Below are 107,131 nucleotides of genomic sequence, written 5' to 3'. Positions count from 1 at the left end.
CCGGTTGGCGCAGCATGGCGCCCCGGGCAGCGCCCGCTGGCAGAGCCTCCCGGCCCGGCCCCAGCGCCGGCTGAATGCCCGGGTTGGATGGTGGCGAATAAAAGCGTACAATTTCAGTCCGCTTTAAGAACCACTCGCATCCCCATGTTGCGCGTCACCAAGCTCACCGATTACGCCACCGTCGTGCTGACCGTGCTCGCCGCCCGTCCGGGCGAGGTGCTCAGTGCCACCGAACTGGCCGAATTCACCGGCCTGGAGCCGCCCACCGTCAGCAAGGTACTCAAGCCGCTGGCCCAGGCCGGCCTGGTCGAAGGCCTGCGCGGCGTCCGTGGCGGCTACCGGCTGACCCGCCCGGCCATCGAGATCTCGCTGTTCGAAGTGGTCGAAGCGATGGAAGGGCCGCTGGCCCTGACCGAATGCAGCCACGACCACCACCAGTGCGGCATGGCACCCAAGTGCGGCGCGCGCAGCAGCTGGCGGTTGATCAACGACGTGGTCTCCGAGGCCCTGCGCGACGTCAGTCTTGCGCAGATCCTGCCCCCCCTTCCCCTTGCCGATGACGAACAGCGCCGCACCATCGCTGTCGACGTCGTCTCCTGATCCACAGGCAGCCCCCCATGGCCACCGAAACCATCGAAAACGTCGCCCACGACGACACCCCCAACCGCGAGATCCACGAGCAGCTCGGCCGCAAGTATTCGGCTGGCTTCATCACCGAGATCGAGTCGGACTCCCTGCCGCCGGGCCTGGACGAGGACACCATCCGTGCCCTGTCGGCCAAGAAGGACGAGCCGGAGTGGATGACGCAGTGGCGCCTGGACGCCTACCGCCACTTCCTGACCATGCCGATGCCGGACTGGGCCAAGCTGGAGATCGCCCCGATCGATCTGCAGGCGCTCAGCTACTACTCGGCGCCGAAGGGCCCGAAGTACGCCTCGCTGGACGACGTGCCGAAGGAACTGCTCGACACCTACGACAAGCTGGGCGTGCCGCTGCACGAGCGCGCCAAGCTGGCCGGCGTGGCGGTGGACGCGGTGTTCGACTCGGTCTCCGTCGGTACCACCTTCCGCAAGGAACTGGCTGAGAAGGGCATCATCTTCTGCTCCATGTCCGAGGCCATCAAGGAACACCCGGAGCTGGTGCGCCAGTACCTGGGCACCGTGGTGCCGGTGGGTGACAACTACTTCGCCGCGCTCAACTCGGCGGTGTTCTCCGATGGCAGCTTCGTGTTCATTCCCAAAGGCGTGCGCTGCCCGATGGAACTGAGCACCTACTTCCGCATCAACGCCGGCCACACCGGCCAGTTCGAGCGTACCCTGATCGTGTGCGAGGACAAGGCCTACGTCTCCTACCTGGAAGGCTGCACCGCGCCGATGCGCGATGAGAACCAGCTGCACGCTGCGGTGGTCGAACTGGTGGCACTGGAAGACGCGGAGATCAAGTACTCCACGGTGCAGAACTGGTACCCGGGCGACGAGAACGGCGTCGGTGGCATCTACAACTTCGTCACCAAGCGTGCCGAATGCCGCGGCGCGCGCAGCAAGGTCACCTGGACCCAGGTCGAGACCGGCTCGGCGATCACCTGGAAGTACCCCTCGTGCGTGCTGCTGGGCGACGACTCGGTCGGTGAGTTCCACTCGGTCGCGCTGACCCATCACCGCCAGCAGGCCGACACCGGCACCAAGATGATCCACGTCGGCAAGCGCACCAAGAGCAAGATCGTCAGCAAGGGCATCAGCGCCGGCCGCGGCCAGAACACCTACCGCGGCCTGGTCAAGGTCGACCGCAATGCTGATGGTGCGCGCAACTACACCCAGTGCGATTCGCTGCTGATCGGCAAGCAGTGCGGCGCCCACACCTTCCCCTACATCGAGGTGAAGAACCCGGGCGCCACCGTCGAGCACGAGGCCACCACCTCGAAGATTTCCGACGACCAGCTGTTCTACTGCCGCGCCCGTGGCATCAGCCAGGAAGACGCGGTGTCGATGATCGTCGACGGCTTCTGCAAGCAGGTGTTCCGCGAACTGCCGATGGAGTTCGCGGTGGAAGCCAAGAAGCTGCTGGAAGTCTCGCTGGAAGGTTCGGTGGGCTGACCGCCCGCCCCTGCCCCTCGCAAACGCATTCTCTTTACCGGCGGGCCCAGGCCCGCCCCACGGAAACCCCCACCATGCTGAAGATCGAAAATCTCCACGCCCGCATCGGCGACAAGGAAATCCTCAAGGGCCTGTCGCTGGATGTGAAGCCCGGCCAGGTGCACGCCATCATGGGCCCGAACGGCGCCGGCAAGTCCACCCTGGGCAATGTCCTGGCCGGCCGCGACGGCTACGAAGTGACCGAAGGCAGCGTGCAGTTCGACGGTGTCGACCTGCTGGAGCAGGACCCGGAAGCGCGTGCCGCTGCCGGCCTGTTCCTGGCATTCCAGTACCCGGTGGAGATCCCGGGCGTGAACAACACCTACTTCCTGCGCGCGGCGCTGAACGCCCAGCGCAAGGCACGCGGTGAGGAGGAACTCGATTCCATGCAGTTCCTCAAGCTGGTGCGGGAGAAGCTGGCCGTGCTGCACCTGAAGGACGAGCTGCTGCATCGTGGCGTCAACGAAGGCTTCTCCGGCGGCGAGAAGAAGCGCAACGAGATCTTCCAGCTGGCCGTGCTGGAACCGAAGCTGGCGATCCTGGACGAAACCGACTCGGGCCTGGACATCGACGCGCTGAAGAGCGTGGCCGACGGCGTCAATGCGCTGCGCGCCGCCGACCGTTCGTTCCTGGTCATCACCCATTACCAGCGCCTGCTGGACTACATCAAGCCGGACGTGGTGCACGTGCTGGCCGATGGCCGCATCGTCAAGAGCGGCGGTCCCGAGCTGGCGCTGGAACTTGAAGCGCACGGCTATGATTTCCTGAAGGACCGGGTCGTGCCCGAGGCGGCGGTCTGATGAGCGCCCTGCTCGACTCGATGGCCCAGGCCTTCTGCGGCAGCGATGCGCGCCGCGAAGTGCTGGATGCGGCCCTGCGCGACGGCCTGCCGGCCGCACGCAATGAAGCCTGGAAGTACACCTCGCTGCGCCAGCTGGAACGCCGTGCGTTTGCTGCGGCACCGCTGCAGGGCCCGGCGCTGGACGCCGCGCTGCTGGACGACATCCCGGCGCCGCGCCTGGTGTTCGTCAACGGCCGCCTGGATGCCGCGCTGAGCGACGTGCATGCCCTGCCGGCCGGCGTGCAGCTGCAGCCGCTGTCGGCCGCACTGGCCTCCGGCGAAGACGCCGTGCGTTTCCTTGGCCGCCGCTACGAGCGCAGCGAGGAGATCTTTGCCCGCCTCAACGCCGCACTGGCCGATGAAGGCGTGGTGCTGCGCGTGGACGAAGGCGTGCAGGTCGACGTGCCGCTGCAGCTGGTATTCGCCAGTGTGGCCGGCGAGACCGACCTGGCCTGGCATCACCGCCACCTGATCGAACTGCGTGCCGGCGCCAGCCTCGGCGTGGTCGAGCACCGCTTCAGCGTGGGTGACTCCGCCCACCTGGACAACACCGTGCTGCATGCCCACGTCGCGCGCGACGCCGTGCTCAAGCACGCCCGCGTGCAGGCCGGCAGCGCACGCCAGACCAGCTTCCTGCGCACAGACGCGGTGTTGGCCCGCGACGCGCAGTACCACCGCGTCGACCTGGAACTGGGCGCCGCGCTCAGCCGCCATGAACTGAACGTGCGCCTGGAAGGCGACAATGCCCGGCTGACCGCCAACGGCGTGCTGCTCGGCAATGGCCGCCGCCACGTCGAAACCCGCCTCGGCATCGACCATATCGCCCGCGATACCGCCTGCGAGCTGCTGTGGCGCGGCGTCGCCGCCAACCGCAGCCGCGTGGTGTTCCATGGTGGCATCCAGATCCGCGAAGGCGCCGATGGCACCGACGCGAACCTGTCCAACAAGAACCTGCTGCTGTCGGCGGACGCCGAAATCGACACCCAGCCGACGCTGGTGATCGACGCCGATGAAGTGAAGGCCGCGCACGGCGCGACCGTTGGCCAGCTCGATGCCAATGCGCTGTTCTACCTGCGCTCGCGCGGCCTGCCGCAGGCCCAGGCGCAGGCGCTGCTGAGCGCTGCGTTCTGCCATGAACCGCTGAAGATCCTGCCGGACGCGCTGCGCGCGCAGCTGGCACGCCGCCTGGACAAGGCCCTGGCCGAGGCGGGTGTGGCATGAACCTGTCCACGCCGCGCCCGATCGAAGAACGCACCGGCGCTCCCGACTGGGACCGCGTCCGCCTCGACTTCCCGCTGCTGATGCGCGAAGTACATGGCAAGCCGCTGGTCTATTTCGACAATGCCAACACCGGCCAGAAGCCGGTGCAGGTGATCGGCGCGGTGGACGAGTTCTACCGCCGTTACAACGCCAACGTCAGCCGCGCGGTGCATGCACTGGGCAGCGAAGCCACCGATGCCTACGAAGGTGCGCGCAACACGCTGGCGCGCTTCCTCAACGTGCGCCCCAGCGAGCTGGTGCTGTGCAGCGGCACCACCTTCGCCATCAACCTGGTGGCGTATTCTTGGGCGCTGCCGCGGCTGAAGGCCGGCGACGTGATCCTGGTGTCGCGCATGGAGCACCACGCCAACATCGTGCCGTGGCAGCTGGTCGCGCAGCGTACCGGTGCCACCATCCGCGTGGCCGAGATCACTCCCGATGGTGCGCTGGACCTGGATGCGCTGCGCGCGGCGATGACCCCGGAGGTCAAGCTGCTGGCGGTCACCCATGTCTCCAACGTGCTGGGCACGGTCAACCCGGTGCGCGAGATCTGCCGCGAAGCGCGCAAGCGCGGCATCATCACCGTGGTCGATGGCTCGCAGGCCGTGCCACACCGCAAGGTCGACGTCGCCGCGATCGGCTGCGATTTCTACGCCATCACCGGCCACAAGATGTGCGGTCCAACCGGTACCGGCGCGCTGTGGGCGCGTCGCGAGCACCTGGACGCGATGCCACCGTTCCTCGGCGGCGGCGAGATGATCAAGGAAGTCAGCTTCGACGGCACCGTGTTCAACGATGCCCCGCACAAGTTCGAAGCCGGCACCCCGAACATCGCCGGTTTCATCGGCCTGGGCGTGGCCGCCGACTACCTGCAGCAGCTTGGCCAGGACAACGTGGAGGCGCGCGAAGCCGAACTGCTGGCGCACTTCACCGAAGAGCTGCGCCGCGTCGATGGCCTGCGCATCATCGGCCAGGCACCGGAGAAGGCCGCCGTGGTCTCGTTCCTGATCGATGGCGCGCATGCCCACGACCTGGCCACCCTGCTCGACCTGGAAGGCGTGGCCGTGCGCTCGGGCCAGCACTGCGCACACCCGCTGCTGCAGTACTTCGGCGTCGCCGCCACCTGCCGCGCCTCGCTGGCGTTCTACAACACCCACGCCGAGATCGAGCGCTTCATGACCGCGCTGACCAAGGTGCGCAAGCTGCTGGGGTAAGACTCACAGCGCAGCCGGAAGCAACGAGAACGCCGCGGGAAACCGCGGCGTTTTTCATGGCGCCGCCAAGGGCAGGATGGAAGACACGCAGAGCTCCGCAGGCCATTGCCCAAGGTGCCCCTTGCCGTAAGGGAACGCGGGTTGGCCCGCCGATACGATTCCGGTGAGTTCAACCGCCTGCTCCGACGGCAGCGCCGTGACGGGAATTCCATTCACCCACACGCCGTCGGCCGCCCATGGATCCTGCACCGGTGGCCCCGGGTGCAGCGCAGACATTTCGAAGCTCTCAACGTAGGCACCCCGTACGCGCACCAGTCTGCCGTGATAACGCATGGGATCGGCACGCAGCGCCTCCACCGTCACTGGCAACGCACGGGACGCACTGAAACGCGGGCACCCCAGGCCGTTGGGCGCGATGCCGCCACTCTCCTCGTGCGCCGGCAGGCAAGCCAGAAGAGCCACAAGCAGGACAGTTGCGGCCAGCGCGATTCCCTTCGGTATGCCCACCCCTGCACTCCGCCTGGCATTTGAAGAATGCACGAGCATAGCGGTTGCCAGGACCGTCAAGGGTCTCCCCCATTTGCGCCCGCCCACTGCCCACCTAAAATGCCCCCATGAGCACCCTGACCTTCCGCGCCGCCACGCCGGCCGACATCCCCGCCCTGATCGCCCTCGTCACCTCGGCCTACCGTGGCGACGCCAGCCGCGTGGGCTGGACTACCGAAGCCGACCTGCTGGATGGCGCCCGCATCGACGCCGAAGGCATCCAGGCCGACCTGGACCGCCCCCGCTCCACCATCCTGCTGGCCGAGCGCGAAGGCGTTCTTGTGGCCTGCGCCCACGTTGCCGACGTTGAGGGCAAGGGCTACTTCGGCATGTTCTCGGTCGACCCCGCACAGCAGGGCGGCGGCGTCGGCAAACAGCTGATGGTCGCCGCCGAAGCCCACGCCGCACGCGAATGGAACGTGCCGGTGATGCAGATGACGGTGATCGACGTACGCGACGAACTGATCGCCTTCTACGAGCGTCGTGGCTACCAGCGGACCGGCATCAAGAAACCCTTCCCGTATGGCGACGAACGCTTCGGCATCCCCAAGCGCGACGACCTGCGCTTCGAGATCCTGGAAAAACCGCTGGCCGGAGCGGCCGCGTGAGCGATACCTGGACCTTCGTGTGCGCCAGCAACGAGCTGCTGCCCGGTGAAATGAAGAGCGTGTTCGACGAGGTGACCGGCACCCCGATCGTGGTGTTCAACCTCGACGGCGAGCTGTACGCGCTGGAAGACCAGTGCACGCACGAGGAATTCGAGCTGTCCTCTGGCGAATTCAACACCGCCGAAGGCAGCGTGGAGTGCGTACTGCACGGTGCGCGCTTCGACGTGCGCGATGGCCGCGCCCTGTGCGCCCCGGCCTATACCCCGGTGCCCAAGTTCCCGGTGAAGCGCGAGCACGACGCCGTCTGGACCCGCGACGACCGCGATTGAGGCGGCGCACGGCCTGGGGGTATCCACCCTGGGCTGGATCTGCAGGAGGCCCCGCAAGGGCCTTCGCAGGGCGTTCCCCGGCCGCCCCGGCGTCCCGCAGCACCCCGTACATGCGAATCATTATCGTTGATGTTATTCTACGTAACATCTTCGTAACGACTTCGCCCTCGCGCCATGGTCTCGCCCGCGCCCACTGCCACGTTGTGCCAGCTCGCCCGCCAGGGGTGGCCACTGGCCGTGGCCGTGCTGCTGACGCTGCTGCTGGGCTGGTCGGCGCTGCACGAAGGGCGCGGCAGCGACCCGACTGCCCAAGGGTGGCAGGCACATGCCGAAGGCTTGCGCCAGGTCATGCCATTGCCGGCGCCGTCGGCGGACGAGTGCCCGCAACATGCTGCACCTGCACCGGAGCCGCCGCTTGAGGGTGAGGGCAACACGCCCTGCGCCGGACTGGCCCCCCTGCGCGCGCCCCTGGTCGCACATATCCCGCTATGGCGCTCCGATGCCCTGCGCCGGCAACTGCACGATCCCGCACTGCGATTGAACCCCGGCCACGCACCGCCCGCACCGCACGCCAGCTGAGGCGCCCTGCGGCTGTTGCCGTGCGCCTGAAGTCGTTCGCCGCATCGCCGGGCATCAGCTCGGCTCTACAGAAGACGCTCCCTCCCTGTCGTCGCGCTGTCTGCGCTTCGGCCTTCGCCGTTTCCCGATCCACGCCACTACCCAAAGCCATGACCCACATCACGTCCCGCAAGCACGCCCCGCGCGTTTCCCTGCTCGCCACCGCCACCCTGGCCGCAGGCTTCGCGCCGCTGGCCGCGCAGGCTGCCGACAGCGCTGATGCCGCATCCAGCAAGGCCACCGACCTGGACAAGGTGCAGGTGCGCGGCAGCTGGTTCAATCCGTCCTCGCCGAAGTTCACCGCCGAACTGCTGGACACCCCCAAGTCAGTGTCGATCGTGTCGGAGAAGCTGATCGCCGAAACCGGTGCGACCAACCTGCAGGATGCGCTGCGCATGGTGCCGGGCATCACCTTCGGTGCCGGCGAAGGCGGCAACCCGACCGGCGACCGCCCCTTCATCCGTGGCTTCGATTCGCAGAGCAACGTCTTCGTCGACGGCCTGCGCGACGTCGGCTCGCAGACCCGCGAGATCTTCGATCTGGAGCAGGTGGAAGTGGTCAAGGGCCCGAGCTCGGCCTACGGTGGCCGTGATTCCGGTGGTGGCAGCCTGAACCTGGTGAGCAAGACGCCGAAGCTGAAGAACGAGACCAACGCCAGCATGGGCATCGGTACCGACAGCTACGCACGCGGCACCGTGGACGCCAACTACGTCCTGGGCGACGGCATCGCCGCGCGCCTGAACCTGATGAAGCACGAATCGGACATCGCTGGCCGCGACGCCGCCAATGTCAGCCGCTGGGGCATCGCGCCGTCGATCGCATTCGGCCTGAACGGCCCGGCGCAGCTGATCGCCAGCCACTACCACATGCAGAGCGATGACCTGCCGGACGCCGGTGGTTTCCCCTACGGCAACCCGAACGGTGCGCCGGCCTCGAAGTGGGTCGACGGCCGCCCGATGGTGCCGGACCGCAACAACTACTACGGCCTGGTCGACCGTGACTTCCAGCGCACCCGTGCCGACATCAGCACGCTGGATGCCAGCTACGATTTCGGCGGCCACAAGCTGCGCAACATCGCGCGCCTGGGCAACACCAGCAACGATTACCTGTGGACCCAGCCGGACGACAGCCAGGGCAACCCGAACAACTACGGCACCTTGTGGCGCCGTACCAACGCCCGCGCCGTCGACGTCAAGAGCTTCGCCGACCAGCTGGGCCTGACCGGTGTCTTCCAGACCGGCGCGCTCAAGCACAGCTACAGCGCTGGCGTGGAGTACAGCGACGAGAAGATGACCCGCGGCAGCTATCTGATGACCCCGGGCACCAGCAACCCGCTCACCGGCAACAGCAAGTGCCCGACCACCGGCGCGGCCACCGGCTACAACTGCACCGATTTCGCCAATCCGGATCCGCGCGATCCGTGGGCAGCCACCCATTCGGTGTACCGCAGCGACAAGGCACTGGACGTCGAGCAGCGCACCAGGACCACCTCGGCCTACGTGTTCGACACCATCGAGCTCAATGAGCAGTGGATGATCAACCTCGGCCTGCGCTACGACGACTTCCGCACCACCCTGACCACCCCGGTGGCCGGCAAGGCACCGACCCGCGTGCGCAACAGCAACGACTTCCTGAACTACCAGGCCGGTGTGGTGTTCAAGCCGGCCGCCAACGGCAGCATCTACCTGTCGTGGGGCACCTCCTCGACCCCGCCGGGCATGGACGGTGGTGACGGTTCGGACGGCCTGAGCGCCGCCGTGGCCGACCTCAAGCCGCAGGACACGAAGAACCTCGAACTGGGCACCAAGTGGGACCTGTTCGACCAGCGCCTGAACCTGACCGCAGCGATCTTCCACACCGTGATGAACAACGCACGCGTGACGGTCGACAACGGCACCAGCCAGAACGCCGGCAAGAAGGAGATCAACGGCTTCGAACTGGGCTTCACCGGCCAGCTGACCGACGCCTGGAGCCTGTACGGCGGCTACACCTACCTGGACTCGGAACTGAAGGACAACGGTTTCGTCTGTGGCGCACCGGTGGGCCGCACCTGCCCGTCCAACGTGTACGTGCCGTCGCCGTACAACGGCAACGTGTTCCCCAACACTGCCAAGCACAGCGCCAACCTGTGGACCACCTACCGCTTCCCGATCGGCCTGACCCTCGGCGCCGGCGCGTTCTACTCGGACAAGCAGTACGGTGATGTCGCCAACACCAAGTGGATCCCGAGCTACACCCGCTTCGACGCGATGGCCAGCTACGCGATCCAGGACAACATCAGCCTGCAGCTCAACGTGCAGAACCTGACCGACAAGACCTACTTCACCAAGGCCTATGCCTCGCACTACGCGAGCATCGCCCCGGGTCGCTCGGCCACTCTGGCACTGAACGTCAAGTTCTGATGTAACCGCGCTCCACCACGGCGGCAGGCGCTCCTGCCGCCGTTTTTGTTTCCGGCGATACTCACCCCATGGCAACCCGTACCCCCATCGACAGCGACGCCCTGGCCGAGCTGCTCCAGCACGATCCACAGGCTGCGTTCGCACGCGTGCGCGACGCCGCACAGGCCGGGCAGGTCGAGGCGCAGCTGCTGCTCGCGCAGATGCACATGGAAGGTAAAGGCACCGCGCAGGACGCCTCGGCTGCGCTGCTCTGGTACGAAACCGCCGCCAACAACGGCGCGCCGATGGCGATGAACATGCTCGGCCGCTGCCATGAGCTGGGCCAGGGCACCACGCCCGATCCCACGCTGGCCGCGGTGTGGTACCGGCGCGCGGCCGACACCGGGCTGGACTGGGGCCTGTACAACCTGGCCAACCTGCTGGCCACCGGCCGCGGCGTGCCCCAGGACCGCGCGCAGGCACTGGCCCTGTACACCCGTGCCGCGCACCTGGGCCATGCCAAATCGATGAACCTGCTGGCCCGCCACCTTGAAGACGGCCTGGAGATCGAGCGCGATCCGCAGGCCGCCCTGGGCTGGTACCGGCGCGCGGCCGAGACCGGCGATTTCCGCGGCCAGGCCAACTACGCCTCGATCCTGCTGCACGCCGGCCAGGTCGAGCAGGCCGTGCACTGGCTACGGCTCGCCCTGGCGCACGGCAGCCCGGCGTTCATGGCGCACATCGTGCCGGAACTGGCCGCGTCGCCGCATCCGCAGGTGCGCGCCCTGGTCGCACCGCCGTCCCTCTGAGGAGCCCCGCATGCTGCTGCACATCCCCGACATTCTCAGCGCCGACCAGGTGGCCGACTTCCGCCGCCGACTGGATGCCGCCGACTGGACCGATGGCCGCGAGACCGTCGGCCATCTGGGCGCGCAGGCCAAGCACAACCAGCAGCTGCCCGAGGCCTCGCCGCTACGCCGCGAACTGGGCGAGATCATCCTCGTCGCGCTGGCCCGGCACCCGCTGTTCTTCAGCGCCGCGCTGCCACTGAAGTACCTGCCACCGCGCTTCAACCGCTACAGCGGCGGCGGCACCTACGGCTTCCATGTCGATGGCGCGGTGATGAACCTCGCCAATGGTGAACAGCTGCGTTCGGACATCTCCTGCACCCTGTTCCTGTCGGCGCCGGATGAGTACGAGGGCGGCGAACTGATCATCAGCGACACCTACGGCGAGCACGAAGTGAAGCTGCCGGCCGGCGACCTGGTCGTGTATCCGTCCAGCAGCCTGCACCAGGTGCGGCCGGTTACCCGTGGCGCACGCGTGGCTTCTTTCTTCTGGGTGCAGAGCATGATCCGCGACGACGTGCAGCGCCGCCTGTTGTGGGAAATGGATGGCTCGATCGAGCGCCTGCGGCAGACCGGCGGCGACGCCGAGGCGATCCTGCAGCTGACCGGCGTGTACCACAACCTTTTGCGGCGCTGGAGCGAAGTCTGAGCCTTGCCGGGCCGGCCTGCGGCATTTTGGCAATCATTCTCATTTGCAACAGCTAACGGCTCTCATTACAATCACGCCCCGTTGATGCCGGCCGCTGCCGGCAGACCCTTGGGGACCCCTGCGTGCTGCGTCCGCTTCGCCCTCGCCCACTCATCCATCGCAAGATGGGCACCGCCATGCGCGGCCAGCGTCCGGCGCTGGCCAGCCTGCTGGCATGGGTGGCGATGCTGGCGTTGCTGCTGGGCACCCTGCCACTGCTGCCACAGGCCCAGGCCGGAATGGCCATGCAGATGCCGCTGGAAGAGCGCGGTGGCGAAAGCCCCCTGCAGGAAGAGGCGCCGGCCAAGCTGCGCCGCTGTGCCGCCACCCCGGTGAAAGCGGCCGAGCAGGCACACCCGCCGTTGCTGCTGGCCAGCCACTGGCTGCGCACTGAACTCGAACTCGTACCCGCCACGCCGGCCATGCCCGGCGTGCGCCCGGACTGGCCGCTGGCCGCTCCGGACACGCCCTGGGCCGATGCGCCCGGGCGCCGCCAGCAACGCGGCCAGGCGCCGCCGCTCGCCTGATCCACGGCCTGGCGTGACCGCCTGCGCGGTCGCGCCTGCACGCCGCTGTCTGCTTCATCCCTGCCGCCCCTGACCGGGCCTTCCGTGCCTGCCGCGCCCTTCGCGCACGGCATCGCGCCACCCTGCATCCTTCGAGGTAACTGCCATGGCCCAGCGCCATCGTGTCCGTTCGTCCCTGTCCCGTACCCTGCTGACCAGCGCCGTGCTGGCGGCTTTCGCCAGCCCCGCCTTCGCCCACGGTGACGCCGCCGGCGCACCGCAGACGCTGGACAAGGTGGTGGTCACTGCCTCCGGCTTCGAACAGAAGGTGATCGATGCCCCGGCCAGCATCAGCGTGGTCAGCCGCGAGGAACTGAGCAAGCGCCCGTATACCAGCCTGGTCGACGCCCTGCGCGACGTCGAAGGCATCGACGTGGGCCTGGAAGCGACCGACAAGAACGGCCGCGCCACCGTGTCGATGCGCGGCCTGCCGTCCGAGTACACCCTGGTGCTGATCGACGGCCGTCGCCAGAGCAATGTCGGCCAGATCTACCCGAACAACTTCGGTGGCGGCCAGTTCGCCTACCTGCCGCCACTGGAGGCGATCGAACGCATCGAAGTCGTGCGCGGGCCGATGTCCACGCTGTACGGCTCGGACGCGATGGGCGGCGTCATCAACATCATCACCCGCCGCAACCAGGACAGCTGGCACGGCTCGGTGACCCAAGGCTTCACCGTGCAGCAGGACGACCAGTTCGGCGATGCGCGCACCACCGACCTCTACCTCAGCGGCCCACTGCTGAAGGATCGCCTCAGCCTGGCGGTACGCGGCAGCTACTACGATGCCAAGGCCTCGAACCCGGAATGGGATGCACTGACCCTTCCCGACGGTACGCCGTGGGAGCGCAGCATCGGCTTCGGCGGTGGCGGCAAGTCGGTCGCCAACACCAACTGGAACACCGGTGTGCGCCTGGACTTCCGCATCAACGACGATCACGAACTGTGGCTGGACTACGACGTGTCGCGGCAGAAATACGACAACAGCGAAGGCCAGACCGGCACCCTCGACAGCCTGGCCAGCCTGTGGCGCGTCGGCAATGCGATCATTCCCAACCCGAACGGCAGCGGCACCGTCACCCGTCGCGTGGTGCAGCCGCGCGTGGGCTACACCGCCTACCAGCGCTACGAGCGCGATCAGCTGTCGCTGACCCACCAGGGCCGCTACGGCTTCGGCACCTGGCAGACCTCACTGACCCACAGCAAGAGCAACAACCTGGGTCGTTCGCTGCCGCTGACCCTGGACGAGCGTGCCAACCTGCAGACGCTGTGGAATGACGTCTGCCGCCGCACTGGCGCCGCCAACCACTGTGCGGCCAGCCGAGGCAACGCCCTGGCCGCCCTCAACCCGAGTGAGACGGCGCGCCTGCAGGCGTTCCTGCCGCGCCCGCTGCGCAGCATGGAACTGGAAGGCTACGTGCTCGACACGATGCTCGACCTGGACTTCGGCGCGCACAAGCTGACGGTGGGTGGCCAGTACAACAACACTGACATGGTCGACGGTGTGTTTGGCATGGATGGCGCCGGCTACCGCAGCAACGTCAAGCAGAAACACCGCATGTGGGCGCTGTTTGCCGAGGACAACTGGGCGCTGACCGACACCCTCACCGCCACCTTCGGCCTGCGCTACGACGACCACAACGTGTTCGGCAGCCACGTCAGCCCGCGTGGCTACCTGGTGTGGAACGCCAGCGATGCGTGGACCTTCAAGGGCGGCGTCAGCACCGGCTACAAGACCCCGCGACCGGACCAGCTGTTCCCGGGCATCACCGGCTTCGGTGGCCAGGGCGTGCTGCCATTGGTCGGTTCGCCGAACCTGAAGCCTGAAACCAGCACCAACTACGAGCTGGCCGCCTACTACGAGGGCCAGCGCTGGGGCTTCAACGTCACCGGCTTCTTCAACACGTTCGAAGACAAGATCGCCAGCGGCGGCACCTTCCCCAACTGCGAAGTGGCGCGCGCCGGCAGCGGCTACTGCGTGGACATCGGCCCGGGCTGGGCCGCACTGGGCTACAGCACCTTCACCCAGAGCGTGAACATCGACAAGGCTGAAACGCGGGGTGCCGAACTGGCCGCCCACGTCGACCTGCTCGACACCCTGCAGCTGCGCGGCAACTACACCTGGACCAGGAGCGAGCAGACCAGTGGCGCACAGAAGGGGCTGCCGATCAGCGGCACCATGCCGGCAAAACACATGGCCAACGCCAGCCTCAACTGGCAGATCAATGAAGCGGTCAGCCTGTCGCTGATCGGCGAGGGCCGCTACGACCGCTACCGCGACACGCTGCTGGACGCCAACGGCGCCAGCCACACCCGCTACTACGAGGACTACACGATCTTCCATCTCGGTGGCAGCTGGAAGGCCACGCCCTGGCTGACGGTGAACGCACGGGTCAACAACCTGTTCGACAAGGATTTCGTCTCGCAGTCGTGCCTGTTGATCAGCCAGAGCGAGTTCAACTGCGTGGACGACTATGCGACCAAGGACCAGCGCCGCAGCTACTGGATTTCGCTGAACGCGAAGTTCTGATCGCCGCGCCCTGCTCCTGCTCCACGCATGGCGTGGATCCACCGATCGGTAGTGCCGGCCGCTGGCCGGCAACCCGAAATAGCTCCGGGATACAGAACGATACGCAATTGCGAGCTATTCTCATCAATGATGTAATGGGCAGTCCCCGTCCGCCTCGAACCGTGCCGTGAGCCGTCCCGCCCTTTCCACCGTGCAGCAGCAACAGAACCGTGGCTTCTGGCTGCGGACGCTGCACCAGTGGCACTGGATCAGCTCGGCGGTGTGCCTGATCGGCATGCTGCTGTTCGCGGTGACCGGCCTGACTCTCAACCATGCCGCGAAGATCGAGGCCAAGCCCGAGGTGCAGAACCAGCATCTGGAACTGCCGGCCGCGCTGCTGGGCCAGCTGGGCACGCGCGAGGACGGCAACGCGCCGATTCCGCGCCCGGCCCGGCACTGGCTGGACACGCAGCTGGGCATCGCCATCGGTGGCCGCCCGGCCGAGTGGTCGGCCGAGGAGATCTACCTGTCGCTGCCGCGCCCCGGTGGCGACGCCTGGCTGAGCATCGACCGCGAAACCGGCGCGGTGGAGTACGAATCGACCTCGCGCGGCGTGGTCTCCTACCTCAACGACCTGCACAAGGGCCGCAACGCAGGCCCCGCATGGGGCTGGTTCCTGGACCTGTTCGCCGTGGCCTGCCTGGTGTTCTGCATCACCGGCCTGTTCCTGCTGCACCTGCATGCGCGGCAACGGCGCATGACCTGGCCGCTGGTCGGCCTCGGCCTGATGATCCCGCTGTTGATCGCCCTGCTGCTGATCCACTGACTTCCACCGTGAATTCCATCCGTTCCTCCGGAGCCGCCCCATGCGCGTCACCCTGACCATCGCCCTCAGCGGCCTGCTGGCCACCTCGCCGGCCTATGCCACCACCCTCGACATCAACGTCGAAGTGCCCAAGCTCAACGTGGCCGAGTACCACCGCCCGTATGTGGCGGTGTGGCTGGAAGGCGCCGACCAGAAGGTCGCGGCCAACCTGTCGGTCTGGTACCAGCAGACCAGCAACAGCGAGGGCCACGGCACCAAGTGGCTGCCCGACCTGCGCCAGTGGTGGCGCAAGAGTGGCCGTACCCTGCAGGTGCCGGTGGACGGCGTGACCGGCCCGACCCGCCCGGCCGGCAAGCACACACTGTCGTTCAGCGACAGGCAGCCGGCACTGAAGCAGCTGGCCCCGGGCAACTACACCCTGGTGGTGGAGGCGGTGCGCGAAGTCGGCGGCCGCGAACTGCTGAAGATCCCCTTCACCTGGCCGGCCACCGCCGCGCAGAGCGGCAAGGCGCAGGGCGCCACCGAACTGGGTCAGGTCACCCTGTCCGTCAAACCCTGAAAAGGGGACGGAGGGGATTAAGTCGTAATCCCCTTCTCCTTGCCGCATCACCCCGCATCCACTGGAGTCTTCCGCATGAAGCGCACGCTCGTCCTCGCCGCCGCCCTGGCCGCTGCCCTTCCCTTCTCCGCCCTGGCCCACAAGGCCTGGCTGCTGCCCTCGCAGACCGTGATCGCCGGCAACGCACCGTGGATCACCGTCGACGGTGCGGTCTCCAACGACCTGTTCTACTTCAACCACGTGCCGCTGCGACTGGAATCGCTGGTGATCACCGCGCCGGACGGCAGCACCGTGCAGCCGCAGAACGCGACCACCGGCAAGTACCGCAGCGTGTTCGACATCGAACTGAAGCAGGCGGGCACCTACCGCATCGCCTCGGTCAATGACGGCCTGTTCGCCACCTACGAGCAGAACGGCGAGCGCAAGCGCTGGCGCGGCAGCGTGGCGACCCTTGGCGAACTGCCCAAGGACGCGAAGAAGCTGGAACTGAGCCAGTCGATCGGCCGCGTGGAGACCTTCGTCACCAACGGTGCACCGAACGATACCGCGCTGAAGCCGACCAACCGGGGTATCGAGCTGGTCGCTGTCGGCCACCCGAACGACCTGTTCGCCGGCGAGGAAGCCACCTTCCGCGTGCTGGTCGATGGCAAGCCGACCGCTGGCCTGGAGTTCGAGATCGTGCGGGGCGCCACCCGCTACCGCAACGCACAGGACGAACTGAAGCTCACCAGCGACGCCAAGGGCGAGATCAAGGTGACCTGGCCGGAAGCCGGCATGTACTGGCTGGAAACCGGCACCGAAGACAACAAGACCTCGGTGAAGCAGGCCGCCAAGCGCCGCCTGAGCTACGTCGCCACGCTGGAAGTGCTGCCGCAGTGATGTGGACCACGATGCCGGGCACACCCCGGCATCGCCGCCACGACGCATCACCATGACTGATCCCCAGCTCGACATCGCCCGCCTCGGCGGCACCACCATGGGCACCACCTGGAGCGTGTCGCTGGTCGCGCCGCGCCAGCGCGACCTGCATCCACTGCATGCCGGCATCCAGGCGCGGCTGGATGCGGTGGTGGCGCAGATGAGCACATGGGAGCCCGGCTCGAACCTGAGTCGCTACAACCGCGCCAACGCTGGCCAATGGTGCGTGCTGCCGGCCGAGACCCGCCACGTTCTGGCCTGCGCACACGCCATCGCTGCCGCCAGTGACGGCGCCTTTGACCCCACCATCGGTCCGCTGGTTGCGCTGTGGGGCTTCGGTGCACACGCCGGCGAACGCCGCCCGCCCGACGACGCTACCCTGCAGGCCACGCGTGAGCGTTGCGGTTGGCGGCGCCTGCAGTGGCAGGGCGATGCGCTGCTGCAACCGGGTGGACTGGAACTGGATCTCTCGGCGATCGCCAAGGGCTTCGGCGTCGATCACGTTACGGCTTGGCTGCGTGAGCAAGGCATTGCGGCAGCGCTGATTGAAGTCGGCGGCGAGCTGGCCGGCTACGGCCGCAAACCGGATGGCCATCCCTGGCGCGTGCTGGTGGAATCCGCACCCGAAGAAGACGCGCACAGCGAAACACCACTGCGGGTGCTGGCGTTGGATGGCAAGGCGGTCGCCACCTCCGGCGATCGCTGGCATCAGTACCAGGCCGATGGCGAGGTCTACAGCCACAGCCTCGACCCGCGCAGCGGCAGGCCGGTGCGCCAGGTCGCCGCAGCGGTCACCGTGGTGGCAGACGACGCGATGCATGCTGATGCCTGGGCCACCGCACTGACCGTCCTTGGTCGCGAACAGGGCATGGCACTGGCCGAGCGCGAAGGCCTGGCTGCACGCTACCTGCAGCGTGCAGCGGACGGCGCGCGGGAGTTCCTTAGCAGCGCCTTCCAGCGCCTGCTCGACGAGCAGGATGCATGAGCACCCGGCCGTCACGCGCCTGGCTCGGCAACGCCCTGGTCCTGCTTCTGCTGGCGCTGATCGGTTCGGCGTTGCTGCGCCTGCATCTCGGCGAAGCCTGGTGGCAGGGCGCGCCACCGGCGCGGCAGTCGCAGATCGCGGTGCTCGCTACGGCGTTGTATGCGCTGACCTGCGCCGCACTGTGGTGGCGTGGGCGCCCGCGCGACGATGCCGCCTCCGCTGACACCGCGCCGATCCTGCTGGTCTGGTCCAGCCAGACCGGTTTTGCCCGCGACCTGGCCGAACGCAGTGCCGAGGCATTGCGTGGTGCCGGCGTGCCGGTGCGCGTGCGCGGTCTGCACGAAGTCGACGCCGCCTTGCTGGCCAGCAGCCAGCGTGCATTGTTCATCGCCAGCACCACCGGCGAAGGCGATCCACCTGACCACGCGCTGCCGTTCCTGCGCGATGTCATGGTCTCGCCGCCTTCACTGCAGCACCTGCACTACGGCGTGCTCGCACTGGGCGACCGCAGCTACGGTCACTTCTGCGGATTCGGCCACCAGCTTGACCAATGGCTGCGCCAGCACGGCGCGCATCCGCTGTTCGATGCGATCGAGGTCGACAACGCCGATCCGGCAGCGCTTCGTCATTGGCAACAGCTGCTGGGACAACTCGGCGGCGGCGCCAGTGAACTGCCCGACTGGAGCCCGGCCGAATACCAGCCGTGGACGCTGCTGCAGCGCGAACATCTGAACCCGGGCAGCCCCGGCGGTCCAGTGTATTGGTTGCGCCTGCGGCCACCGGCCGGCGCAGATGTGCAGTGGCAGGCCGGCGACATCGCCGAGATCGGCCCGCAACATGCCCGCGCCAACGCGCGCGCCTGGCTGCACGCGCAGGGCTTCGATGCGGACACCGTGCTGGAGGACGGGCAGACCTTGCTGGCGCGCGTCGCGCGCTCGCACCTGCCCTCGCTGGTTCCGCCGGGTGACCTGCCCGCATTGCTGGCGACCCTGCAGCCGCTGCCGCATCGTGAGTACTCGATCGCCTCGGTGATGGCCGACGGCGCGGTGGAGCTGCTGCTGCGCCGCCAGCTGCGCGCCGACGGCACGCCCGGCATCGGCAGCGGCTGGCTGTGCGACCACGTGGCCATCGGCGAGCCGGTGCAGCTGCGCCTGCGCCGCAATGACAATTTCCATGGCGTGCCCGCCGATGTGCCGCTGCTGCTGATCGGCAACGGCACCGGCATCGCCGGCCTGCGCGCCCACCTGCACGAACGTGCCCAGCAGGGCGCACGCCGCACCTGGCTGCTGTTCGGTGAGCGCACCGCCGCACACGACTTCCATTTCGGCGACGAGCTGCAGGCAATGCTGGCGAGCGGAACGCTGGCGCGGCTGGATGCTGTGTTCAGCCGCGATGGCGGTGCGCATCGCTACGTGCAGGACCGGCTGCTGGCCGAAGCAACAACGCTGCGGCAGTGGGTGGATGACGGCGCGACGATCCTGGTCTGCGGCAGCCTGCAGGGCATGGCCCCGGCCGTGGATGGGGTGATCGAGCAGGTGCTGGGTGCCGCAGGCAAGGAAGCGCTGCTGCTGGCCGGTCGTTACCGGCGCGATGTGTATTGAGGTTGCCCCATCCACGCATGGCGTGGATCTACAGCGGGTTCGAGCCGCCTTCTGGTGGGTGCGAACCTTGGTTCGCACCATGACGCGGTGTCGGTGGCCCCATCCACGCATGACGTGGATCTACTGAACGGCGTCAATGCGTGCGAACCGCCTCCTGGTGGGTGCGAACCTTGGTTCGCATCATGGCGCGGTGTCGGTGGCCCCATCCACGCATGGCGTGGATCTACTGAACGGCGTCGATGCGTGCGAACTGCCCCTTGGTGGGTGCGAACCTTGGTTCGCACCATGGCGCGGTGTCGGTGGCCCCATCCACGCATGGCGTGGATCTACTGAACGGCGTCAATGCGTGCGAACCTTGGTTCGCACCATGGCGCGATGTCGGAGGCCCCATCCACGCATGGCGTGGATCTACTGAACGGCGTCAATGCGTGCGAACTGCCTCCTGATGGGTGCGAACCTTGGTTCGCACCATGACGCGGTGTCGGTGGCGCCATCCACGCATGGCGTGGATCTACTGAACGGCGTGTCCGGGCAGCGTGGCAATCGCACACCCGTAGATCCACGCCATGCGTGGATAGCGCCCACCGGCGCCGAGGAATCATCCCGCCGCCGCACTGACCCGGATCGCCAGCAACTCGCCCCCGCCCTGCAACGCATGCCTTTGCCGTTCACCGGCCGCCAACCACGCGGTATCGCCAGCGTGCATCGGCGGCAGACCGCTGTCAGCCCCAAATTCGGCATGACCGGCCAACAGGTAAAGCGCCCAGGCCACGCCTGGTTCGCAGAAGAAGAACATCGAGCCCACCAGCGGCCGATGCAGGAGTTCGGCCTGCAGCAGGTCGCGCTTCCACATCAGGTTGAAGTCGTGGGTGGTGCCGTCGACCAGTTCGCCGTGCAGCGTTTCCTCGCCCGCAAAGCGCACGCGCCCATGCGGCGGCAGGACTTCGGCCACGCGGCCATCCTCGAAGCGCAGGCGCACGCCATTGCCCTGCAGCAGCACCAGCTCGCGCTCCACGCCGGGAAACGCGGAGAACGCCGCGTCCAGCTCGATCTCGGCCACCGACAGGCGCAGCGCCCAGTCGTCGCCCTGCGCAGGCAGGCGCAGGATCTCGCGCGTCCAGCCCAGGCCGTTGCGCCAGCGTTCGCGGCGGTAGTCCAGGCGGGAGATGACCTGGCTCGGAGTGTGCAGCAGGGAGTCGACGTTCATCGGCGCATTGCATCACGCCGCGCGCCATCGTGCATCATCGCGTGGCCAGCGTGCCCTGGCCGCCGCACCCGCCGGCCAGCAGCTGCGAGTGTTTCAACCAGTCCTGGTCGGGGTAATAGGCGAACACCATCGTGCCGCCACGCAACGCATCGATCAGTGGCTTGGCCACCGACAGGCGCACCGCCGGACAGCCCAGGCTGCGGCCCAGCCGCCCCTGCAGCTGCGCGGTGGCCGGGTTCACATATGGCGCGCCGTGGATGACGATCGCGCGTTCGCGCGCGCGGTCATTGAAGCCTGGTTCCAGCCCGGCCAGGCGCAGCGAATACCCGTTGCCGCCCATGTAGGTCTCCTGCGCGGTGAACGCGCCGAGGCTGGACATGAAACTGCCATCGCGGTTGGAGAAGTGCTCGGTGCGGTTCTCGCCGCTGTTGCGGCCATGCGCCACCCATTCCTCGAACAGCAGGCGCTGGTGGGCCAGGTCGAACACCCACAGGCGCGGCTCGGTGGACGGCCGCGAGTAATCGATAACGCTCAGTCGATCACCGTTGATGCCAAGCTCCGGCCGCTGCAACGCACAGCGCATGGCGTGCGCCGCCAGCTGCAACACGTGGCGGTCGGCCTTGGGCGCACTGCGCGACAGCAAGGCAGCCAGATCATCGGCACTGGTGGCGAGGGCGGGCGTCTGTGCCAGCGCCGGGGCGCTGGCCGAGGTCGCCAGCAGGCCGAACGCGGCCAGCCGGTACAGGCGGGATGCAGTCATGGGCACAACGAAGGGACTCAGTTGCCCTTGAGGGTGGACCCTGGCGGCTCGGATTCCAAGACCGGCTGCATTCCGGATTCAGCCGGGCTTGGGCGGACCGCCGGCAGCGAGGTCACCAGCAGGGTCGTGCCTGGCACCAGCACCCGGTACAGCTGGCGGGCGAACTCGGCCGGCAGCGCCATCGGCAGCGAGGGGGTGGCCAGCAGGTCCGGCGTGGCCTGGGCACGGTCCTGGCCCAGCAACGGGTAGGCCGTCCACTGGTGCAGGCGCTGGTTCGCGTCCAGCGGGCTGGGCGTATCGCTGTAACCCTGCCCCATCACGAACAGGGTGGTGCCCTGGAAGGCCGGCAGCGCGTCGGCCTTCAGCGGCGACTCGCCGATCATCACGCCATCGCGCAGCACGTACAGGCGCTGGTCATGCAGGCTGACCAGGATGCCGACCTGCCCGGCCGGCGCCGCGCTGTCGTTCCACCAGGCCTGTGCCGACGCCCCACCCTCCGTCTCCGGCAGGGCCTGGCCGCGTGCATTGACCGGCGCCAGCACTGACGGATAGGCCAGGGTCATCGGCGAGCTCTTGGCATCGGCCACCACGACGGTATCGCCACGCTGGGTTTCGCTGAACAGCTTCTGCGCGAAGGCCTGCGGCAGGCGCACGCAACCGTGCGAGGCCGGATGCCCGGGCAGGCTGCCGCCATGCAGGGCGATGCCATCCCAGGTCAGCCGCTGCATGTACGGCATCGGCGCGCTGTTGTAGAGGTTGGACCTGTGGTCCTTGTCCTTCTGCAGGATGGTGAACACGCCGGTCGGTGTCTCGTGCCCGGCCTTGCCCGAGCTGATCGTGGTCAGGCCGATGGCAATACCGTTGCGGTAGACGTAGGCACGCTGCTCATCGAGGCTGACCACCAGCACGATCGGGCCGGTCGGCGAGATTTCCGGATGCCACAGGTATTCGCCCGGCTTCAGGTCGGTCGGCCCGCGCACCTCGGCGGTGCCGGCGGTGGCAGCTGCGGGCTTGGCAGCCGGTGTCGTCGCAGCGGCATGGGCCAGCAGCGGCAGGGCCAGTGCAAGGGCGAGCATCAGGGTCGTGGGGCGGTGCGGAAGCATCCAGCGGGGGTCCTTTCCATGCAGAGCGGCCAACGTACACCATCGGCCCGTGGTGGCCGCGGCAAAACCAGGCGCCGGAAATGAAACTGCCCGGCGACACAGCCATGTGTCGTACCGGGCAATCGTTACGTCCTTGTCGGCCTGCTGCCGCCCCCTCGCATCCTGCGCTGTGGGGGTAGCGTTGCATCCTGCACGCGGCCGCGTCTGTCCTGTTTGTATCTCAGCCCCTTCCACAGGTCTGTGATGCCACCATCCTGGTGATTGGTGCCGCGTCCTGCGGCGGTCGGTGGTCACGGCCTTCCTGTCCGCGACCGGTGAACCAGCCTCCTGCCGGTTCCGACGATTCCTGCTGTCAGCGCCTGGGTACGGTCCGCACCGGTACCGATCCGGGTACCGGATCCGCCGGCAACAACCTGTTGCCTACGGTGATCCGCTGTCGATTCCGTTCGACGATCGCTTTCCCTATCCCCTTCACCTGCGCCAGGTCCTCGACGCGATGAAACGGGCCGTGTCTGCGCCGGTGCTCGACGATCGCCTCGGCCTTGGCGGCCCCGACCATCGTCAATCCCTGCTGCAGCGCCTGGGCATCGGCGCGGTTGATGTCGATCGGTTCGGCGGCATGCGCCCCAGCGATCCCCACTACCAGCACCAGTGCCCTCAACACGACACTCCAAGGCACGACGTGTATCTCCCTGTGATTCTGGCCGCCCCGACCGGCAATCCCGTCGGCAGGAACAGTGTCCGTCACCACATGTGCACAGCCTATCGGTTTCCCGGATTTCCGTAAGCCAGCCAAATACCCGACGTGATGTAGGAAAAACCCTACCCGTGGCACAGGCGTAGAATGGCCGGATCAGCCCATGCAACCGGAGTTTCAGATGGACAGCGCCAAGCTCGGCCAATTCGTCAATGACAAGTGGGACAGCGAAATCGTCCCGCAGTTGGTCGACTACATCCGCATTCCCAACAAGTCGCCGATGTTCGACGCCAATTGGGTGCAGAACGGCTATATGGAACAGGCGGTCACCCTGATGGAGAACTGGGCCAGGGCCCAGCAGCTGCCCGGCCTGAAGGTTGAAGTGGTGCGCCTGGAAGGCCGTACGCCGCTGATCTTCCTGGAAATTCCAGCGACCGGCGCCGAAACCGGCGACGACACCATCCTGCTCTACGGCCATCTGGACAAGCAGCCGGAAATGACTGGCTGGGATGACGATCTCGGCCCGTGGACGCCGGTCCTTCGCGGCGACAAGCTGTATGGCCGCGGCGGTGCGGACGACGGCTACGCCATCTTCGGCTCGCTGGCCGCCGTGCTGGCGCTGCAGGCCCAAGGCCTGCCGCACGCCCGCTGCGTGGTGCTGATCGAGGCCTGCGAAGAGTCCGGCAGCTACGACCTGCCGGCCTACGTCGACCACCTGGCCGAGCGGATCGGCAAGCCCTCGCTGGTGGTCTGCCTGGATTCGGGCTGCGCCAACTACGACCAGCTGTGGTGCACCACCTCGCTGCGCGGCCTGACCGGCGGCAACTTCACCGTGAAGGTGCTCAACGAAGGCGTGCATTCCGGCGATGCCTCCGGCGTGGTGCCGTCCAGCTTCCGCCTGCTGCGCCAGCTGCTGTCGCGCATCGAGGACCAGGACACCGGCCGTATCCTGATCGACGGCATGAACGTGGAAATTCCGGCCGAACGGCTGGAACAGGCCAGGCGCGCGGCCGAAGTGGTGGATACCGAGATCTTCGAGAAGTTCCCCATGGTCGACGGCCTGCGTCCGATGAACGAGGACCTGACCGAGCTGGTGCTCAACCGCACCTGGCGCCCGGCGCTGTCGGTCACCGGCGTGGGCGGCATGCCGCCGCTGGAATCGGCCGGCAACGTGCTGCGCCCGCAGACCTCGGTGAAGCTGTCGCTGCGCCTGCCGCCGACCGCCGATGGCAAGGCCTGCGGCGAGCTGCTGAAGGAAGCGCTGCTGCGCGACCCGCCGAACGGCGCGCAGGTCACCCTGGACCTGGAAAAGGCCTCCACTGGCTGGAACGCCCCGGCCATGGCGCCGTGGCTGACCCAGGCCATCGACGATGCCAGCCAGGCCTTCTTCGGCAAGCCGGCAATGTACATGGGCGAAGGCGGCTCGATCCCGTTCATGGGCATGCTCGGTGAGAAGTTCCCGGGTGCGCAGTTCATGATCACCGGCGTGCTCGGCCCGCACTCCAATGCGCACGGCCCGAACGAGTTCCTGCACATCCCGATGGGCAAGAAGGTCACCGCCTGCGTGTCCAAGGTGATCAGCGAGCACTACGCCGCCAGCCTGCGTGGCGAGACCAGCGGTTCGCCGGTGGCTGCCGACAGCGGCACCCGCCACGGCGACCACGGCTGCTGCTGATCCGGCACCGGTGACGGACGCAGCCTGGCCTTGCTAGGCTGCGTCCACACTCAAGCGGAATCCGCGCGCATGAATGGTCTGTTCGGCAGCAGCAGCTGGTTGTACATCCTGCTGGTCGGCTTCTTCGTCGGCCTGCTCGGGCGTTTCTTCATGCCCGGCAACAACCGCATGGGCTGCCTGCTGACCATCGTGCTGGGCATCCTCGGTGCACTGCTGGCCGGTTGGTTCGGCCAGTACATGGGCTGGTACGCCCCCGGCGAACCGGCCGGTTTCCTCGGTGCGGTGGTGGGCGCGGTGGCCGTGCTGGCCGTCCTGCGCCTGTTCAGCGACCGCCGCTGACCCCGTCCCTCCTTCCCCTCCTGTTCCCGACGTTGGCGCGCCCAGCGCCCCCGGATATGCCCGCATGACCGAACCCGCCTCCGATCCCCAGCGCAGCGCGCGGCGCCTGCAGTGGGCCCGTACCCAGCTCGACGATGCCAGCGCGGTGGTCGAGCGCGCTTCGGTCGATGCCGGCATGCGCAGCTACTGGCGTACCACCAGCACCCGTGGCAGCCACATCGTGATGGACGCCCCACCGGGGCTGGAAGATCCGCGGCCGTGGCTGCGCATGCGCGGCCTGCTGCACGACAACGGCCTGCGCGTGCCCGCACTGTTGGCGCAGGACCTGGAGGCCGGCTTCCTGCTGCTGGAAGATCTCGGCGGCCCGACCCTGGCCAGGATCCTCGACGAGCGCAATGCCGATGAATGGTTCGGCCGCTCGATCGAACAGCTGCTGCGCCTGCAGGCGATTCCGGTACCGGCCGACTTCGGCCAGTTCGGCGAAGCGCTGCTGCAGCGCGATGCCGGCCTGTTCGACGAATGGTTCCTGCAGCGGCACCTGAACCTGGAACTGGACTGCGGTGAGCTCGAGGGGCTGCAGCTGGTGCATCGCCGGTTGATGGACAACGCGCTGGGCCAGGCCCAGCTGATGACCCACCGCGATTACATGCCGCGCAACCTGATGCCGGTCGACGACGGCCCCGCGGTGCTGGATTTCCAGGACCTGGTGCGTGGCCCGATCGCCTACGACGCGGTGAGCCTGTTCAAGGACGCCTTCCTGAGCTGGCCGCTGCAGCGCGTTGACGCGTGGCTGGCGCAGTACCACGAACGCGCGCGCGACGCCGGCCTGCCGGTGCCCGACCGCGCCACCTTCCTACGCGATGCCGACTGGATGGGCATCCAGCGCCACGTGAAGATCCTCGGCCTGTTCTGCCGCCTGCGCTACCGCGACAACAAGGGCCATTACCTGGACGACGCACCGCGCTTCATCGGCTATCTGGATGAAGTGCTGCCACGCTATCGCGAGCTGGCGCCTCTGCAGCAGCTGCTGGAAAACCGCATCAAGCCGGCGCTGGCCGAACTGGGCGCACCGATGCGCGTGGCCCGATGAAGGCGTTGGTCTTTGCCGCCGGGCTCGGCGAGCGCATGCGCCCGCTGACCCTGCACACACCCAAGCCGCTGCTGGAAGTGGCCGGCAAGCCACTGATCGTCTGGCACCTGGAGCGCCTGGCAGCGCTCGGCGTGCGCGAGGTGGTGGTCAACACCGCGTGGCTGGCCGAGCAGTTCCCGGCGACGCTGGGTGATGGCAGCCAGTGGGGCCTGCGCCTGCATTTCCTTTACGAAGGGCAGACCCCGCTGGAAACCGGCGGCGGCATCCTCAATGCACTGCCGGTGCTGGGCGATGCCCCGTTCCTGGTGGTGAACGGCGATATCTGGACCGATTTCGATTTCGCCACGCTGCCGCGCGAGCCGCAGGGCCAGGCACATCTGGTGCTGGTCGACAATCCGGTTCAGCACCCGAACGGTGACTATCGGCTGGATGCACAGGGCCTGCTGCACCACGACCGCGCAGGGCCATGCCTGACCTATGCCGGCATCGGCGTGTACCGCCCCTCGATCGTGGCCGACTGGCGCGCGGTGATCGGCGATGCGCCGGGCAGCGAGCGGCTGCCGCCGAGGTTCTCGGTGGTGCCGCTGCAGAAGCATTTCATGGCGCAGGGGTTGATGACGGGGCAGCACCATCGGGGGCGTTGGACCGATGTCGGGACCGTGGATCGCCTGCGCGCGCTGGATGTGGAGCTGGCGGCGAACGGCTGAGCCCCTCGTGGCTGGACGCCCACGGAAGAAAGGAAAGAAAAGCAAAAGCGGGTCGCTTCGCTGCGCTTGCTCCGGTGACGACCAACGGTCGTCACCCACCAACAGCAGTCAACAGTCAGCAGTGCAGTACGCAGTCCCGGCAGATCGCGGGAACCTGTCGAAGGCGGGGTGGCTCAGGTTGCGGGGGCGTGAGCGCCATGGATGGCGCGATCGAGGCTACATGGACGTACTTGCGCCGTCCCCCGCAACCTGAGCCACCCCGCCTCCCCTCAGGAAGCCAGCCTTTGACGTTGACGTTGCTTCTGCGGGTGCAGGGCGCAGCCCTGCCAACAAACCCCGCCCTCAGTAACGAGGCCGGCCTTCTTCCAGCACCTGGCGCAGGAACGGCACGGTGATCCGCCGCTTCGCCGCCAGCGATTCGCGGTCCAGCCAGTCCAGCAGGGTGATCAATCCACCCAGCTCACGGCCGGTGTGCGACAGCAGCCATTCGATGGCCGCTTCGTCGATGGCCAGGCCGCGTCGCAGTGCACGCTCGCGCAGCACCGCAGCACGACCTTCCTCATCCAGCGGCTGCAGCAGCACGCGCACGCACTGGCCCAGGCGCGAACGCAGGTCCGGCAGCACCAGGCCCAGCTCGCCCGGCGCCTTCTGCGCCGTGTACAGCACGGTTACACCTGCAGCGCGCGCGCGGTTGTGGAAATCAAACAGCGCGATCTCGTCCTCGCGATTGCCGGCAACCTCGTCCAGCCCGTCCAGCGCCACCAGTTCGCGTGCGTCCAGCCCATCCAGCGCTGCACGAACGCGGCCGGCGGCGCTGGCCAGTGGCACGTACGTCGGCAAGCGCCCGGCCTGCTCGGCGCTGGAGCACATCGCCAGCGCCTGGTGGGTCTTGCCGGTTCCCGCCGCACCTTCCAGGTAGACCCAGTCGTGGCTGGCGCCAACCGCGATCGCGCGCAGCTGCGCCAGCGCGCCATCCGGCGCGCCGATGAAGGTCTCCAGGCGCTGGTCCCGCGGGTAATGCAGGGCCAGCGGCAGTTGCGGCACACCCATCACTTCAGGTCGGGGCCCTTGTCGTTCGGAACGATGATATGGGGGGCGTCCACTACGCCATCAAGCACGATCGCCGGCTTCTCGCCCACGTACAGCTCGCTCTGTCGGTAGCGCTGATGCGCATAGCGCAGCAGAACATTGGTCACCGCCGCCACCGGCAGCGCCAGCAGCATGCCGAGGAAGCCGAACAGCTGGCCGCCGGCCATCACCGCAAAGATCACTGCCACCGGGTGCAGGCCGATCTTGTCGCCGACGATACGCGGGGTCAGCACGTAGCTTTCCAGCAGCTGGCCCACGGTGAACACCACGCCCACCAGGATCAGCAGCTTCAGGTCGAAGCCCTGCGCCTGCACCAGTGCCGCGATCACCGCCATCAGCACGCCAGTGGTCGCGCCCAGGTACGGTATGAAGCTGATCAGGCCGGCAATCAGGCCGATCAGTAAGCCCAGCTTGAGGCCGACCAGCGTCAGGCCGCCGGCATAGATCACGCCCAATGCCAGCATCACCAGGAACTGTCCGCGGATGAACGCGCCCAGCACCTCGTTGGACTCGCGCGCCAACGCGCTGATAGTGCCGATCTGGTTGCGCGGAATGACCGACGCCACCCGCTCGACCAGCTTGTCCCAGTCGCGCAGGAAATAGAACGCCAGGATCGGCAGCAGCAGGATGTTGACCACCCAGGTCACCATCGCAAAGCCCGAACGCGAGACGTAGCCCATGAATGTGGTGGCGAAGCCGCCGGCCTGCTGCCAGTGGCTGCGCACCCATTCGATCAGGCGGTCCGGATCCAGCCACTGCATCACTTCCAGGCCGGTCTTCTGCTCGAACCAGGGGATCCCCTTCTCCATCAGCCACGCCTGTGCCTGCGGCGCGACCGCGATCAGGGTGGTGATCTGGCGCTCGATCATCGGCACCAGCACCAGCAGCAGCGCCACGATCACCAGCACCATCGCCGCGAACACCAGCACCACGCCGGTCATGCGCGAACGGCCGGTGGCCTCGATGCGGTCCACCAGCGGGTCGCCCAGCCACGCCAGCGCCAGCGCCAGCACGAACGGGGTCAGGATCGGTGCCAGCAGCCACACCACCCAGCCGACCAGGCCGGCGAACAGGATGTACTTCAGGCGGCGCAGGAACTGCGCGATTTCGGCTTCCGGGGTCAGGGTCATCGCAAACGGTACTCGTTGCTGACCGGCACGGCCACCGGGGCACCGGTGGTGTCATCGATCGGGGTCGGCAGGGCCGGCAGCGTCGCGCTGGGCACCAGCACGCCGTTGTCGCCCAGCATGCGGTTGAAGCCGGCCAGGCCGGTGGTCATCTCCAGGCTCAGCTCCAGCTGGCCGGCCGAGGCGTGCAGCGGGGTGACATTGCGCACCACCGGCACCTCGCGCAGCCCGGCGGCAAGGCGCAGGTAGTCGTCGGCACTGTTGATGCCGGTGACCACCACGCGGTAGGTCCCGGCCTGGCCGACGGCGGCACCCGCCTTGGCATAGCGCCTGACCAGCGCGTCGGCGGCGCCGTCGGCACCGGCGGCCATCGCGCGCATGGCGTTGGCGTCCTTGCTGGTCCACTTGTTCAGCTCACGGCCGTTGTCGACGAACACCCAGTCCGCCTGCCAGCCGCCGTTGGCGCGGTAGAGCTTGCCGATCAGCTGCATCGGCGGCGCGTAGCGCGACGAGGCGCGGGCCACGGCGGCACTGTCCTGGCGCCAGATGGCACCGGCCAGCGCCTGTTCGGCGGCACCGCCGCTGGGCAGGCCGAGCTTGTAACCCCGCTCGATGGCGCGGTTCAGCAGCGGGCGGGCGGCGTTGGCCTGCTGCACGCTGACCAGGCGCGGGCCACTGCCGTCGTCGACGGCCAACCACACCACCGGCTTCGGCCGCGGCTGCGGCCACAGCGGCAGACCCAGCGCCGAGACCAGCGAGTCAACGTCATCCTCGCGGAAGCGGGCCACCAGCAGGGTCCTGAAGCTCGGCGCGCCGCTGGCGCCCACGCTCTGGTCCTGCTTGTAGTCGTAGCTGGCCACGTAGTCCTTGGCGTTGCGCAGCGCCTGCACCACGCCGGGGCGGGACATCACGTTGCGGTCGCCCGACAGTTTGCCCAGCACCACGCTCAGGGCACGGGCCAGGGCGCCGTTGCGATCGGCTTCGGCCTGGCTGTTGACGGGCACTTCGGCCTCGTACGCACCCGAGGCGGTGGCAACATCTCCCTCGGTGCGCAGGCCGCTCTGGGCCATCGTGGCCACCGGCAGGCTCAGTGCAAGGAGCAGGGTCAGAATCAGGCTGCGGCGCATCAGGACATCCATTGGCTCGACGAATCCGGGGGAATTGTTGCCCGAATACGGCCTTTGCGCCAATGCGGCCTGTTAAAATCGCTCGTTCAACCCCTGCCAGCGCCGACGCCCGTGACCAACACCCCGTCTTCCGCCCCCTCCCCCCTCACCTACCGTGACGCGGGTGTCGACATCGACGCCGGCAACGCGCTGGTCGAGCGGATCAAGCCCCTGGTCAAGCGCAGCTTCCGCCCGGAAGTGATGGGCGGCCTGGGCGGCTTCGGCGCCCTGTTCGACCTGTCCAACAAATACCGCGAGCCGGTGCTGGTGTCGGGTACCGACGGCGTGGGCACCAAGCTGAAGCTGGCCCACCAGCTGAACCGCCACGATACGATCGGCATCGACCTGGTCGCGATGTGCGTGAACGACGTGCTGGTGCAGGGCGCTGAGCCGCTGTTCTTCCTGGACTACTTCGCCACCGGCAAGCTGGACATCGACACCGCCGCAGCGGTGGTGGGCGGCATCGCCAACGGCTGCACCGAGGCCGGCTGCGCGCTGATCGGCGGTGAAACCGCTGAAATGCCCGACATGTACGCCCCGGGCGAGTACGACCTGGCCGGCTTCACGGTCGCTGCGGTCGAGAAGAGCGAGCTGAAGGACGGCGCCAGCGTGGCCGCCGGCGACGTGCTGATCGGCATCGCCTCGTCCGGCCCGCATTCCAATGGCTACTCGCTGGTGCGCCGCATCTACGACCGCGCCGGCCGCCCGGCCGACCTGGAACTGGAAGGTGGCGTGAAGCTGGTCGATGCGCTGATGGCACCGACCCGCCTGTACGTGAAGCCGATCCTGTCGCTGCTGAAGTCGCACGGCGACGCCATCCACGGCATGGCCCACATCACCGGTGGCGGCCTGACCGAGAACATCATCCGCGTGGTGCCCGACGGCCTCGGCCTGGACATCCAGGCCTCGTCCTGGACCCTGCCGCCGGTATTCCAGTGGCTGCAGAAGGAAGGCGCGGTGGCCGACAGCGAGATGTGGCGCACTTTCAACTGCGGCATCGGCTTCGTGCTGATCGTCGCGCCGGACCAGGTGGCTGCGGTGTCCGAGGCGGTCAATGCGCAGGGCCTGGAGCACTGGACCATCGGCCAGGTGGTCACCGCCGAAGGCGCCGAGCGCGTCCGCATCGGCTGAACCCGACCCCGAGGAGCCCGCATGGACGCAACGCCCCCCCTGGCACCCGCCCCGGTACCGCCGCCGTTGGCGGCCGTGCCGGTCTTCAGCAGGCAGGACGCTGACCACCTGCGCGCGCTGTCCATCGCGCACTACGTGTTCGGCGGCCTGATCGCGCTGCTCTCGCTGTTTTTCATTCTGTACATCGTGCTCGGCATCAGTGCGCTGAGCGGCCATCTGCCGATGAACTCCGGGGGCCAGCCCTCGTCGCCGGCCGAACAGCGCCTGTTCGGCTGGGTGTTCACGGTGCTGGGGACCGTGTTCGTCGCCGGTGGCCTGGGCATGGCCGCATTCGTCATCCAGGCCGGACGCTGCCTGGCCCAGCGTCGTCGCCACCTGCTGTGCCTGATCGTGGCCGGCCTGCTCTGCCTGTGCGCGCCGCTGGGCACCGTTCTGGGGGTATTCACCCTGGTTACGCTGCTGCGCCCGCAGGTCAAGGCCGCCTTCGATGCAAGGGGTGCAACGACATGACGACACCCGGCGCACCACCGCCGCTGCCGCAGCAGACCCTGGCGCAGCTGCAGCTGGCCAGCCACCTGCAGACGCTGAAGGTGCTGTTCTACGCGCTGGCGGTTTTCCACTGGATGGCCGCGCTGGCGTTCCTCGGTTTCATCGGCCTGGTCGCCAGCTCACGCGGGCTGGCCGATGGCGCGGTACTGGCCACGGTGTACGGGGTCATTTCGCTGCTGGCTGCCGCGCTTGGCGTCGTGCAGCTGCACACCGCACGCCTGCTGTCGCACCGCACCGGGCTGGCCTGGTGCCAGCGCGCGGCCTGGCTGGCGGTACTGGCTGGCCCGCTGGGCATGGCCCTGACCGCCTATGCCTGGGTGTTCCTGTCCAAGCCTGACATGGCCGCACTGTTCGACCGTGGCGACCATCTCAGCGTCTGAGCTTGCCGGCAGACGCCCCCCTCCCCTGATCGACTCCCCATGTCCGCGCCTGCCCTCTCCACGACCGCCTCGCCTGCCGCTTCCCGTTTCACGGGCCCCAAGAAGCTGGCCTTCGCCGCCGTGCTGGCGGTGTTCGCGATCAGCTGGATCCACCCGCTGTGGCCCACCGAGCAGGCCCTGCACAGCACCCTGACCGTGATCGGGCTGGCCGCACTGCTATGGGTCGACCGCCGGGGTGGCTGGCTGGGCAACGGTGCCTTCATCGCGATCTGCGGCTTCATTGCACTGCACTGCGTGGCTGCGCGCTGGCTGTACTCGAACGTGCCCTACGACGCATGGGCGCAGACGCTGACCGGCTGGTCGCCGAATGTGGCGTTTGGCTGGCAGCGTAATCATTTCGACCGGCTTATCCACTTCCTGTTCGGCGTCTGCTTCACGCCTGCGCTGCTGCAGCTGGCACGCCATGCCTGGCCGGCGCTGCGCCGCGGCCAGGCTTTCACCCTGGCGGTGATGGCAGTGATGTGCGCCAGCCTGGTCTACGAGTGGTTCGAGTGGGCCATCGCACTGGCCCTTTCGCCCGACGCCGCCGAGGCCTACAACGGGCAGCAGGGCGACATGTGGGACGCGCACGCCGACATGCTGCTGGCGACCGTGGGCAGCCTGCTGACCTGGCCGTTGATCCGCCGGAGTGCCCGGCAATGACCACGCCCACCCGCATTGCCGTGCTCGCCTCCGGCCGCGGCAGCAACCTGCAGGCCATCCTCGATGCCATCGCAGCGGGCCGCCTGCCCGCCGAGATCGTCGGCGTGTTCTCCGACCGCCCAGCCGCCGCCGCGCTGCAACGGGTCGGTGCACGCCTGCGCTGGGCACATGCGCCGAAGGAATTCGACGACCGCGCCGCCTACGAGCAGGCCCTGGGCGATGCACTGGCCGCGGTCGCGCCGGACTGGATCGTCTGCGCCGGCTACATGCGCATTCTCGGCGCAGCCTTCGTGCAGCGCTTCAATGGCCGCCTGGTCAACATCCACCCCTCCCTGCTGCCACTGCACAAAGGGCTGGATACGCATGCGCGGGCTTTGGACGCCGGCGATACCGAGCACGGGGCCAGCGTGCATCTGGTCGTTCCCGAACTGGATGCCGGCGCCGTGCTGGCCCAGGCGCGGGTGCCGGTGATGCCCGGCGATGACGCCGACAGCCTGGCCGCGCGCGTGCTGGAGGTGGAGCACCCTCTGCTGATCGCCACCCTCCAGCTGCTGTGCGCCGGCCGCCTGACTGAACGGGAGGGGCAGCCGCACCTGGACGGTCACCCCCTGTTTAGCCCACTGGCCCTAGATTCCGCCGGGAACCTGAACCGGTAACGCCCACGCACACGCCCCGCTGACTGCGGGGCTGGCATCCTGCCCCCCTCCTGCAGCTCCTGTCCTCCATGAAGACCACGACCCTGCTGTCCACTTCATTGCTGCTGTCGCTTGTCGTGCTTCCCGGCGTGGGTTGGGGCCAGATGCAAGCGCCTGCGGCCCCTGCGCAGCCGGCGCCTGCAGTCCAACCGCCTGCGGAACCGGCCGTGCCGATGCCGCCGGCGCTGGCCTGGGAGCCGCCGCCGCTGCAGCCGTTCACCGCGACCTACCAGGCCTTCTACAAAGGCAAGGAGGCCGGCGACGCCAGCATGCAGGTCACCCACACCGGCGGCAACCAGTGGCGGGTGGACATGCAGGTGGTCGGCCGCCGCGGCTTCGCCAGCGTGCTGGGCCTGAACATCGAGCAGAGCACGGTGTTCGAAGAGCGCAGCGGCGTCTATGCGCCGCTCAGCCAGAGCACGGTGCGCAAGGGCCTGTTCCTGGGCAAGAAAGCGGTCGGCACGTACAACTGGCAGGCCGGCACCGCGCAGTGGAGCGGCGACGTCAAGAAGGAACGTGCGCAACCGATCGCGCTGCAGCCGGGCGACCAGAGCGCGCTGCTGATCAATCTGGCGATCATGCGTGATGCCCGCCCGGGCGCCACCATGCACTATCGCTACGTGGACATGGGCAAGGTCCGCCAGCACGACTACCAGGCCGCGCCGCAGACCGAGAATGTCGAGGTCGGCGACCTGTCCTACAACGCGCTGCGGGTCTACCGGACCAACGGCGGCAACAACGAAACCATCCTCTGGATCGCCAACGGTGTCCCCACCCCGGTGCGCATCCTGCAACGCGAAGACGGCGAAGACCGCGTCGATCTGCGCCTGATCGAGTACCAAGGAGTCTGAGCATGAGCACCCTGACCCGCCCCCTCACCTGGATCGCTGCAGCCGCACTGTCGGTGGCCAGCCTGCCGGCCATGGCCCTGCAGCCATTCAAGGCCGATTACCTGGCCAGCTACATGGGCATGCAGGCCAATGGCAGCATGACGCTGAGCAGCGAGGGAGCCAACAAGTGGCGCTACACGCTGCAGGTGAAGAACCAGCTGGCCGACCTGAGCCAGAGCACCGTGTTCGAAGAGGTGCGTGGCCAGCTGCGCCCGCTCAGCAGCCAGGACCGTTCGGCACTGCTGGTGAAGAAGCGCAATGTGCAGGCCAACTACAACTGGACCAGCAACCAGGCCACCTGGACCGGCGACATCAAGCCGGACCGTGCGGGCCCCATCGCGTTGAAGACGGGCGACATGGACGCGCTGCTGATCAATCTGGCGATCGCCCGCGACCTGGCCGCCGGCAAGCCGCTGACCTATCGCATGGTCGACGAAGGCCGCATCAAGAACATGACCTACCGCGTGATCGGCAAGGAATCGATCACCGTGGGCGGCAAGAGCTACGAGGCCACCAAGGTCTCGCGTGCCGACGGCAACAAGGAGCTGATCGCCTGGATCGTGCCGGAATTCCCGGTGCCGGCGCGCATGCTGCAGCGTGAGAGCGGCCGCGATGCGCTGGACCTGACCATCAAGGCGATGAACTGACCGGAGATCCACGTCATCCACGCATGGCGTGGATCTACTGGAAACCTGAAGTAGATCCACGCCATGCGTGGATGGACGCCCCGGGAAAAACGCCCGCTTTCGCGGGCGTTGTTCTTACTTCTTTTCCTCGGCCGCGGCCGGCTTGAACTCGGTGCGGCAGTCCACGCGGATCTGCTCGCCGGTGCTGCGCCAGACGAAGGTGCGGCAATGGCGGTTGCCGTCCTGGCTGTCGTTCACCGCGACCGCGTAGAACGATTCGATGATCTCGTCACGCGAGACCGTGCCGTCGCCGTTCCAGTCCATGTCCTTCTGCTCGATGCCCTGGGTGATGGCGATGTTGGCGTACCAGGCATAGCCCAGCCACGCCAGCACGATCAGCACCAGGGCCAGCAGCGCCTTGCGGCGCGGGCTGAACTTGCCGCGCAGGATCATGGCACGCGCCGGATGGTGGCACCGAGCGAAGACAGCTTCTCTTCGATGTTCTCGTAGCCACGATCAAGGTGGTAGATGCGGTCGATGGTGGTCTCGCCGCTGGCCATCAGGCCGGCCAGGATCAGCGACGCCGACGCACGCAGGTCGGTGGCCATTACCGGTGCGCCACTCAGGTGCTCGCTGCCACGCACGATGGCGGTGTGGCCTTCAACCTGGATGTCCGCGCCCAGGCGCAGCAGTTCATTGACGTGCATGAAACGGTTCTCGAAGATCGTTTCGTTGATCACGCCCACGCCGTCGGCCACGCAGTTGAGTGCCATGAACTGCGCCTGCATGTCGGTCGGGAACGCCGGGTACGGCGCGGTGGTCAGGTTGACCGCCTTCGGCCGCTTGCCCTGCATGTCCAGGGTGATGGTGTCTTCGGTGGTCTCGATCTTCGCGCCGGCCTCGACCAGCTTGGACAGCACCGCGTCCATGGTGTTCGGGCGCGCACGGTTGACCGTAACCTTGCCGCCGGTCATCGCCGCAGCGACCAGGAAGGTACCGGTTTCGATGCGGTCGGGCAGCACTTCGTGGCGGCCGCCGGACAGGCGCTCGACGCCTTCGATGACCAGGCGGGCAGTGCCCAGGCCTTCGATCTTCGCGCCCAGCGCGATCAGGCAATGCGCCAGATCGGTCACTTCCGGTTCCATCGCGCAGTTGTCGAGGATGGTGGTACCTTCGGCCAGCACCGCGCCCATCAGCACGTTCTCGGTGCCGGTGACGCTGACCATGTCGAAGGTGAAATGGCCGCCCTTCAGGCGCTTGGCGCTGGCCTTGATGAAGCCGTTCTCGACCACGATCTCGGCACCCAGCGCCTGCAGGCCCTTGATGTGCTGGTCGACCGGACGCGAACCGATCGCGCAGCCGCCGGGCAGCGACACTTCGGCCGCGCCGAAGCGGGCCAGCAGCGGGCCCAGCACCAGGATCGAGGCGCGCATGGTCTTGACCAGCTCGTACGGCGCAACGTGCTGGTTGACCGAACGCGGGTCGACCACGATCGCACTGCCACGCGACAGCGTGCCCTGGTCGATGGTGACCTTGGCACCCAGCTCGCCCAGCAGCTTCACCGTGGTGACCACGTCGTGCAGGTGCGGCACGTTGGTGATCTCCACCGGCTCATCGGCCAGCAGGGTCGCGCAGAGGATGGGGAGGACGGCGTTCTTGGCGCCGGAGATGCTCACTTCACCGTGCAGCGCAGCGCCGCCGGTCACAACGATCTTGGCCATGTATTCGGGATCTTCTGCGGTTCAGCCGGCTTCGGCCGGGGTCACGGTTTTCAGTGCCAGCGCGTGGATCGCGCCGCCCATCAGGTCGCCCAGCGTGGCATAGACCATGCGGTGGCGGGCCAGCGGCATCTTGCCGGCGAAGGCCTCGCAGACCACGGTCGCTTCGAAATGCACGCCATCATCGCCCTGCACATCGGCGCGGGCGCCAGGCAGGCCGGTTTCGATCAGATTGCGGATGGTGTCGGCGTCCAACGGGCTTTCCTAATAAAATGTGCCTCCATTCTACTTCCGCTGCGTGGCGTCCGCATGGCCGAATCCCTGTTGCCCCCCCGTTCCGTCGACCCTGCCGGCCTGGTCGCCAGTGGCCGCCGCGTGTTCGAGATCGAGCGGCAGGCGCTGGATGCCGTCGCCGACCGCCTTGGCGAGGCCTTCCAGCAGGCCTGCGAGGCGATCCTGGCCAGCCGCGGCCGGGTGGTCGCCACCGGCATGGGCAAGTCCGGCCACATTGCCCGCAAGATCGCCGCCACCCTGGCCTCCACCGGCACACCGGCGTTCTACGTGCATCCCGGCGAAGCCGGCCACGGCGACCTGGGCATGATCACCGAAGCCGACGTGGTGCTGGCCCTGTCCTATTCGGGCGAGTCCGATGAGGTGCTGATGCTGCTGCCGGTGCTCAAGCGCCAGGGCAACGTGCTGATTTCCATGACCGGCCGCCCGCAGTCGAGCCTGGCCACCGCCGCCGACATCCACCTGGATGTAAGCGTGCCGGCCGAGGCCTGCCCGCTGGCGCTGGCGCCGACCTCCAGCACCACCGCCTCGCTGGCGATGGGCGATGCGCTGGCCGTAGCCCTGCTTGACGCACGCGGCTTCACCGCCGACGACTTCGCCCGCTCGCACCCGGCCGGCAGCCTCGGCCGTCGCCTGCTGCTGCACATCACCGATGTCATGCATACCGGCGAGGACCTGCCCAGCGTGAGCGCCGATGCCAGCCTCAGCGAGGCGCTGGTGGAAATGAGCCGCAAGCGGCTCGGCATGACCGCCGTGGTCGACGCCGATGGCGTGCTGATCGGCCTGTTCACCGACGGCGACCTGCGCCGGGCGCTGGACAGCGCGCTGGACGTGCGCACCGCGAAGATCGCCGATGTGATGACCCGCAACCCGCGCACCATCGGTGCCGACCAGCTGGCCGTAGAGGCCGCGCGGCAGATGGAGACCCAGAAAATCAACGGCCTGATCGTGGTCGATGGCCAGGGCCGTGCGGTCGGCGCCCTGAACATTCATGACCTGTTGCGGGCCCGGGTGGTTTAACCGACAGTCCGTAGACCCCATTCAGTCTGTAATGCCCCACACGCCCCCACCGAGCCTGATCGCCTGATGCCCTGGTCCCCGCTGCCCGCGTTCCCCGCCCACCTGCATGCCGCTGCGGCCCGCGTCCGCCTGGCCTGCTTCGACGTGGACGGTACCCTCACCGACGGTCGGCTGTACTACGACAAGGACGGCAACGAGAGCAAGGCGTACTTCGTGCAGGACGGTCTGGGCCTGAAACTGCTGCAGCAGCACGGCATCCATCCCGTGCTGATCACCGCGCGCAACAGCCAGTCCGCGCTCAAGCGCGGCGCCGACCTCGGCATCGACACCCAGATCGCCGTGGGCGACAAGCTGGCCAGCGTGCAGGCGCTGTGTGCGCAGCATGGCATCGGCCTGGAGCAGGTGGCCTTCATGGGCGACGACCTGCCGGACCTGGCGCCGCTGGGCGCGGTCGGCCTGGCGGTGGCGCCAGCCAACGCCCACCCGTGGATCGCCGAGCGCGTGCACTGGCAGACCCGCGCCGATGGCGGACGTGGCGCCGCCCGTGAACTGTGCGACATCCTGCTGGCCGCCCAGGGCCATGTGGACGCGGTCCTGGCGAGGTTCGGCGCATGAACCTGCCCACCCTGAACTGGCGCACCGTGCTCGGCATCGGCCTGCTGCTGGCGGCCCTGCTCAGCAGCTGGGCCGCCCTGCGCAACCGTGACAAGGGCCCGGCCACTGCCGGCCAGGACGCCGGCGTGGACTACATCCTGCACGACTTCCAGATCGTCGCACTGGATGAGCAGGGCAAGGAATCGACCACCCTGCGCGCACCGCGGCTGGAACGGCAGCGCGGCGACCAGACCATCAACATCGCCACCCCACTGTTCGAGATGCCGGACAAGGATGGCAAGCACTGGACCCTGCGCGCCGAGACCGGCTGGCTCAGCGCCAAGGGCGACGAGATGAAGCTGCGCGGCAATGTCGCTGGCGACAGTCCGGCCGATCCGGGCGTGGTGCCGACCACGTTCCGCACCGACCACCTGGACGTGTTCCCGAAGGAGAACCGTGCCCGCACCGATGCGCGGGTCACCATGACCCGTCCCGGCATGGAACAGTCCGGCGTGGGCTTCGAGGTGGATTCGAAGAACAACACGTATCATTTCCTCAGCCAGTCCAAGGGCCGATACACGCCCCGACGCTGATTCCGCCACCCTCCTGCGACGTCCCCGGACCGGCGCAAGGAAGGCGGCCCACCCACCCGCCGCCGGTTTCCCGGACGGCCCCACCGGTAGAACGGACCCCGATGAAGATTCCCTTTGCAGCCGTACTCGCGCTCGGTCTCCTTGTTCCCAGCGTTGGCTTTGCCAAGTCCACCGACCGCAACGAGAACATGACCATCGACTCGGGCGCTCAGTCGGGCGTGCTCACCGGCGATGGCAAGACCGTGCTCTCGCAGGGCGTAACCGTTACCCAGGGCACGCTGGACATCCGCGCGTCCGAAGCGGAGATCTACCTCAAGGACGGCGAGGCCGTGCGTGCGGTATTCACCGGCAAGCAGGCCACGATGAAGCAGCAGCTCGACGACGGCACCTGGATGGACGCGGTGGCTGATCGCATCGACTACGACATCAAGACCGAGATCATCACCCTGACCGGCAGCTACAAGGTCACCAGCGCGCGCGGCACCAATGCCGGCCAGCGCATGGTCTACAACACCCGCACCGGGGAGATGAACTCCGGTGGCGATGGCAGCCGCGTGCGCACTGTCATTCCGCCGAAGAACAAGAACGCGGCGGCACAGCCGGCCGCCGCACCCAAGGCGGCGGCTCCGGCCAGCACGCCGGCCAAGCCGGCGGGGAGCAAGAAGTAATGCTCGTCGCCAAGGGCCTGCGCAAGCGCTACAAGCAGCGCGAAGTCGTCAAGGACTTCGGGCTGACCCTCGACGCCGGTGAAGTGGTCGGCCTGCTCGGCCCCAACGGTGCCGGCAAGACCACCTGCTTCTACATGATCGTCGGCCTGGTCGCCGCCGATGCAGGCAGCATCGTGCTCGACGGCAAGGACATCACCAGCGACCCGATGTACACCCGTGCCAAGCAGGGCGTGGGCTACCTGCCGCAGGAGCCGTCGGTGTTCCGCAAGCTGACCGTGGCCGACAACCTCCGCCTGGTGCTTGAACTGCGCGAAGACCTGGATTCGGCCGGCCGCGAGCGCGAATTGAACAGCCTGCTCGACGAGCTGCAGCTGGGCCATGTCGCCGACCAGCTCGGTGCCAGCCTGTCCGGTGGCGAACGTCGTCGCTGCGAGATCGCCCGCGCACTGGCCGCGCAGCCGCGCCTGATCCTGCTCGACGAACCGTTTGCCGGTGTCGACCCGATCTCGGTGGGCGAAATCCAGCGCATCGTCACCCATCTCAAGCAGCGTGGCATCGGCGTGCTGATCACCGACCACAACGTGCGCGAGACCTTGGGAATCTGCGACCGCGCGTATATCCTCGCCGAGGGTACCGTGCTGGCCCAGGGCTCGCCGGAGGCGATCCTGGACAACGCTGACGTACGTCGCGTCTACCTTGGGGATTCCTTCAAGCTGTGACCGCAGGTGCTGGGTCCCTTTCCTTCCATTCGGCACAGGCATGAAGACTCGGCTGCAGACATCGTTGGGACAGCAGCTGGTGCTCACCCCCCAGCTGCAGCAGGCGATCAAGCTGCTGCAGATGTCCACGACCGAGCTGGAGCTTGAAATTGCCCAGGCCGTGGAAAGCAATCCGCTGCTGGACTGGGCCGACAGCAACGACAGCAGTGCCGCCAATGAAGGCGGCGACAACACGGACGCCGACACGCCGGCCGAACGCACCGACAATGGCGACGACTGGGCACCGGCCGAGCTCGACTGGAGCGCTGCCGGCAGTGGCGGCAGCTTCGACGATGATGATGACGCCGGCAGCGCCGCCGAGCGCGTGGCCGAAACCGAGACGCTGGCCGACCACCTGCTGTGGCAGCTGCACCTGTCGCATCTTTCCATGCACGACCGCAGCATCGGCGCTGCGCTGATCGATGCGTTGGACGACGACGGTTACCTGCGCGAACCGCTGGCCACCATCGCCGAAACCCTGCTGCCGTCGGTTCATGCCGATGAGGATGAAATCCTTGCGGTGCTGCATCGCATCCAGCGCTTCGACCCGGTCGGCGTTGCCGCGCGCACGCTCGGCGAATGCCTGCAGCTGCAGCTGGATCTGTTGCCTGGCGACACCGCGGGCCTGGCGCTGGCGCGGCAGATTGCCGCAGGCCCGCTGGAACGACTGCCACGCAGTGGCGTCGCCGGTCTGGCCCATGAACTGAAACAGCCGCTGGACGAGGTCGAGACAGCGGTCGCCCTGCTGCGCTCGCTGGACCCGCGTCCGGGGACCCAGATCGCGCCGCTTTCGCAGGATACCTACGTGGTGCCCGACGTGGTGGTGTGGCGGCAGAACGGCATCTGGCGCGCGGCGCTGGCCGCCCATGCCGGGCCGAAGGTGGTGATCCACCGTGGCTACGAACAGCTGATCCGCCGCTGTGGCGAGGCCGACGCCGGCTACCTGCGTGGCCAGCTGCAGGAGGCGCGCTGGCTGCTGAAGGGCCTGCAGCAGCGCGGTGAAACCCTGCTGCGGGTGGTACGCAGCCTGATTCTGCAGCAGGCCGGTTTCCTCGAGTTCGGCGAACAGGCGCTGCGTCCGCTGACCCTGCGCGAGATCGCCGCCGAACTGGGCCTGCACGAGTCGACGGTGTCGCGCGCGATCGCCCGCAAGCATGTGCGCACACCGCGCGGCACGTTGCCGCTGCGTGCCTTCTTCGCCTCGGGCATCGATACCGAAGGCGGTGGCGAGGCGTCCAGCACCGCCATCCAGGCGATGATCCGGCGCCTGATCGACGACGAAAACCCGCGCAAGCCGCTTTCTGACGCCAAGCTGGCTGACCTGCTCAAATCGTCGGGAATTCCAGTAGCGCGACGCACCGTGGCGAAGTATCGTGAAGCCATGAACATCTCCGCCTCGCACGAAAGGGTCAGAATCGCTTGACGCACCGCCGCGCCCGGCGGAGAGGTTCATTGGCACATCCGAACACAGGAGAAACCCGATGCGCATCGAAACGTTTGGCAAAGACGTCGAAGTCACCCCGGCCCTGCAGTCCTATGTGGAGGAGAAGCTGGCCCGGATCGGAAAACACTTCGACCAGCACTGCGAAGCGCGGGTGACCCTCAAGCTGCAGAAGACCGAACACCACGTCGACGCCAGCCTCAACATCCCGGGGCAGACCCTGCACGCCGAGGCCGGCGGCCAGACCATGTATGCCGCGATCGACCTGCTTGCGGACAAGCTTGACCGCCTGGTCATCAAGCACAAGGAGAAAAAACAGCAGCACGCACCGCTGCCGGTGGGTGACAATGGTGGCTGATCGTCACCGTTCCCCGCAGACATGCCCCTGACTGACCTCCTGGCGGCCGTGCAGACCCAGCTCTGCGCGGCCACCGACCGCGACAGCGTCCTGCAGGCCGCCGCCGGGTTGCTGGCCTGCCGCCAGGCCAATGCCGAACAGATCTATCTGAACCTGTGCCAGCGCGAAGCCCTGGGCAGCACCGCGATCGGCCACGGTATCGCCATCCCCCACGGCCGCGCGCCGACCCTGGACCGCCCCCGTGGCGCCCTGCTGCGTCTGGCGAGCCCGGTCGACTTCGGCGGCGATGAGCCGGTGGACCTGGTGTTCGCGATGGCCGTCCCGGCCCACTACACCCACCAGCACCTGATGCTGCTGTCCGAGCTGGCCGAGCTGTTTTCCGCGCCGGATATCCGCCAGGCCCTGCGTGAGGCCGGCGATGCCCGGGCCCTGCGCGAGGCGCTGGACATGACCCCACCTGCGAGCGCCGCATGAATACCAGCATCACCGCCCGTGAACTGTTCGAACAGCAGCGCGAGCGGCTGGGGCTGCGCTGGGCCGCCGGCAAATCCGGTGAGAAGCGCGAGCTGGAGGCCGGCAATACCGTCTCGCGGCGTCCCTCGCTGGCCGGCTACCTCAACGCCATCTATCCCAACAAGGTGCAGATCCTGGGCACCGAGGAACTGTCCTGGCTGGATGCGCTGGAACCGCGCCAGCGCTGGGAGACCATCGAAAAGATCATGCAGTCGCACCCGCTTGCGCTGGTGCTGACCCGCAACCAGGCCTGCCCGGAAGACCTGCGCGCCGCCGCCGATGAATCCGGCACGCCGCTGTGGCTGTCGCCCAAGCGCGGCCACGAACTGCTCAACCACCTGTCCTACCACCTGGCGCGCACGCTCGCACCGAGGGTGATCCTGCACGGCGTGTTCATGGAGATCTATTCCATTGGCGTGCTGATCACCGGCGAGGCCGGGTCGGGCAAGAGCGAGCTGGCACTGGAGCTGCTCAGCCGTGGTCACCGCCTGGTCGCCGACGACGCCCCCGAGTTCACCCAGATCGCCCCGGATGTACTCGACGGCACCTGCCCCGAACTGCTGCAGGACCTGCTGGAAGTGCGCGGCCTGGGCGTGCTGAACGTGCGCGAGATGTTCGGCGACACGGCTGTAAAGAAGAACAAGTACCTTCGGCTGATCGTCCACCTGACCAAGCCGATGACCGAACCCACCCCGCATGGCTACGAGCGTCTGACCGGCGACTCGGGCACCCGCCATGTGCTGGACCTGGACGTTCCGCTGATCACCCTGCCGGTGATGCCCGGCCGCAACCTGGCCGTGCTGACCGAAGCCGCCACCCGCCTGCACATCCTGCGCACCAAGGGCATTGACCCGGCGGCCATGTTCATCGCCCGCCACAGCAACCTGCTGGAACGGCGAACACCCTGATCCTCCTGCCCCTCGAAGAGCCTGTCCATGAGCACCGCAATCCCCACCGCCCCGACCCTGATCATCGTCAGCGGCCTGTCCGGCTCGGGTAAATCCGTCGCCCTGAAGACCTTCGAGGACCAGGACTACTACTGCTCGGACAACCTGCCGATCCACCTGCTGCCGGACTTCGTGCGCAGCCTGCTGGCCAACCACGACGGCAGCGCGCCGCGCCGGCTGGCGGTGGGCATCGACGTGCGCGGCCAGGCCGACCTGAGCCAGCTGGGCGACTGGCGGCAGCTGGCCACGGACGCCGGCGTGGAAGTGAAGGTACTGTTCTTCGAGGCCAGCGACGAAACGGTGCTCAAGCGCTACGCCGACACCCGCCGTCGCCATCCGCTGAGCCAGCTGGGCCTGTCGCTGCCCGAAGCGATCGCCCGCGAGCGCGAACTGACCGCGCCGCTGCGGCGTGAGGCCGACGCTGTGATCGATACCAGCACCCTCAACGTGCACCAGCTGCGGCGGCGGATCATCACCGAGTTCGCGATGGACCATGCCACCGGCCTGTCGCTGCTGTTCGAATCATTCGCCTACAAGCGCGGCGTACCGGCCGAGGCGGACTTCGTGTTCGATGCGCGGGTGCTGCCCAATCCACACTGGGACCCGGACCTGCGCGCGCTGAGCGGCCGCGAGCCGGGCGTGCGCGACTATCTGGAAGCGCAGCCCGACGTGCAGCGTTACCTGGCCCAGCTGATGGATTTCCTGGATACCTGGATGCCGAAACTGGGGGATGGCACCCGCAGCTACGTGACCGTGGCGTTCGGCTGCACCGGCGGCAAGCACCGCTCGGTGTTCCTGGCCGAGCGCATGGCCCGGCACGCCCGCGAGATGGGCTGGCAGGACGTGGCCACCTACCACCGCGAACAGGATTGAGGGTGGTCGGCCGGGCTGCGCCCGGCACCCGTTGGTAGTGCCGGCCGCTGGCCGGCAACAGCAACAGCAACAGCAAAAGCGGCATTCCGTGGGATGGCGGGGCGGTGTGGGTAGGCAGGACACGCCGTGAACCCCGCTCCGCGGTCCGGCCCAGCCGCTGGCGGCTGGGCGTTCGGGCGCTTGCGAAGCAGTGCTTCGCAAGCAAAGCGCCCTCACCCTTGGGGGCTCGCTGGCGCCATCCATGGCGCCAGCGGTCCTGCAGATCCACACCGCCCCACCTCTGACAGATCTCTGCTGCTGTTGGTAGGTGTCGACCTTGGTCGACACGGTAGATCCATGCCATGCGTGGATGAATCGCTGCCAGGCATCGAAAAACGCATGGGGTCGGATCCCTTTTTCAATGAAAAAGGGCCCCGACCCGAGCAACACTGAATACGGGACACAGTACCCCTCATCTGCTGCTATCGCCGATTCACCTTGACCTGTTAACGTGCAGTAATGACCTGTGGCATTCTCCTCGTAACACATCCCGGGGTCGGGACCGCCCTGCTTGACGTGGCGACCCGGCTCCTGCGGCAGTTGCCGCTGAAAACCGAAGCTTTCGAAGTACCGTTCGACGCAGACCTGGACGCCCTGCTCCCGCTCGCCTCGGCCGCTTTGCGGCGGGTCGATGGAGGTGACGGCGTGCTGATCCTGACCGACCTGTACGGCGCCAGCCCCGCCAACCTTGCCGGGCAGCTGGCCCGGCTGGGGACCCCGGTTCGCCGGGTATCGGCGCTGAGCCTGCCGATGTTGCTGCGGGTGATGAATTATCCGGAACAGGGACTGGATCAACTGCCCGCCACAGCCGCGGCGGGTACCCGTAATGGAGCGATAGTCGACGATGCTTGAACGAGAACTCACCGTCAGCAACCGCCTGGGCCTGCATGCCCGGGCCACCGCCAAGCTGGTGCAGACCCTGGCACCGTTCCGCTGCAACGTGACCATGGCCGCCAAGGGCCGTGAGATCAACGCCAAGAGCATCATGGGCGTGATGCTGCTGGCCGCCGGCCAGGGCACCCCGGTCACCGTGCGCATCAACGGCGAGGACGAAGCCGCCGCGATGGAAGCGGTGGTCGGCCTGTTCGAACGCCGCTTCGACGAGGACAGCTGAGCGTGCCGCGCGCACGCGCCAGCCAGGTCCCTTCCGGCCAACGGCCGGTACAGCTGCTGGCCGGCCACGGCGCCGCGCGCGGAACGGCGATGGGCCGGGCACGCGTGCGGCTGCCGCATGCGCTGGAGGTGGCCGAGCAGCGCGTGGCCGCCCACCAGGTCGAGGCCGAACTGGCGCGCCTGCACCGGGCGCTGGATGCCGCGCGTACGGAAATGCACGAGCTGCGCCAGCGCCTGCATGGCGCCCTGAACCAGGAAGCGGGCGAGTTCCTCGACCTGCACGCGCTGCTGCTGGACGACCCCGAGCTGCTGCACGGCCTGGACGAGCTGATCCGCAGCGGACCGTACAGCGCCGGCTATGCCTTGCGCCTGCAGCGCGACCGCCTGGCCAAGGTCTTCGATGGCATGGACGATGCCTATCTGAAGAGCCGCATGGACGATCTCGACCATGTGATCGGGCGCATCCACGCCTTCCTGCAACCCGAACGGCCGTCGGCGGTGAAAGGCCTGGCCGGCGAGATCCTGGTCTGCGACAACATCGCGCCCTCCGAGCTGGCGCAGCTGCAGGCACAGGGCGTGGTCGGCATCGTCACGGCCGCCGGCAGCGCGCTGTCGCACAGCGCGATCCTGGCGCGCAGCCTGCACCTGCCCCTGATCGTCAACGTGCCGCAGCTGCTCAGCCGCATCGCCGATGGCGATGTGCTGATCATCGATGGCGCCGACGGCAGCATCACCGTCAACCCGCAGGCCGACAACCTGCGGGACTACCGCGTCCGGCTGAAGGAGCACGCGCGCGAGCAGCGCGAGCTCGGCCGCCTGCGCAGCAAGCCCAGTCGTACTCGCGACCAGGTCGACATTGCCCTGCTGGCCAATGCCGAATCACTGGAAGACGTGACCCAGGCACATGCACTGGGCGCGCAGGGGCTCGGCCTGTACCGCACCGAATTCCTGTTCCTGCAGCGCAATGAGCTGCCGGACGAAGAAGAGCAGTTCCAGACCTACCGCGATGCCGCGCTGGGCATGAGCGGGCGGCCGGTCACCATACGCACGCTGGACCTGGGCGCGGACAAGGCCGACCGTACCGGCCTGACCCTGAGCAACGAAGAGAACCCTGCACTCGGCCTGCGCGGAGTGCGCCTGTCGCTGGCACGGCCGAAGGTGGCCGACACCCAGCTGCGCGCGATCCTGCGCGCGTCTGCGTACGGCAAGCTGCGCGTGCTGGTGCCAATGGTCAGCACCCGCGAGGAGCTGCTGGCCGTGCGCCGGCGCATGCTCAAACTGACCGAACAGCTGCGCGGCGAAGGCCACATGGTGTCCGACCATGTACCGCTGGGCGCGATGATCGAAGTCCCCGCCGCTGCGCTGGCGCTGGAGAGCTTCATCGACCTGGTCGATTTCCTGTCGATCGGCACCAACGATCTGGTGCAGTACCTGCTGGCTGCCGACCGCAACAACGAGGCGCTGGGCGAGTTGTATTCACCGTTGCACCCGGCCGTGCTGCGGCTGCTGCAGATGGTGATCGAGACCGGCGCGCGTCACCGCGTCCCGGTGGCGGTCTGCGGCGAGATGGCCGGTGATGCCCGGATGACCCCGCTGCTGCTGGCGCTGGGCCTGAGCGAGTTCAGCCTGCACCCCGGTACGTTGCTGGAGGTACGCCGCGCGATACGCGACGCTGACCTGGGCGCACTGCGCGCCCGTGCACCGAAACTACTGGCCGCGCGCGACCGCCGCGCCATCGAACGCTGGCTGGCGCTGGTGGCGGAAACGGCCTGAGCGCCAAGGGTGGTGCCATCCGGCGGCTATGCGCTGAAACATCGCCTTGCGATAATGACGCGCTGAACACCCCTGTTGCCGCATCCTTGCCGGGATCGCGGCTTTTCTTATCCCGCGGGAGCTGCGATGGCTGAAGCTGTACGCCACGACAAGACTGCGCGCCAACTGCGGATGCTGTCCGATGCACTGGACAGCGGCCGGCTGGGCCCGGTACGTCGCCTGGTCAACACCCTGGCCCCGGCCGAGATCGGCAACCTGCTTGAATCGCTGCCGCCGGGCAAGCGCGAGGTGGTGTGGGGCCTGGTCGATCCTGAAGACGACGGCGAGGTGCTGGTCCACGTCGGCGAAGACGTGCGCGAAAGCCTGCTCGCGGACATGGACCCGGACGAGATCATCGCCGCGGTCGAAGACCTGGACATCGACGATCTGGCCGACCTGGTCGAAGACCTGCCGGATACGGTCATCGATGAAGTCCTCAAGTCGATGGACCGCGAGAACCGCGAGCGGCTGGAACAGGTGCTGTCCTATCCCGAGGACAGCGCCGGCCGCCTGATGAACCCGGACGTGGTGACCGTGCGCGCCGACGTCAACGTCGACGTGGTGCTGCGCTACCTGCGCCTGCGCGGCGAATTGCCGGACCACACCGACCACCTGTTCGTGGTCAGCCGGCGGCACCAGTATCTCGGCCGGGTGTCGCTGGCGGCACTGGTGACCCATGAGGACACCACCCCGATCAACCGCCTGATCGACGACGAGCAGCCGGCCATCGACGTCGGCGAGAGCGACCAGGAAGTGGCACGGCAGTTCTCCGACCATGACTGGATCTCCGCGCCGGTAGTGGACGAGAACAACATCCTCGTTGGCCGCATCACCATCGATGACGTGGTCGACATCATCCGCGGCCAGGCCGAGCACCAGGCGCTGGGCGCCGCCGGCCTGGACGAGGACGAGGACCTGTTCAGCCCGGTCTGGCGCGCCATGCGCCGCCGCCTGATGTGGCTGTCGATCAACCTGTGCACGGCCTTCCTGGCCTCCAGCGTGGTCGGCCACTTCGAGGGCACGATCGACAAGCTGGTGGCGCTGGCGGTGCTGATGCCGATCGTGGCCGGCCTGGGCGGCAATGCCGGCACCCAGGTGCTGGCGCTGATGGTGCGTGGCCTGGCGTTGGGCCAGGTGGGCGCCTCCAACGCGCGCACGCTGCTGTGGAAGGAAGTGCGGGTGGCCGCGCTCAACGGCCTGCTGCTCGGCTCGATCCTGGGGCTGATCGTGCTGGTCTGGTTCCACTCGCCCGGGCTGTCGGCGGTGATCGCCATCGCGCTGACCTGCAACCTGCTGTTCGCGGCACTGGCCGGCGTGCTGGTGCCGCTGACCCTGAAACGCTTCGGCTTCGACCCGGCGCTGGCCAGTGGCATCTTCCTGACTGCCGTGACCGACTCGATGGGCTTCTTCACCTTCCTCGGCCTGGCCACGCTGGTGCTGCTGCATTGATCCCTGCCGGGCCGGATCCCCGCAACGCGGAGCTCCGACCCACACCAAGACCCAGGGTCGGATCCCCGCAGCGCGGGGCTCTGACCCGATTCCAACTGGACCCTCATGGCAACAACGATCGAAAACTATTTCCAGCCCGGCTGGCGCGACCAGCAGCACACCTGCCCAGCCTGCGAATGGAAGGGCAGCTCGCGTGCCATGGAGATGGAGCTGGACGAGGACGCCACCGAGTACGACTGCCCGGTCTGCGAAAACCCGTTGCTGGTGGTGCTGCACCCGGACATGGCGCAGGTGCAGGCCGCCGCCGCCAGCGGCAATGCCGAAGCCCAGGAACAGCTGGATATCATCGCCAGCTTCCCGCGCCCGCAGTGATGCGGCCCATGATGCCGCGTTGACCTGCGGCGGACTAGGATGCGGCTGAACCCACCGCTCCGGGAACGTCGATGGTCCGTACGATGATGCGCTGGCTGCCGATGCTGGCGATCCTGATGATGGCCGGCTGCGCCTCGCACCCGGACAGCACACGTGGCCGCTTCGAATCGCGTGCGGTGAAAGTGGATGGCCGTACCGCCTATTACCAGGTGTTCATTCCGGCAGCCGCGGCGCGCACGCCTGGCGCACTGCCGGTGGTGCTGTTCCTGCATGGATCCGGCGAGCGTGGCGGCGACGGCGTCAAGCAGACCCATGCCGGGCTGGGGCCGCACCTGCGCAGGCACGCGGCCGACTTCCCCGCGTTGGCCGTATTCCCGCAGGTGCCGGGCCGCCAGGAATGGAGCGGGCGCAACAACCGCGTTGCGCTGGCCGCCCTGGACGCCACCATCGCCGAGTTCGGTGCCGATCCCTCGCGGCAGTACCTGACCGGGATGTCGATGGGCGGCTATGGCAGCTGGAACATCGCGCTGGATCAACCCGGGCGCTTCGCCGCGATCGTGCCAGTATGCGGCGCAGTGCTGGCGCCGCGCGCGGTGCGTCCGACCCTGTTCGTCGAAGAGGTGGCCCAGGAATCCAATCCTTATGCCGTGATCGCCAAGCGGCTTCGGCACACACCGATCTGGATCTTCCATGGTGCGCTGGATGACGTGGTGCCGCCGGATGACGACCGCCGGCTGCACGCCGCATTCCAGAACGCCAACGCGCGTGACGTGCGCTACACCGAGTACCCCGAAGGCAACCACAATGCCTGGGACGCCACCTACGCGGACCCGGCAATGTGGGCATGGCTGTTCGCGCAGAAGCGCTGAACCGCGGCTTCTGCTGGGAAACATCTGTTGGTGGATACCTACCGTTGGTCGGCTTGGGTATTGGTGGGTGCCGACCGTTGGTCGGCTTGGGTATTGGTGGGTGCCGACCGTTGGTCGGCACTATCTCTCCGCTTCGGGGTAATCCATTGCTTGGTAACTCCCATCAATCTCCCATCGGCACCAGGCATACGGATACTCTCCCACGCAGCTCGCCAAGTTCGCCCTGACCGGGTTGGCGACGATGTACATCGCATGGCGAAACAGTGATTCTTCAGAACGAATGGCGTGATCGTGATAGCTCGATTGCCAAAATGGTCCTGTCTTGCCCAGCATGCGGTTGATCCGCAATGCACTGCTCGATTTGAAGCGTTGCATGATGTAGTCCAGCGAGAACGCACGGATCTCCACAAGCCAATGGATGTGGTCCGGCATGACCACATAGGCAAGTGAGTGCGTCAGGCCATCATCATCAATGCGACGGAACACATCCATCACCTCCTGTGCCGCAGTGGCATCATCGAAGTAGCGTCGACGTTCCTGGGTGACGGTGGTCAGGATGTAGGATTGCCCGATCCGGGAATGGCGGCCAAGGCGTAGGCGTGCGCGGTTCATGGGCCCAAGCGTGCGCCTGCCGGTATCTCTCTTCTATCGGGCAACACGTCAATACAGGTAGGCCCGAAACCATTCAATGGCCAGGCCCGCACTTCACCGCACTGATGGTTCAGTGCCGACCAACGGTCGGCACCCACCAAAGTGGTCAGCCCAGCAAGGTTTCCAGTACGGCCATGCGCACGGCGACCCCGTTGGCGACCTGGCGCAGCACCCAAGATTGCGGGCCATCGGCGACGTCGTCGGTCACTTCCACGCCGCGGTTGATCGGGCCCGGGTGCAGTACCGCAGCGTCCTTGCCGGCACGCGCCAGGCGCGCGCGGGTCAGGCCATACTGCGCGTGGTACTGCTCCAGCGACGGCACCAGGCCTTCTTCCATGCGCTCGCGCTGCAGGCGCAGCATCATCAGCGCGTCGACGCCTTCCAGCATCGCGTCGAAATCATCGCCGACCACGCAACCCTTCAGGGTCTCGTCGTCCGGCAGCAGCGACTGCGGGCCGCACACGCGGATCTCGCCCACGCCCAGCGTGCGCAGCGCGTGCAGGTCGGTGCGCGCCACGCGCGAGTGCTTCACGTCGCCGACGATCACCACCTTCAGCTTCGAGAAATCCGGGCCCTTGGCCTGGCGCAGGGTCAGCATGTCCAGCAGGCCCTGGGTCGGGTGCGCGCTGCGGCCGTCGCCGGCGTTGATCAGTGCGGTGCCCTCGCCCGCCGCCTCGGCCAGCGCGGCCACGGCGCCGTCATCGGGGTGTCGCACCACGAAGCCGCGCACGCCCATCGCTTCCAGGTTGCGCAGCGTGTCGCAGGCGGTTTCGCCCTTGCGCGTGGACGAGGTCGAGGCATCGAAGTTCAGCACATCGGCCCCGAGGCGCTGCGCGGCCAGCTGGAACGAGCTGCGGGTGCGCGTGGACGGCTCGAAGAACAGCGTGCACACCGCCGAACCGGCCAGCACGTGGCGCTTGTTGCCGACACGGCCGACTGCGGCGTCGCGGATCTGCCCTGCCCGATCGAGCAGCTGCAGCAGGGTTTCGCGCGGCAGGCCCTCCAGGGTCAGCAGGTGGCGCAGGCGTCCGGAGGCATCGATTTGCTGGGCAGTCATGGCGGGAGTCGTGCAGTCAGGGAATGGGGGTGGCGTCGTCGGGGGACGACAGCCAGCGGTCGATGATCACCGCCGCGGCCACGGCGTCGAGGGCGGCCGCATCACGGCGACGCTTGCGCCCTTCGGCGCGCTCGACGGCGAAACGGCGGGCCGCCTCGACCGAGCTGGAACGCTCGTCGATCATCACCACCGGCAGCTTGAAGCGTTCCCGCAGCTGGCGGGCAAAGCCCTGCGCACGCTTGCGGTTGGGCTGGTCCTGGCCGTCCAGGGTCAGCGGGTCGCCGACCACCAGGCCGTCGGGCCTCCATTCCTTGAGCAGGCGTTCGATCGCGGTCCAGTCCGGGCCGTTGCCGTGCACATCGACCACGGCCACCGCGCGCGCATGGGCGGCGAAAGCACTGCCGATGGCCACGCCGATGCGTCGCGAGCCAACATCGAAACCCAGAACTGTGCCGTCACGGCGGATCGCCGGCGCAGCAGGAACCGGGGCGGGCGTGATGGGCTCAGACATGGCCGCTGTAGTCGGTCAGCCGGAACAGGTCCACGCCGATGCGCGAAGCCGCTCCCTGCCAGCGCTGCTCCAGCGGCAGCTGGAACACCAGCTCGGCATCGGCCGGCACGGTCAGCCAGCTGTTCTCGGACAGCTCGCTTTCCAGCTGCCCTGCGCCCCAGCCGGCACAGCCGAGGGTGACCACCGCATTGGCCGGGCCTTCGCCACGCGCCATCGCTTCGAGGATGTCGCGCGAGGTGGTCAGGTACAGGCCGTGGCCCACGGTCAGGCTGGAATCCCACGCGCGCGCGTCGTCATGGATGACGAAGCCGCGTTCGGGATGCACCGGACCGCCATTGAGCACCATGCGCGCCTGCAGCTCGCCATCACCGGTGGTGATGTCCATCTGCGCGAGCACTTCACCCAGCGTGTATTCGGAAGGCTGGTTGACCAGCACGCCCATCGCCCCGTTCTCGTCGTGCTGGCAGATCAGCGCGACGCTGCGGGCAAAGGTCGCGTCGAGCAGCGACGGCAGCGCGACGAGCAGGTGATCGGCAAGGGAGGTCGGCATTACAGGCATGGGCCCATTCTACCTGCTGGGGGCGGGATGGTCGCGCGATGGCGCCGAACCGCGATGGGCTAGGATGGTGCTTTGCCACGGAAGGTCATTGATGCCATCTTCATCGCCCCTGACCCTGCCGGCACGCAGCGCCATCGTCCTGATCGCCCTGCTGCAGGGCCTGATGCTGTACGCCGCGCAGGAGCTGTCCGATGCCTGGCCGTTCCGCGATATCGGCTGGCGCTACTGCTGGTACGCCTGGGTGCTGGCCATTCCCAGCGCGGTGGCGCTGAGCCTGGTCGAGCTGGGCCAGCGCCGCCTGTGGCTGCAGGCCGCGCTCGGCTCGGCGGTGGTGCTGGCGCTGGCCGCCTGGATCGGCTGGAACCTCAATGGCGAGACCGCACTGGAATCGGGCGCGCTGCAGTTTCCGTTGACCCTGGGCATGGGCGTGGCGGTGTTCGTGGCCCTGCCCTGGTGGCAGTTCCAGCTGCAGCATGGGCACTGGCGCGCCAGCTACCCCGAGTTGTTCGAGCGCGCCTGGCAGAACGGTTTGACCCTCGCTTTGGCGGCGCTGTTCACCGGGCTGACCTGGCTGCTGCTGTGGCTGTGGGCAGCGCTGTTCCAACTGCTGGACGTGAATGTCTTCCGCGACCTGTTCCGGCAGGACGCTTTCATCGCACTGGCCACCGGCAGCCTGGCCGGGTTCGGCGTGCTGATCGGGCGCACCCAGCACCGTGCGATCCAGATCACCCGCCAGGTGCTGTTCGCGATCTGCCGTGGGCTGCTGCCGCTGCTGTCGTTCATCGCCGTATTGTTCGTGCTGAGCCTGCCGCTTACCGGGCTGGAACCGCTGTGGAAGACCCGTTCGGCCGCCAGCCTGCTGGTGGTGGTGTCGCTGCTGCTGGTGACGTTCACCAATGCGGTCTACCAGCAGGGGGAAGACAGTGTCTCCTACCCTCTGGTGCTGCGCAGGCTGGTCGAAGCCAGCCTGCTGACGCTGCCGGTCTACGCCGCGCTGGCACTGTATGCATTGGGCCTGCGCGTGGCGCAGTACGGCTGGACCCTAGATCGCTTCTGGGCGGTACTCGTCGCATTGGCCACGGCCGGCTATGCCGTGGGCTACGCGCTGGCGGTGCTGCGCCGGCAGCGCCGCTGGCTGCAGATGCTGGAGCCGGTCAACCGCTGGATGTGCTGGGCGGTGCTGGCACTGGCCCTGCTGGGCAACTCGCCCCTGCTGGACCCGGTGCGGCTGACCCTGTCCAGCCAACTGGAGCGGCTGCGCGCGGACCCGCCGGCGATCACCAGCAGCGACGTCAACGTGCTGCGCTTCGATCTGGGGCGCCGTGGCGTGCAGGCGCTGCGCGAACTGCAGCGCGATCCGGCCATCACCGCTGATGCCAACGCGCCACAGGTGATCGCTGCAGCACTGGCACGCACCTCACGCTGGGACGACGGCCATCGCCTCGACAAGGGGCCGCAGGACGTCGCCGCGCTTCAGCGCGCGCTGAAGCTGGCCAAGGGATCCAGTTCGCCACCGGACGACTGGTGGAAAGCTCTGGCCACCCGATCGATCAATGGCGAATCCTGCGCCCAGAGCGAGCGCGACTGCCTGATCGTGCATCGCGACCTGGACGGCGATGGTACCGGCGAGGTGCTGCTGTGCGAGCTGAACACCCACCGTGGACCGGACTGCGTACTCTACGCACGTGGCAAGGATTCGCAGTGGCGCCGGGCCGGTGCGCTGTTCGGCACCGTCAGCGGCCAGGCCGAGACGATCAACCAGGCCCTGCGTGACGGCAGGCTCACGCTCATTCCACCGCGCTGGCCGATGCTGTCCATCGGCGGGCACCCTGCGGTGGCCATCGATCCCGAATCCGAATCCGATTCCAACGAGCCTTCCCCATGAGCGGCTACTGCCTCATCGCCCCGGGCCATCCGGTGCACGACTATTACCACGCCAACGAGTACGGCTTCCCGCAGCGTGACGAGCGCGAGCTGTTCGAGCGGCTGGTGCTGGAAATCAACCAGGCCGGCCTGAGCTGGGAAACGATCCTGAAGAAGCGCGAGGGCTTCCGCGCGGCCTACGACGGCTTCGATGTCGACCGCGTGGCCGCGTATGCCGAGCAGGACATCGAGCGCCTGCTGTCGGACGCGGGCATCATCCGCAACCGGCTGAAGGTGCTGGCGGCGATCCACAACGCGCAGGTGATCCAGCAGCTGCGGGCCAGCCATGGCAGCTTCGCGGCGTGGCTGGATGCACACCACCCGCGCAGCAAGGCCGACTGGGTGAAGCTGTTCAAGAAGACGTTCCGCTTCACCGGCGGCGAGATCACCGGCGAATTCCTGATGAGCCTGGGCTACCTGCCCGGTGCGCACGCCGAGGATTGCCCGGTGCATGCGCGGCTGCTGATGCTGTCGCCGCCGTGGTTGAAGGCCGCCGCCCGCTGATGGATATCCGCCGGGCATGGCCCGGCGCTGCCATGCATGGGTTCAGGTAGTGCCGGCCGCTGGCCGGCAACACCGTTGAACGTCACACGCCCATGTAGCGGCCGGGGCGGTGGTTGAACATCAGCACCAGGCTGAGCACCACCGCGCCGATGGCCGAGTACAGCACCTTCGATGGCGACAACACGAAGAACGCGGCCACCATCAGGCAGGCGTCGTAGGACATCTGCACCTTGCCCGCGCTCCAGCCACGGGTGCGCTGCAGGTACACCGCCAGGATGCCGATGCCACCAAGGCTTGCACGGTGGCGGATGAAGAACAGGATGCCCAGGCCGGACAACGCACCACCTACGATCGCCGAGTACAGCGGGTTGATGTGCGAGAAGTCGATCCAGCGCGGCAGCAGGTCGGTCAGCACGCCACAGGCGGTGACCGCAGCGAAGGTCTTCAGGGTGAATTCCCAGCCCATGCGCCGCAGCGCCACCCAGTAGAACGGCAGGTTGACCAGCACGAACACCAGGCCGAAGTTCCAGCCCATCGCGTAGTGCAGCAGGAAGGCCATGCCCGCCATGCCGCCGATCATCAGCCCGCCCTTGGCGAAGATGGCCAGGCCCAGCGAGGCCACCATCGTGGCCAGCACCATGCCCTGCACGTCCTCGGCGATCGAGTGACGCAGCGCTTTGTCGTCGGCGGTGGTGCCGGCGCTGTCGGGCGGCGGGGTCAGCGGACCGGCGGTGACCAGGTGGCCGTCAGCGTCGTCGCACGGCGCGGGGCCATGGGAGGGAAGGGACATGCGGGTGGGGGAACAGCAGGTGGGGAGCGGTATTAGACACGATCTGCATGACAGTTGCAGATGAAATCGTTCAGCTGAATGCGTCCTGCCCTGCCCTCCGCCGGCCGCTGGTTACCCCTTTCCGGCCAGGTGGTATGCCACCAGCGCGTTGGCGTGGCCATGGCCCAGGCCGTGCCGCTCTTCAGGAAGCTGACCAGTTCCATGTATTTCAGGCCCTTCTTCCCCGCCAGCAGCCCGAACCAGTGCGCCACCGGCTGCCCGTAGGTCTTCTCGATGAAGGGGAAGTACGAGGCCGGGCCTTTCGGCTTGGTGTCAGTGCTCATCTGCAGCTCCCGTTGAAGTCATTCATTCGACGAACCACAGTCCCTTAAATCGACATACCCACACGTTTGACCCGGTGCCGACCAACGGTCGGCACCCACCAAGGCAGAATGCCGTTCCAACAGCTCGCGGGAAACTGTCGAAGGCGGGCTGGCTCAGGTTGCGGGGGCGTGAGCGCCATGGGCCCGAGGCATGCCTCGGGCGGGTTGGGCAGGACGCCCAACCCCGGTCTTGCCGTGTGCGCAGGACAGCGCACACGAGCAAGCGCGACCGAGCCACACGGACGGCGTCCCCCTCAGCCGGACCCACCACGCCATCCCACGGAATGTACGCATTTGACGTTGACGTTGCCTTGGCTCGAAGCAGGTGCCGGGCGCAGCCCGGCCGTATCATTCCCGCATGCCCCGCGAAAATCTCAACGACCTGCAGGCCTTCGTCCACGTTGCCCGCGAGGGCAGCTTCACCAAGGCTGCCGCCCAGCTGGGCGTGTCCCAGTCCGCGCTCAGCCATGCCATGCGCGGACTGGAGCAGCGCCTGGGCGTGCGCCTGCTGACCCGCACCACCCGCAGCGTCTCGACCACCGAAGCCGGTGCCCGCCTGCTCGATACCCTGGCCCCGCGCCTGGCCGAGATCGAGGACGGGCTGGCCGCGCTGGCCGAGTACCGTGAACGCCCGGCCGGCACCATCCGTATCAATGCCACCGGCCACGCTGCCGAGTACATCGCCTGGCCCAGGCTGGCGCCGCTGCTGCAGCAGTATCCGGATTTGAAGGTGGAACTGGCGGCCGACTACGGGTTGGCCGACATCGTGGCCGAGCGCTACGACATCGGCATCCGCTTGGGCGAGCGGCTGGCGCGCGACATGATCGCCGTACCGATCAGCCCGCCGCTGCGCATGCGCGTGGTCGGGGCGCCCAGCTACTTCCGCCAGCACGCGGTGCCGCGGCATCCGGACGACCTGGCCGGGCACAACTGCGTGACCCTGCGGCTGCCCACGCATGGTGGGCTGATGCCGTGGGATTTCGGCCAGGACGGCAATGAACTGAGCGTGCGCGTGAGCGGCCAGTGGACGTTCAACACCATGGGCATGACCCGCACCGCTGCGCTGGCAGGCAGCGGATTGGCCTGGCTGCCGGAAGACCAGGTGCAGCCGATGCTGGACGATGGCCGGCTGCAATCAGTGCTGGACGACTGGTGCCCGCACTTCGATGGCTACTACGCGTACTACCCTTCGCGCCGCCACGTGACCGTGGCGATGCGGACGGTGCTTGATGCGCTGCGCGGGCCGATGGCTGGATGAGGTGTGCGGACCAACGGTCCGCACCCACCTCGGTCCGCACCCGGTGATCAGCCCTTGGCCTGTGCCGCACGCTGCGGGTTGTAACGCTCGCCAACGATCGACACTTCGTCCAGCGCCTGCGCGATGCGTTGCAGTTCTTCCGGTGCCAGCTGCAGGTCGGCCGCGCCCAGGTTCTCTTCCAGGCGATGAACCTTGGTGGTGCCCGGAATCGGCACGATCCACGGTGCCTGCGCGAGCAGCCAGGCCAGTGCGACCTGCGCAGGCGTCGCACCGCGCGCTGCCGCAATCGTGCTGATGCGATCCACCAGCGCCTGGTTGGCGCGGCGCGCCTCCACTTCGAAACGCGGCACGCTGTTACGGAAGTCGTTGGCGTCGAAGGTGGTATCGGCGTTGATCGCACCGGTCAGGAAGCCGCGGCCCAGCGGGCTGAACGGCACGAAGCCGATGCCCAGCTCCTGCAGGGTCGGCAGCAGCTCACGCTCCGGTTCGCGCCACCACAGCGAGTACTCGCTCTGCACGGCGGTGACCGGCTGCACCGCATGCGCGCGACGCACGGTGGCAGCGCTCGCCTCGGACAGGCCGAAGTGGCCGACCTTGCCCTCGGCGATCAGGTCGCGCACGGTGCCGGCCACATCCTCGATCGGCACGTTCGGGTCGACGCGGTGCTGGTAGAACAGATCGATATGGTCGGTACGCAGGCGCTTGAGGCTGGCTTCGGCCACGGCACGGATGTTCTCCGGGCGGCTGTCCAGGCCGGCATCGGTGCGCGCGTCCTTGAAACCAAACTTGGTGGCGATCACCAGCCTGTCGCGGTAGGGCGCCAAGGCCTGGCCGAGCAGGTCTTCGTTGGTGTACGGGCCGTACACCTCGGCGGTGTCGAAGAAGGTCACGCCGCGCTCGACGGCAGCGTGCAGCAGGGCGATGCCCTGGCTCGGTTCGACCGGCTGGCCGTAGGCATGGGTCAGGCCCATGCAACCCAGGCCCAGAGCGGAAACCTTCAGGCCGCTGCGGCCGAGTTCACGTGTCTGCATCGTCGTACTCCAGAGGGGGAGTGCTGACGATACGCCTGCGGTGGCGATGGATTGAGCCGGCTGGACCGCAGTCGGTCATGACTGGAATTCATCAATCCGGTCATGACCGTTGCCGGCCAGGTCAGCGGATTTCGGAGATCTCCACCCCATCCAGCCCCTGCGACAGGGTGCGCGCGTCGCCGCCCTGGCTGAGCTTGATGCGCAGGCGCACCTCGTTCTGCGAATCGGCGTAACGCAGCGCGTCCTCGTAGCTGATCTCGCCGGCCTGGTACAGCTCGAACAGGCTCTGGTCGAAGGTCTTCATGCCCAGCTGGACCGAGTCCTTCATCACTTCCTTCAGCTTGTGGATCTCGCCGTCGCGGATGTAGTCCTGTACCAGTGGCGTGCCCAGCAGGATCTCCATCGCCACTTTGCGCGAGCGGCCATCGGGCGACGGCACCAGCTGCTGCGCGACCACGCCCTTGAGGTTCAGCGACAGGTCCATCAACAGCTGGTTGCGGCGGTCTTCCGGGAAGAAGTTGACGATGCGGTCCATCGCCTGGTTGGCATTGTTGGCATGCAGCGTGGCCAGCACCAGGTGGCCGGTTTCGGCGAACGCGATGGCGTGGTCCATGCCTTCGCGGGTACGCACCTCGCCGATCATGATCACGTCCGGCGCCTGGCGCAGGGTGTTCTTCAGCGCAGCTTCCCAGCTGTCGGTATCGATGCCGACTTCGCGCTGGGTGATGATGCAGCCCTCGTGCTTGTGCACGAATTCGATCGGGTCTTCGATGGTGATGATGTGGCCGGTCGAATTCTGGTTGCGGTAACCGATCATCGCCGCCAGCGAAGTCGATTTACCGGTACCGGTGGCACCGACGAACAGGATGATGCCGCGCTTGGTCATCGCCAGCGTCTTGATGATCGGCGGCAGGCTCAGCTCTTCCACGGTCGGAATGCGCGTCTCGATGCGACGCAGCACCATGCCGACCTGGTTGCGCTGGTAGAAGCAGCTCACGCGGAAACGGCCGACACCGGACAGGCCGATGGCGAAGTTGCATTCGTGGGTCTTCTCGAATTCCTCGCGCTGTGCCGGGGTCATCACGTTGAGGACCAGGTCGCGGCTCTGCTGCGGCGTCAGTGGCGTCTGCGTGATCGGCGAGATCTTGCCGTTGACCTTCATCGCCGGTGGCATACCCGCAGTGATGAACAGGTCAGAGGCGCGCTGGTGCGCCATCAGCTTGAGGAACGAAGTGAAATCGATGGTGGTCGCGGTGGTGTTCACGGCGGGCTCCCGGAAAGCGGTTTACCAGGTAACGGTCGGTGGAGGAAACAACACGGAGCGGCCGCGCCATTGCGCGCGCCGCCCGTCGCTGTCCCGCCTTACTCGAACAGGCGCTTGTCCTTGGCGTACTCGCGGGCCTGGTTGCGGGTGATCAGGCTGCGCTTGACCAGGTCCTGCAGGTGCTGGTCCAGGGTCATCATGCCGTACTGCTGGCCGGTCTGGATGGCCGAGTACATCTGCGCCACCTTGTCCTCGCGGATCAGGTTGCGGATGGCCGGGGTGCCGACCATGATTTCCCACGCCGCGGTACGGCCGCCGCCGACCTTCTTCAGCAGTGCCTGCGAGATCACCGCACGCAGCGACTCGGACAACATCGAACGCACCATCGGCTTTTCGCCGGCCGGGAACACGTCGATGATACGGTCGATGGTCTTGGCCGCCGAACTGGTGTGCAGGGTGCCGAACACCAGGTGGCCGGTTTCCGCGGCGGTCAGTGCCAGGCGGATGGTTTCCAGGTCGCGGAGTTCGCCGACCAGGATGATGTCCGGGTCCTCACGCAGTGCCGAGCGCAGTGCTTCGTTGAAGCCATGCGTGTCACGGTGCACTTCGCGCTGGTTGATCAGGCACTTCTGCGAGGTGTGCACGAATTCGATCGGATCCTCGACGGTGAGGATGTGGCCGTATTCGTTCTTGTTGATGTAGTCGATCATCGCCGCCAGCGTGGTCGACTTGCCCGAGCCGGTCGGGCCGGTCACCAGGATCAGGCCCTGCGGTTGCTGGATTACCTCGCGGAACAGCGGCGGGCAGGCCAGGTCCTCGAGGGTGAGCACCTCGGACGGAATGGTACGGAACACCGCACCGGCGCCGCGGTTCTGGTTGAACGCGTTCACACGGAAGCGCGCCAGCGACGGGATCTCGAAGGAGAAGTCCACTTCGAGGAATTCCTCGTAATCGCGGCGCTGCTTGTCGGACATGATGTCGTACACCAGCGCGTGGACCTGCTTGTGGTCCAGGGCCGGGATGTTGATCCGGCGAACGTCGCCGTCCACGCGGATCATCGGCGGCAGGCCTGCAGACAGGTGCAGGTCGGACGCTTTGTTCTTTACGGAAAACGCCAGCAGTTCGGCGATATCCATGAGCGGCTACTCCCCAATAACGGCTTCGACTGGAAGGATCTTTCCCCGGGCGGCAGTATAGCCTCCTGATTCAACGGAACGCGTTACGTGGCCACTCCCCTGCCCCAGATCCTGAGCAACCTGCATGCCGCCGCCGAGGCGGCCGGCCGGCCCGATCCGCGCCTGCTGGCCGTGTCCAAGACCCAACCGGCCGAGGCCGTGGCCGCGCTGGCCGCACAGGGCCAGCAGGCCTTCGGCGAGAACTATGTGCAGGAAGCGCTGGCCAAGATGCAGGCACTGCAGCACCTGGCGCTGGAGTGGCACCTGATCGGCCACCTGCAGTCGAACAAGGCCGAGGCGGTGGCCACCCATTTCGACTGGGTGCAGAGCGTGGACCGGCCCAAGCTGGTAACGGCGCTGGCGCGCCATCGCCCGGCCGCACGCGGCCCGCTGAATGTGCTGATCCAGGTCAACATCGACGATGAATCGAGCAAGCACGGCTGTGCACCGGAGGATGTCGAGGGGCTGGCCGCAGCGATTGCCGCCGAGCCCTCGCTGTGCCTGCGTGGCCTGATGGCGATTCCTGCGCCGTGGCCCGAGGTGGAGCGCCGTCGGGATGCGTTCGTGCGCATGCGCACACTTTTCCAGTCGCTGGCCGCCCAGCGCGCGCAGGTCGACACGCTGTCGATGGGCATGAGCAGCGACTACGCCGAAGCCATCGCCGAGGGCGCCACCCTGGTGCGCATCGGCACCGCCCTGTTCGGCGCGCGCGCGCGCCCGGCCTGATTTTCCAAGGAGACTTCCATGGCAGATGATTCCATCACCTTCATCGGCGGCGGCAACATGGCCCGCAGCCTGATCGCCGGCCTGATCCGCCAGGGCGTGCCCGCCGCGCACATCCATGTGGCCGAACCGGTTGCAGCGCTGCGCGAGTCGCTGGCTGCCGACTTCGGCGTGCAGGTACACGACAACGCCACCGATGCCGGCGCACAGGGCAGCACCTGGCTGCTGGCGGTGAAGCCGCAGGTGCTGCGTGAGGTCTGCCAGTCGCTGCAGGCACTGGCCCAGGCAAACCGGCCGCTGGTGGTGTCGATCGCTGCCGGCATCACCAGCGCACAGCTGGAGCGCTGGCTGGGTGGCAACCTGCCGGTGGTGCGCGCAATGCCCAATACCCCCGCTCTGCTCGGCGCCGGCGTGACCGGCCTGTATGCCACGCCCTCGGTGAATCCGCAGCAGCACGCGCAGGCCGAACAGGTGCTGGCCAGCGCTGGGCGCACGGTGTGGATCGAACGCGAGGCACTGATGGATTCGGTCACCGCCGTGTCTGGCAGCGGGCCGGCCTATGTGTTCCTGCTGGCCGAAGCGATGGAAGCGGCGGGCATTGCCCAGGGCCTGCCGGCCGAGGCCGCGCGCACGCTGGTGGTGCAGACCCTGCTGGGCGCCTCGCGCATGCTGGATGAGGCCGGTGAGAGCCCCGCAGAGCTGCGCCGACGCGTGACGTCACCCAACGGCACTACCCAGGCCGCGATCGAGAGCTTCCAGGCTGGCGGCTTCGAGGCACTGGTGGACACCGCACTGCGCGCCGCGCAGGTGCGTGGACAGGAATTGTCTGCGGCGAATGATTGATCCCCTGGGGTCAGATCCCTTTGCCGAGGCAAAGGGATCTGACCCCATCTACCCCGATGATCACTGCCCCAACGTGGCCATGACGAAATCGACGAAGCACTGCAAACGCGGGCGCGGGCGTCGATCGGGCAGGTACATCAGGTGCATCGGCCGCGGTTCCGGCAGGTAGTCGCGCAGCAGCGGCTTCAACCGTCCCGCTGCGATCTCCGCCGCCAGCAGTGCGGTGGGCTGCAGTACCAGCCCGGCCCCGGCTACGGCGGCTTCGCGCAACGCGAAGCCATCGTTGCTGCTCAGCCGTGCCTCCCAGTCGACCTGTTCGCCGTTGGCCAACTGCCAGCCATGCCCGCCGCGCCAGGCCAGGTGGCTCAGGCAGTCGTGCCCCTGCAGGTCATCCGGTGTTCGCGGCGTGCCGCGCCTGCGCAGGTAAGACGGCGCCGCGCACAGGCTCATCGCATACGGCGGCAGCGGCCGCGCCACCACCTCCTGCGATGGCAACGGCCCGACCCGGATCGCCGCGTCGAAGCCATCTTCGATCAGGTCCACGCGGCGGTTGCTCAGGTCCAGCTCGATATTCAACTGTGGCTGCGCACGCAGCAGGCCAGCCAGCTGCGGCGCCAGCACGCAGCTGCCCCAGGTGGTGGGCGCGCTGACCCGCAACAGGCCACGCGGCTGTACCTGCAGGCCGGCCACATCGGCCTCGGCCTGCTGCACCTGCTCCAGCACCTGCCGGCACCCGGCCAGGTAGGCGCTGCCGGCTTCGGTCAAGCGCTGGCGGCGGGTGTTCCGTTGCAGCAACGCGGTGCCCAGATGTGCTTCCAACTGCTGGATGTACTTGCCCACCATCACCGCCGACACCTGCAGCTGTTCGGCGGCCCCTGCAAAGCTGCCGCGTTCGGCCACGGCGACGAAGGCCTGCATGCAGCGAAGGGTATCCATTGCTAATCCAGAGTTAGGAATCTGCAAATCATACGCCGCTTACCTAACCACGCTGTGACGGCGCAGACTGCGCTCACTCCCACACGCAAGGAACGGCCATGAAGATCCTCCTCGTCGGTGCCAGCGGCACCCTCGGCCAGGCAGTCGCCCGTCAGCTCGGCCAACAGCATCAGATTCTCGCCGCCGGCCGCCGCAGTGGCGAACTGCGTGTGGACCTGACTGACGACGCCAGCGTCGCCGAACTGTTCGCCCGCACCGGTGCAGTCGATGCGGTGATCTCCACCACCGGCTCGGTGCATTTCGGACCGCTGCAGGAGATGACGCCGGCACAGTTCAACAGCGGCCTGCAGGACAAGCTGCTGGGCCAGGTGCGGCTGGCACTGGCCGCCCAGCACCACCTCAATGCCGGTGGCTCGATCACCCTGACCAGCGGCATCATCAGCGCGCAGCCGATCCGCGACGGCGTCAACGCCACCGCAGTGAATGCCGCACTGGAAGGCTTCGTGCGCGCTGCCGCACTGGAGCTGCTGCCGCGCGGCCTGCGCATCAACGTGGTCAGCCCGAACGTACTGATCGAATCGATGGCGGCCTACGGCCCCTACTTCCCGGGCTTCGAAGCGGTAAGCGCGCAACGCGCGGCGCTGGCCTTCCAGCGCGCGGTGGAAGGCATCCAGAGCGGCGAGACGATCACGGTCTGGTAAGAAAAAGGGGACGGAGGGGATCAAGTCGTTTTCGTCCGCCGGGCATGGCCCGGCGCTACCGGGAGCGCGTCCCCTTTTTCATTCCCAGCGCATCGGGCCATCGCCGCGTTCGCCGAGAACGTCGCCAGGGTTGGCCAGGCGGCAATGCTGCAGTGACAGGCAGCCACAGCCGATGCAGCCGGTCAGTTCATCGCGCAGCAGCTGCAGCATGTGGATGCGCTCTTCCAGCTCGGTGCGCCAGCGCGCGGACAGCTTGGCCCAGTCAGCCTTGGTCGGTGCACGGCCTTCAGGCAGGCTCTCGAAGGCGCGGCCGACCGCTTCCAGTGGCATGCCCACCCGCTGCGCAACGCGGATCACCGCCAGCCGGCGCAGCACGTCGCGGCTGTAACGGCGTTGGTTGCCCGAGGTGCGCAGGCTGCTGATCAGCCCCTTGCGCTCGTAGAAATGCAGTGCGGAAACGGCCACGCCACTGCGCTGGGAGACCTCGCCAACGCTGAGTTCCTGGGATGCCATTGCTTGACCTCAACTATAGTTGAGGTGGCATGCTGCTATCTTCGCCGCCCGTTGACAAGCGCGGCCCGCCCCTGACCGGTATGACCCCGACCCTCTCTCCCGCCGACACCCGCCTGCCGGCTGACACATCGATCCTGTCCGCGCGCTACCGCGCCACCACCCTCGGCATGGTCGCGCTGGTCGCGCTGCACGCCTTCGAAGCATTGGCCGTCGCGGCCGCGATGCCCACGGTGGCCGAAGCACTCAGCGGCCTGCGCCTGTATGCGCTGGCCTTCGGTGGCACACTGGCCACCAGCGTGATCGGCATGACCCTGGCCGGACGCTGGGCCGACCGCCAGGGCCCGGCACGGCCGCTGTGGTACGGCCTGGCCTGCTTCGTGCTGGGCCTGCTGCTGGCCGGCTTCGCCGTGCGCATGGGCATGCTGGTGGCCGGGCGCCTGCTGCAGGGCCTGGGTGCGGGCGCGATTTCGGTCTCGCTGTACGTGATGGTCGGCCGCAGCTACCCCGAGCACCTGCGGCCGAAGGTGTTCGCGGCATTCTCGGCGGGCTGGGTGGTGCCCTCGATGGTCGGCCCGGCGCTGAGCGGCCTGATCGTCCAGCATCTCGGCTGGCGCTGGGTGTTCCTGGCGGTGCCGCTGCTGGCAGTCCCCGCTGCCCTGTTGCTGCGGCCTGCGCTGGCGCGCATGCAACCCTCCGCCGACAGCAACGACGACGAGGGGCGCGGCAACGTCGTACGTTGGGCCAGTGGTGCATCGCTGGCGGCGCTGCTGCTGTACTTCGGCGGCCAGCAGCACGGTCCGACCGCCCTGCTCTGCATCAGCGTGGCGATGCTGGCGCAGCTGCTATGCGTGCATCGCCTGCTGCCGGCCGGAACGCTGATCCTGCGCAGGGGCCTGCCCAGCGTGATCGCACTGCGCGGCATCGCCGCCGCCGCATTCTTCGCCTGCGAAGCCTACCTGCCGCTGCTGCTTCAGCGCGAACGCGGGCTCCCGCCCAGCTGGGCCGGCGCGGTGCTCAGCCTCGGCGCACTCGGTTGGTTCGCTGGCTCCTGGCTGCAGGGTCACCAGCAGCGCGGCTGGTCACGCCAGCAGCTGCTGCGCGTCGGCACGGCGATGATGACGGTCGGCATCGCCGCAACGCTTGCGGTGTTGTTCAATGCAGTGCCATTGCCGGTGGCCCTGGTGGGCTGGACGGTCACCGGTTTCGGCATGGGCATGATCTACGCCAGCCTCTCGGTACTCACGCTTTCGCTGTCAGCAGCGCATGAGCAGGGTGCCAACACGTCGGCCCTGCAGCTGAGCGAGGCCCTGTCGGTGACCACCGCGCTGGCGGTCTCCGGTGCGTTGTTCGCGCTGTTCGTGGAAAGCGCGCCGCACACCGGCTACCTGCTGTGCCTGGCGATCACCTTCGGCCTGGCGGTGCTGGCCGCGGTGATCGCGCGGCGGGTGTAGCGTCGCCCGGTTTCGGCAGTGTCGGCCGCTGGCCGGCACCATCACGGGATTCCCGCGTGCGCGGAGAGTGCCGGCCAGCGGCCGGCACTACCGGGTCCCCGTCCCCACGTCATCGATATCCCGGTGCAGGATGCGCCGCACTTCCAGCACCGCTTGCGGGGTCTCCTGCACGCTGTGGCCGGAAATGATCACCTTCTCCGACTGTGCACCCGGCAGGTGCGCACTCCAGTACGGCACCAGTCCGTCATCGGACTTGTCCACCGGCAGCTCCGGCTTGCGCTGGGCGATGATCGAGTGGTACTTCAGTCCCGCTTCGATCGGCAGCTGCGCTGCGGCCTTGACGAACGGATCGCTGGCCTTGAGGTTGTCGATGCTGTTGGGAATCTTCGGCTTGGCCGTGCCATCGACCTGCTGCTCGGCCTGCGCCAGCGCCATGAACACGTCCTCGAACTTGCCGAGAATGGTCAGCGGCAGGCGCACCAGCCGGCCCAGCAGGCGCCCGACCTTGTTGCCGGCGATGTCCGTGCCCTGGTGGGGAGCGGCGATGAAGATCGCACGCTCCACGTTCGGCTGTGCCTTGAAATGCAGCAACGGCCCCAGCTTGTTCTGCACGCGCTTCAGACGCTCGCCCTTCAGGTCATAGTTGGCCAGCAGGTCGTTCCACAGCACGTCACCGGAATCGCTCACCAGCAGCCGCGCGAGCACGCCGCCCATGCTGTGGCCGATGTAGACCATATCCTTCGATGCACGAGTGCTGCCATTGGGATCGAAGTGCTTCAGCGTGTCGTTGAACGCGTTGGCGATCTCGTAGCGGTTCAGCGCGATCGGTGCGTTGGTCGGGTAATAGACCTGCCACACCTGGAACTGCTGGCGCAGCTCGGGGTCGCCCATGATCTCGTTGGCCAGGTTCACCCAGGCTTCCGGGCTGCTGGCCAGGCCGTGCAGCATGAAGATGATGCGGCGGTTCGGGTCCCACGGTTGCATCAGGTAGATGTGTGGCTCGCCGATGCCCTCGCTCATGCCGAACAGGGTGCGCAGTGACTGCCGGGCGAAGCCGCTCTGGGCAAGCCACAGGCCGTAGGCTGCGGTGAAATTGCCGGCCAGCGGCACCTGCTCGCCGTGCAGGGTGATGCGCTCGGTGGCTTCCGGCGAATAGGCATCCAGTTCAACCCGGCGCGTCCGCATCACATCGTCCAGGCTGCTGCCTTCGAAACGCAGCAACGCGGTGACGTTGATCGAGGACATCTCGCTGAACTCGGGCACCGAATCGTCATGCCGGTGGCGACGGCCACGGCGTGCGCCCTCTTCGTCATCCTGCGGTGTCTCGGCCTTCGGGCCCTCAGGCGCGATCACCGGTGCGACCAGCTTCGGCGGGTCCATCACCATCACCAGCTCGGCACCGAAGCCATCACGGCGATAAGTACTGCGCAGCCCGACGAAGCTGACCGTGCCGGCCGGCACCAGCTGTGCGGGAATGCTCTTCAGGTTCAGCTGCTGGTAGTTGGAGGCCAGCGACCAGCTGCCAACCGCGATCGGCTTCGTGTAGTCCTCGCCAGCCAACGCAGCGGCGCGCGCGCGGACGAACAGCACCACCGCTGCCTTCTCGGCGGCGTAGTTGTAGTAGTCGCGCACCTGTGTCTGCCGGTCCTCGAAGGCACGGTCGGACGGCGATCGGCCGCTGTAGAACAGGTAGGCATAGGCGTAGCGCGCGGCTTCCAGCCAGGCGTCCAGCGCTGCGTCGCTCATCGGCGGATCACCGGCTGCGGTCTTCTTCGGCGTCAGCGCCAGCGCGGCCTTCACCCACAGTTCGGACAGCGCCGACAGCCGCTGCTCGACATTGAGATCGTCGGTCATCAGCAGCGTGCTGCGGCAGACCAGGAAGTCCTTCTCGCACTGCGATTCGTCCAGGCCTGCCGCGCTGAGCGTCTCGCGCGCGGCGGGGCTGAGCTTGCCGGTATTGAGCACGTCGGCACGCTTGTTGACCAGCGAATCGCTGGATTTGACCTGCTTGACGGTGACCATCGCGCAACCGCTGCTGCCCAGCAGCAGGAAGGCGGCGAACAACACCGGCAGCGCACGCTGCCAGCGGATCAGGAGGAGTCGAGTCATTACTGCGGGTCCTGCTCGGTGCCAGGCACGCCCTGGCGGATCACGGTGGAGAAGTGTTCGCCGCTGCCCAGGTCCAACGCACGCTGGGTGATGCGGCCCTTGTCGTGCAGCTCGGCGTACGGCACACCCGGGGTCAACGCACCCACTTCCTGTGCGTACTCGGCCAGGTACCCGGACAGCAGCAGGCGGTAGTCCAGCGGCAGGCGCGGCGCGATATGGCGGGCCAGGTCGAAGACGATGGTGGTGCAGTTGCTGGTGAGCGTGTTGTAGAAGCCCGGCTTGGCATCCAGTTCGCGTGCCTGTGCGATGTACGCGGCAAACAGCTCCTTCAACTGCGCGCGGTCCATGCCATGCAGGCGGTACAGGTAGACGTCCTCACCGCGCGCATTGGTGCGGGTGCGGATGATGTCGGTTTCCTCCGCGGCCACCAGGGTCATCTCGAACCTGCGGAAGAAGCCGCCCAGTGCCGAGAACGATTCGCCGCGCTCCTTGCGGATCTCCAGCGAGAACACCACGTGGCGCCCATCCTCGAAGCCAAACGAGATGAGGGTGTGGGCGATCGCCGGGCCCATCCAGTACGACAGCACCAGGTCGGCCGAGCGCAGCTGGTCAAGATCGTACGCGCGGCGCACCCAGTGCGCGTCGTAGTCGGTTTCGCTGCGCCAGGTGAAATCACGCACGCTGTCGAACACCACGTGGCGCCCGTCGAAGGACACCACATGCAGGCGCTGGGCCACGTCGTCGGCCCATACGCGGTCCTGGCGCGGGGTCAGCAGCAGCCACCAGAGGCCAGCCAGCGCCAGCGAAGCGCCGAACGCCAGGCCCAGGCGACGGCTGCTGCGGCCACGCGCGACCCGCCACGAGGCCCACAGCGCAGCCAGCAGCCACAGCACGGCAATACCGTTCGCCAGCCAGCCCGGCCCGGGCATCTGGTAAGCCAGCAGCCCGGTCACCCACAACGCTGCCAGCGCCATGGCACTTCCTGTCATCCAACGTCCTGCGGCTCTCACTGGCATCCTGTCGCGGTCCCGAAGCCGCATAGTTAGCCACAAGCGGGTTCACCGTGGCATCTACGGCCCGTTCAGGCACGCCGGCGCACCGTCTGCGGCGGCCCCGCGGCCAGATGAATCACACAGGAGCAACGATGGGCATCACTTCCGTGGCCGGCGTTCCGGTCCAACCCCGGCACCGCGCAACCTGTCACTGCGGCACGGTCGAGCTGCTGCTGGACCTGCCGGACGGGATCGTCGATCCCCGCCGCTGCGACTGCTCGATGTGCCGCCGCCGTGGCGCCATCGCCGCCAGCGTCCCCCGTCAGGGCCTGCAGGTGGTGCGCGGGCAGCATCACCTGCAGAAGTACCAGTTCAACACCCATGTGGCGGAGCACTACTTCTGCGGCGTGTGCGGCATCTACACCCATCACCGGCGCCGCTCCAACCCGGACGAGTACGGCTACAACGTGGCCTGCCTGGAAGGCATCGACCCGTTCGCGCTGGGGGTCATTCCGGTCAGCGACGGGATCAATCACCCGTCAGACCGCAGCGACTAGTGGCGCGTGCGCCGCGGCGGCGTGGCGATCTTCTGCCAGGGCGCCATGCCGCTGCGCCCCGCCCGCGCGGGTCGTTTCAGCCAAGGCCGGCGTGGCGGCGCCTGCGGCGCATCCGCGACTGGGGGAGGAAGCGGTCGACGGCTGGGCCAGAGATGGTCGAGCAGCCACATGGCGGGTCTCCGTGGGGGACGGGGACGATCGACATTAGACCTGGGTGGGCATGGGCGGTGTGAGCGGAAGACGACAACGGGATGACGGCGGAGGGGGCGATGAGCCTGCTACGCCGTATGCTCGGCCAACATGCCTTTGCGTTTCCGCAGCAACAGGTGCAACAACACAGCACACACAGCCGTCAGCAGCGCCAGTACACGCAGCAGTGTTGCCAGCGCCTTGGCGCTGACCTGCTGCAGCTGCTCAGCGCTCATCGCCGGCAGCAGTGCCGCCGCCTGGTCGCGGGACCCGCTCGCCAGATAGGCACCGGCACGCGCCAACGACGCGGGCGATGCCCCATGCAGCTGCTGGTCGACCACCATCGCCAGCAGCGCCGTCACTGCGGCCAGGGCGATACCTTCGCCTGCTACCCGCACGGTTCCGAAGATGCCGGCGGCCATGCCCGCACGCTGTACAGGCACCACGCTCACCGACAGCCCATCCATCAGCCCCCACGGCAAGGCCGTGCCTGCACCGACCCACATCAGCAACGGCACCCACTGCGAGGGCGACGGATGCGTCGCATGGCGCGACAGCAGGTACAGGCCAGAGGCGCACACCAGCAGCCCCAGCGTGCACAGCCGTGCGCTTCCAACGCGCTCCGCCCAACGCGCGGCCAGCATCGGCAGCATCAGCATCGGCGCGGACAGCGCCAGCATCTGCAGTCCCACCAGCGTCGTGCTCTGGCCATGCACGCCCAGCAGTTGCAGAGGCAACACGACCAGCAGCACCACGTAGCCCAGGCAGGTCGCCACCGGCAGCAGCTGGACGCCGAGAAACGCCGGTTGCCAGAACAGTGAGAGGTCCAGCAACGGGGAAGGATGCAGCCGTTCGGTACAGACGAACGCGCCGCCCAACAGCAGCGTCGCCAACAGCGCCAGCTGCACGCGACCGGCGTGCAGGCCGTACTCTCCCAGCCACAGCAGGGCCAGGGTCAATGCCGCCAGCATCAGGCTGAAGCCCAGCATGCCGGCGATGTCCAGCCGTCCGCGCTCGCCCCGGCTTTCGGGCAACGCGCGCGCGGCCAGGGCGAACGCCGCCAACGTCAGCACACCGCCCGCAGCGAACACGCTGCGCCAGCCCAGCGCCTGCAGCAGCAGGCCCGCGAGCAGCGGCCCCAGCGCCAAGCCCGCACCGAATGTCGTGCCCAGCAGGGCGAAGACACGGGCACGCCTCGGTCCCTGCCAGCCCTGCGCCAGCGCAGCGGTGCCCGAGGCCAGCGCTGCGGCGGCGGCCACGCCCTGCAGGCCGCGCGCCAGATCCAGCCACAGCAGCGTAGGCGCCAGGCATACAGCGGCCGTCGCGACGGTGAAGCCGGCCGTGCCCAGCAGGAACATCCGCCGTCGGCCATGGCGATCAGCCAGGCCACCGGCAGCGAGCAGCAGGCTGCCGAAGGTGAGCATGAAGGCGTTGGTCACCCAGGCCAGCGCAGTGGGCGATGCCACTGCGGAGCGGGCCAGCACCGGCACCGCGACGGCACCGGCGGTGAAGGACAACGGCAGCGCCAGCGCGGCCAGGCAAACCGCAAGCAGCGTCCAGCGTTGCGGCGTCTGGGCAGGTACAGGGAACGTCGAATCCGGGGCCATGCGGGCCTCCTTCCATCAGGGGCATTGATGATGAGCGGGCCGTTATTCCTGAAAAACAGGCTCTATGGACGTTGATTGCGGCCATATGTTCCGCAATCATGTCGGTCATGGACTCCATCTCTGCTCTGCTCGCCTTCGTCCGAACCGCAGAGGCGGGCAGCATCGTCGGCGCCGCCCGCGTACTCGGCCTGTCCGCCTCGGCGGTAGGCAAGCGCATCGCCCGCCTTGAACAGAACCTGGGCACCCGTTTGTTCCAGCGCACCACCCGCCGCGTGCACCTCACCGACGAAGGCGAACTGCTGCTGCAGCGCTGCCGCCGCGCACTGGATGAACTTTCCGAAGCGCAGGCGGACCTGGCGCAACGACAGCACGCTCCAAGTGGGCTGCTGCGCATCGGCCTGCCCACCATCGGCTACCGCTTCCTGCTGCCGGTGTTGCCCGGCTTCCAGCAACGCTATCCGCAGGTGCAATTGGAACTGGAGTTCAATGACCGCATCGTCGATGTGGTCAGCGAAGGGCTGGACGCGGTGATACGCAGCGGCGAGCTGGCCGATTCCAGCCTGACCGCACGGCGACTGGGCGACTTTCGTTTCATCCTCTGTGCGGCACCGGGGTATCTGAAGGCGCACGGCATTCCCGGCGATGTAGGCGACCTGCGCCTGCACACAGCGCTGCGCTTCCGTTACCCCACCACCGGAAAACTGCATCCGTGGCAGCTGCCGGGCATCGAAGGCGACGCCGGGGCGCGCCTTTCCACGGCGATGACCTGCAACAACATGGAAGCCGTGCTGGCCGCTGCGATCGGTTGCATGGGCCTGGCCTGGATGCCCGACTTCCTCGCCGCCGACGCGCTGGCCGACGGCCGCCTGCAACAGGTGTTGCCCACACTACCTACGCGCCAGGGCCAGTTCTCGCTGCTATGGCCCGGTGGGCGCCATCCCAGTGCACGCCTGCGGGTGTTCATCGACTATGCCGTCGCGAACCTGTTCCAGAACGCCTCATAAAAAGGGGACGGAGGGGATTAAGTCGTAATCGGCCCTACTGTGCCCGAAACGACTTAATCCCCTCCGTCGCCTTTCTCCCTGGGCGCTGGCGCTGCGTTGAGCTGGTAATGCGCGACCAGCGCATCCACCACCGCGCGCACGCCCGGCAACTGTCCACGACGATGCGGCAGCAGCACGCTGGTGGTCACTTCGCCGGCATGCCACGCCGGCAGGACCTGCTGCAGGCGGCCGGCCGCAATCGCTGCGGCACACAGGCTGTGCGGCAACACCGTGATGCCAAGGCCCGCTTCGGCCGCCGCGACCAGAAGCTGCGACTCATTGCCGACCAGCGCCACCTGCGGTTCCACCTGCACGGTGCGGGCGTCGGTGCCGTGCAGTGTCCAGCGCGTTGCGTGGCGCGCCGTCAGCAGGCCGGCATGCGCGCTTAGCTGCTCGGGCGTATCCACTGCTGGCGCGCCTGCCAGATAGCCAGGCGACGCCACCAGCACGATGCGTTCTCTACTCAGCGAGCGCTGCACCAGACCGGAATCCGGCAGCGGACCGAAGTGGCTGCGCAAGGCAATGTCGATGCCTTCCTGCGCCAGGTCGACGAAACGATCACTCACTTCAACTTCGATGCGCAGCCGCGGATAGCGGCGGGCCAACGGGGGCAGGCACACGGCGAGCTCGCCCTGCACCACCGGAATCGAAGCGCTGATGCGCACGGTGCCACTCGGTTCGGCCTGGCGGTCACGGACGATGGTCTCGGCGGACTCCACCTCGGACAACGCCGCGCGTGCGCGATCAAAGAACGCCTGGCCGACTTCGGTCAGCGCGAAGCGCCGCGAACTGCGTTGCAGCAGCCGTACCTCGAGGTGTTCTTCCAGCAGCGCCACGCGCTTGCTCAACGTCGAGCGCGGCAGGCCCAGATGGCGTCCGCCTGCTGCAAAACCGCCCTGCTCCACTGCGGCCACGAACAGGGCCAGATCGTTGAGGTTGAGCATGCGCAACGTCCACAGGTATGGACTTCAGGATGCCATTCGAACCGCTTCCGGGGCAATGTCCACGCAGGCACGCTTTCCTCACCCGCCGCATCGCGGCTTGAACCGGAAACCTGCCATGACCCCTGTCCTCTTCTACGGCGTGCCCTCGGGCTGCTCGTTCGGCTCCATCGTCGCGCTGGAATGGCTGCGCCAGCCGTATCACCTGTGCCGTATCGACATGCCCGGCCAGGTGCAGGGCGAAGACTATCGCCGCCTCAATCCACTGGGCGAAACCCCCACTCTGCGCACCGCGCAGGGCGAACTGCTCAGCGAGAGCCTGGCCATCCTCAACCACCTGGCCGCCCAGGGCGTCGCGCAGGGGCTGGGCTTCGCACAGGGCACCTCCGGCTTCGACCGCCTCAACCACCGGCTGGCCTATCTCAACACCAGCTTCTTCGGTGCCTACGCCCCGCTCTGGCACGCGCTGGAACACGCCGAGGGCGATGACGGCAAGGCGCTGCGTGCCTATGGCACCACCAAGGTGCGCCAAGCCCACCAGGCGCTGGAGCAGATGCTCAGCACAGGCCCGTGGCTGCTGGGCGAGCAGCGCAGCTTCGCCGACGCCTACTTCGCCGGCATCGCCCGCTGGAACGATTACCACCAGGTGGTCGACCGCCGCGAGTTCCCCAGGGTGCAGCAGCTGTTCGAGCGCCTGCAGGACGACGCCGGCGTGCAGTTCGCCCACGCCGTCGAAGCACAGCGGCCGGCTACCAGCAGCGGTGGCTTCCTCGGCGAGGTGCGGCTGGAAGACGTGCTTGAGGCCGCGGCGGCCTGAGTCCTGCCCTGCCTGTGCGGCAGCGGCGCGCAATGCCTCTTGCGCGCCGCGCTACAGTGGTATGTCCCCTGCTGCAGGAATCCGCGCATGTCCACGTTCTCCGATCCGCAGGCGGTGGCCCGCTATGCCGAAGCACCGCTGCGCCAGGTGCCCGGTTTCCTCGCCCTGCAGCAGATGAGCCGCCTGCTGCTGGCCGAACGCGTTCCCGCGCAGGGCCGCGTGCTGGTACTCGGTGCCGGGGGTGGGCTGGAGCTGAAAGCCTTTGCCGAGGCGCAACCGGGCTGGCAGCTGCTGGGTGTGGATCCGGCCGCGCCGATGCTCGCGCTGGCCGAGCAGACACTGGGCCCGTTGAACGCACGCGTCGAACTGCTGGAAGGCTACATCGACGATGCCCCGGACGCGCGCTTCGATGGTGCCAGCTGCCTGCTCACCCTGCACTTCCTCGATGCCGCGCAGCGCCTGCACACGCTGCGCGAGCTGCACAGGCGCCTGCAGCCCGGCGCGCCGCTGGTGGTGGCGCACCACAGCGTGCCGCAGGATCCGGCCGGCAAGCTCCGCTGGTTGCAGCGCTACGCCGCGTTCGCCGAAGCCTCGGGTGTTGCCCACGCCGATGCGCAGCGCGCGATCGACGCCATTGCCGAGCGGCTGCCGCTGCTGGCGCCCGAACAGGAGGTCGCCCTGCTGCAGGAGGCCGGCTTCGACGGCGTGGAGCTGTTCTATGCGGGCTTCAGCTTCAAGGGCTGGGTGGCGTACGCCGGCTGATGCCTACGGCACCACCGTGATGCCGATGCGCTGCATCAACAGCGCGACCTGCTGGACATCCAGCGTGGCGCCACGCAGATTGGTGCTGCGCAGGTCCAGCTCACCCAGCTCCGAGTGGGTCAGGTCGCAGCCGGTGAAGTTGGCGCTGTTCCAGTCGATGCCCTCGAACTGGCCACCGGACAGGTCCGAGCCGGCAAAGCTGGCGCCGCTGACGTTTGCACCGTCCCAGCGGTTCTCCCACAGTTCGCACTTCTCCAGCGTGACCCGCGAGAAATTGGCATAGCGCAGGTTCGACTTCTTGATGAAGGCGCTGCAGAACCCGCTGCGCGTGGTGATCTGGTTCATGAAGCTGGCGTTGCTGAAATCCGCACCCTGCGCGCGGCACTCGCTGATCTCCAGGCCCAATGCCTTGACGAAATTGAAGTGGCACATGCTGATGTCGCAGCTGCGGAAGCTGGCTTCCTTCAGCGTGGCGCCGTTGAAGCGGCAGCCACTGCGGCTTTCGGCGTCATAGAAGCTGCAGTTGATGAACTCGGTGGCAGTCAGGTCCACGCTGGAAAAATCGCATTCGTGGAACTGCTGGTCGACCACTTTCTGGCCGGTGTACTGGTCCGCGCCGATGCGCAGCTTGCGGTGAACGGTGGGGGACATCGTGGATTCCATGCCAGGTGCCCCGCCATCATGCCGGGCCGCGAGGGCGATCCATAGACGTGGGCGCGGGAGGATTCACCGGCAGTCCAGCCGCGCTGTGTCCCCGATGCCAATTGCACGTTGTTGCACCTTTATGCACGAACGTGCAGACTTATGGCATGAGCTCAGACCCCAGCCCCCTCCCCGCCCAACGCACTCGGCAGATCCTCGAAGAACTGCGCCAGCAGGGCCGCGTGGTCGCCGCCGAACTGGCGCGCCGCTATGCCGTCTCCGAAGATTCGATCCGCCGCGACCTGCGCGAGCTGGCCGCACAGGGCCTGTGCCAGCGTGTCTACGGCGGCGCCGTGCTGCCGCCGCCCAAGGAACGCCCGCTGCGCGAGCGCCTGACCCGCGACCGCGGCGACAAGGCCGAGCTGGCCGCACGCGTGTGCGCGTTGCTGCAACCCAATCAGGTTGTGCTGCTCGATGCCGGTTCAACCAACCTGGCGATCGCCCAGCAGCTGCCGCCCGCTCTCGGGCTGACGGTGATCACCAATGCCCCGCAGATCGCCACCGCCGCCAGCACGCTTGAAGGCACCCTGGTGCAGCTGATCGGCGGCCGCTTGGCCAGCGGCGGCGGTGCGGTCGGCGCAGAAGCACTGGGCCAGGTGCAGCGCCTGCGCGCCGACGTGTACCTGCCCGGCCCCTGCGCGGTGGACGGCGATACTGGTGTATGGGCAATGGATGCAGAAGAGGCCACGCTGAAGCGCGCGATGGTCGCGTGCAGCAGCCGCGTCATCGTCGCCGCCACTACTGAAAAGCTCGGTGCACGCGGCCACTGGCAGATTGCCAGCCTCGACGAGATCGACGACCTGGTGCTCACCACCTCGGCCCCGCCGGCGCTGGCGGCACGCTTCCGCGCCGCAGGCATCGCGGTACACCCCACTCCGCCCTGACCGTACCGCTCATGTCCCTTGCCAACCGCGCGCGTGCCGAACAGCACGCGACCCGCGCTGCGTTCTTCATTCCCGGCTTCGCCACCGCGCTGTGGGCCACGCTGGTGCCGTTCGCCAAGGCACGCACCGGGATCAACGACGCCACGCTGGGGCTGGTACTGCTCTGCCTCGGTGCCGGTTCGCTGCTGGCAATGCCGTTGTCCGGCGTGCTGGCCGCGCGCCTGGGTTGCCGGCGGGTGATGGTGGCCAGCAGCCTGCTGATCTGCCTGACCGTGCCCGGCCTGGCGCTGGCCGGTTCGGCTTGGACACTCGGGCTGGTCCTGTTCGTGTTCGGTGCCGCCGTGGGCGCAATGGACTGCACGATGAACGTGCAGGCCGTCATCGTCGAGCGCGAAGCACGGCGCGTGATGATGTCCGGCTTCCATGCCTTCTTCAGCATCGGCGGCTTCCTCGGCGCGGCCACCATGACCGTGCTGCTGTCCGCACAGCTGCCGCCCTTGGCATCGGTGCTGATCGGCGTTGGCGCCATGCTGCTGGTGATGCTGTTGTCGGCAGCGCACTGGCACAGCGAACGCATGCCGCACGACACACCGATGCTGGCCCTGCCGCACGGCATCGCGTTGTTCATCGGCGTGCTGGCGTTCGTCGCCTTCCTCGGCGAAGGCGCGATGCTGGATTGGAGCGCGGTCTTCCTCAGTGACGTTCGTCGCGTCGATGCCAGCCTGGCCGGCGTCGGCTACGTGACCTTCACCCTGACCATGACCGTGGCGCGCCTGTTCGGCGACGCACTGGTGGCGCGCGTGGGCCGCCAGCGCGCGATCGTGTTCGGTGCTCTGCTTGCCGCTGCGGGCGTGCTGGTGCTGACCCTGGTCACGCCGTGGCAGGCGTCGCTGGTCGGCTACGTGTTGGTCGGCCTCGGTTGCGCCAACATCGCGCCCGCGCTGTTCTCGCTGGCCGGCCACCAGACCCGCATGCCCGGCGCGCTGGCGATCACTGCCGTGTCCACGCTCGGCTTTGCCGGCATCCTTGCCGGACCGGCACTGATCGGCTTCGCCGCAGACCATTTCGGCCTGATCGCCGCGTTCGTCGGCGTGGCCACGGCCTTGTTGCTGGTGGCGGTGTCCACGCGCTGGCTGCGGGTGTAGCCCAGGGCATCAGCGCCGCCTGCGGCGCAGCTTCAACCGCACGCGCCGGTAGCCGATCACCGTCGCCGTGGCACACAGCGCGGTGCCAGCAGCGCTCAGCAGCAGCAGCACCGCCAGCCGGGCACCTTCCTGGCGCAGCATCGCCGGCAGGTCCCAGCTGTGCAGGAAGTAGAACAACCAGCGCCCCACCCGCTCGCGATGCCCCATCGTCAGCAACGGATCGCCGGTCGCCAGATCGAGATAGACGCGCGTCGCCTCCGCATCGCCAAAGTCCACCACTGCCACCGGGAAGCGGCGCACTGCTGCGCCGTTCATGGCCTCGGGCGCACGCGGATAGAAATAGGCATCCGCTGCCTGCTGCACCACGAAACCCTGCATCGGGGCATCGGACAGCGCGCGTGCCTTCTGCTGCAGCCATGCGGTCGGCAGCCACCGTGCGACCTGCAGGTGCCCACTGCCGCCGGACACGATGCGAGTTTCACCCCGGCCGTCCAGCAGTACCGCGAACAGTTCACCACTGATCCGTCGCCACTGAATCTCCACCGGCCGGAAGCACTCAGCATCGGCCACCGCCAGAAGCTTCGCCGGATCGCCCAACGCGCCATCCACCGCCACCGCGCCGCCACGATAGCGCCCACCGTCGATCGCAGCATGCGTGCTGCTGAAGACGCCCAATGGATTCATCGACATCAGGCCACTGAAGATCCAGGTGAACACGAAGGCCGCTGCCACCAGACCGATCAGATGGTGCCAGCGCATCCACGGCTCGACGTACGGTGTCTTCGCACCGGAGCGATAGTGCCCACGGAAACGCCAGCGCCACACACCCACCACGATGCCGCTGACCGCCGCCAGCGTGCACAGTGCGGACAGCACGATCACCCCCCACGTCCACACCGGGTCCACCGACTGCATGCGCAGGAAATACAACCAGTGCAGCCAGGCGCCCACATAGTTCCAGCGCTGCTGCATATGCGGCGCGTCCAGCACGACTTCACCGGTACGCGAGGACACATACAGGTCGCCCGGTTGCTCACCGCCCACCTCGACGCGATACAGCGGCCGATGCGCGTCCAGTGCACGCGAATGCGTCCAGCGGTCCTCGTCCACGCGCATCGCACCCACGAAGGCCGGGCCTGCGGCGAACTGTGCAGCGGACGCTTCGGCACGCTGTGCCGACACCGGCAGCAGCGCCTGGCCGGTCACGGCAGACCAGGCGCCCACGTTGCTGCCACTTCGCACCACATACGCCGGCTCGCCACGCAGTGTGGTCAATGCCACAGCCTCCGGCTCGGCCTGCACGGCGGCAGGCAGTACCGACAGCCCCTGCAGGTCGCGGGCCTCACCCAGCACCGGCAACGCCGCCAGCCGCTCGCCGGGCGTCAGCTTCGGGTAACCAATGAACAGCATCACCATGCCGCTGACGAACCACAGCAGCATCAGCAGGCATCCGCCGATGCCCAGCCAACGATGCACCAGGTAGGTACAGCGCTTGGCGGTGGATCGCAACGTCATCGCCAGCGTCCTCAGAAGCGATGGTCAACAGTGAATTCGACGCGCCGGTCTGCACCCAGCAACCACTGCGTACTGGTGTAGTACGCGGTGGCGTAGTACGCCTTGTCGAACACGTTGAACAGGCGCGCGCTCACCCGCGTGCGCGGTGCCGCCTGCCAGGTCAGCGCCAGGTCGGTGGTGCTGTAGCCGGGCAGCTCCAATGTGTTGGCGTTGTCGGCGTAGCGCTTGCCGACGTAACGCACGCCCCCCGCCGCACTCCAGTCCGGTGCGAACTGCCAGCTGAGCCACGCACTGGCCAGGCACTCGGCCACGTTAGGCGGCACGTTGCCATCACGCGATACCAGCACCGCCGGCGAACCCGTGGTTTCCAGGAAGTCCTCGAATTCGGCCTTCAGCACCGTCGCGTTGGCATCCAGCGTCCAGTGCGGCGCGACATTCCAGGTCAACGACGCTTCAATACCGCGCGAGGTCTGCGCGCCCACCTGCACGCGGCGATCAGGCACCAGCGGATCGCGGCTGAGCAGCCCGGTCTTGCGGATGCGGTACGCCGCCAGCGTCCACTCGCCACCGTCGAACGCCTGCTTCAGGCCCACCTCGATCTGCCGCCCCTTGGCTAGATCGAACGCTCCATTCGCGGGGCTGATCATCAGCAGTCCACTGACCGGATCTGCCGCCTGCGAGTACTGCGCATACAGGCTCAGCGTCGGCTGCAGCGCAAATACCGTGCCGGCGCGCCAGCCGGTGCTGCTGTAGATTTTCGAGAACGCGTTCTGGCCACTGATCAGATCGGTGCGATCGATGCGCGCGCGATCGTGGCGCAGGCCAGCCAGCACCGACCAGCGCTCGCTCAGCGCCAACCGGTCTTCCACGAACAGCGCGTACTGCTCGGCGGCGTTGCGGTAGCGCGGCAGGTTCGGCGCGTCGCTGGCGAACTGGCCCGGCACCGGATGGACCGGATCGACCGGGCCGGAGCTGCCCGTATAGGTGTTGTTGGTGTGCTTGAAGTGCGCGCGGTTGGCGTCCAGGCCCACCGCGAAGCTGTTCGCCCTACCGCCCACATTGCCCTGCACGCGCAGCGTCGAGGTCAGCCCGGTCTGGTCCTGGTTGTGGGTGATCTGGGTGTTGCCCGAGCGATCGATCAGGCCGGTGCGCGGGTTGTAGACATAGGCCTCGGCGTTGCGCCAATCGCGCTGGCTGTCGATCTGGTAGAGGCGCGTGCGCCATTCCACGTTCGCGTTCGGTGTCCACAGCGCATCAAGCTGGGTCCAGCGGTCGCGATAACGGATCTCGCTGTCGTCCACGTTGTAGTTGCGATGGCGCAGCGCGTCCAACTGGCGTCCCTCCACCAGCGGCGTGCCGAAGTAGCGCATCGGCTTCTGATGGCCCTGCGCGTGGGTCAAGGTCAGCTGCAGGTCGGTGCGCGGCTGCCACAGCAGCGCGCCGGAGAAGGTGGCATCGCCGTTGCGTCCCCGATCGACCCAGCCACCGCTGTAGTTGCCGCTCACATCCAGCCGGTAGGCCAGCTCGGGCGTCAGCGCGCCGCCACTGCCGAAACCCAGGCGCGCGGTGTCCTCGCTACCCACGGTCACGCTGATCTCGTTTTCGATGGCGCCGCGCGAGGGCTTCTTCGGCACGATGTTGATCACCCCGCCGATCGCACCGTCGCCGTGGATGACCGAGGCCGGCCCGCGCAGTACTTCGATGCGCTCGATCGACCAGGTATCGAACGGGAAGGTGATGCCCACGCCGCCGTACTGGCGCAGCCCGTCGTACAGCCGCATCACCGAGGCGCCATCGGTGAAGCCGCGGCTGGACAGCGCACTCAGACCGTTGCCCGGGTGCGGCATGGCACTGATCGCACCCGCCCGGCTGATCGCATCGTTGAGGTTGCTGTCGCCGCGCTGATCCAGCTGTTCGCGCGAAATTACCGTCAGGCTGGCCGGTGTCTGCAGCACGCTCAGGCCCAATGCAGAGCCTGCGCTGGCAATGGAGGACAGCTCGCCGCTGCGGGTGTCAACCACCCGCACGGTATCCAGCGTGGTCGGGGGTGCCGCGTCGGCGGCAAGCAGGGGCGCAGCATGCAGCAGCAGCGCGCACAGGACAGGCAGCGTCGCCCGGCGCAGGCACGCGGGGTTGGGGTTCGTTTTCATTTTTTCACGGCATGCAAGGCCACCCCGCAATGGCAGGGCAGCAATCAGAAAGGGACAGACACGCGCGTGCGGGCACCGGCCGTGGCCGGCAACCTCATGGAAGAACGTTCAATGCAGCGCGCGTGCGGCTCAGGCAGCCATCAGTGCCGGCGGCCCACGCGCGCCCAATGTGCCGCTGATCCGTTGCGGCAACGTCTGCACCGCACCGCACAGTGCGCGGCACACCGGTACCATCGGCGCCAACAGCAGCACGGCCGCCACCAGCAGGGTGATCAGCCGTGCAGCGATCAGGCAGTAATCGCAGTCCACACCCATCTCGTGATCGGCATGCGGATCGGCGGGCGGCTTCTTTGCGGTCTCGCCGTGCGGCATCGCCATCGCGTGATGGTCGTGGTGCCCTTCCATCGCGTGCTGCGCATGCTCTGCGTGCATTGCGTGGTCCATGGCGGCCACCGGCGCAGCGGCAGCCACGTGACCCTGCGCCAGCCAGCGGCTCACCAGCGGGGCGAGCAGCACCAGCAGCATGGCAAGCCAAGCCAGGGCCTGGAACCGGCGGTGGAGGACAGAATGACGCACCCGGCCATTCTACGGGCCTGTGCCCAACCTTGGACCCCGTTCAGGGTTTGCCCCCTGCGACACGGTGACGCAGGAGCTCGCCTCGCGCGGCGACATGTGAATGCACCACACCGCGGTCCCTGCGCTTGCGGGCTCTGCCTCGCCAACGTTAGGGTTCAATTGGCCACGGCAAGGAGCCAGAGGAATCTGCATGACCACCCGCATCACGCACCGGCAGCGCATCAGCCTGCTCGGCCTGACCGCGCTGCTTGCTGCCTGCGCCGACAAGGGGCCGCCCCCACCGCCAGAGCCGCTGGAACTCTCACAGCCCATCGCCGTGGACGCGCCCGGCCAGCAGGTGCAGTTCGAGTTCGAAACCACGGCGCGCAATTTTGCCAGCTACCGCACTTATGCGGTGGAACTGGATCTGCAGCACGTCTCCCCATCGCCAGATGCTGCTTCTCCGCGCGACCTGCACATTCCTTTACGCGTTGGACTTCAGCAATGGTCCGGCGGCACTTGGCAGCCGCTGGCAAGCCCCGACGCGTATCAGATCGCACAGTCGCAATCTGGCCAGCCACTGCCAGACTGGCACCGCGGTAAGGGTCTGAACTACGCCCAGATCCAACGGGGCAGCGATGGCGCATACCGATTGCATGTCGCGTTGCTGCCGTTGCAGGCGCATGGCCGGTATCGGGTCCAGGTCAGCACGGTTGAAGACATCGCACCACTTCGTGGCGCAAGCGCCAGGATGCTGATTCACGAATCGCGTCCGCTCGCCAAGTAGCACAGCGCCTTCGTACACCTTCCAGGAGGAACACCACGCACATGGACAAGCCACGCTACATCGTCGATATCGTCATTGCGGCACCGGGTACACCGCTTCTCGACCCCGTAACGCAGCAGCCGCTGAGCAATCCGGATGGTTCCCCGCAGACATCCGGGCCCGGTCACATGTTCTACGTCCTGCGAGCACCGGGGAAAGATCCAGCGAGCTACGGCTTTGCACCGATCAAGCACGGCAGCATGAACGGACCTGGCGACATCGTGGACAGCGATGCAAAGACCTACAAGAACCCGCATTACACGCGCTCTCTGGAAATCACCGAAGCCCAGTACAACAAGCTCAAGGCGTTCGGCGACGATCCAGTGGCGCACGGCTTCAGCAAGCACTATGCCGACGTGCGCCACAACTGCGTGGACTTCACCTGGGGCGCATTGAATCATGCCGGCATCCAGCGCAAGCACAGCCTGGACGTGAACAGCATCGGCGGCCCCGTCGGCCAGTTGCTGCCCGATGTCCGCATTCCGCTGGGCGTCCAGTCACAGGGCAAGGACGGCTATCGTCCGCTGCGCAACATCCATGGCGTGGACAGCATTGAGCCCCCTTTCCCCAACAGCGAACTCAACCGCACCACCACTCATCCCCTGCCCGAGCGCAGCTTGAAGCAGCGTCTGCTCAGCGAAACCGATGGCATTGATGGCCCCTTGGGCGAGCGTCTGGCTGCGGACGCGCGCGCACCGGGGCACAGCCTTCATGCCTTGGACCAGAAAGTGCGTACCGCACTCGCCCAGGCCAGCGAACAGCAGGGACTGCCCCCCGGCCAGGAGCACGAACGACTGGCCGGCCATCTGACCCACGCGGCGGTGCAGGCCGGCTTCAGCGAAAAGGACACGCTGCAGGTGGCATTCAGTTCAAACAGCACCGCCGAGGCACCCGGCTACGTATTCCTGCATCGCAGCCGCGACACCGCCTCGCCGGACCCTGCCGCCAATCGCCAGCGCCTGTCCCTGCTCGATACGCAGCAGGGCGACGCGGATACGCTGTATCAGCAGGCCAATGTGCAGCAGCAATCCCGCGACGCAAGCCGGCTGGCGCAGGACGAGCAACAGGCACAACAGCAGGCGTCGCCGCGCATGGCCTGACCCAGCCGCATCAGGCGCTGATACCGTTCCTGCATCAACTCACGTACTGCGCCTGACCGTTCCCGAACGACCAGTTCTCCTTCTTCACTTCCACCAGATTGATGAACACATCCTCGCGGCGGATGCCCACCGCCGCATGCAGTCCATCGGCGATGCCGGCGTACAACGCCTTTTTCTGCTCGAGCGTGCGCCCTTCGTTCCAGGTGATCTGGATGCAGATGAAGTCGTCGGTGCGATCCACGCCCAAGTAGCCGGGGTCGTAGATCAGCGTGCCGGGCGCGTGTTCCTGGAAGATCTGGAAGCGGTCGTTTTCCGGAACGCCCACCGCGCGCATGGCCTGGTAGATGGTTTCGCCGACGCGTTGCAGGTAGTCGGCGGATTTACCTTTGCGGAGATCGATGCGGGCAAGCGGCATGGTGGCACTCCAGAGTGGATGGGTACGACGACAGGCTGAGACTACGCCTGCCCGGGGCCGCGGGACAGCGCAGGGATGGAACCCTCTGGCTCCATGCGTGGCATGGTCCCGCCTCCGCCGCGCGGGGTGACGCGATTGCCGTGGCGGCATCCCTCCGGAGTCGTCATGTGCACGGTCGGCAGGGGCGGCGATGTGCGCCATCAGTGATGGGCCGCACTACTTGCGCGTGTCGAACGACACACATCGGAAAACGTCTGGCCTGCCTAGGGACAGTTGAGAATTTTCCTTACAGACCGATGTGATTGCCCGGCTTGAAGATCGCCGCGCCGAGGCAAGACGCCTTGGCCGGGATTGGCGTCTCGAATAAACGAACAGGCTCACAGGATGTTGCGATATCGATCGCAGCAAAGAGAATGCACCGATTGCCGTCAATGGCGGGCGGTGCGTGGGGATCGCAAGATCCGCCGGGCCTTTTCTCCCTGTGAGCTTTTCAGCCTTGGTACGCCAACCCGCACCGTCCGCCACCTTCACTCCGGAAGGTGGCCCTACGCCAGTGAGGGTTTCGCCATGACCAATCGCACCGCCGTCCATCCCCGCCTGCACACCCTGATCGGCGACGTCGCCGCCGATGTGCCCGAAGACGTCGCACGCGAGATCGAGTGCGCACTGAACGAACAGAACCTGCCGGCGCAGTCGGCCACGTTCTTCGCCCGTCTCAATGCGATCAACCATGCTGACGGCGATGACGGACAGCCGTGTATCAGCCTCACCCTCGGCGCCAGCAAACACGCTTCGTTGCGCCGCTCGCTATCTGCGCTCGGCGCGTTGCTCGATTTGCTGCAGGCCGCCGACCATGCGCGCAACGAAGGTGGCCCGGACGAACAGTTGGGCGCCTTCCATATCGACGGACTGATCGTGGCCGCCCGACAACTGGTGCGCGAGGCACATCATTGCCTCTCCGGCGGCGACGCCTGACCGGCCCGGATACGCTCCCGCTACAATCGCGCAGGGAGCGCAGGAGACCGCAATGGACGCCGAACACCTGGAATACTTCAAGGCCGCACTGGAAGGCCGCGCAACCGTGGGCTGGAACGTCTGGTTCGCCGCCAACCAGCACGCGCTGGCACAACAGCTGAGCCGCCCTGCACTGCTGCGCTTGAAGTTCAGCACACTGGATGAAGCCGAACGCCTGCTGGCCGAGGCCGGCATCGTGCCCCGCAGCACAGCGGGCAAGCGCTACGAAATGTACTGCGCGCAGTTCTCGCCGGACGTGGTGGACGCGAACGGTCGCCCGCTACCGGCCCTCTGGCGCGCGGCGCACGGCGGTGCCATCGGCCTGCTGGCCGACGGTGAGCAGGAGGCCGGCCAGGCGAAGCTGCTCGCGGAGTTCCGCCGCGTCCGCAAGCGCGGGCTGCAGCAGGCCCATGAATGGTTGGCCGATCTGTGCTTTGAGGGCGAGTTGGAACTGACCAGCGGCAATGCCGAGGTGGGCCGTAGCCTATTGGCGGTGGTGGTGCAGGCGGGTAGCGGCCATGACCTGCTGGATGCCACGGCGATGATCGCGCGCGAGCTGCTGGAGCGGCACGGCTGAAAGGGCGTGTGCTTCCAGCTGATCCTGCTGGATCGCTGGTAACAAAAAAGCCCCCATTTCTGGAGGCTTCTTTCGTTCTGCAACATGGTGGGCGGTACAGGGATCGAACCTGTGACCCTTGCCGTGTGAAGGCAATGCTCTACCGCTGAGCTAACCGCCCGGTGTGTTGCTGAGCCGCTCATTATAGGGGCTTTTCAGAGGCCGTCAACACTTTTTCACATTCGTGTTCACGGGTGTCTCGGGATGTGCAGCCGAGCATGGCTCGGCTCTACAGAACAGCGGGGTACGCGTGTTTCGGTGGTTCCGCCGAGCATGGCCCGGCGCTACCGGAATCACATCGTATGGGTCGGCTTGTCCGAGCCGGTAAGCCCGGCCAGCAGGGTCTCGATCTTGTGGCGTACGCCCTCGCCTTCGGCACCATCGGCCAGCTGCACGCCGATGCCGGCGGTGCGGTTGCCCTGCGCGCCGGCCGGGGTCACCCAGATCACCTTGCCGGCCACCGGCAGGCGCTCGCTGGAATCGGGCAGGGTCAGCAGCAGGAACACCTCGTCGCCCAGGAAGTAGCGCTTGGGCGTGGGCACGAAGATGCCGCCATTCTTCACGAACGGCATGTACGCGCTGTACAGCGCGGCTTTGTCCTTCACGGCCAGGGACAGGATGCCCTGGCGGGCGTTGCTGGCACTCATCGATTTCCCCTTGCGGCAGGCCGCTCGTTCACCTTGTTCCAGGCCAGCAGCAACTCGACCACCGCAAGGTCTGCACGCACCGTGGTGCGCAGCAGGTCGCGGGTGCGGTTGGCCGCATCGAACCAGGCTGCAAGCTTGTGCAATCGCTCCGGCGTGGTCAAGGCATCGGTGCTGGCCTGGGCCAGCGCCAGGTCGGCGGCAAAGCGCAGGCGCAGCGCCGCGTTGTCGTCACCGCACCACTTCTGCGCCAGCTCCACCGCGCCGGTCTTGCCGGCCGCCAGCTGTTCCAGATCTCGACCGACTTCGCGGCGCAGGCTCAGGCCGTCTTCGCGCAGCCAGTTGTCGGCCTGGCCGGGGTGGCCGCGCGCCGCGTCCAGCGCTTCGCGCGCGGATGCCTCGCTATGGCCCTGCTGCTGCAGCCAGGCCAGCGCTTCGTGCTGCGGCGGCAGCTTGAACTCCAGGCGCTGGCAACGGCTGCGGATGGTCTGCGGCAAGCGTGCCGGGTCGCTGCTGATCAGCCACAGGTAGCGGCCGGGCTGCGGCTCTTCCAGCGTCTTCAGCAGTGCGTTGGCCGCCGAGCGGTTGATCGCATCGGCCGGGTCGACGATCACCACCTGCGCCACGCCGTACTGTGGGGTCAGCGCCAGCTTGTCGGTGATCTCGCGCACCTGCTCGATCACGATCTCGGTGCGCAGCTTGTCGCCGCTCTTGTTCGGAATGAAGCTGACCAGCTGCAGGTCCGGGTGTGTACCCGCTGCGATCAGCTGGCGCGTGCGCGTGGCGTGGGCTGCATCGCCCTGCGCCAGCACGTGGTCGGCCAGCGCCAGCGCCACCTCGTGCTTGCCCAGCCCGGCCGGACCGCAGATCAGCAGGCCATGACCGAGGCGACCGGCGTCGAGCGCGGCCACCGTCTGCTCGAACGCGCGCTGCTGCCACGGTGAAAAGGTACTCATGCGCCCTCCCCGCCCTGCAGCCAGCGCTCGACACGCGCAACCACGTCGGCGGCCACGCGTTCCTGCACCTGGCCGGCGTCGATCAACGCAAAGCGCTGCGGGTCCTGCTGTGCGCGGCTGCGGAACACTTCGCGCACGCGCTGGAAGAAATCGTCCTGCTCGCTCTCGATGCGGTCCGGCCACAGGTCACGGCCGTTGGCGCGCGCGCGGCCTATGGCCACGTCCACGTCCAGCAGCAGGGTCAGCCCCGGCAACAGGCCGACCGCGCGACGCTCCAGATCGGCAATCCACTGCGGATCCAGGCCACGGCCACCGCCCTGGTAGGCATAGCTGGAATCGGTGAAACGATCGCTCAGCACATAGGCGCCGCGCTGCAGTGCTGGCTGGATCACCTGGCGCACGTGCTGCGCGCGCGCGGCGAATACCAGCAGCAGCTCGGCTTCGGCGCTGAGCGGTTCGGCGGCGATCTCGGCATCGGGTTTCAGCACCAGGCCGCGGATGCGCTCGGCCAGTGGCGTGCCGCCGGGTTCACGGGTCAGCACCACCTCGTGGCCGTGGCCGCGCAGGCACTCACGGATGGCATTGATGGCGGTGGTCTTGCCCGCGCCCTCGCCGCCTTCCAGGCTGACGAAACGCGGGTGGCGAAGCAGCGCGGGACTCATTGCGCCGGGGTCTCCTGGGTACGTTGCTGGCGCAGCTGCTGCAGGTAGCGCGCCACGGCGGCGTTGTGCTGGTCCAGGCTGGGCGAGAACACGTGCGCGCCGCTGCCATCGCCCACGGCGACGAAGTACAGCGCGTCGCCCGGCGCCGGCTGTGCGGCCGCCATCAGCGCGTCACGGCTGGGCATGGCGATCGGGGTCGGGGTCAGGCCGGCACGGGTGTAGGTGTTGTAGGGGGTGTCGGTGGTCAGGTCGCGACGGCGGATGTTGCCGTCATACGCAGCACCGAGGCCGTAGATCACGGTCGGGTCGGTCTGCAGGCGCATGCCGATCTTCAGGCGGCGCATGAACACCCCGGCAATCTGCGGGCGCTCGCTGGCCAGCGCGGTTTCCTTTTCGATGATCGAGGCCAGCGTCAGCAGTTCGTAGGGCGTGTTGATCGGCAGGTCCGGCGCGCGGCTTTCCCAGGCCTCGTCCAGCGCCTTTTCCATTGCGGCGTGGGCGCGCTTGAGCACGTCCAGATCGCTGTCGCCGCGCTGGTAGACGTAGGTCTCCGGCAGGAAGCGGCCTTCCGGATGCTGGCCACCGAAGCCGAGGCGCTGCATCAGCGCGGCGTCATCAAGCGTGTCGGTGGTGTGCAGCAGCGGTTCGGCGCGCTTGAGTGCGGCACGCAGCTGGCGGATGTTCCAGCCCTCGACAATCGTGACGCGGTGCTGCAGCACCTTGCCGGCGCGCATGCGCAGCAGCAGCTCGCGCGGGGTCAGCTCGCCACTGAGCGCATACTCGCCCACCTTCAGCTTGCCGGCGGCATCGAGCTGGCGCGCCAGCAGCTGCCACTGGGCGTCCTGGCCCTCGTCCACGCCGGCATCGCGCAGCTTGCGCAGCACGCTGTTCATGCCATCGCCGCTGGCGATGACCACGCTCTCGGCGGACGGGGTGATCGGGGCATCGGCGAAGCGGGCCTGCTGGTAGAAGAACCACGCGCCCGCGCCGGCCACGACGGCGGCCAGCACCACCACCAGCGTTACCACGAACAGACACCCGCGCTTGGCTCCCGCCATGGACTACCTCTGAACTCGATTCCGTCGTGCAGGATACCGTGCCGGTGGATCGGGGTCATGACCGGGGTGGCGCAGGCACCCGGTAGTGCCGGCCGCTGGCCGGCAATCGCGCGGATCGTGGACGAATGAGGTTGCCGGCCAGCGCCCGGCACTACCCCTGCTGGCCGAGCGCGCGCAGCAGGCCGCGGGCCTTCGCGCGGGTCTCGTCCAGTTCCTTGTCCGGGTCCGAATCAACCACGATGCCGGCGCCGGTGCGGAAGCTCACCTCGTGGCCATCCACTTCGGCGGTACGGATCAGGATGTTCAGGTCCAGGTCGCCATCGCGGTTCAGCCAGCCGAACGCGCCGGTGTAGGCACCGCGCGGCACCTGCTCCAGCTCGCTGATGATCTGCATGCAGCGCACCTTGGGGCAGCCGGTGATGGTGCCGCCCGGGAACGTGGCGGCGATCACCTCGCCGGGCGTGACCTCCGGACGCAGGTGGCTGCTGACGTTGCTGACGATGTGGTGCACATGCGCGTAGCTCTCCACGGTCATCAGCTCATCGACCACCACGGTACCGGGCAGGCAGATGCGGCCCAGGTCATTGCGTTCCAGGTCGATCAGCATCACGTGCTCGGCACGCTCCTTCGGGTGGCCGACCAGCTCCTGGATGCGCGCGGCATCATCGTCGCCCTCGAAGCGCGGACGCGTGCCGGCAATCGGACGCGTCTGCGCGTGGCCGGCATGCACCGACACCAGCCGCTCCGGCGAGGAGCTGACCACGTGGCGGCCGTGCGCGCTGAACAAGCCGGCGAACGGTGCCGGGTTGGCACGGCGCAGCTGCGCGTACAGCGCCTGCGGGCTGACCGGCGCAGCGAACTGCGCGCTCCAGCGCCGCGACAGGTTCACCTGGAACACATCGCCGGCACGCAGGTAGTCGATCACCCGGCGCACGCCGTCGGTGAAGCGCTGCGGCGCATCCTCGCCCACCGACTGCGGCGGCTGCCAGCCCTGCCCGGCCTCCGGCAGCGCCTGCGACGCCAAGGTCACCAGCGCCTCCAGCAGGGCCTGCTCACCGGCTTCGGCGATGATGAAACTGGCGTCGTTGTGATGGTCATGCAGCACGGCGGCCGGGCAGCGCAGCGCCAGCGCGGTCGAGCGGCCGTCCTCGCGCGCGCGCGCCGGCAGCACCGGTTCGATCTGGCTGGCCACTTCGTAGTCCAGCATCAACGCCCAGCCGCCGCGGAACGGCAGGCTGTGGCTGCCGTCGTGCGGCAGGCGTTCGTGCTGCCAGGCGCGATCCAGCGCCTGCAGGAACGTGCCGGGCTGCACGGCACCCTGCAGGTCGCGCACCTGGCCATCGGCATCCAGCCGCAGGCAATCGCCCTGCGCGGCCAGCAGCAGGCTCCAGCGGCCCTGGGCGGTGCCCGAGGCGGTGGATTCCATCAGCAGCGGGAAGCGTGCCGGGTCGTGCTGCTGCAGGGCCAGCAGATCGATCGGGTGCGGCAGCGGGTGGATCAGCGGTGCGTGGGTCATGATGGCCAGTTCAGGGATTCAGATGCACGGAAGCCGCCTTGCGGCGGCCTCCTCGTGCGTAATGCACGTTCAGTCGAGCATGGCCCGACGCTACAACCTGGTCAGACGCGCTTGAAGATCAGCGTGCCGTTGGTGCCGCCGAAGCCGAAGCCATTGGACATCACCACGTCAACCTTGGCCTGGCGTGCTTCGTTGGGCACGTAGTCCAGGTCGCAGCCTTCGCCCGGCTGCTGCAGGTTGATGGTCGGCGGAATGACGTTGTCCTGCAGCGCCATCACCGAGAAGATCGCTTCCACGCCGCCGGCCGCGCCCAGCAGGTGGCCGGTCATCGACTTGGTGGAGCTGACCATCATCTTGTAGGCGTGGTCGCCGAAAGCGGTCTTCATCGCCATGGTCTCGCCCAGGTCACCCAGCGGCGTGGACGTGCCATGCGCGTTGAGGTAACCCACCTGTTCGGGGGTCACGCCGGCGTCCTTCATCGCCATGACCATGCAGCGCGCGGCACCTTCGCCGTTCTCGCTCGGGGCGGTCATGTGGTACGCGTCGGAGCTGGCGCCGAAGCCGGCCAGTTCGCAGTAGATCTTCGCGCCACGGGCCTTGGCGTGCTCGTACTCTTCCAGGATCAGGATGCCGGCGCCGTCGCCCAGCACGAAGCCGTCACGGTCCTTGTCCCACGGGCGCGAGGCCTGTTCCGGGGCGTCGTTGCGGGTGCTCATCGCCTTCATCGCGCAGAAGCCACCCACGGCGGTCGGCGACGAGCCACGTTCGGCACCACCCACCACCATCACGTCGGCGTCGCCGTACTGGATCATACGCATCGCGGTGCCGATCGAATGGTTCGAGGTCGCGCACGCCGACACCGCCGAGAACGACGGCCCCTTCAGGCCGGCGATGATGCTCAGCTGGCCCGGCAGCATGTTGATGATGGTCTTGGGCACGTAGAAGGGCGAGATCTTCTTGCCCTCATGGAACTCGATGGTCTGCTCTTCGATACCGAGCAGGCCGCCAATGCCGGCGCCGACAATGGCGCCGATGCGCTCGGCATTGGCGTCGGTGATCTCCAGGCCCGAGTCGTGCAGGGCCATGAACGAGGCACCGAGGCCATAATGGATGAACGGGTCCATCTTCTTGGCATCCTTGCCGCTGACCCGGTACTTGCCGAACAGTTCGTTGTCGGCGGTGATGTCAAAGCCCTTGACCTCACCTGCAATCTTGGTGGTGAACCGGTCCAGGTAGGCATCAGAAACGTTGGTCAGCGGACCGATGCCCGAACGACCCTGGGTGATGCCTTCCCAGCTGCTGGCCAGATCATTGCCCAACGGCGAGACGATACCCAGGCCGGTTACGACGACGCGACGCTTCATTGCTGATTCTCCTGACCCGAAGGTTCAATCGGGTAACACGGTTTGCTTCGGTGTGATGCTCAAACACACGGGGCCGCAACTGCGGCCCCATGGGGTGCGGTGCGCGGCGAGCGGAGACCCGCGCGCACTGCCGTCTGACATCAGGCCTTGACGTGGGCCGTGATGTAGTCGATGGCGGCCTGCACGGTGCTGATCTTCTCGGCTTCTTCGTCCGGGATCTCGCACTCGAATTCTTCTTCCAGGGCCATCACCAGCTCGACGGTGTCCAGCGAGTCAGCGCCCAGGTCATCGACGAACGATGCGCTGTTGGTGACTTCATCTTCCTTGACGCCAAGCTGTTCGACGACGATTTTCTTGACGCGTTCTTCGATGGTGCTCATGGGATCTCGCTCCAGATGGAGTTGTGGTTCAAAAGTGGTCGCCATCAAGGGCGATGGCCGTGGGATAGTGTAGTGGAAACCGGCGCGGCCTTGCATTGCAGCAAAAACCTCCGCAGATCAACCACTTGCGGCGCAATCCCTGCGCCCCTTGCTTACGGCATGTACATGCCGCCGTTCACATGGAGGGTTTCGCCGGTGATGTAACCGGCAGCCGGGCTGGCCAGGAACGCCACCGCATGGGCGATGTCCTCCGGCGAACCCAGGCGTTCGAGGGCGATGTCGTTGATCAGCGCGGTACGCGCTTCTTCCGGCAACGCCTTGGTCATGTCGGTGTCGATGAAGCCGGGTGCGACAACATTGACGGTGACGCCGCGCGAGCCGATTTCCTTGGCCAGCGACTTGCTGAAGCCGATGATGCCGGCCTTGGCGGCCGCGTAGTTGGCCTGCCCGGCATTGCCGGTCACGCCCACCACCGATGCGATGTTGATGATGCGGCCCTTGCGCGCCTTCATCATGCCGCGCATCACCGCCTTGCTGGTACGGAACACGCTGGTCAGGTTGGTGTCGATGATCGACGCCCAGTCCTCGTCCTTCATGCGCATCAGCAGGTTGTCGCGGGTGATGCCGGCATTGTTGACCAGGATCGAGATCGGGCCGAATTCCTTGGCGATGCCATCGAGCACGCTGTCCAGCGCGGCGGCGTCGGTGACGTTCAGCGCGCGGCCGTGACCGCCGTGGGCGGCCAGGCGCTCACCGATCGCGGCGGCGCCGGATTCGGTGGTGGCGGTGCCGATGACGGTGGCGCCCTGGGCGGCCAGCAGATCGGCGATGGCGGCGCCAATGCCACGGCTGGCACCGGTGACCAGTGCGATTTCACCCTGCAGGGGCTTGCTCATGATGTTTTCCTCAGACGGGAGCGGCCGCCGCACCGTGCCGCTTGCAGCGGCCACCGGTACGGTCGGCAGGAACAGGGAAGGTCAGGCCGACCATGCCTCGCGGGCGCCTTCGAAGTCGCCCGGCGTGGCCAGCGGACGGCCGTCGATGGCCTTGTCGATGCGCTTGACCAGGCCGGTCAGCACCTTGCCTGGGCCGCACTCGGCGATCTGGGTGATGCCGCGGGCGGCCAACGCCTGCACGCAACCGGTCCACTGCACCGGCTGATACAGCTGCTGGACCAGCGCAGTGCGGATGGCGTCCACGCCGTCGTGCACCTGGGCATCGACGTTCTGCACCACCGGCAGCTGCGGCGCCTGCCAGGACAGGCCGGCCATCACTTCGGCCAGGCGGTTGGCCGCTTCGCGCATCAACGGGGTGTGCGAGGGCACGCTGACGGCCAGCTTGACCGCCTTGCGCACGCCCTTCTCGGCCAGCAGCGCCAGCGCACGGTCGACCGCATCGGCGTCGCCACCGATCACGATCTGGCCCGGCGAATTGAAGTTGGCCGGCACCACTACCTGGCTGCCTGCGGTTTCGGCGCAGACATCCAGCACCAGCTGGTCTTCGGCACCGAGCACGGCGGCCATGGCGCCGACACCGGCCGGCGCCGCTTCCTGCATCAGCTGGCCACGCAGGCGCACCAGGTGCGCACCGTCATGCAGGCTCAGCGCGCCGGCGGCAACCAGGGCGGTGTACTCGCCCAGGCTGTGGCCGGACAGCACCGACGGGCGCGGACCGCCCACGGCGTTCCAGGCACGCCACACGCCGATACTCGCGGCCAGCAGGGCCGGCTGCGTGTATTCGGTACGGTTGAGCATTTCCTCCGGGCCGCCCTGGGACAGCGCCCACAGGTCGACGCCGGCACCATCGGATGCCTCGGTGAAGGCTTCACGCACCTGCGGGTGCAGTTCGGCCAGCTCGGCCACCATGCCCACAGACTGCGAGCCCTGGCCGGGGAAGACAAAAGCGAGGGTGGATACGGTCACGCGGTCATCCGCTTGTTGCAATCGAAGCGGGCCATGATAAGGGGGAATCCGCTGTGTCGTCTGTACGTGCGCGTATGCAGGCGTATGGAGCAATGACAGGGTCAGATCCCTTTTCCACGGGAAATGGGATCTGACCCCGGCCAACGATCAGCAGAACAGCTGCAGCACGTCCAGATCGCCGTCGGCGAGGAAATCCACGCACAGGCCCACCAGCATCAGCACGCCAGCAGTGCTGGCACCGTGGGTGATGAAGATCGAATGGGCCAGCGCGCGCGCTGAGCGGCCCAGCTTCATGCAGACCCTGGCCAGGCTGCGCAGGCGGCCACTGACCGCATGCACGTGCTCGCGCACCGGCGCCTGGGCCTCGCCCATCGCCTCGGCCATCATCGCCTGCAGATGTTCGGGGCGATCAGCGTAGTACTTGGCCACGCCATAGCCGAACATCAGCCAGTCGCGGGCCTGCGCTTCGGACAGGTCCATCACTTCCAGCGGATCTTCCTCGAAATCGATGAAGCCGACCTGCTGCCCATCCCAGGTGAGATTGCGCGGCAGCGGCTGGCCAAAATAGGCGCCGCGCGCATGCGCTTGGGCAATGGCCTGCATCGCCGCCATCACCAGCCGATCACGACCTGCTTCGTCGGCTTCGCGCAGGCAGGTATTGAACGAGCTGCCGTTGTCGCCGATTACCAGCGCGGCATGGCCGGTGCCCAGCACGTTCGGCACGTTCACGCCTTGGGCCTGCAGCTCTGCAAGGCGGCGGGCCTCGGTTTCGCGCGCGGCGTCGCCGCCACGGTGCGGAGGAGGACGAAGGGCGTCGAGATGGAAACGACGGGCAACAAAATTGAGCAGGCCCAGGGCCAGCGCCCGGCTTCCCTTGCCGTACTGCTTCAGCCAGGCACGTTGCCCTTCGATGACGATGGGCTCAACCATGACAGGTCCTCCTTAAACGCGTTACGGCCCCGAAGGGCCGTAACGACAAGACTTCACATTGTCGTAACTTTCACTATCAATAGCGCAGCAGGGCCGAACCCCAGGTGAAGCCGCCACCAAAGGCTTCCAGCAGCAGCAGCTGGCCGCGCTCGACCCTGCCCGAACGCACGGCGGCGTCCAGCGCCAGCGGCACCGAACCGGACGAGGTGTTGCCGTGCTTGTCGACGGTCACCACGACCTGGTCCATCGACATGTCCAGGCGCTTGGCGGTGGCTTCGATGATGCGCAGGTTGGCCTGGTGCGGGATCAGCCAATCCAGGTCGGACTTGTCCAGGCCGTTGGCGGCCAGGGTCTCGTCCACGACCGAGTCCAGCGCCTTGACGGCGTACTTGAACACGTCGTTGCCCTTCATGTTGATGGTGCCGCCACCATTGGCGCCATCCTTGAAGCCGGTCGAAACGCCGACCGGGTTCCACAGCAGTTCCTTCTTGCTTCCATCGGCATGCAGGTGGGTGCTGAGGATGCCGGTCTCTTCGTCGGCCTTGAGCACGACGGCGCCGGCGCCATCACCGAACAGCACGCAGGTGGTGCGATCGTTCCAGTCGACCATGCGGGTCAACGTTTCGGTGCCGATCACCAGCACGTGCTTGCAGTCGCCGGAGCGGATGAATTTGTCGGCCACGCCCAGCGCGAACACGAAGCCGGAACAGGCTGCGTTGACGTCGAAGGCGGGGCACCCGGCCACACCGAGCTTGGCCTGGATCAGGCACGCGGTGGACGGGAAAATAAGGTCAGGCGTGGTCGTGCCGACCACGATCATGTCGAGCTGCGAGGCATCGATGCCTGCGGCTTCAAGCGCGCGCAGGGCGGCGTTGTAGCCAAGGTCGCTGGTGGTCTCGCCTTCGGCCGCGATGTGCCGTTCACGAATTCCGGTGCGCGACTGGATCCACTCATCCGAGGTTTCGACCATTTTTTCCAGGTCGGCGTTGGTCAGGACTTTCTCCGGCAAATAGCTGCCGGTGCCCGCGATCCTCGAATAGATCCGCTTGCTCATCATGTTTCCTGTTGCGCGGGCCGCCGATCACCGGCACGCCCGGGAAAGAAGGCAAAGGCCGCTGCCCGGGGGCAGCGGCCTTCCCGGCACATCAATCTTCTTCGACGGCCGAGGTCTTGGTCTGGATGACCTTCTTGCCGCGGTAGAAACCGTCAGCAGTGATGTGGTGACGCAGGTGCACTTCGCCGGTGGTCGGGTCGGTCGACAGCTGCTTGGCGCTCAGGGCGTCATGCGAACGGCGCTGGCCGCGGCGGGACGGGGTAACACGGGATTTCTGGACAGCCATGGGATTGCTCCAAACTCGGTTCGTTTTGCTTCGTCGTTTCGTCGCACAGGACGCCAGCGCCCAGCACACTTTTCGCTTTCGCCGCAGCCGCCGACGACAACCGGCTGCTATTGTTTCTTCAATGCCGCCAACGCCGCAAACGGGTTGGCCTTCTTTGTTTCTTCTTCGCTCGGTGCCCAGTCCTTGTCGACTGCTTCACCGTCGGGCGACAGCGGCACCACAGGCACCGCCAGCACCAGCTCGTCCTCGACCAGGTCCAGCGGACGCAGCTGGCCGTCTTCCGGCACCAGCAACGCCTCGTATTCCTCCGGCAGGGACGATTCCTCGTCCTCGTCGCGGATCAGACCAAGCCTCTGGGTCACCTTCACCGGCAACAGGAATCGCTGCATGCTGCGCTGACAGGTCAGCGGCAACGCGGTGTCGATGGTCAGTTCCACATAGGATACCCGCAAGACGTCGTCGCGACCGAATTCAAGCGAGTAGACACACTCGCCGTCGGTATCTGCGACCAACCCCTGCAGGCGGGTCAATTCAGCCAGGGAGACCTGACCGTCGAAGCGCCTTCGCGCTACAACCATCCGCCAGGCATCCAGCGTTTCGGGCACGTTCGCGGACATAAGCCGCTGAATACTAAGGATCGCACCGCCCGCTGTCAAATGCCCGCCATACAGGACTTGCTGCTGGCGTTGCCGGCGGGCCAGACTGCCGCGCCCTGCCTCGGTATTCTCGCATGTCACTGGTCCTGGCCTCCACCTCCCGCTACCGTCGCGAACTGCTGCAACGGCTGGGCCTGCCCTTCGACTGCGCACGCCCGGAGGTGGATGAAACACCGTTGAACGGCGAGGGCCCGATGGCCCTGGCCACGCGCCTGGCCGCCGCCAAGGCGGCCGATGTCGCCACGCGCCATCCGGGTGCCTGGGTGATCGGCTCGGACCAGGTCGCCGACCTGAACGGCCAGCCGCTGGGCAAGCCGGGCACGGTCGAGGCGGCCTGTGCGCAGCTGGTGGCGATGTCCGGGCAGACGGTACGCTTTCACACGGCAATCAGTCTCAGGCGGGATGGAGAATCCCTCGCCGCCCTGGATCTGACCGAAGTACGCTTCCGCGCGCTGGATTCGCAGGAGATCGCCCGCTACGTCGCCACCGAGCAACCCCTGGACTGCGCCGGCAGCTTCAAGTGCGAGGGCCTGGGCATCAGCCTGTTCGAGGCGATCGACAACCGCGACCCGACCGCGCTGGTCGGCCTGCCACTGATCGCGCTGTGCGGCCTGCTGCGCAGGGCCGGATTTGCGGTGCCGTGAACGGTAGAGCCGAGCCCATGCTCGGCTGCTTTTTTCGAGGCTGCCTGCCATCTGACTCGGAAGCAGCCGAGCATCGGCTCGGCTCCACAGGACCAGAGGACCTCAACGAACCTCGAACGGTTGCTCCTGCCACGCCTCCACGCTGCCATCGCGCCCGTGCAGGCGCAGGCCGAGCCAGTGCCGGCCCGGCGCCAGCGTGGTGGTGTCCAGCGACGCGTCGAAGCCCACCGCCGGATGCTGCGGATCGGTACTGTCCGGCCAGGCGGGGCGAACGTCGAACACGCGCCCGTAACGCGCGTCACCGATCGAGCGGCCATCAACCAGCACTTCAACCCGCGCCAGCCCGACCCCATCCTTGAATGCCCAGCCCTTGATGGCGAGCGTTCCGGAGACCTTCTCACCGTTGGACGGCGCATCCAGCCAGGCCATCGCGGGTGTTATGCAAGGCCCCTGTGCACGCTTGGCCGGCAGCCGGAACAGCAGGAACCGCTGGAAGCCATGATCGCTGCTGACCACCCGCGGCGCAGGCAGCGGCCCCACCTGCTCGCAGAGGGTGTGATAGCGCGCCAGCAGATCGCGGTAGCGCTGGTCACTGGGTGACAGCACCAGCAGCATCGGCACACTGCGCGGGCCTTCGTGCAGCAGGTCCCACTGCGCCAGCTGTGCGGTGCGCCCATGCTTGTCGTTGAGCGGATGTGGCAACACCTCGATATCGCCATTGCCCAGCTGGAAGCCCAGTTCGGCACCGACCTTGAAGTTGCCCGCCAGGACACGCGTACCCGGTGGCATCTGCCGCAGTTCGTCACGCACCGCCACGGCCAGCGGCTGCCAGCCGGCAAAGTTGCGCGGGTAGTACTTGCTGCCGGCCATCTGCTCGCGCAGTGCCGGCGTGGACGCCATCAGGTAGTAGCCGAACGCCAGCACGGTACCTGCAGCGGCCAGCCACCAGCCGGTACGGCGCAACCAGCGCGGCCAACCGTTGAGGACCACCGGCACGGCCACCAGCAACGCCAGGTAGCCTGGCAAGGGCCAGTGGAAACTGATCCGCTCGACATCGGTGAAGAAGCCCAGCAGGAAGATGCCCAGCGTCGACACCCCGCCCACCAGGCCGAAATAGCGCCACTGCACCCGCGCCCCACCGCCACTGCGGGTACCCGCCAGGGCGACCTTCCACATCGCGATGCACAGGATCGGCGTCACCAGCATCGGCTGGATCACCAGGAACCACAGCCCCTCCCACTCGAACGCCCACGGGTGGCGCTCGACCACCTGGAACTTCAGGCCGGCATCGTGGTTGTCGGCATTCCACGCCAGCAACGGCAGCCAGGCCAGCACGCCCACCGCCAGCGCCACCCATACGCGCGGATCGGCCAGCATGCGACGGCCCTGCGGCAACGCCAGCAGCGCAATGAAGCCGACACCGATGACACCAATGAAACGGTAGTGGCTGAGCGCACCGATCAGCAGGCCCAGCGCCAGCTTCATCGCCGAGGACGCATCCACGCTGTGCAGCAGGCGCGCGCCGGCGTGCAGGCAGATCACCGCCGCCAGCGCCATCGGTACGTCCGGCACGGCCAGCAGGCCCAGCGTGGCCGACAACGGCATCAGCAGGGTCAGGCTGCCCGCCTGCCACCCGGCCACGTTGCCAAACCAGCGCGTGGCGATGCGCACCACCAGCATCGGCAGCAGCGCGCCGATGGCCAGGAACGGCAGGCGCAATGCGAGTACGTGATGGCCACAGATCTCCACGCCCAGGCGTGCAAGCCAGGCGGTCAGCCCCGGCAGGTCGGAATAGGCAGCGGCCAGATGCTGCCCTTCCTGCCAGTAGAACGCTTCGTCGACGAACAGCGGCAGGCGCGCGGCCACCACCAGCTTGGCCGCTGTGATCAGCGTCCACAACCAGAGAAAAATCGCCCGCGCGCGCTGTTCGCCTTGCATTGCTCTATGGATAATCGAATGGATTCCAGACCTGAGACGATCATGCCAGCCTCGTCCCCCAATCCCAGCATGCTAACCGATCAACTGCGCCAGGCCCTGCGGGAGGCACAGGATCAGGTGAACGCACTGGTGCTGGGCAAGGTGCCGGAAGTCAGGCTGGCCTTTGTCGCCCTGCTTTCTGGCGGCCACCTGCTCATCGAGGATCTGCCCGGGCTGGGCAAGACCACGTTGGCGCACGCATTGGCCAGCAGCCTCGGTCTCAGCTTCCAGCGCGTGCAGTTCACCTCCGACCTGTTGCCGGCGGACGTACTTGGCGTTTCGGTGTACGAGGCCGGCAGCCGCCAGTTCCAGTTCCATCCCGGCCCGGTGTTCACCCACGTGCTGCTGGCCGATGAGATCAACCGTGCACCGCCGCGGACACAGAGTGCGCTGCTGGAAGCGATGGCCGAGCAACAGGTCACACTGGATGGACAGACACATCCACTGCCCGATCCGTTCTTCGTCATCGCCACGCAGAACCCGGTCGACCTGTCCGGCACCTTCCCGTTGCCGGATTCGCAGCTGGATCGTTTCCTGCTGCGGCTGGCGATGGGCTACCCCAGCGCGCAGGCCGAGCGCGAGCTGCTGCGCGGCAGTGATCGCCGCGACCTGATCGCACGCGCGGTGCCAAAGCTGGACGACACCCAGGTGCGTGCATTGCGTGAAGCGGTTGGCCAGGTGCATGCCAGCGACGCGCTGATCGACTATGTGCAGGCGCTGCTGACCCGCAGCCGACACCATGCCGGCGTGCGCGTAGGCCTGTCACCGCGCGCGGGACTGGCCCTGCTGCGTGCCGCCAGGGCACATGCGCTGCTGCTTGGCCGCGGGCATGTGGTGCCCGAAGACGTGCAGACCCTGTTCGTGGCGGTGGCCGGCCATCGCCTGGTGGCCGAAGCCGAATCCAGCTCCGGGCCGGCGCTGGCGCGGGCGATCCTGCAGACCGTCGCGGTGGACTGAAGGTGGCCACACGCTGGGCACGCATGCAGCTGCTGGCACGCCCCCGCAAGCCCGAAGCCCTGCCGCAGCGACTGGACCGCCATCGCATCTACGTGCTACCGACACGCTTCGGCCTGTTCGTCGCCACCCTGCTGTCGGCGATGCTGCTGGGCGCATTGAACTACAACAACAACCCGGCCCTGCTGCTGGCGCTGCTGCTGGCCGCGGCAGCGATCGCCAGCGCCATCGCCGCGCACCTGCAACTGTCCGGCATACAGATCGATGCAATCTCCGCCGAACCAGTACCGGCCGGGCATCCCCTGCGCCTGCGCGTGGACCTTTCGTTGCTCGACCCGCGCGCGCGCCACGGGCTGCACCTGCAGCTGGGCGCAAGCGAGGCCTGGGTTGCACTGCCTGCACACGGTCGCGGCGAAGTGGAGCTGGATGTTCCCAGCGAGCGCCGCGGCTGGCTGGAACTGCCCCGCATCCGCCTGTCGAGCACGCAGCCGCTGGGACTGGTGCGGGCATGGTCGTGGGTGTGGCCGGAGCAACCGCTGCTGGTCTACCCGCTGGCCGAGGCCCAGGCACCGCCCCTCCCGGAAAGTGGCAGCGATCCCCTGCACACCCGCGCCCACGCCACGGGCGAAGAGCTGCATCAGCTGCGCCCCTATCGTGCCGGCGATGCTCCGCGCAGCATTGCCTGGAAACACTCGGCGCGCCGCGACAGCCTGCTGGTACGCGAGTACGAGAAGCCGATCGGCATCGAAGTGGTGCTGGATTGGCGCACGCTGGCAGCGCTGGGCCATGAAGCGCGCATCGCACGCCTGGCACGCTGGGTCGACATGGCCGAACGCGAAGGCCGTCGCTATACGCTGCTGCTTCCGGCCCATCCGCCGTTGGGGCCCGGCCAGGGTGCCAGCCACCACCACCTGTGCCTGCGCGCACTGGCATTGATGCCCCATGACTGAGCCTGCCGTCCTGCTCGACCGCAACGCCCGCAGCTGGACCCTGGCCAGCGCAGCGCTGGCGCTGCTGCCACTGCTGCTGCAGCTGCCGCCGGTGCTGGCCAGCGTGATCGCGATCGCCGCCGTGCTGACCGCTGCGCTTTCATGGCGGCGGCTGCTGCCGATGCCGGTCCGCCTGTTGCTGGTGCTGGCCATGCTTGCCGCCATCGTCTGGCAGATGGGCATGGTGCGGCCGGGCCGCGATACCGGCTGCGCATTGCTGGCAGCGATGCTGGCGATCAAGTCCAGCGAGCTGCGCAACCTGCGCGATGCGCGCAGCCTGCTGGGCTTCGCGTTGTTCTCGCCGTTCGCGGCCTTCCTGCTCGACCAGGGGCCGCTGACCACCGGGCTGGCAGCGCTGGCCGCAGTTGCCGCACTGCTGGCCCTGCAACGCCTGGCCCTGGACGAGGGCCACAGCCCTCGCCTGCCGCTGCGCGGACAACTGCGTGGCGTCGGCCGCCTGCTGGGGATCGGCCTGCCACTCGCGCTGGCCTGCTTCTGGCTGTTCCCGCGCTTGTCCACGCCGCTGTGGGGCGTACCCGAGCGAGCGGTGGGCACACCGGGCCTGGCTGACAGCATGGCGCCGGACCAGTGGCTGGACCTGATGGCCGACGACACCCCGGCGTTGCGCGTGCAGTTTTTCGGCGCGGTGCCCGAGCCTGCGCAGCGCTATTGGCGCGGCCCGGTGCTGACGTCGTTCGACGGCCACCGCTGGAGCCGCGATCGCGCGACGGCCGGGCGCCCCGCACCGGTAGTCGAAACCGCCGCACAGGGTTGGGACTACCAGATCGACTACGAGCCCACCGACCGTCGCCTGCTGGTGGCACTGGACCTGCCCAGCCGCGCACCGGAGGGCAGCAGCTTCGATGCCGACATGAGCCTGCGCAGCGACCGCACGCTGTCCGCGCTCAGCCGCTGGCGGTTGCATTCGGCGCCGCCGCAACGGTTCGACACCGATCTGTCGCCCTACCTGCGCCGCGCGGCGCTGCAGCTTCCGCCCGGCTTCAATCCGCGCACCGCCCAGCTCGCGCGGCAATGGCGGCAGGAGGCCGGCAGCGATGACGAGGCCATCGTCCGCCGTGCGCTGCAATGGATCACCCGCGACTTCTCCTACACGCTGGATACACCGGTGGCGGGGCGCGATCCGGTCGACGATTTCCTGTTCAACTACAAGGCCGGCTTCTGCCAGCACTTCAGTTCGGCCTTCGTAGTGCTGATGCGCAATGCCGGCATTCCGGCCCGGGTGGTGACCGGCTTCGCAGGCGGTACCCGCAACCGCATCGGCGACTACTGGGTGGTGCGTCGCATGGATGCCCACGCCTGGGCCGAAGTCTGGCTGCCGCAACGCGGCTGGGTGCGGGTCGACCCGACTGCCGCCGTGGCACCCGAACGCATCCTGGACACCCTGGACGACCGCCTGCAGGCCGGCACCGATACCCCACTGCAACAGCGCTGGCTGCAGCTGGGGCAGATGGGTGACTGGCTGCGCCGCGGCTGGAACGACCTGGTGCTGTCCTTCGATGCACGCCGCCAGCAGCAACTGCTCAAGCCGTTCGGGCTGGATGACCTCGGGCCGGCGCAGCTGGTGACCGGATTCGTGGCCGCCGCCCTGCTGGCACTGGCGTGGATGGCCTGGCTGCTGGCCCGCGGCGAGCGCGAGCGCGACCCGCTGCTGCGCGCCTGGCACCGGCTCGGGCGGCGGTATGCGCGCCTTGGCCTGGCCCGCGAACCGCACGAAACCGCACAGGACTGGGCACAGCGGGTTCACCGGCAGCGACCCGACCCGACCCTGCTCGCGCTCAGCCAGCGTTTCGCCGACGCGCGCTACGCTGGAACTTGCACCGACCTCGCTTCATTATTGCGGGACCTGCGCAGGCATCGCCCGACTTCCGGAGCCTCCCCATGAACACCAAGTTCCTACTCACCGCTGTGGCCACGCTGGCCCTGTCGGCCTGCGCCACGGCCCCCAAGCCGCTGCAGGGACAGTTCAGCCTTATTTCCCCGCGCGACTCGGTCGCCACCCAGCAGGTCGGCACGCCGGTCCGATGGGGCGGCCGCATCATCGAGACCAAGCCCGGCCAGGGCGAGACCTGCTTCCAGATGATCTCGCGCCCGCTCAACGCCAGTGGCCGCCCGAACACCACCTCGTCCGACGCCAGCGACGGCCGCTTCATTGCCTGCCGCGCCGGTTTCTACGACCCGGCCGTGTTTGAAGCCGGGCGTGACGTGACCTTCATCGGCAAGATCGACGGCTACCAGAACACCCGCATCGGGGACTACGACTACCGCCTGCCGAAGCTGTCGGCCGATGTGATCTACCTGTGGCCGGAACAGCGCCAGGTCGATGTGGTGCCCTACCCCTATGGCCCGTGGGGCCCCGGTCCGTGGGGCCCGTACTGGGGTGGCTACGGCCGTTGGGGCTGGTGGTGATCGCCACCCACCCTGCATGATCGGAAAAGGCCGCCTTCGGGCGGCCTTTTTCATCCACGCATGCATGGACAGGGCTTCAACGCCCCGGCGTACCGAAATGCCCCAGCGGCGCGCCGGCCAGCAGGTGCATGTGGATGTGGAACACGGTCTGCCCGGCATGTTCGCGGCAGTTCATCACAATGCGGTAGCCGTCCTGCGCGAAACCCTCGCGGCGCGCGTATTCGGCAGCGGCCAGGGCCAGCTTGCCGACCAGGTGCGCCTGCGACGGCTGCAGGTCGTCCAGGGTCGGGATGATCTCGTTCTTCGGAATGAACAGTACGTGCACCGGCGCCTGCGGTGCGATGTCCTTGAAGCCCAGCACCTCGTCATCCTCATAGACGATGGTGGCCGGGATCTCGCGACGGATGATCTTGCTGAAGAGGGTTTCGTTGCTCATGGTCGGCCTCGGCGGGAGTGTCTTCCGCATTGTAGGCCGGCCGCGCCGGGTGATGCCCGGGTGGTCCTCAATCGCGGAATTCGCTGCGCGTCCCGAACGCGTGCGACAGCGTGCCGCGGTCAACGTATTCAAGCTCGCCGCCAAGCGGCAGGCCCTGTGCCAGCCGGCTGGGCTGCACCTTGCGCGCGCGCGCCAGCTGCGCAAGGTAATGCGCGGTGGCTTCGCCTTCGACGGTGGCACTGGTGGCGATGATCAGCTCCTGTACCTCACCTTCGGCCAGCCGCTGCTCCAGCTGCTCCAGGCCCAGCTCGCGCGGGCCGACGCCATCGAGCGGCGACAGCCGGCCCTGCAGCACGAAGTAGACACCGCGAAAACCCGTCGCGTTCTCGATCGCGAGACGATCGGCCGGCGATTCGACCACGCACAGCTGGCTGCGCTCGCGGCTGCTGTTGGCACAGGTCGGGCACAGCTCGGTTTCGCTGAAGTCGCGGCACTGCGCGCAGTGGCCGATACGCTCCACCGCCAAGGCCAGCGTTTCGGCCAGGCGCTGGCCGCCTTCGCGCTCGCGCTCGAGCAGGTGGTAGGCCATACGCTGCGCCGTCTTCTGGCCTACGCCAGGCAGCACCCGCAGTGCGTCGATCAGTTGTTCAAGCAGGGGTGCGGACACGGCGGCATGCTTTGATGGCGCCGAGCGAGCTCGACGGCTACAGATTCTGTGGCACCCGCTTGCACGGATGCCACGCTGGCAATCAGAACGGCAGCTTCATGCCCGGCGGCAGCTGCATGCCGGCGGTGGCCGAACCCATCTTCGACTTCGACTCGGCATCGATCTTGTTCGAGGCATCATTGAAGGCGGCGGCGATCAGGTCTTCCAGCATCTCCGGGTCGCTGGTCAGCGACGGGTCGATGCGCACCTTGCGGCATTCCTTGGCGCCGGTCAGGGTCACGCTGACCATGCCGCCGCCGGCACTGCCGGTCACTTCGATCCTGGCGATTTCTTCCTGGGCCTTCTGCAGGTTTTCCTGCATCTTCTGGGCCTGCTGCATCAGTTGGGCGATATTGCCGCGCATAGTGTCTTACTCGTCAAAAGAACGGATGGAATCGGAAACAACCCGGGCACCGTGCTGTTGGATCAGCACCTGCACTTCCGGGTCGTCCATGAAAACGGCCTCTGCCACCCGCTGCCGCTCGCCACGCTGGCGGTCGGCACGCTGATGCAGGGTCTCGGCCGGAACGTGTTCGGTTTCCACGGTCTCGACCACGATCTTCGGCGCCTGGCCAAGGGCCTTCTCCAGCAT

At 67.5% G+C, this 107,131-nt stretch carries 114 protein-coding genes, 1 tRNA gene and 2 pseudogenes (1 of these 117 only partly in view); 67 read left to right on the top strand and 50 right to left on the bottom strand.

What is annotated here, in order from left to right; all coding sequences use genetic code 11:
• Positions 1-144: 144 nt before the first annotated feature.
• From ACUDTM_RS17615 to ACUDTM_RS17595, 5 genes are all read left to right on the top strand, one after another.
• Positions 145-600 carry an SUF system Fe-S cluster assembly regulator gene (locus tag ACUDTM_RS17615; RefSeq protein WP_049414161.1) on the top strand — a complete coding sequence of 152 codons (456 nt, stop codon included), beginning with the start codon at positions 145-147 and terminating at the stop codon, positions 598-600.
• Between the two features lie 17 nt (positions 601-617).
• A complete protein-coding gene (gene sufB / locus ACUDTM_RS17610) occupies positions 618-2,093 on the top strand; it encodes a Fe-S cluster assembly protein SufB (protein WP_072168626.1) in 1,476 nt (491 codons plus the stop codon).
• Between the two features lie 74 nt (positions 2,094-2,167).
• Complete coding sequence (gene sufC, locus ACUDTM_RS17605) at positions 2,168-2,932, top strand: Fe-S cluster assembly ATPase SufC (RefSeq protein ID WP_439426664.1); 765 nt, start codon at positions 2,168-2,170, stop codon at positions 2,930-2,932.
• Positions 2,932-4,194: a Fe-S cluster assembly protein SufD gene (sufD, locus tag ACUDTM_RS17600; RefSeq protein ID WP_439426663.1), complete on the top strand. Its 1,263-nt coding sequence runs from the start codon at positions 2,932-2,934 to the stop codon at positions 4,192-4,194. The genes sufC and sufD overlap by 1 nt, the downstream gene beginning before the upstream one ends.
• Positions 4,191-5,447, top strand: a complete 1,257-nt coding sequence (locus tag ACUDTM_RS17595; RefSeq protein ID WP_065196580.1) for a cysteine desulfurase — start codon at positions 4,191-4,193, stop codon at positions 5,445-5,447. Before sufD ends, ACUDTM_RS17595 begins: the two co-directional genes overlap by 4 nt.
• A gap of 54 nt (positions 5,448-5,501) precedes the next feature.
• Here the strand turns inward: ACUDTM_RS17595 and ACUDTM_RS17590 are convergent, their stop codons facing one another.
• Positions 5,502-5,993: a hypothetical protein gene (locus ACUDTM_RS17590; RefSeq protein WP_065196581.1), complete on the bottom strand. Its 492-nt coding sequence runs from the start codon at positions 5,991-5,993 to the stop codon at positions 5,502-5,504.
• A 68-nt stretch (positions 5,994-6,061) separates the two neighbouring features.
• On the opposite strand from ACUDTM_RS17590, the gene ACUDTM_RS17585 reads away from it, so the two are divergent.
• The 13 genes from ACUDTM_RS17585 to ACUDTM_RS17525 all read left to right on the top strand — a co-directional run bounded on the left by ACUDTM_RS17585 (position 6,062) and on the right by ACUDTM_RS17525 (position 19,426).
• On the top strand, positions 6,062-6,601 hold the full coding sequence (locus ACUDTM_RS17585) for a GNAT family N-acetyltransferase (RefSeq protein WP_072168623.1): 540 nt from the start codon (positions 6,062-6,064) through the stop codon (positions 6,599-6,601).
• Positions 6,598-6,930: a non-heme iron oxygenase ferredoxin subunit gene (locus ACUDTM_RS17580; RefSeq protein ID WP_005415593.1), complete on the top strand. Its 333-nt coding sequence runs from the start codon at positions 6,598-6,600 to the stop codon at positions 6,928-6,930. The genes ACUDTM_RS17585 and ACUDTM_RS17580 overlap by 4 nt, the downstream gene beginning before the upstream one ends.
• A 174-nt stretch (positions 6,931-7,104) precedes the next feature.
• Positions 7,105-7,509, top strand: a complete 405-nt coding sequence (locus ACUDTM_RS17575) for a hypothetical protein (RefSeq protein WP_445391433.1) — start codon at positions 7,105-7,107, stop codon at positions 7,507-7,509.
• Between the two features lie 149 nt (positions 7,510-7,658).
• A complete protein-coding gene (locus tag ACUDTM_RS17570; RefSeq protein ID WP_439426662.1) occupies positions 7,659-9,950 on the top strand; it encodes a TonB-dependent receptor in 2,292 nt (763 codons plus the stop codon).
• Positions 9,951-10,018: 68 nt separating this feature from the next.
• Positions 10,019-10,738, top strand: coding sequence for a tetratricopeptide repeat protein (locus tag ACUDTM_RS17565; RefSeq protein ID WP_072168620.1), 720 nt, complete (start codon positions 10,019-10,021; stop codon positions 10,736-10,738).
• Positions 10,739-10,748: 10 nt separating this feature from the next.
• On the top strand, positions 10,749-11,426 hold the full coding sequence (locus ACUDTM_RS17560) for a Fe2+-dependent dioxygenase (RefSeq protein ID WP_069139012.1): 678 nt from the start codon (positions 10,749-10,751) through the stop codon (positions 11,424-11,426).
• Between the two features lie 164 nt (positions 11,427-11,590).
• Positions 11,591-11,992, top strand: coding sequence for a hypothetical protein (locus ACUDTM_RS17555; protein ID WP_053496847.1), 402 nt, complete (start codon positions 11,591-11,593; stop codon positions 11,990-11,992).
• A 145-nt stretch (positions 11,993-12,137) separates the two neighbouring features.
• Entirely contained in the window at positions 12,138-14,558 is a 2,421-nt protein-coding gene (locus ACUDTM_RS17550; protein ID WP_445391432.1) for a TonB-dependent receptor domain-containing protein, read from the top strand.
• 166 nt (positions 14,559-14,724) lie between these two features.
• A complete protein-coding gene (locus tag ACUDTM_RS17545) occupies positions 14,725-15,363 on the top strand; it encodes a PepSY-associated TM helix domain-containing protein (RefSeq protein WP_069139011.1) in 639 nt (212 codons plus the stop codon).
• A 40-nt stretch (positions 15,364-15,403) separates the two neighbouring features.
• Positions 15,404-15,922 carry a DUF2271 domain-containing protein gene (locus tag ACUDTM_RS17540; RefSeq protein WP_151355064.1) on the top strand — a complete coding sequence of 173 codons (519 nt, stop codon included), beginning with the start codon at positions 15,404-15,406 and terminating at the stop codon, positions 15,920-15,922.
• Between the two features lie 75 nt (positions 15,923-15,997).
• Positions 15,998-16,801, top strand: a complete 804-nt coding sequence (locus ACUDTM_RS17535; RefSeq protein WP_088496718.1) for a DUF4198 domain-containing protein — start codon at positions 15,998-16,000, stop codon at positions 16,799-16,801.
• Between the two features lie 52 nt (positions 16,802-16,853).
• Positions 16,854-17,825: an FAD:protein FMN transferase gene (locus ACUDTM_RS17530; RefSeq protein WP_111007906.1), complete on the top strand. Its 972-nt coding sequence runs from the start codon at positions 16,854-16,856 to the stop codon at positions 17,823-17,825.
• The gene (locus ACUDTM_RS17525; protein ID WP_445391431.1) at positions 17,822-19,426 is read left to right on the top strand and encodes a sulfite reductase subunit alpha; all 1,605 of its coding nucleotides are present in this window, start codon (positions 17,822-17,824) and stop codon (positions 19,424-19,426) included. Before ACUDTM_RS17530 ends, ACUDTM_RS17525 begins: the two co-directional genes overlap by 4 nt.
• A gap of 598 nt (positions 19,427-20,024) precedes the next feature.
• Here ACUDTM_RS17525 and ACUDTM_RS17520 read toward each other — a convergent pair.
• The 4 genes from ACUDTM_RS17520 to ACUDTM_RS17505 form a co-directional block, all read right to left on the bottom strand.
• On the bottom strand, positions 20,025-20,633 hold the full coding sequence (locus ACUDTM_RS17520; RefSeq protein ID WP_088496716.1) for a HutD/Ves family protein: 609 nt from the start codon (positions 20,631-20,633) through the stop codon (positions 20,025-20,027).
• A gap of 34 nt (positions 20,634-20,667) precedes the next feature.
• Complete coding sequence (locus ACUDTM_RS17515; protein WP_188241207.1) at positions 20,668-21,393, bottom strand: murein L,D-transpeptidase catalytic domain family protein; 726 nt, start codon at positions 21,391-21,393, stop codon at positions 20,668-20,670.
• A gap of 17 nt (positions 21,394-21,410) precedes the next feature.
• A complete protein-coding gene (locus ACUDTM_RS17510; RefSeq protein WP_061479234.1) occupies positions 21,411-22,496 on the bottom strand; it encodes a L,D-transpeptidase in 1,086 nt (361 codons plus the stop codon).
• 352 nt (positions 22,497-22,848) lie between these two features.
• On the bottom strand, positions 22,849-23,175 hold the full coding sequence (locus ACUDTM_RS17505; protein ID WP_032953992.1) for a ComEA family DNA-binding protein: 327 nt from the start codon (positions 23,173-23,175) through the stop codon (positions 22,849-22,851).
• A 199-nt stretch (positions 23,176-23,374) separates the two neighbouring features.
• Between ACUDTM_RS17505 and ACUDTM_RS17500 the strand changes: the two genes are divergently transcribed.
• The 4 genes from ACUDTM_RS17500 to murU all read left to right on the top strand — a co-directional run bounded on the left by ACUDTM_RS17500 (position 23,375) and on the right by murU (position 27,004).
• Positions 23,375-24,868: a M20 family metallopeptidase gene (locus ACUDTM_RS17500; RefSeq protein ID WP_072168610.1), complete on the top strand. Its 1,494-nt coding sequence runs from the start codon at positions 23,375-23,377 to the stop codon at positions 24,866-24,868.
• 69 nt (positions 24,869-24,937) lie between these two features.
• Positions 24,938-25,207: a GlsB/YeaQ/YmgE family stress response membrane protein gene (locus ACUDTM_RS17495; RefSeq protein WP_445391430.1), complete on the top strand. Its 270-nt coding sequence runs from the start codon at positions 24,938-24,940 to the stop codon at positions 25,205-25,207.
• A 64-nt stretch (positions 25,208-25,271) separates the two neighbouring features.
• Complete coding sequence (locus ACUDTM_RS17490) at positions 25,272-26,297, top strand: aminoglycoside phosphotransferase family protein (RefSeq protein ID WP_072168609.1); 1,026 nt, start codon at positions 25,272-25,274, stop codon at positions 26,295-26,297.
• Positions 26,294-27,004, top strand: a complete 711-nt coding sequence (gene murU / locus ACUDTM_RS17485) for an N-acetylmuramate alpha-1-phosphate uridylyltransferase MurU (RefSeq protein ID WP_072168608.1) — start codon at positions 26,294-26,296, stop codon at positions 27,002-27,004. Before ACUDTM_RS17490 ends, murU begins: the two co-directional genes overlap by 4 nt.
• A 342-nt stretch (positions 27,005-27,346) precedes the next feature.
• Here the strand turns inward: murU and hda are convergent, their stop codons facing one another.
• The 3 genes from hda to ACUDTM_RS17470 are packed head-to-tail and all read right to left on the bottom strand — an operon-like array spanning position 27,347 to position 30,359.
• The gene (gene hda / locus ACUDTM_RS17480; protein ID WP_053500213.1) at positions 27,347-28,054 is read right to left on the bottom strand and encodes a DnaA regulatory inactivator Hda; all 708 of its coding nucleotides are present in this window, start codon (positions 28,052-28,054) and stop codon (positions 27,347-27,349) included.
• On the bottom strand, positions 28,054-29,223 hold the full coding sequence (locus ACUDTM_RS17475) for an AI-2E family transporter (RefSeq protein WP_088497774.1): 1,170 nt from the start codon (positions 29,221-29,223) through the stop codon (positions 28,054-28,056). The genes hda and ACUDTM_RS17475 overlap by 1 nt, the downstream gene beginning before the upstream one ends.
• Positions 29,220-30,359 (bottom strand): DUF2066 domain-containing protein, encoded by a 1,140-nt coding sequence (locus ACUDTM_RS17470; protein ID WP_072168183.1) that lies wholly within the window; start codon positions 30,357-30,359, stop codon positions 29,220-29,222. The genes ACUDTM_RS17475 and ACUDTM_RS17470 overlap by 4 nt, the downstream gene beginning before the upstream one ends.
• Positions 30,360-30,458: 99 nt before the next feature.
• Between ACUDTM_RS17470 and purM the strand changes: the two genes are divergently transcribed.
• From purM to ACUDTM_RS17435, 7 genes are all read left to right on the top strand, one after another.
• Positions 30,459-31,517 carry a phosphoribosylformylglycinamidine cyclo-ligase gene (gene purM, locus ACUDTM_RS17465; RefSeq protein WP_088497775.1) on the top strand — a complete coding sequence of 353 codons (1,059 nt, stop codon included), beginning with the start codon at positions 30,459-30,461 and terminating at the stop codon, positions 31,515-31,517.
• A gap of 21 nt (positions 31,518-31,538) precedes the next feature.
• Positions 31,539-32,027: a hypothetical protein gene (locus ACUDTM_RS17460; RefSeq protein ID WP_088497776.1), complete on the top strand. Its 489-nt coding sequence runs from the start codon at positions 31,539-31,541 to the stop codon at positions 32,025-32,027.
• Complete coding sequence (locus tag ACUDTM_RS17455) at positions 32,024-32,446, top strand: hypothetical protein (RefSeq protein WP_445391429.1); 423 nt, start codon at positions 32,024-32,026, stop codon at positions 32,444-32,446. Before ACUDTM_RS17460 ends, ACUDTM_RS17455 begins: the two co-directional genes overlap by 4 nt.
• A gap of 39 nt (positions 32,447-32,485) precedes the next feature.
• Entirely contained in the window at positions 32,486-33,148 is a 663-nt protein-coding gene (locus ACUDTM_RS17450) for a DUF2238 domain-containing protein (protein ID WP_445391428.1), read from the top strand.
• A complete protein-coding gene (purN, locus tag ACUDTM_RS17445; protein WP_088497778.1) occupies positions 33,145-33,804 on the top strand; it encodes a phosphoribosylglycinamide formyltransferase in 660 nt (219 codons plus the stop codon). The genes ACUDTM_RS17450 and purN overlap by 4 nt, the downstream gene beginning before the upstream one ends.
• A 68-nt stretch (positions 33,805-33,872) precedes the next feature.
• Positions 33,873-34,694 (top strand): DUF3108 domain-containing protein, encoded by an 822-nt coding sequence (locus ACUDTM_RS17440; RefSeq protein ID WP_151354958.1) that lies wholly within the window; start codon positions 33,873-33,875, stop codon positions 34,692-34,694.
• Positions 34,695-34,696: 2 nt separating this feature from the next.
• Positions 34,697-35,380, top strand: a complete 684-nt coding sequence (locus ACUDTM_RS17435) for a DUF3108 domain-containing protein (RefSeq protein ID WP_005415565.1) — start codon at positions 34,697-34,699, stop codon at positions 35,378-35,380.
• A gap of 114 nt (positions 35,381-35,494) precedes the next feature.
• On the opposite strand, the gene ACUDTM_RS17430 is transcribed toward ACUDTM_RS17435, so the two are convergent.
• Genes ACUDTM_RS17430 through ACUDTM_RS17420 form a run of 3 tightly spaced genes read right to left on the bottom strand, consistent with a single transcriptional unit; the run spans position 35,495 to position 37,332 of the window.
• Positions 35,495-35,812: a hypothetical protein gene (locus ACUDTM_RS17430; protein WP_032957609.1), complete on the bottom strand. Its 318-nt coding sequence runs from the start codon at positions 35,810-35,812 to the stop codon at positions 35,495-35,497.
• Positions 35,809-37,080: a UDP-N-acetylglucosamine 1-carboxyvinyltransferase gene (gene murA, locus ACUDTM_RS17425; protein ID WP_088497780.1), complete on the bottom strand. Its 1,272-nt coding sequence runs from the start codon at positions 37,078-37,080 to the stop codon at positions 35,809-35,811. Before murA ends, ACUDTM_RS17430 begins: the two co-directional genes overlap by 4 nt.
• Positions 37,081-37,101: 21 nt before the next feature.
• Positions 37,102-37,332 carry a BolA family protein gene (locus tag ACUDTM_RS17420; RefSeq protein WP_005408396.1) on the bottom strand — a complete coding sequence of 77 codons (231 nt, stop codon included), beginning with the start codon at positions 37,330-37,332 and terminating at the stop codon, positions 37,102-37,104.
• Positions 37,333-37,386: 54 nt separating this feature from the next.
• Between ACUDTM_RS17420 and ACUDTM_RS17415 the strand changes: the two genes are divergently transcribed.
• The 16 genes from ACUDTM_RS17415 to ACUDTM_RS17340 all read left to right on the top strand — a co-directional run bounded on the left by ACUDTM_RS17415 (position 37,387) and on the right by ACUDTM_RS17340 (position 50,787).
• Positions 37,387-38,388: a KpsF/GutQ family sugar-phosphate isomerase gene (locus ACUDTM_RS17415; RefSeq protein ID WP_061479792.1), complete on the top strand. Its 1,002-nt coding sequence runs from the start codon at positions 37,387-37,389 to the stop codon at positions 38,386-38,388.
• 66 nt (positions 38,389-38,454) lie between these two features.
• Positions 38,455-39,003, top strand: coding sequence for a KdsC family phosphatase (locus ACUDTM_RS17410; protein WP_049415164.1), 549 nt, complete (start codon positions 38,455-38,457; stop codon positions 39,001-39,003).
• Positions 39,000-39,575 carry an LPS export ABC transporter periplasmic protein LptC gene (gene lptC / locus ACUDTM_RS17405; RefSeq protein WP_005415560.1) on the top strand — a complete coding sequence of 192 codons (576 nt, stop codon included), beginning with the start codon at positions 39,000-39,002 and terminating at the stop codon, positions 39,573-39,575. The genes ACUDTM_RS17410 and lptC overlap by 4 nt, the downstream gene beginning before the upstream one ends.
• 101 nt (positions 39,576-39,676) lie before the next feature.
• Positions 39,677-40,243 carry a lipopolysaccharide transport periplasmic protein LptA gene (gene lptA / locus ACUDTM_RS17400; protein ID WP_088497781.1) on the top strand — a complete coding sequence of 189 codons (567 nt, stop codon included), beginning with the start codon at positions 39,677-39,679 and terminating at the stop codon, positions 40,241-40,243.
• On the top strand, positions 40,243-40,962 hold the full coding sequence (lptB, locus tag ACUDTM_RS17395; protein WP_005415558.1) for an LPS export ABC transporter ATP-binding protein: 720 nt from the start codon (positions 40,243-40,245) through the stop codon (positions 40,960-40,962). Before lptA ends, lptB begins: the two co-directional genes overlap by 1 nt.
• A gap of 40 nt (positions 40,963-41,002) precedes the next feature.
• Complete coding sequence (locus ACUDTM_RS17390; RefSeq protein ID WP_072168191.1) at positions 41,003-42,424, top strand: RNA polymerase factor sigma-54; 1,422 nt, start codon at positions 41,003-41,005, stop codon at positions 42,422-42,424.
• Positions 42,425-42,482: 58 nt separating this feature from the next.
• The gene (gene hpf, locus ACUDTM_RS17385; protein ID WP_005415556.1) at positions 42,483-42,800 is read left to right on the top strand and encodes a ribosome hibernation-promoting factor, HPF/YfiA family; all 318 of its coding nucleotides are present in this window, start codon (positions 42,483-42,485) and stop codon (positions 42,798-42,800) included.
• 21 nt (positions 42,801-42,821) lie between these two features.
• Entirely contained in the window at positions 42,822-43,274 is a 453-nt protein-coding gene (locus ACUDTM_RS17380; protein WP_072168192.1) for a PTS sugar transporter subunit IIA, read from the top strand.
• Positions 43,271-44,221 carry an HPr(Ser) kinase/phosphatase gene (hprK, locus tag ACUDTM_RS17375; protein ID WP_005408388.1) on the top strand — a complete coding sequence of 317 codons (951 nt, stop codon included), beginning with the start codon at positions 43,271-43,273 and terminating at the stop codon, positions 44,219-44,221. The genes ACUDTM_RS17380 and hprK overlap by 4 nt, the downstream gene beginning before the upstream one ends.
• A 27-nt stretch (positions 44,222-44,248) precedes the next feature.
• Entirely contained in the window at positions 44,249-45,133 is an 885-nt protein-coding gene (rapZ, locus tag ACUDTM_RS17370) for an RNase adapter RapZ (protein WP_353080145.1), read from the top strand.
• A 498-nt stretch (positions 45,134-45,631) separates the two neighbouring features.
• The gene (locus ACUDTM_RS17365; protein ID WP_005408386.1) at positions 45,632-46,024 is read left to right on the top strand and encodes a PTS sugar transporter subunit IIA; all 393 of its coding nucleotides are present in this window, start codon (positions 45,632-45,634) and stop codon (positions 46,022-46,024) included.
• Positions 46,017-46,286 (top strand): HPr family phosphocarrier protein, encoded by a 270-nt coding sequence (locus tag ACUDTM_RS17360; protein ID WP_005408385.1) that lies wholly within the window; start codon positions 46,017-46,019, stop codon positions 46,284-46,286. The genes ACUDTM_RS17365 and ACUDTM_RS17360 overlap by 8 nt, the downstream gene beginning before the upstream one ends.
• Before the next feature lie 2 nt (positions 46,287-46,288).
• Positions 46,289-48,058, top strand: a complete 1,770-nt coding sequence (ptsP, locus tag ACUDTM_RS17355) for a phosphoenolpyruvate--protein phosphotransferase (RefSeq protein WP_227836595.1) — start codon at positions 46,289-46,291, stop codon at positions 48,056-48,058.
• A 126-nt stretch (positions 48,059-48,184) separates the two neighbouring features.
• The gene (gene mgtE / locus ACUDTM_RS17350) at positions 48,185-49,546 is read left to right on the top strand and encodes a magnesium transporter (protein ID WP_049410631.1); all 1,362 of its coding nucleotides are present in this window, start codon (positions 48,185-48,187) and stop codon (positions 49,544-49,546) included.
• A 105-nt stretch (positions 49,547-49,651) separates the two neighbouring features.
• A complete protein-coding gene (locus ACUDTM_RS17345) occupies positions 49,652-49,918 on the top strand; it encodes a hypothetical protein (protein WP_061479786.1) in 267 nt (88 codons plus the stop codon).
• 71 nt (positions 49,919-49,989) lie between these two features.
• The gene (locus ACUDTM_RS17340) at positions 49,990-50,787 is read left to right on the top strand and encodes a prolyl oligopeptidase family serine peptidase (protein WP_445391427.1); all 798 of its coding nucleotides are present in this window, start codon (positions 49,990-49,992) and stop codon (positions 50,785-50,787) included.
• Between the two features lie 120 nt (positions 50,788-50,907).
• Here ACUDTM_RS17340 and ACUDTM_RS17335 read toward each other — a convergent pair whose 3' ends face one another.
• The 4 genes from ACUDTM_RS17335 to ACUDTM_RS17320 all read right to left on the bottom strand — a co-directional run bounded on the left by ACUDTM_RS17335 (position 50,908) and on the right by ACUDTM_RS17320 (position 53,565).
• Positions 50,908-51,399 (bottom strand): REP-associated tyrosine transposase, encoded by a 492-nt coding sequence (locus tag ACUDTM_RS17335; RefSeq protein WP_072168198.1) that lies wholly within the window; start codon positions 51,397-51,399, stop codon positions 50,908-50,910.
• A 145-nt stretch (positions 51,400-51,544) separates the two neighbouring features.
• Entirely contained in the window at positions 51,545-52,495 is a 951-nt protein-coding gene (locus tag ACUDTM_RS17330; RefSeq protein WP_072168199.1) for an aspartate carbamoyltransferase catalytic subunit, read from the bottom strand.
• 16 nt (positions 52,496-52,511) lie between these two features.
• On the bottom strand, positions 52,512-53,006 hold the full coding sequence (ruvX, locus tag ACUDTM_RS17325) for a Holliday junction resolvase RuvX (protein ID WP_088497786.1): 495 nt from the start codon (positions 53,004-53,006) through the stop codon (positions 52,512-52,514).
• Positions 52,999-53,565: a YqgE/AlgH family protein gene (locus tag ACUDTM_RS17320; protein ID WP_072168200.1), complete on the bottom strand. Its 567-nt coding sequence runs from the start codon at positions 53,563-53,565 to the stop codon at positions 52,999-53,001. The genes ruvX and ACUDTM_RS17320 overlap by 8 nt, the downstream gene beginning before the upstream one ends.
• A gap of 91 nt (positions 53,566-53,656) precedes the next feature.
• On the opposite strand from ACUDTM_RS17320, the gene ACUDTM_RS17315 reads away from it, so the two are divergent.
• Positions 53,657-55,450 carry a DUF4153 domain-containing protein gene (locus ACUDTM_RS17315; protein WP_088497787.1) on the top strand — a complete coding sequence of 598 codons (1,794 nt, stop codon included), beginning with the start codon at positions 53,657-53,659 and terminating at the stop codon, positions 55,448-55,450.
• Positions 55,447-55,992 carry a DNA-3-methyladenine glycosylase I gene (locus ACUDTM_RS17310; protein WP_072168202.1) on the top strand — a complete coding sequence of 182 codons (546 nt, stop codon included), beginning with the start codon at positions 55,447-55,449 and terminating at the stop codon, positions 55,990-55,992. The genes ACUDTM_RS17315 and ACUDTM_RS17310 overlap by 4 nt, the downstream gene beginning before the upstream one ends.
• Before the next feature lie 82 nt (positions 55,993-56,074).
• Here ACUDTM_RS17310 and ACUDTM_RS17305 read toward each other — a convergent pair whose 3' ends face one another.
• Both ACUDTM_RS17305 and ACUDTM_RS17300 read right to left on the bottom strand, forming a co-directional pair.
• Positions 56,075-56,782 (bottom strand): YitT family protein, encoded by a 708-nt coding sequence (locus tag ACUDTM_RS17305; RefSeq protein ID WP_005415543.1) that lies wholly within the window; start codon positions 56,780-56,782, stop codon positions 56,075-56,077.
• Positions 56,783-56,893: 111 nt separating this feature from the next.
• A pseudogene (locus ACUDTM_RS17300) lies at positions 56,894-57,105 on the bottom strand (DUF4287 domain-containing protein).
• Positions 57,106-57,502: 397 nt separating this feature from the next.
• On the opposite strand from ACUDTM_RS17300, the gene ACUDTM_RS17295 reads away from it, so the two are divergent.
• Positions 57,503-58,402, top strand: a complete 900-nt coding sequence (locus ACUDTM_RS17295) for a LysR family transcriptional regulator (RefSeq protein ID WP_088497788.1) — start codon at positions 57,503-57,505, stop codon at positions 58,400-58,402.
• A 47-nt stretch (positions 58,403-58,449) separates the two neighbouring features.
• On the opposite strand, the gene ACUDTM_RS17290 is transcribed toward ACUDTM_RS17295, so the two are convergent.
• The 3 genes from ACUDTM_RS17290 to ACUDTM_RS17280 all read right to left on the bottom strand — a co-directional run bounded on the left by ACUDTM_RS17290 (position 58,450) and on the right by ACUDTM_RS17280 (position 61,833).
• Positions 58,450-59,433, bottom strand: a complete 984-nt coding sequence (locus ACUDTM_RS17290; protein WP_049411038.1) for an aldo/keto reductase — start codon at positions 59,431-59,433, stop codon at positions 58,450-58,452.
• Positions 59,434-59,554: 121 nt separating this feature from the next.
• A complete protein-coding gene (locus ACUDTM_RS17285; protein WP_005415539.1) occupies positions 59,555-60,697 on the bottom strand; it encodes a PilT/PilU family type 4a pilus ATPase in 1,143 nt (380 codons plus the stop codon).
• Between the two features lie 98 nt (positions 60,698-60,795).
• The gene (locus ACUDTM_RS17280; protein ID WP_004147099.1) at positions 60,796-61,833 is read right to left on the bottom strand and encodes a type IV pilus twitching motility protein PilT; all 1,038 of its coding nucleotides are present in this window, start codon (positions 61,831-61,833) and stop codon (positions 60,796-60,798) included.
• A gap of 87 nt (positions 61,834-61,920) precedes the next feature.
• Here ACUDTM_RS17280 and ACUDTM_RS17275 point away from each other — a divergent pair, with 87 nt between their 5' ends.
• Together ACUDTM_RS17275 and proC are read left to right on the top strand one after the other, a co-directional pair.
• On the top strand, positions 61,921-62,598 hold the full coding sequence (locus ACUDTM_RS17275; protein WP_005415538.1) for a YggS family pyridoxal phosphate-dependent enzyme: 678 nt from the start codon (positions 61,921-61,923) through the stop codon (positions 62,596-62,598).
• Positions 62,599-62,616: 18 nt separating this feature from the next.
• Entirely contained in the window at positions 62,617-63,438 is an 822-nt protein-coding gene (gene proC, locus ACUDTM_RS17270; protein ID WP_445391426.1) for a pyrroline-5-carboxylate reductase, read from the top strand.
• A gap of 60 nt (positions 63,439-63,498) precedes the next feature.
• Here the strand turns inward: proC and ACUDTM_RS17265 are convergent, their stop codons facing one another.
• Positions 63,499-64,374 (bottom strand): LysR family transcriptional regulator, encoded by an 876-nt coding sequence (locus ACUDTM_RS17265; RefSeq protein ID WP_188241213.1) that lies wholly within the window; start codon positions 64,372-64,374, stop codon positions 63,499-63,501.
• A gap of 98 nt (positions 64,375-64,472) precedes the next feature.
• Between ACUDTM_RS17265 and ACUDTM_RS17260 the strand changes: the two genes are divergently transcribed.
• The gene (locus ACUDTM_RS17260) at positions 64,473-65,075 is read left to right on the top strand and encodes a short chain dehydrogenase (protein WP_005415535.1); all 603 of its coding nucleotides are present in this window, start codon (positions 64,473-64,475) and stop codon (positions 65,073-65,075) included.
• A 78-nt stretch (positions 65,076-65,153) separates the two neighbouring features.
• Here ACUDTM_RS17260 and soxR read toward each other — a convergent pair whose 3' ends face one another.
• Positions 65,154-65,588, bottom strand: a complete 435-nt coding sequence (soxR, locus tag ACUDTM_RS17255) for a redox-sensitive transcriptional activator SoxR (protein WP_005415534.1) — start codon at positions 65,586-65,588, stop codon at positions 65,154-65,156.
• A 29-nt stretch (positions 65,589-65,617) separates the two neighbouring features.
• Here soxR and ACUDTM_RS17250 point away from each other — a divergent pair, with 29 nt between their 5' ends.
• Positions 65,618-67,039 carry an MFS transporter gene (locus tag ACUDTM_RS17250; protein WP_111007637.1) on the top strand — a complete coding sequence of 474 codons (1,422 nt, stop codon included), beginning with the start codon at positions 65,618-65,620 and terminating at the stop codon, positions 67,037-67,039.
• 87 nt (positions 67,040-67,126) lie between these two features.
• On the opposite strand, the gene ACUDTM_RS17245 is transcribed toward ACUDTM_RS17250, so the two are convergent.
• Positions 67,127-69,148 carry an esterase/lipase family protein gene (locus tag ACUDTM_RS17245; protein ID WP_072168211.1) on the bottom strand — a complete coding sequence of 674 codons (2,022 nt, stop codon included), beginning with the start codon at positions 69,146-69,148 and terminating at the stop codon, positions 67,127-67,129.
• The gene (locus ACUDTM_RS17240) at positions 69,148-70,122 is read right to left on the bottom strand and encodes an Lnb N-terminal periplasmic domain-containing protein (RefSeq protein ID WP_252744683.1); all 975 of its coding nucleotides are present in this window, start codon (positions 70,120-70,122) and stop codon (positions 69,148-69,150) included. The genes ACUDTM_RS17245 and ACUDTM_RS17240 overlap by 1 nt, the downstream gene beginning before the upstream one ends.
• Positions 70,123-70,292: 170 nt before the next feature.
• Between ACUDTM_RS17240 and ACUDTM_RS17235 the strand changes: the two genes are divergently transcribed.
• Positions 70,293-70,697, top strand: coding sequence for a GFA family protein (locus tag ACUDTM_RS17235; protein WP_072168213.1), 405 nt, complete (start codon positions 70,293-70,295; stop codon positions 70,695-70,697).
• A 278-nt stretch (positions 70,698-70,975) separates the two neighbouring features.
• Here the strand turns inward: ACUDTM_RS17235 and ACUDTM_RS17230 are convergent, their stop codons facing one another.
• Positions 70,976-72,493 carry an MFS transporter gene (locus tag ACUDTM_RS17230; protein ID WP_088497794.1) on the bottom strand — a complete coding sequence of 506 codons (1,518 nt, stop codon included), beginning with the start codon at positions 72,491-72,493 and terminating at the stop codon, positions 70,976-70,978.
• A 107-nt stretch (positions 72,494-72,600) separates the two neighbouring features.
• On the opposite strand from ACUDTM_RS17230, the pseudogene ACUDTM_RS17225 reads away from it, so the two are divergent.
• Positions 72,601-73,525, top strand: a pseudogene (locus ACUDTM_RS17225) (LysR substrate-binding domain-containing protein).
• 25 nt (positions 73,526-73,550) lie between these two features.
• On the opposite strand, the gene ACUDTM_RS17220 reads toward ACUDTM_RS17225, so the two are convergent.
• Complete coding sequence (locus tag ACUDTM_RS17220) at positions 73,551-74,480, bottom strand: LysR substrate-binding domain-containing protein (RefSeq protein WP_445391425.1); 930 nt, start codon at positions 74,478-74,480, stop codon at positions 73,551-73,553.
• A 115-nt stretch (positions 74,481-74,595) separates the two neighbouring features.
• On the opposite strand from ACUDTM_RS17220, the gene ACUDTM_RS17215 reads away from it, so the two are divergent.
• Complete coding sequence (locus ACUDTM_RS17215; protein WP_353080144.1) at positions 74,596-75,294, top strand: glutathione S-transferase family protein; 699 nt, start codon at positions 74,596-74,598, stop codon at positions 75,292-75,294.
• 87 nt (positions 75,295-75,381) lie between these two features.
• Positions 75,382-76,056, top strand: coding sequence for a class I SAM-dependent methyltransferase (locus ACUDTM_RS17210; RefSeq protein WP_088497798.1), 675 nt, complete (start codon positions 75,382-75,384; stop codon positions 76,054-76,056).
• Positions 76,057-76,059: 3 nt separating this feature from the next.
• Here the strand turns inward: ACUDTM_RS17210 and smqnr are convergent, their stop codons facing one another.
• Positions 76,060-76,707 carry a SmQnr family pentapeptide repeat protein gene (gene smqnr / locus ACUDTM_RS17205; RefSeq protein ID WP_353080143.1) on the bottom strand — a complete coding sequence of 216 codons (648 nt, stop codon included), beginning with the start codon at positions 76,705-76,707 and terminating at the stop codon, positions 76,060-76,062.
• A gap of 158 nt (positions 76,708-76,865) precedes the next feature.
• Here smqnr and ACUDTM_RS17200 point away from each other — a divergent pair, with 158 nt between their 5' ends.
• Positions 76,866-77,642, top strand: coding sequence for a DeoR/GlpR family DNA-binding transcription regulator (locus ACUDTM_RS17200; RefSeq protein ID WP_088497799.1), 777 nt, complete (start codon positions 76,866-76,868; stop codon positions 77,640-77,642).
• Positions 77,643-77,653: 11 nt separating this feature from the next.
• Complete coding sequence (locus ACUDTM_RS17195) at positions 77,654-78,787, top strand: MFS transporter (RefSeq protein ID WP_353080142.1); 1,134 nt, start codon at positions 77,654-77,656, stop codon at positions 78,785-78,787.
• Between the two features lie 9 nt (positions 78,788-78,796).
• On the opposite strand, the gene ACUDTM_RS17190 is transcribed toward ACUDTM_RS17195, so the two are convergent.
• From ACUDTM_RS17190 to ACUDTM_RS17180, 3 genes are all read right to left on the bottom strand, one after another.
• The gene (locus ACUDTM_RS17190; protein WP_445391424.1) at positions 78,797-80,302 is read right to left on the bottom strand and encodes a PepSY domain-containing protein; all 1,506 of its coding nucleotides are present in this window, start codon (positions 80,300-80,302) and stop codon (positions 78,797-78,799) included.
• 11 nt (positions 80,303-80,313) lie between these two features.
• The gene (locus tag ACUDTM_RS17185) at positions 80,314-82,452 is read right to left on the bottom strand and encodes a TonB-dependent receptor (RefSeq protein WP_445391423.1); all 2,139 of its coding nucleotides are present in this window, start codon (positions 82,450-82,452) and stop codon (positions 80,314-80,316) included.
• A 129-nt stretch (positions 82,453-82,581) separates the two neighbouring features.
• The gene (locus tag ACUDTM_RS17180) at positions 82,582-82,977 is read right to left on the bottom strand and encodes a DUF2946 family protein (RefSeq protein ID WP_353080139.1); all 396 of its coding nucleotides are present in this window, start codon (positions 82,975-82,977) and stop codon (positions 82,582-82,584) included.
• A 241-nt stretch (positions 82,978-83,218) separates the two neighbouring features.
• On the opposite strand from ACUDTM_RS17180, the gene ACUDTM_RS17175 reads away from it, so the two are divergent.
• Positions 83,219-83,794, top strand: coding sequence for a hypothetical protein (locus tag ACUDTM_RS17175; RefSeq protein WP_021202618.1), 576 nt, complete (start codon positions 83,219-83,221; stop codon positions 83,792-83,794).
• A 239-nt stretch (positions 83,795-84,033) separates the two neighbouring features.
• Complete coding sequence (locus ACUDTM_RS17170; RefSeq protein WP_353080138.1) at positions 84,034-84,933, top strand: hypothetical protein; 900 nt, start codon at positions 84,034-84,036, stop codon at positions 84,931-84,933.
• A gap of 34 nt (positions 84,934-84,967) precedes the next feature.
• Here the strand turns inward: ACUDTM_RS17170 and ACUDTM_RS17165 are convergent, their stop codons facing one another.
• Positions 84,968-85,348: a tautomerase family protein gene (locus ACUDTM_RS17165; RefSeq protein ID WP_005415517.1), complete on the bottom strand. Its 381-nt coding sequence runs from the start codon at positions 85,346-85,348 to the stop codon at positions 84,968-84,970.
• 567 nt (positions 85,349-85,915) lie between these two features.
• Between ACUDTM_RS17165 and ACUDTM_RS17160 the strand changes: the two genes are divergently transcribed.
• Positions 85,916-86,323, top strand: coding sequence for a hypothetical protein (locus ACUDTM_RS17160; protein WP_353080137.1), 408 nt, complete (start codon positions 85,916-85,918; stop codon positions 86,321-86,323).
• A 52-nt stretch (positions 86,324-86,375) separates the two neighbouring features.
• Positions 86,376-86,939: a hypothetical protein gene (locus ACUDTM_RS17155; RefSeq protein WP_111175646.1), complete on the top strand. Its 564-nt coding sequence runs from the start codon at positions 86,376-86,378 to the stop codon at positions 86,937-86,939.
• Positions 86,940-87,024: 85 nt separating this feature from the next.
• On the opposite strand, the gene ACUDTM_RS17150 is transcribed toward ACUDTM_RS17155, so the two are convergent.
• From ACUDTM_RS17150 to ACUDTM_RS17085, 14 genes are all read right to left on the bottom strand, one after another.
• Positions 87,025-87,099 (bottom strand) — tRNA-Val (locus ACUDTM_RS17150).
• A gap of 172 nt (positions 87,100-87,271) precedes the next feature.
• Positions 87,272-87,625 carry a PilZ domain-containing protein gene (locus ACUDTM_RS17145; protein WP_005412452.1) on the bottom strand — a complete coding sequence of 118 codons (354 nt, stop codon included), beginning with the start codon at positions 87,623-87,625 and terminating at the stop codon, positions 87,272-87,274.
• On the bottom strand, positions 87,622-88,578 hold the full coding sequence (locus ACUDTM_RS17140; RefSeq protein ID WP_065177972.1) for a DNA polymerase III subunit delta': 957 nt from the start codon (positions 88,576-88,578) through the stop codon (positions 87,622-87,624). Before ACUDTM_RS17140 ends, ACUDTM_RS17145 begins: the two co-directional genes overlap by 4 nt.
• A complete protein-coding gene (gene tmk / locus ACUDTM_RS17135) occupies positions 88,575-89,240 on the bottom strand; it encodes a dTMP kinase (RefSeq protein ID WP_072168229.1) in 666 nt (221 codons plus the stop codon). Before tmk ends, ACUDTM_RS17140 begins: the two co-directional genes overlap by 4 nt.
• On the bottom strand, positions 89,237-90,298 hold the full coding sequence (mltG, locus tag ACUDTM_RS17130) for an endolytic transglycosylase MltG (RefSeq protein WP_353761519.1): 1,062 nt from the start codon (positions 90,296-90,298) through the stop codon (positions 89,237-89,239). The genes tmk and mltG overlap by 4 nt, the downstream gene beginning before the upstream one ends.
• Positions 90,299-90,449: 151 nt before the next feature.
• Complete coding sequence (locus ACUDTM_RS17125) at positions 90,450-91,814, bottom strand: aminodeoxychorismate synthase component I (protein WP_445391422.1); 1,365 nt, start codon at positions 91,812-91,814, stop codon at positions 90,450-90,452.
• Positions 91,815-91,915: 101 nt separating this feature from the next.
• A complete protein-coding gene (gene fabF, locus ACUDTM_RS17120; protein WP_061480515.1) occupies positions 91,916-93,178 on the bottom strand; it encodes a beta-ketoacyl-ACP synthase II in 1,263 nt (420 codons plus the stop codon).
• A gap of 140 nt (positions 93,179-93,318) precedes the next feature.
• Positions 93,319-93,558, bottom strand: coding sequence for an acyl carrier protein (gene acpP, locus ACUDTM_RS17115; protein ID WP_061480516.1), 240 nt, complete (start codon positions 93,556-93,558; stop codon positions 93,319-93,321).
• A 152-nt stretch (positions 93,559-93,710) separates the two neighbouring features.
• Positions 93,711-94,454 carry a 3-oxoacyl-ACP reductase FabG gene (gene fabG / locus ACUDTM_RS17110; RefSeq protein ID WP_005408312.1) on the bottom strand — a complete coding sequence of 248 codons (744 nt, stop codon included), beginning with the start codon at positions 94,452-94,454 and terminating at the stop codon, positions 93,711-93,713.
• 81 nt (positions 94,455-94,535) lie between these two features.
• Positions 94,536-95,480 carry an ACP S-malonyltransferase gene (gene fabD / locus ACUDTM_RS17105; RefSeq protein ID WP_445391421.1) on the bottom strand — a complete coding sequence of 315 codons (945 nt, stop codon included), beginning with the start codon at positions 95,478-95,480 and terminating at the stop codon, positions 94,536-94,538.
• A 147-nt stretch (positions 95,481-95,627) separates the two neighbouring features.
• The gene (locus ACUDTM_RS17100) at positions 95,628-96,410 is read right to left on the bottom strand and encodes a serine/threonine protein phosphatase (RefSeq protein WP_072168233.1); all 783 of its coding nucleotides are present in this window, start codon (positions 96,408-96,410) and stop codon (positions 95,628-95,630) included.
• Between the two features lie 76 nt (positions 96,411-96,486).
• Positions 96,487-97,464: a beta-ketoacyl-ACP synthase III gene (locus ACUDTM_RS17095; RefSeq protein WP_005415505.1), complete on the bottom strand. Its 978-nt coding sequence runs from the start codon at positions 97,462-97,464 to the stop codon at positions 96,487-96,489.
• 91 nt (positions 97,465-97,555) lie between these two features.
• Positions 97,556-97,750, bottom strand: a complete 195-nt coding sequence (gene rpmF / locus ACUDTM_RS17090; protein ID WP_005408308.1) for a 50S ribosomal protein L32 — start codon at positions 97,748-97,750, stop codon at positions 97,556-97,558.
• Between the two features lie 107 nt (positions 97,751-97,857).
• Positions 97,858-98,367, bottom strand: coding sequence for a YceD family protein (locus ACUDTM_RS17085; protein ID WP_049404889.1), 510 nt, complete (start codon positions 98,365-98,367; stop codon positions 97,858-97,860).
• A 113-nt stretch (positions 98,368-98,480) separates the two neighbouring features.
• On the opposite strand from ACUDTM_RS17085, the gene ACUDTM_RS17080 reads away from it, so the two are divergent.
• Positions 98,481-99,050, top strand: coding sequence for a Maf family protein (locus ACUDTM_RS17080; protein ID WP_072168234.1), 570 nt, complete (start codon positions 98,481-98,483; stop codon positions 99,048-99,050).
• A gap of 102 nt (positions 99,051-99,152) precedes the next feature.
• Here the strand turns inward: ACUDTM_RS17080 and ACUDTM_RS17075 are convergent, their stop codons facing one another.
• Positions 99,153-100,988: a glycosyltransferase family 39 protein gene (locus tag ACUDTM_RS17075; protein WP_445391420.1), complete on the bottom strand. Its 1,836-nt coding sequence runs from the start codon at positions 100,986-100,988 to the stop codon at positions 99,153-99,155.
• Between the two features lie 42 nt (positions 100,989-101,030).
• On the opposite strand from ACUDTM_RS17075, the gene ACUDTM_RS17070 reads away from it, so the two are divergent.
• The 4 genes from ACUDTM_RS17070 to ACUDTM_RS17055 are packed head-to-tail and all read left to right on the top strand — an operon-like array spanning position 101,031 to position 105,397.
• Positions 101,031-101,984: an AAA family ATPase gene (locus ACUDTM_RS17070; protein WP_049417066.1), complete on the top strand. Its 954-nt coding sequence runs from the start codon at positions 101,031-101,033 to the stop codon at positions 101,982-101,984.
• Positions 101,985-102,007: 23 nt separating this feature from the next.
• On the top strand, positions 102,008-102,931 hold the full coding sequence (locus tag ACUDTM_RS17065) for a DUF58 domain-containing protein (protein WP_353080195.1): 924 nt from the start codon (positions 102,008-102,010) through the stop codon (positions 102,929-102,931).
• Entirely contained in the window at positions 102,924-104,873 is a 1,950-nt protein-coding gene (locus ACUDTM_RS17060) for a transglutaminase TgpA family protein (RefSeq protein WP_353080136.1), read from the top strand. Before ACUDTM_RS17065 ends, ACUDTM_RS17060 begins: the two co-directional genes overlap by 8 nt.
• On the top strand, positions 104,870-105,397 hold the full coding sequence (locus tag ACUDTM_RS17055) for a Slp family lipoprotein (protein ID WP_088497816.1): 528 nt from the start codon (positions 104,870-104,872) through the stop codon (positions 105,395-105,397). The genes ACUDTM_RS17060 and ACUDTM_RS17055 overlap by 4 nt, the downstream gene beginning before the upstream one ends.
• Before the next feature lie 76 nt (positions 105,398-105,473).
• On the opposite strand, the gene ACUDTM_RS17050 is transcribed toward ACUDTM_RS17055, so the two are convergent.
• From ACUDTM_RS17050 to dnaX, 4 genes are all read right to left on the bottom strand, one after another.
• Positions 105,474-105,833, bottom strand: coding sequence for a histidine triad nucleotide-binding protein (locus ACUDTM_RS17050; RefSeq protein WP_005415497.1), 360 nt, complete (start codon positions 105,831-105,833; stop codon positions 105,474-105,476).
• 67 nt (positions 105,834-105,900) lie between these two features.
• Positions 105,901-106,500, bottom strand: a complete 600-nt coding sequence (gene recR / locus ACUDTM_RS17045; protein WP_005415496.1) for a recombination mediator RecR — start codon at positions 106,498-106,500, stop codon at positions 105,901-105,903.
• An 82-nt stretch (positions 106,501-106,582) separates the two neighbouring features.
• On the bottom strand, positions 106,583-106,903 hold the full coding sequence (locus tag ACUDTM_RS17040; RefSeq protein ID WP_019659509.1) for a YbaB/EbfC family nucleoid-associated protein: 321 nt from the start codon (positions 106,901-106,903) through the stop codon (positions 106,583-106,585).
• Between the two features lie 6 nt (positions 106,904-106,909).
• Positions 106,910-107,131, bottom strand: the end of a protein-coding gene (dnaX, locus tag ACUDTM_RS17035) for a DNA polymerase III subunit gamma/tau (protein WP_072168274.1). It continues 1,809 nt past the right edge of the window; the window shows 222 of its 2,031 coding nt (coding positions 1,810-2,031); its start codon lies off the right edge, out of view; it ends in the stop codon at positions 106,910-106,912.

It is taken from the genome of Stenotrophomonas maltophilia group sp. vghtpe118 (assembly GCF_052605195.1).
Note: the sequence above shows the minus strand (reverse complement) of the source record. Positions and strands in the feature narration are given on the sequence as shown.

What these genes read in the sequence shown, in the direction of transcription:
- ACUDTM_RS17615 (WP_049414161.1), top strand. Translation starts at nt 145, where the DNA reads ATGTTGCGCGTCACCAAGCTCACCGATTACGCCACCGTCGTGCTGACC.
- sufB (WP_072168626.1), top strand. Translation starts at nt 618, where the DNA reads ATGGCCACCGAAACCATCGAAAACGTCGCCCACGACGACACCCCCAAC.
- sufC (WP_439426664.1), top strand. Translation starts at nt 2,168, where the DNA reads ATGCTGAAGATCGAAAATCTCCACGCCCGCATCGGCGACAAGGAAATC.
- sufD (WP_439426663.1), top strand. Translation starts at nt 2,932, where the DNA reads ATGAGCGCCCTGCTCGACTCGATGGCCCAGGCCTTCTGCGGCAGCGAT.
- ACUDTM_RS17595 (WP_065196580.1), top strand. Translation starts at nt 4,191, where the DNA reads ATGAACCTGTCCACGCCGCGCCCGATCGAAGAACGCACCGGCGCTCCC.
- ACUDTM_RS17590 (WP_065196581.1), bottom strand. Translation starts at nt 5,993, where the DNA reads ATGCTCGTGCATTCTTCAAATGCCAGGCGGAGTGCAGGGGTGGGCATA.
- ACUDTM_RS17585 (WP_072168623.1), top strand. Translation starts at nt 6,062, where the DNA reads ATGAGCACCCTGACCTTCCGCGCCGCCACGCCGGCCGACATCCCCGCC.
- ACUDTM_RS17575 (WP_445391433.1), top strand. Translation starts at nt 7,105, where the DNA reads ATGGTCTCGCCCGCGCCCACTGCCACGTTGTGCCAGCTCGCCCGCCAG.
- ACUDTM_RS17570 (WP_439426662.1), top strand. Translation starts at nt 7,659, where the DNA reads ATGACCCACATCACGTCCCGCAAGCACGCCCCGCGCGTTTCCCTGCTC.
- ACUDTM_RS17565 (WP_072168620.1), top strand. Translation starts at nt 10,019, where the DNA reads ATGGCAACCCGTACCCCCATCGACAGCGACGCCCTGGCCGAGCTGCTC.
- ACUDTM_RS17560 (WP_069139012.1), top strand. Translation starts at nt 10,749, where the DNA reads ATGCTGCTGCACATCCCCGACATTCTCAGCGCCGACCAGGTGGCCGAC.
- ACUDTM_RS17555 (WP_053496847.1), top strand. Translation starts at nt 11,591, where the DNA reads ATGGGCACCGCCATGCGCGGCCAGCGTCCGGCGCTGGCCAGCCTGCTG.
- ACUDTM_RS17550 (WP_445391432.1), top strand. Translation starts at nt 12,138, where the DNA reads ATGGCCCAGCGCCATCGTGTCCGTTCGTCCCTGTCCCGTACCCTGCTG.
- ACUDTM_RS17540 (WP_151355064.1), top strand. Translation starts at nt 15,404, where the DNA reads ATGCGCGTCACCCTGACCATCGCCCTCAGCGGCCTGCTGGCCACCTCG.
- ACUDTM_RS17535 (WP_088496718.1), top strand. Translation starts at nt 15,998, where the DNA reads ATGAAGCGCACGCTCGTCCTCGCCGCCGCCCTGGCCGCTGCCCTTCCC.
- ACUDTM_RS17530 (WP_111007906.1), top strand. Translation starts at nt 16,854, where the DNA reads ATGACTGATCCCCAGCTCGACATCGCCCGCCTCGGCGGCACCACCATG.
- ACUDTM_RS17525 (WP_445391431.1), top strand. Translation starts at nt 17,822, where the DNA reads ATGAGCACCCGGCCGTCACGCGCCTGGCTCGGCAACGCCCTGGTCCTG.
- ACUDTM_RS17520 (WP_088496716.1), bottom strand. Translation starts at nt 20,633, where the DNA reads ATGAACGTCGACTCCCTGCTGCACACTCCGAGCCAGGTCATCTCCCGC.
- ACUDTM_RS17515 (WP_188241207.1), bottom strand. Translation starts at nt 21,393, where the DNA reads ATGACTGCATCCCGCCTGTACCGGCTGGCCGCGTTCGGCCTGCTGGCG.
- ACUDTM_RS17510 (WP_061479234.1), bottom strand. Translation starts at nt 22,496, where the DNA reads ATGCTTCCGCACCGCCCCACGACCCTGATGCTCGCCCTTGCACTGGCC.
- ACUDTM_RS17500 (WP_072168610.1), top strand. Translation starts at nt 23,375, where the DNA reads ATGGACAGCGCCAAGCTCGGCCAATTCGTCAATGACAAGTGGGACAGC.
- ACUDTM_RS17495 (WP_445391430.1), top strand. Translation starts at nt 24,938, where the DNA reads ATGAATGGTCTGTTCGGCAGCAGCAGCTGGTTGTACATCCTGCTGGTC.
- ACUDTM_RS17490 (WP_072168609.1), top strand. Translation starts at nt 25,272, where the DNA reads ATGACCGAACCCGCCTCCGATCCCCAGCGCAGCGCGCGGCGCCTGCAG.
- murU (WP_072168608.1), top strand. Translation starts at nt 26,294, where the DNA reads ATGAAGGCGTTGGTCTTTGCCGCCGGGCTCGGCGAGCGCATGCGCCCG.
- hda (WP_053500213.1), bottom strand. Translation starts at nt 28,054, where the DNA reads ATGGGTGTGCCGCAACTGCCGCTGGCCCTGCATTACCCGCGGGACCAG.
- ACUDTM_RS17475 (WP_088497774.1), bottom strand. Translation starts at nt 29,223, where the DNA reads ATGACCCTGACCCCGGAAGCCGAAATCGCGCAGTTCCTGCGCCGCCTG.
- ACUDTM_RS17470 (WP_072168183.1), bottom strand. Translation starts at nt 30,359, where the DNA reads ATGGATGTCCTGATGCGCCGCAGCCTGATTCTGACCCTGCTCCTTGCA.
- ACUDTM_RS17460 (WP_088497776.1), top strand. Translation starts at nt 31,539, where the DNA reads ATGGACGCAACGCCCCCCCTGGCACCCGCCCCGGTACCGCCGCCGTTG.
- ACUDTM_RS17455 (WP_445391429.1), top strand. Translation starts at nt 32,024, where the DNA reads ATGACGACACCCGGCGCACCACCGCCGCTGCCGCAGCAGACCCTGGCG.
- ACUDTM_RS17450 (WP_445391428.1), top strand. Translation starts at nt 32,486, where the DNA reads ATGTCCGCGCCTGCCCTCTCCACGACCGCCTCGCCTGCCGCTTCCCGT.
- purN (WP_088497778.1), top strand. Translation starts at nt 33,145, where the DNA reads ATGACCACGCCCACCCGCATTGCCGTGCTCGCCTCCGGCCGCGGCAGC.
- ACUDTM_RS17440 (WP_151354958.1), top strand. Translation starts at nt 33,873, where the DNA reads ATGAAGACCACGACCCTGCTGTCCACTTCATTGCTGCTGTCGCTTGTC.
- ACUDTM_RS17435 (WP_005415565.1), top strand. Translation starts at nt 34,697, where the DNA reads ATGAGCACCCTGACCCGCCCCCTCACCTGGATCGCTGCAGCCGCACTG.
- ACUDTM_RS17430 (WP_032957609.1), bottom strand. Translation starts at nt 35,812, where the DNA reads ATGATCCTGCGCGGCAAGTTCAGCCCGCGCCGCAAGGCGCTGCTGGCC.
- murA (WP_088497780.1), bottom strand. Translation starts at nt 37,080, where the DNA reads ATGGCCAAGATCGTTGTGACCGGCGGCGCTGCGCTGCACGGTGAAGTG.
- ACUDTM_RS17415 (WP_061479792.1), top strand. Translation starts at nt 37,387, where the DNA reads ATGGCCGAATCCCTGTTGCCCCCCCGTTCCGTCGACCCTGCCGGCCTG.
- ACUDTM_RS17410 (WP_049415164.1), top strand. Translation starts at nt 38,455, where the DNA reads ATGCCCTGGTCCCCGCTGCCCGCGTTCCCCGCCCACCTGCATGCCGCT.
- lptC (WP_005415560.1), top strand. Translation starts at nt 39,000, where the DNA reads ATGAACCTGCCCACCCTGAACTGGCGCACCGTGCTCGGCATCGGCCTG.
- lptA (WP_088497781.1), top strand. Translation starts at nt 39,677, where the DNA reads ATGAAGATTCCCTTTGCAGCCGTACTCGCGCTCGGTCTCCTTGTTCCC.
- lptB (WP_005415558.1), top strand. Translation starts at nt 40,243, where the DNA reads ATGCTCGTCGCCAAGGGCCTGCGCAAGCGCTACAAGCAGCGCGAAGTC.
- ACUDTM_RS17390 (WP_072168191.1), top strand. Translation starts at nt 41,003, where the DNA reads ATGAAGACTCGGCTGCAGACATCGTTGGGACAGCAGCTGGTGCTCACC.
- hpf (WP_005415556.1), top strand. Translation starts at nt 42,483, where the DNA reads ATGCGCATCGAAACGTTTGGCAAAGACGTCGAAGTCACCCCGGCCCTG.
- ACUDTM_RS17380 (WP_072168192.1), top strand. Translation starts at nt 42,822, where the DNA reads ATGCCCCTGACTGACCTCCTGGCGGCCGTGCAGACCCAGCTCTGCGCG.
- hprK (WP_005408388.1), top strand. Translation starts at nt 43,271, where the DNA reads ATGAATACCAGCATCACCGCCCGTGAACTGTTCGAACAGCAGCGCGAG.
- rapZ (WP_353080145.1), top strand. Translation starts at nt 44,249, where the DNA reads ATGAGCACCGCAATCCCCACCGCCCCGACCCTGATCATCGTCAGCGGC.
- ACUDTM_RS17365 (WP_005408386.1), top strand. Translation starts at nt 45,632, where the DNA reads ATGACCTGTGGCATTCTCCTCGTAACACATCCCGGGGTCGGGACCGCC.
- ACUDTM_RS17360 (WP_005408385.1), top strand. Translation starts at nt 46,017, where the DNA reads ATGCTTGAACGAGAACTCACCGTCAGCAACCGCCTGGGCCTGCATGCC.
- mgtE (WP_049410631.1), top strand. Translation starts at nt 48,185, where the DNA reads ATGGCTGAAGCTGTACGCCACGACAAGACTGCGCGCCAACTGCGGATG.
- ACUDTM_RS17345 (WP_061479786.1), top strand. Translation starts at nt 49,652, where the DNA reads ATGGCAACAACGATCGAAAACTATTTCCAGCCCGGCTGGCGCGACCAG.
- ACUDTM_RS17340 (WP_445391427.1), top strand. Translation starts at nt 49,990, where the DNA reads ATGGTCCGTACGATGATGCGCTGGCTGCCGATGCTGGCGATCCTGATG.
- ACUDTM_RS17335 (WP_072168198.1), bottom strand. Translation starts at nt 51,399, where the DNA reads ATGAACCGCGCACGCCTACGCCTTGGCCGCCATTCCCGGATCGGGCAA.
- ACUDTM_RS17330 (WP_072168199.1), bottom strand. Translation starts at nt 52,495, where the DNA reads ATGACTGCCCAGCAAATCGATGCCTCCGGACGCCTGCGCCACCTGCTG.
- ruvX (WP_088497786.1), bottom strand. Translation starts at nt 53,006, where the DNA reads ATGTCTGAGCCCATCACGCCCGCCCCGGTTCCTGCTGCGCCGGCGATC.
- ACUDTM_RS17320 (WP_072168200.1), bottom strand. Translation starts at nt 53,565, where the DNA reads ATGCCTGTAATGCCGACCTCCCTTGCCGATCACCTGCTCGTCGCGCTG.
- ACUDTM_RS17315 (WP_088497787.1), top strand. Translation starts at nt 53,657, where the DNA reads ATGCCATCTTCATCGCCCCTGACCCTGCCGGCACGCAGCGCCATCGTC.
- ACUDTM_RS17310 (WP_072168202.1), top strand. Translation starts at nt 55,447, where the DNA reads ATGAGCGGCTACTGCCTCATCGCCCCGGGCCATCCGGTGCACGACTAT.
- ACUDTM_RS17305 (WP_005415543.1), bottom strand. Translation starts at nt 56,782, where the DNA reads ATGTCCCTTCCCTCCCATGGCCCCGCGCCGTGCGACGACGCTGACGGC.
- ACUDTM_RS17295 (WP_088497788.1), top strand. Translation starts at nt 57,503, where the DNA reads ATGCCCCGCGAAAATCTCAACGACCTGCAGGCCTTCGTCCACGTTGCC.
- ACUDTM_RS17290 (WP_049411038.1), bottom strand. Translation starts at nt 59,433, where the DNA reads ATGCAGACACGTGAACTCGGCCGCAGCGGCCTGAAGGTTTCCGCTCTG.
- ACUDTM_RS17280 (WP_004147099.1), bottom strand. Translation starts at nt 61,833, where the DNA reads ATGGATATCGCCGAACTGCTGGCGTTTTCCGTAAAGAACAAAGCGTCC.
- proC (WP_445391426.1), top strand. Translation starts at nt 62,617, where the DNA reads ATGGCAGATGATTCCATCACCTTCATCGGCGGCGGCAACATGGCCCGC.
- ACUDTM_RS17265 (WP_188241213.1), bottom strand. Translation starts at nt 64,374, where the DNA reads ATGGATACCCTTCGCTGCATGCAGGCCTTCGTCGCCGTGGCCGAACGC.
- ACUDTM_RS17260 (WP_005415535.1), top strand. Translation starts at nt 64,473, where the DNA reads ATGAAGATCCTCCTCGTCGGTGCCAGCGGCACCCTCGGCCAGGCAGTC.
- soxR (WP_005415534.1), bottom strand. Translation starts at nt 65,588, where the DNA reads ATGGCATCCCAGGAACTCAGCGTTGGCGAGGTCTCCCAGCGCAGTGGC.
- ACUDTM_RS17250 (WP_111007637.1), top strand. Translation starts at nt 65,618, where the DNA reads ATGCTGCTATCTTCGCCGCCCGTTGACAAGCGCGGCCCGCCCCTGACC.
- ACUDTM_RS17245 (WP_072168211.1), bottom strand. Translation starts at nt 69,148, where the DNA reads ATGACTCGACTCCTCCTGATCCGCTGGCAGCGTGCGCTGCCGGTGTTG.
- ACUDTM_RS17240 (WP_252744683.1), bottom strand. Translation starts at nt 70,122, where the DNA reads ATGGCGCTGGCAGCGTTGTGGGTGACCGGGCTGCTGGCTTACCAGATG.
- ACUDTM_RS17235 (WP_072168213.1), top strand. Translation starts at nt 70,293, where the DNA reads ATGGGCATCACTTCCGTGGCCGGCGTTCCGGTCCAACCCCGGCACCGC.
- ACUDTM_RS17230 (WP_088497794.1), bottom strand. Translation starts at nt 72,493, where the DNA reads ATGGCCCCGGATTCGACGTTCCCTGTACCTGCCCAGACGCCGCAACGC.
- ACUDTM_RS17220 (WP_445391425.1), bottom strand. Translation starts at nt 74,480, where the DNA reads ATGCTCAACCTCAACGATCTGGCCCTGTTCGTGGCCGCAGTGGAGCAG.
- ACUDTM_RS17215 (WP_353080144.1), top strand. Translation starts at nt 74,596, where the DNA reads ATGACCCCTGTCCTCTTCTACGGCGTGCCCTCGGGCTGCTCGTTCGGC.
- ACUDTM_RS17210 (WP_088497798.1), top strand. Translation starts at nt 75,382, where the DNA reads ATGTCCACGTTCTCCGATCCGCAGGCGGTGGCCCGCTATGCCGAAGCA.
- smqnr (WP_353080143.1), bottom strand. Translation starts at nt 76,707, where the DNA reads ATGTCCCCCACCGTTCACCGCAAGCTGCGCATCGGCGCGGACCAGTAC.
- ACUDTM_RS17200 (WP_088497799.1), top strand. Translation starts at nt 76,866, where the DNA reads ATGAGCTCAGACCCCAGCCCCCTCCCCGCCCAACGCACTCGGCAGATC.
- ACUDTM_RS17195 (WP_353080142.1), top strand. Translation starts at nt 77,654, where the DNA reads ATGTCCCTTGCCAACCGCGCGCGTGCCGAACAGCACGCGACCCGCGCT.
- ACUDTM_RS17190 (WP_445391424.1), bottom strand. Translation starts at nt 80,302, where the DNA reads ATGACGTTGCGATCCACCGCCAAGCGCTGTACCTACCTGGTGCATCGT.
- ACUDTM_RS17185 (WP_445391423.1), bottom strand. Translation starts at nt 82,452, where the DNA reads ATGAAAACGAACCCCAACCCCGCGTGCCTGCGCCGGGCGACGCTGCCT.
- ACUDTM_RS17180 (WP_353080139.1), bottom strand. Translation starts at nt 82,977, where the DNA reads ATGCTGCTGGTGCTGCTCGCCCCGCTGGTGAGCCGCTGGCTGGCGCAG.
- ACUDTM_RS17175 (WP_021202618.1), top strand. Translation starts at nt 83,219, where the DNA reads ATGACCACCCGCATCACGCACCGGCAGCGCATCAGCCTGCTCGGCCTG.
- ACUDTM_RS17170 (WP_353080138.1), top strand. Translation starts at nt 84,034, where the DNA reads ATGAACGGACCTGGCGACATCGTGGACAGCGATGCAAAGACCTACAAG.
- ACUDTM_RS17165 (WP_005415517.1), bottom strand. Translation starts at nt 85,348, where the DNA reads ATGCCGCTTGCCCGCATCGATCTCCGCAAAGGTAAATCCGCCGACTAC.
- ACUDTM_RS17160 (WP_353080137.1), top strand. Translation starts at nt 85,916, where the DNA reads ATGACCAATCGCACCGCCGTCCATCCCCGCCTGCACACCCTGATCGGC.
- ACUDTM_RS17155 (WP_111175646.1), top strand. Translation starts at nt 86,376, where the DNA reads ATGGACGCCGAACACCTGGAATACTTCAAGGCCGCACTGGAAGGCCGC.
- ACUDTM_RS17145 (WP_005412452.1), bottom strand. Translation starts at nt 87,625, where the DNA reads ATGAGTGCCAGCAACGCCCGCCAGGGCATCCTGTCCCTGGCCGTGAAG.
- ACUDTM_RS17140 (WP_065177972.1), bottom strand. Translation starts at nt 88,578, where the DNA reads ATGAGTACCTTTTCACCGTGGCAGCAGCGCGCGTTCGAGCAGACGGTG.
- tmk (WP_072168229.1), bottom strand. Translation starts at nt 89,240, where the DNA reads ATGAGTCCCGCGCTGCTTCGCCACCCGCGTTTCGTCAGCCTGGAAGGC.
- mltG (WP_353761519.1), bottom strand. Translation starts at nt 90,298, where the DNA reads ATGGCGGGAGCCAAGCGCGGGTGTCTGTTCGTGGTAACGCTGGTGGTG.
- ACUDTM_RS17125 (WP_445391422.1), bottom strand. Translation starts at nt 91,814, where the DNA reads ATGACCCACGCACCGCTGATCCACCCGCTGCCGCACCCGATCGATCTG.
- fabF (WP_061480515.1), bottom strand. Translation starts at nt 93,178, where the DNA reads ATGAAGCGTCGCGTCGTCGTAACCGGCCTGGGTATCGTCTCGCCGTTG.
- acpP (WP_061480516.1), bottom strand. Translation starts at nt 93,558, where the DNA reads ATGAGCACCATCGAAGAACGCGTCAAGAAAATCGTCGTCGAACAGCTT.
- fabG (WP_005408312.1), bottom strand. Translation starts at nt 94,454, where the DNA reads ATGAGCAAGCCCCTGCAGGGTGAAATCGCACTGGTCACCGGTGCCAGC.
- ACUDTM_RS17100 (WP_072168233.1), bottom strand. Translation starts at nt 96,410, where the DNA reads ATGGTTGAGCCCATCGTCATCGAAGGGCAACGTGCCTGGCTGAAGCAG.
- ACUDTM_RS17095 (WP_005415505.1), bottom strand. Translation starts at nt 97,464, where the DNA reads ATGAGCAAGCGGATCTATTCGAGGATCGCGGGCACCGGCAGCTATTTG.
- rpmF (WP_005408308.1), bottom strand. Translation starts at nt 97,750, where the DNA reads ATGGCTGTCCAGAAATCCCGTGTTACCCCGTCCCGCCGCGGCCAGCGC.
- ACUDTM_RS17085 (WP_049404889.1), bottom strand. Translation starts at nt 98,367, where the DNA reads ATGTCCGCGAACGTGCCCGAAACGCTGGATGCCTGGCGGATGGTTGTA.
- ACUDTM_RS17080 (WP_072168234.1), top strand. Translation starts at nt 98,481, where the DNA reads ATGTCACTGGTCCTGGCCTCCACCTCCCGCTACCGTCGCGAACTGCTG.
- ACUDTM_RS17075 (WP_445391420.1), bottom strand. Translation starts at nt 100,988, where the DNA reads ATGCAAGGCGAACAGCGCGCGCGGGCGATTTTTCTCTGGTTGTGGACG.
- ACUDTM_RS17070 (WP_049417066.1), top strand. Translation starts at nt 101,031, where the DNA reads ATGCCAGCCTCGTCCCCCAATCCCAGCATGCTAACCGATCAACTGCGC.
- ACUDTM_RS17065 (WP_353080195.1), top strand. Translation starts at nt 102,008, where the DNA reads ATGCAGCTGCTGGCACGCCCCCGCAAGCCCGAAGCCCTGCCGCAGCGA.
- ACUDTM_RS17060 (WP_353080136.1), top strand. Translation starts at nt 102,924, where the DNA reads ATGACTGAGCCTGCCGTCCTGCTCGACCGCAACGCCCGCAGCTGGACC.
- ACUDTM_RS17055 (WP_088497816.1), top strand. Translation starts at nt 104,870, where the DNA reads ATGAACACCAAGTTCCTACTCACCGCTGTGGCCACGCTGGCCCTGTCG.
- ACUDTM_RS17050 (WP_005415497.1), bottom strand. Translation starts at nt 105,833, where the DNA reads ATGAGCAACGAAACCCTCTTCAGCAAGATCATCCGTCGCGAGATCCCG.
- ACUDTM_RS17040 (WP_019659509.1), bottom strand. Translation starts at nt 106,903, where the DNA reads ATGCGCGGCAATATCGCCCAACTGATGCAGCAGGCCCAGAAGATGCAG.